Source organism: Nocardiopsis sp. TRM 82005, from assembly GCF_056312425.1.
This window is the reverse complement of record NZ_JBWDTQ010000004.1, coordinates 173014-258833: the sequence shown is the minus strand read 5'-3', so window position 1 is coordinate 258833 and position 85820 is coordinate 173014. Positions and strand designations below refer to the sequence as shown.

Here is an 85820-nt window from a genome sequence, read left to right as displayed (position 1 = left end):
CTCCGGTGTCGGGGCACTGGTTCTCCGAGCAGTTCCAGGAGCTCCTGGCCAACGCCCACCCACCCATCCAGTAACCCACCCCCCAGTTCTCGGTCCTCCTTCCGAGACAGGGCGTCCGTCCACCCCTGAGGTGGGCGGGCGCCCGCCATGCGCGTGGCCTGCGATCATGGCCCCGGGACCCGGCGCGAGGGACCAGAGCACGACCGTGGGGAGAAGCGCGTGGCGGAACAGGTGGAGACCGACACCGTCGTGGTCGGACTGGGCGCGATGGGGGCGCAGGCCCTGTGGCGCCTGACCCGGCGCGGCGTGGACGCGGTCGGAATCGAGCAGTTCGACCCCGGGCACGACCGCGGCTCCAGCCACGGCGAGTCCCGCATCATCCGCACCGCCTACATGGAGGGCGCCGGATACGTGCCACTGGTGCGGTCGGCCTGGCGCGCGTGGTCGGAGCTGGAGGAGGCATCCGGGACACGCCTGGTGGTCCGCACCGGCGCGCTGATGCTCGGCGCCCCGGGCAGCTCCGCCGTCACCGGGTCGGTCGCCGCCGCCGAACACCACGGCCTCGCCTACCGGCTGCTCTCCCGCGACCAGCTCACCGAGCGCTTCCCCCAGCAAGCGGTGGGCCCGGACGAGGTGGGGGTCTTCGAGGAGGAGGCCGGTGTGGTCCTGCCCGAGGCGGCGATCCGGGCGGCCGTGCGCCTCGGACAGGAGGCCGGCGCGCGGGTGCTCACCGGGGTCGGGGCGTCCCGGATCGTGCCGGACTCGGACCGTCCCCGTGTGGTGATGGCCGACGGCACCGAGATCCGGGCCCGCCGCGTGGTCGTCGCCGCCGGCTCCTGGCTGCCGCGGCTGGTGCCCGAGACCGCAGAGCTGGGCGGCGGCCTGCGGGTCGAACGCCGGGTGCTGGGCTGGTTCCGCACCGTGCGGGACCCGTCCCCCCACGCGCGCGGGCCGGTGTTCGCACGGGACGGGGCCGACTGCACGTGGTACGGCTTCCCCAGCATGGACGGCGGCAGGACCGTCAAGATCGGCGTGCACGCCGAGGCCCCCGGGAACAGGAGCGAAGGCGCGCAGTGGGGCGAACCGGTCGACCCCGACGCGGGGCCGCGGGCGCCCGACGCCGCCGACGCCAGGCGGCTCGGCGAGCTGGCCGCCGGGTTGCGCGGGGTCTCCGCGCTCCCCGAGCGCATGGTGTCGTGCATGTACACGATGACCCCGGACGAGCACTTCCTCATCGGGCACCGCCGGGACCTGCCCGGGCTGGTGCTGGCCGGGGGCTTCTCCGGACACGGCTACAAATTCGCCTCGGCCGTCGGCGTCGCCCTGGCGGACCTCGCCGAGTACGGGCGCACGGACCTGCCGATCGACATGTTCGACCCCCACCGGTGGGACTGACCGGGGCAGGCACCGGCGGAAGCTCCGGGGAGGGCGCCCCCGGCCGCGGGCGGCATGCGATCATCGCTCCACGCGCGGCACGAACGCGTCCCTTTCCTGCCCCTCCTCCCGGAAGGACCACCTTGAACAGCCCCACCGCCCAGCGGACCGCACTAGTCACGGGCGCTTCGTCCGGGATCGGCGCGGCCGTGGCCGCCGAACTCGTCCGGCGCGGCTACCGCGTGTACGGGACCAGCCGCAAGCCGGAGTCCGTGGCCGCCCCGGTCCCCGGTGTGGAGTACCTGCCCCTGGACCTGACCGACGGAGCGTCCGTGGAGGCGTGCGCCACCGCCGCCGGTGACGTGGACGTACTGGTCAACAATGCCGGTGAGAGCCAGAGCGGGCCGTTCGAGGAGCTGCCCGCGGACGCGGTGGAGCGGCTGTTCCGGGTCAACGTGTTCAGCGCGGTGCGGCTGACCCAGCTGCTGCTACCGGGGATGCGCGCCCGCCGGTACGGGCGGGTGGTGATGGTGGGGTCGATGCTGGCGAGCTTCCCGCTGGCCTACCGGTCCTCGTACGTGGCGTCCAAGGCGGCGCTCAAGGGGTTCGCGAACGCGCTGCGCCGCGAGGTGTCCCCGTACGGGGTGGGGGTGGCCACGGTGGAGCCCGGATCGATCAACACCGGAATCAGCGAGCGGCGCACCCAGTACCTGCGGGAGGGTTCACCGTTCACGGCCGAGTACCGCACCATGCTCGACGCGCTCAACGCCAACGAGGCCGGAGGGATCTCGGCGGAGACGGTGGCACGGACGGTCGTGCGTGCGGTCGAGGCCGAGCCGCCCCGGCCGTTCTACGCGGTGGGCAGCAACGCCCCGGTGGTGTTCGCGTTGCGGCGGCTGTTCCCGCGCTCTGCCATCCTGAGGCTGGTCGCCCGCAGGCACGGGCTGTAGGCACCGGAAGGCGGCGCGCGACCGGAGTCGGCGGAGGCCGCGACGGAACCCGGATCCACCGTGTACGCACCGGTGGCCCACGGCGGGGTTCCCTGGGGAAGGCATCGGTCTCCGGAAGGATGTGGGACGTTGGGAGCCGACCCTTGGGAGACCACCGTGAAGCAGCAAGTCCACTTCATCACGCTCGCGACGACCGATCTGGACGCGGCCCGAGAGTTCTACCGGGACGGCCTCGGTTGGGAGCCGCTCATGGACGTTCCGGGGGAGATCATCTTCTTCCAGACCGCCCCGGGGCTGGTCCTGGGCCTGTTCGACGCGGTGAAGTTCGACCGCGACCTGGGCAGCGCCGACGGGGCGGCCGGTGCGACCGGGGCGTCGGGGGTGACCCTGTCGCACAACGTCGACGGCCCCGAGGAGGTCGAGTGGACCGTCGACGCGATGGCCAAGGCGGGTGCGAGGGTGCTCAAGGCCCCGCGGCAGGGCGAGTTCGGCGGAATCTTCCACGCCCACGTCCAGGACCCGAACGGGGTGGTGTGGGAGATCGCGCACAATCCCGGATGGCACGTGGATGAAACCGGAAGGGTGGTCCTCGGCTGACTTCCCGTCCCTGGCGCGGCGCGCGGGACGGAAGGCCCGGGGCGGCGGGAGCGTTCGCGCCGGCTGCCCTAGGTTGGGCGGTGGGAACCGAAGACAACGGAAAGGGGTGCCGCACGTGAGCAGCATCGTCAAGTTCAACGTCCTGACCGTCCCCGAGGGCGCCGGGGCCACGCTGGAGGAGCGCTTCGCCAAGCGGGCCGGGCTCGTGGAGGGACAGCCCGGGTTCGAGGAGTTCCAGCTGCTGCGTCCGGTGGAGGGGACCGACAAGTACCTGGTGTACACCCGGTGGCGGTCCGAGGAGGACTTCCAGAACTGGGTGAACGGCCAGGCGTTCCAGCGGGGGCACGCCCAGGCCGCCTCGGACTCCCAGAAGGAGGGCGCGCGGACCGGTCACGGCCACGGACAGGGCGGCCCGGCTGCCACCGGCAGTGAGATCTGGGGCTTCGAGGTCGTCCAGCGGGTCTCCGCCGAGTCCTGACATCCGGTGCTCTCCCGCTCCGGGGAGCGGGAGAGCGGCTCAGCGGGGTTCGCGGGCCTCGATGAGGAAGCGGGTCGTGGTGGCCGTGAACGAGCCCTCGCACTCGATGTGCTCGTGCATGTCCCGGAGCCGGTCACGGTAGGCGTCCACGGTGAACCCGGGCACCATCCAGATCACCTTGCGCAGGAAGTACACCACGGCGCCCACGTCGAAGAACTCGGTACGCAGCCGTTCCAGGCGCAGGTCGACCACCTCCAGACCGGCGGCCCGCGCCCCCTCACGCGCCAGGTCCGGGTGCCGGGAGTCGCGGACCTCCTGCGGCTGCGGGCCCAGGAAGAACTCCACCACCTCGAAGACGCTCGCCGGGCCCACCTGCTGGGACAGATAGGTGCCGCCCGGCGCCAGGCCCCGGGAGACCTCCTCCCACCGCACCGTCACCGGATGACGGGAGACCACGAGGTCGAAGGCCCCGTCCGCGAAGGGCAGCGGCGGCTCGTCCCCGTCGGCCACCACCGCCACGCCCAGCGGGTGGAGCAGCCGGGCGGCCCTGACGACGTTGGGCGCCCACGACTCCGTGGCCACCGTCAGGCGCGGGCGCTCGGGGATCCCCGTCCCCGCCCCGGTCTGGATGTCGAGCGCGGCACCCGCACGGACCATACGCCCTGCCATGGTGCGCTTGTAGCCCCAGGAGGGGCGCTGCTCCGTGGCCCGGTCGTGCAACCAGGAGAAGTCCCACCTCTGTGTGGGGGCGGCGTCGGCCTCGGCCACGAGTTCGTCGAAGGAACATCCCCTGAGGGAATCCTCGCCGGTCACGAAGGCCGGGGTCCAGAGAGTTTCCGCCCCGGGTGACGGGGACGGCACGGCGACGCGCGAGAATGGCACACCATGAGAACGCTTGTCCGTTATGTCGGCCTCGTGGCCCCAGCTCCCTCCGTCGCCGCCGGCCTGATCGCCGTCCTGGTCGGGGTCACCAGTTCGGCGGCGATCGTGTTCACCGCCGCCGAGGCGGCCGGAGCCTCCTCCGGGCAGATCGCCTCGTGGATGCTGGCCCTGGGCGTGGGCATGGCCGTGACCTGTGTGGGCCTGTCCCTGCGCTATCGGGCGCCGGTGGTGACCGCGTGGTCCACACCGGGCGCCGCGCTGCTGGCGGTGGGCCTGGACGGCGTCACGATGGCGCAGGCCGTGGGGGCGTTCCTGTTCTCCGCGGCGCTGATCACGCTGAGCGGAGTCACCGGGTGGTTCGAGAGGGTCATGGACCACGTGCCGGTGCCGCTCGCGGCGGGGCTGCTGGCCGGTGTGCTGCTCCAGTTCGGGGTGGGCCTGTTCACGAGCATGGAGGACGACTTCGCGGTCGTGTTCTCCATGTTCGCGGTGTACCTGCTGTGTCGCCGGTGGCTGCCGCGCTACGCGGTCATCCTGTCTCTGGTCGCGGGCGGCGGCGCCGCGGCGGTGGAGGGGACGCTGGACCTGGGCGGGGTGGCCCCTGAACTGGCCAGGCCGGTGTTCGTGGCGCCCGAGTTCTCCTGGCAGGTACTGGTGAGTGTGGGGGTGCCGCTGTTCGTGGTGACCATGGCCTCGCAGAACCTGCCGGGGGTGGCGGTGCTGCGGGGCGACGGCTACCAGGTGCCGATCTCTCCGGTGATCGGGTGGACCGGAGCTACCAACCTGGTGCTGGCCCCGTTCGGGTGCTACGGAATGAACCTGGCCGCGATCACCGCCGCCATCTGCACCGGGCCGCAGGCGCACCCGGACCGGAAGCGCCGCTACCTGGCGGGGGTGTGGGCGGGTGTCTTCTACCTGTGCGTGGGGATCTTCGGCGCGACCGTGGCGTCCCTTCTGGCCGCGCTGCCGCCACCGCTGATCCTGGGCATCGCCGGGCTGGGACTGCTCGGCACCATCGGGGGGTCGCTGGCCTCGGCGCTGGGGGACGAGCACTCCCGGGAGGCCGCTGTGGTGACCTTCCTGGCCACGGCCTCGGGGTTCACCCTGTTGGGGGTGGGATCGGCCTTCTGGGGCCTGCTCGCGGGAACGCTGACGCTGGCGGTGACGCGCTCCTGGCACCGGTCACGGAACGGCCGAAGCGCTGACGGGAGCGGGGACGACGGAACCGGGGAAGGCTCCCGGCAGGGCGCCCGGGACGGCTCCCGGTCCCGGAAGGCCGAAGCGGAGGAGGACGCCACCGCTCCGGAGCACACCTGAGAGGAGCCGCGGAAAAGGGCTTGCGCCGTCGGCCCGGACACCGCTACAAATGGCTGTGCCCCAGCCACAGCGGTACCGGGGCAGCGACGACGAAAGGAGGCTGAGCCGTGTTCACCGCAATCACCGCGCTCGTGTCCTCCCGGGGAACCCGCGACAGCTGACCCCCGGATCGGGCGGGCGCACACACCGAAGGTGTCGCCTTGACCGTCAACACGTTTGACCCGACCATCCGTCCGATCACCGGATCGGAGGAGCTGGACCTGTTCAACCGGCTCCCCTACCCCCAGAACCCCGAGATCGCCGGCGACCTCGCCGAGGGCCGCCGTCGACCCTCGTGGATGTGGGTCACCATGGACGGCGACCGCCTCCTGGCCCGCCTGTCCTGGTGGTGCCGCAACAGCGATGTCGCTCCCCTCCTGCTGGACGTCCTCGACGTGGACGACACGGCTGACGACTTCGACCACGTGGGGGTCGCCGAGCACCTGCTGCGCACCGCCTCCGCGGCGACCCTTCCCGAGGGAGGGACTCCGCCCGAGTACCTGCGCTTCGTCCCGTCGGACTGGCAGCAGGTCCCCCGGGAGCGGCGCGCCGTGGAGGAGCGCATGGCCGCCGTCGAGCGCAACGGCGGATCACTGCTCGTGGAGCGGCTGCGCTTCGAGTGGACTCCCGACGGCACGGCCCCCCGGCCGGGCGACCGCCTCCGGTTCCGGCCGATCCGGGACGAGGCGGAGATCCTCGGCCTGATGGCCCGGGCGCTGGAGGGGACCCTGGACGCCCACGACCGCGCCGAACTCGAACACAGGACGGCGGAGCAGGTGGCCGCCGAGAACTACGCCGACGAGTTCGAGCAGTACACGACGCCCCGCGAGTGGTGGCGAATCGCGACGCTGCCGAACGGTGAGCCGGTCGGGTTCGTGCTGCCCGCGCGCAACGACTACCACGCGATGATCGGCTACATCGCGGTGCTCCCCGAGTACCGGGGACACGGGTACATCGACGACGTCCTCGCCGAGGGCACCCGTGTCCTGGCCGGGGAGGGGGTCGATCGCGTCCGCGCCGCCACCGACAAGGGCAACGCACCGATGGCGCGGGCCTTCCAGCGCGCGGGCTACGCCACGCTCAGCGGAGTCGTCAGCATGGACTGGAAGAGGTAGCCCACCGGACACGCGGGGGCCGGGGATCGGCGCGGGCCCCGCCCCGGCCCCGGCTCCTCAGGTGCGGACGTCTTCGCCGTCCTGCCGGGTCCCGGCGACCCCGGTGGCCTTCACCAGGTCGGCGGCGAACCGCTCCAGGGGCGGAAGGCCCTCGGCGCCCTCGTGGAACGCTTCCAGGAAACCGCGCTGGAAGCACGCTCCCACCAGCAGTGCCGCCACGGCGTCGGGATCGGCGTCGGCGGGAACACGGCCGCGCTCCTGTTCCGCCGTCAGGTAGGCGGCGAATCCCCGGTTGACGTTGTGGGGTCCCGCGCCGTGGCGCTCCATCCCCTCTCGGTGGCGGCGCAGCAGGTCCGGCTCGCCGAACAGGGAACCGAGCATGGGAACGCCGTGCCGGAAGAACGGGACGGCCCTGACGACCAGCTCGGCCAGGTTGTCGCCCACGCTGCCCTGCCCCGCCCGTTCGGTCATCGCCGCGAGGTCCTCGACGAAGGGCGGGAAGCGGTGCCTGATGACCGTGAGGATCAGCTCGGACTTGTCGGTGAAGTGCTTGTAGAGGGTGGCCTCGGAGTAGCCGGAGGCACGTGCGATCTCCCTCGTGGTGGTACGGGCCATACCGAGCCGCCGCATGACCTCGGAGGCGGTGTCCAGGATGTGCTGCCGGGTCCGCTCCGCGGTGGACCGCGGTCGACGCTTCCCTGGTTCGCCGTTCATCGGGGCCGCTCCTCGCTCCGGTCACTCGTGCTCGCCTGACCGCGCCACAGTACTGGTTGCGCGGGGCCCGCCGGTGCCGGACGGTCAGGCCGGGCCGCCCGCGGACACGCCGCGGCCAGCGAGCAGACGGTGGCAGTGGACCAGCTCGCCGATGAGGAACGGCCCCGCGAAGAACACCGCCGTCACGCTGCCGAAGGCCACCCAGGCCAGAAGCGCCGTTCCGGGATCGGTGACGGCCGACGTCCGGGCGTGTACCCACAGCAGGGACGCGGTGAGCGCCGCGGCGCCCGCGAGGGCGGCCCGGGCCCGGGCACGGCCCAGGGCGGCGACGGTGTAGAGGGCGACCATGGGCGCGAGGAAGAGGCCGAGTTCGTAGTCGCGCAGCAGGAAGACGGCGTAGGCGGTGGTGGCGACGGCCAGGGACCGCACGGGGTGGCTGCGGCGCCAGTAGAGCGCGCCGCAGCCGACGACCACGGCGGCGAAGGCGATCGCGTCCGCGGGGCGTGTGGTGGTCCAGCCGTCGACGGGGGCGAAGGGGTCGCCGTCGACGGTGGCGTAGGTGGCGGCCAGTTCGACGAGGAGCACGAGGGCCGCGACCAGCGTGTCCGCGGCCGGGGGACGTGCGAGGCGATCGGATGTCACCATGGGGGCCTCCGTTAGTAAGTGGGCGCTTACTAACCTAAAGGCCGCGGACAGCTCCCGCAAGGGCCGGTCGGCTCCGCCGACACTGGCTGACGGGCGCGCGGCGGTCACCGCGAAGATCCGGGGGACCGTGCCGACCGATCGGGCGGCACCGCTCCGGAGGGTGTCTCCCGCCTGGGCCCGCTGGACGCGTGCGGCGCCTCAGACGCCGGCGAGGACGCGTCCGGCCTCGGCCACCGCGGCGGTCAGGTCCCGGGGGTCCGCGGTCATACCCGCGATCACGAGGTCGATCTCCTCCAGACCCGCCTGGGACAGGAGGGTCTTGTCGTTGGTGACCCACACGCCGCGCTCGGCCAGGACCGCGTGCGCCGCCTGCGAGGCGGCCTGGGCGATGAGACCCGCGGTCTGGGCGACACGGCCGCGGGGAGCGTGGTTGTGTTCGGCGTAGGACAGGGTCGCCGCGGCCAGGCCCCGCCACACCGGGGGCGCGCTCTCGCGCAGCACCTCCGGGTAGTCGGGACGGGGCAGCTCCCGTTGCTGATTCCGTAGTCGGATATCAGCATTCCGGACGTTTCCACCCGGAAGGTCCGTCACAGTGTCACCACAACGAGAGCTGAGTGTCTTGAGGACGGTGCTTCGCTTCCTTCCGCTTGCGCGGTTTTGCGCCAGCCGCCCCACCGGCACGGCCGAGGCCGTTCCGGGTACGGGTCTTACGCTCGGCTCCACGAGCCTTCAGGTCTTGCGACCCCGGGTCTCCGGCCACTCCGGTACCCGTACTACTGGCCGCCAAAGCGGCGAGGTTGAGCGCGGCGTTGTGATCCCGGTCCAACACGAGATCGCATTCGTCGCAGTCGAACACCCGGACGTGCAGGGGCAACTTGGATTTCGTCGCCCCGCACCCCGAGCAGGTCTTCGAGGAGGCGAACCACCGGTCAGCAACCAGTAGACGGCCTCCCAACCAGGAAGTCTTGTAGGTGAGCTGTCGGCGGATCTCGCCGAAGGAGGCGTCGGCGACACGTCGGGACAGCCGCTGGTTCCTTCCCATGCCGGACACGTTGAGGTCCTCGACGACCACCGTCCCGTACCCGGTGGCGAGTTCGGTGGTGAGCTTGTGGATCGCGTCGGCACGCAGGTTCGCCACCCGGTGGTGGACCTTGGCCACCTTCTTCTTCGCCTTGGCCCACCGGTTGGACGCCTCACGGCGGATCGTCTTGCCCGCCGACGGGTCGTGGACGGTGGGGCCTTGGCGGCGGGCGAGGACCCGGTTGGCGCGGCGCAGCTTCTTCTGCGCCTGGTCGAGGTGGCGGGGGTTGGCGACCTGACGCATCTGCCCGTCGGAGTCCGCCGTCACCGCGAGGGTCTTGATGCCCAGGTCCACCCCGACGGCCGCGTCCAGCCTCTTCGGCTGTCCGGTAGCGCGTTTGACCTCGCACTGCAAGGACACCTGCCACCGTCCCCGCCGACGCGACACGGTCGCCGACAGGATCCGCGCCGTGCCGTCCGCCAACCTGCGCTGGAGTTTGCGGGTGTTCTCGTGCGTGCGGATCGTCCCCACCCGGGGCAGGGTGATGTGGCGCCGGTCGTCCTCCACACGGATCGTGCCGGTCGTGAACCGGCACGACGGCGTATGGGTGCGTTTGGCCTTGAAGCGGGGGAACCCCATCCTCGGCCCCTTGCGGGCACCCTTCTTGGAATCGGAGAAGTTCTTCAACGCGGTCGCGGCTGCGGTCAGACCGGTGTTGTACGCCTCCTTGGAGCACCCGCCCCACCACGGCGCCACCGTGTCCTTGGCCTGGTTCCACTCCTTACGCAGGGAGTACATCGACCAGTTCACCGACGGCGTCAGGTCGGTTTCGGCGATGCCGTAGGAGCGTTCAGCCGACCGCTGGTCCAGGTTCGCCTTCACACAGGCGATGGCCCAGTTGAACGCCTTACGAGCCGCACCACAGTGTTGGGACACCGCCCGTTCGGTGGTGGAGTTCGGGTCGAGCGCGAACACGTAGGCCTGCACCACACGGCCCGGCTCAGGCTCGAATTTCGGACGCTTCCCCTTCTTCTCAGCCTTCTTGGTATCGATCACGCGGTGCCGCCCGACTCGGCAGCGGCCATCGCGGCAGCCGCTCGGCGCTTGGCGGACCGGCGCCCGTACAACCGCGCGCACATCGAGGTGAGGACCTCGGTCATGTCCCGCACCAGATCGTCGGTGGTCTCCTCGGTGTTGAGGACCACCAGGCGCCGCCCCGACGCGGCCAGCGCAGATTCCAGGTGTTCGACACCGAACCGCGCGAGCCGGTCACGGTGCTCGACCACGATGACCTTCGCGGTCGGGTCGGCCAACAGCCGATGGAGCTTCCTGCGCCGCCCGTTCAACCCGGACCCGATCTCAGTGACGGCCTCGGCCACCGGCAGACCCTGGGCGGTGGCCCCTTGCACGACCCGGGACACCTGCCGGTCCAGATCGGCCTTCTGGTCAGCCGAGGACACGCGGCAGTACACCACAGCGCGGCCCTCGGCGGGTGCGGGATCGTTCACGATCCACGTCCCCGAGGGCGCCTGGTGGACGGGCACGGGCATGCGCCCGCTCTTCACCCACCGCCATGCGGTCTGATAGCTCACGCCCTGTTGGCGCGCCCACTCCGAAAGCTTCACAGGATCATTGTACGACCATAGAAGACTATGTTTGACTATGAAACCTGAAACAGATGCAACCCCACGAGGAGCCGTCCGAGGGCGAGTTCGGCGATGACGAGGTAGGTGGGGACGCCGGCCAGGTGGAACATGAGCGGCTCCAGCCGGAAGCGCCCCCGTTCGGCCTCGGCGAGCTCGTGCTCGACCACGTCGAGGTCCCGGTAGTGCACGTCCACTGACCGGCCGTCGATGCGGAGCCAGGCACCGCCGTTGAAAACGCCCCCTCCCCAGCCGCCGACCTCCGACACCTCTCCCTCCCACCCGGTGTCCCGCAGGTGCTGCGGGTCGAAGCCGCCCCTGTAGTAGACCGCCAGGTCCCAGTCGCTGTCGGGTCGGTGGGCCCCCTGGGCCCGGGAACCGCCGAGCATGACGGCTTCCACCGCCGGGAGGGCGGCGAGGCGGTCGGCGGTGGACACCAGGAAGTGCGCTTCGTCGGAGGTGGACATGGGGTCCATCTCATGACGGAACCCCCTCCCCGGCACGCCACGGGACCGGAGGGACCGCCGGAGCCGTCGGCCGCCTAGGGACCGGGCGGCCCTCCGGTCAGCCCTCCCGGGACGAGCCGTTGCCGTTGCCCCCGTTGCGTCCTCCGGCACGGCTTCCGACGTCACCGCCTCCCTGCTTGTTGCGCCGCTTGAGCCTGCGCGCCCTGGAGGTGAGCGGCGCGTTGCGCTCGCGTTGGAGACCCGAACCCTCCGCGAACTCGGCCTTGAGGGAGCGCACGAGTCCCGCCATCATGAAGAAGCCGATCACGAAGAACGGTAGGCCGAACACGATGATCGTCTGTTGCAGGGCGTCCAGGCCGCCCACACCTGATGCGGTGAGCACCGTCGCGGCCACGACACCCTCGGTGATCCCCCAGAACACCCGCTGCCGGGTCGGAGTGCCCACGGTGCCGGAGCAGAGCATGTCCACCACGAGGGAGGCCGAGTCCGAGGAGGTGGTGAAGAAGATGATGACGATGAGGATGCTCACCGCCGACAGGAGCCCCGCCAGCGGGTAGTGCTCCAGGAACGCGAAGAGTGCGCCGGGGATGTCCTCGTCGACGACCACCTCCTCGACCAGCCTGCCGCCCTGGTTCATCTCGATGTCGAAGGACGACAGCCCGAACACGCCGAACCACACGACGCTGAAGGCGGTGGGCAGGGCCAGCACGCCGAGCACGAACTCGCGAATGGTGCGGCCCTTGGAGATACGCGCGATGAAGATGCCGACGAACGGCGACCAGGTGATGGTCCACGCCCAGTAGAAGACCGTCCAGGTCCCCTGCCAGCCGGTGTCGCCGAAGGTGTCGTTCCAGAACGAGAGCGGGATCAACCACTCCAGGTACACGCCCGTGGTCTCGATGACGCCTTTGGCCAGGTAGAGCGAGGAGCCCGCCAGGAAGACGAAGATCAGCAGGCCCACGGCCATGACGATGTTGATCGTGGACAGCCACTTAATGCCGACGTCCAGGCCGGTGGCCACGGAGATCACGGCGATGGTCGTGACGGTCGCGATGAGGATCAGCTGGGTGAGCCGGCTCTCCTCCAGACCGAACAGCGTGTTGAGGCCGCTGTTGATCTGCATGGTGCCGAGGCCGATGGTGACGGCGACTCCGAAGAGCGTGCCCAGAACCGCGAAGATGTCGATGACCCGCCCCAGCGGGCCGTTGATCCGCTCTCCGAGGAAAGGATGGAAGATCGAGCTGACCCGGAAGGGCAGGCCCTTGCGGTACACGAAGTAGGCGAAGGCCAGCGCGGGCAGGCAGAAGATCGTCCATGTGTGCAGGCCGAAGTGGTAGAGCGTGAAACCCATCGCCTCCTGGGCGGCGGCGACCGACTCCGGTTCGACGTTTTGCTGCGGCGGGTTGGCGAAGTGGCTGATCGGCTCCGCCACCCCCCAGAACATCAGGATGCTCCCGATCCCCGCGGCGAACAGCATGGAGAACCAGATGGCGTTGGGGTACTCGGGCCTGCTGTCCTGTTGGCCCAGGCGCACGTTCCCGTACCGGCTCAACGCGATCCAGATCAGGAAGATGAGGAAGGTGGTCACACCGAGGATGTAGAGCCATCCCAGATGGGTGAGGATCCAGTCCGACGTGGCGCCGAAGACTGCGTCCACCGTTCCGGTGAAGGCGATCGCGGACACCACGAAAAGGATGGTCAACGCGGCGGACCCGAAGAAGATTGCCGGGTTTGTGTCGATACCCAGCTTTTGTGCCAGCTTTTCGAACATGCCGACTGCTTTCTGGTGTTTCGGAGACGTCAGACGGGGGATAAAGGCCCATCGGCCCGCACCGGCCTCGGATAAGGATACGCCTCGGGGACGATGTTTCCCGTTTGCCCTTCCTTTTGAGGGGAGTCGGAACCGTCCTTACCCAGCACCATTAACGGCACACTGCAAGTTATTCAAAAAGCTATGCCAAAATCCACATAAGGGATGTTTTTCCGGGCTGCGCATACCGTGCGCCGTCCCGTGCCGTTCCCGGCACCGGGTTCCAGTCCGATTCGGAGCCGACAGAACACCGCCGCCGCCTCTTCCTCAGGCGGTGGCGGTCGGGCGTGTCGACGGCGGTCGTCCGCCTCCGGTACTCAGGCGCCGGTGCTCAGGAATCGAGCCCGCGCAGCAGTTCGCACACCTTCTCGGGCTGTTCGTACAGCGACAGGTGGCCCGCGCCCTCGATCGTGTGGACATCGGTGTCCAGGAACCGGCGGGCCGGTCCGTGCAGGCGCGCGGGAGAGAAGAACTGGTCGTGTGACCCGGTCGCGACGGCGACCGGGGTGTCAGCCCAGGCGCGGAAGTGCTCCGCCGGCAAAGGGCTGGGTGTGGAACCCGTACGGCAGTACCGGGCCACCAGGGTCAGCCACTCGGCCTCGGCACGGTGCTCGTCGCACGCGGTGGAGGGGCCGCTGAGAAACTCCACCAGCCGTCCGCTGGTGTGCTCGTTGGGGTGGACCATCCACGGCAGCATGGCGCGCATCGACTCCGAGCTGACACCGGCCGCGGTCAACCCGGCGGGGTTGAGCAGCAACATCCCGGCGACCAGCGGGGACGGGGTCGACGCGAGCGCGATGGCGGCGCCGCGGGAGTGGCCCAGTACGAGCACGGGGCGGTCGGTGATCTGCGGCATGAGTTCGTCGATCCAGGATCCGTAGGTCTCGGTCCTGGCGCCCCCGACCCGCTGACCACAGCTGAGTCCGGGCTGTCCGGGAGGGTCGACCAGCAGTACCGGTCGGTCCGCGGACAGCGCACGGGCGGCGGGCACCGTGGTGGCCGCGTTGAAGTTGGTACCCGACAGCACCAGTACAGGGGTGCCGGGGCCGCCCGCGGCACGGAAGACCTGTGTGTTCCCCAGGCGAGTCTCCACGGGAGGAAGGGGCCCGAGCTCGGGCCACTGGCTCAGGGCTTTGTGGCACCACGCGTGCACGGAGCGCTCGGCGTTCTCCGAGCGGTACACACGGGCTGCGCGAAGGGGCACGACGGTCATGGATCTGATTTCGCCTAGAGGAGAGCGGTGTCGCCGTCCTTGCTAGCCGACGCACCAAAGAGGAACTGTACGCCTCCGGTCGACGGCACGCCACCTGGAATGGCGGGTGTTTCCGACCTGAGACCCAGCGGATCCATACCCGTTGCGATGTGTCCCCTGTTGCGGACGTTCGCCCTGGTACAGGGGGGTTTTACTTGTCCGCTTCCGGCCATGTGAGGCCGTCGACGTTTATCCGCGCGGAAGTGCGTTCACCGACCCCGAGGGGGTCCCGGGCCGGGGAACGGCCCGGGAACACCACCGGATCAGCCGAGCGTGTCGGGGTCCGGACCGATGCGGCCGCCGCGGTCGAGCGACCCGATCCTGTCCATGTCCTCGGTGGACAGCTCGAAGTCGAACACGTCGAAGTTCTCCTGGATCCGGGACGGGGTCACGGACTTGGGAATCACGACGTTGCCGAGCTGTAGGTGCCAGCGCAGCACGACCTGCGCCGAGGACTTGCCGTGCTTCTCGCCGAGGGCGACCAGCTCCGGGTCCTCCAGAAGCCCCTTGCCCTGGCCGAGCGGGCTCCAGGCCTCGGTGAGCAGACCGTGGCGGGCGTTGGCCGCGCGCATGGCCTCCTGCGAGAAGTAGGGGTGCAGTTCGATCTGGTTGAGGACCGGGGCGACGTCGGTCTCGGCGGTCAGGCGGTCCAGGGTCTGGGCCGTGAAGTTGGAGACGCCGATGGACTTGGCGCGGCCCTCGGAGTGGACGCGCTCCAACGCCTTCCAGGTGTCGACGTAGGCGTCCTGCGCCGGGGCGGGCCAGTGGATCAGGTACAGGTCGACGTAGTCCAGGCCGAGCCGCTCCAGGCTGGCGTCGAAGGCCTTGAGCGCCTTGTCGTACCCCTGGTCGTCGTTCCACAGCTTGGTGGTGACGAACAGCTCCTCACGCGCGACGCCGGACTCGGCGAGGGCGCGGCCGGTGCCCTTCTCGTTGTCGTAGATACGCGCGGTGTCGATACTGCGGTAACCGGTCTCCAGGGCGGTCGTGACGGAGGCCTGGGCCTCGTCGTCGGGAACCTGCCAGACGCCGAACCCGAGTTGCGGCATGGTGAGGCCGTTGTTCAGCGTGACGTGCTGCATGGGTGCCTTTCCGTGGTCACGGAGTAGGTGGTTGGCCTTGGGGGGTTCGCCCCCCATGATGACGACCTGGAGTGCACTCCAGGCAAGCGGTCAGGATGTGAGCTGGACCAGCATCTTGCCGGTGTTGGCGCCCCGCATCATGTCGAGGAAGGCCCGCACCGCGTTGTCGATGCCCTCGACGACGGTCTCCTCGGTGCGCAGCTTGCCGTCCGCGATCCACCCGGAGGCCCGCTCGGCGTACTCCCCCGCGAGGTGGCTGTGGTCGCCGACGATGAACCCGCGCAGGTTCAGGCGCTTGCCGACGGCGAGGAAGAGGTTGTCGGGGCCGGGGGCCGGATCGGTGGCGTTGTACTGGGAGATCGCTCCGCACAGGGCGATCCGGCCGTGGTTGCGCATCGCGGCGATGGCCGCGCGCAGGTGGTCGCCGCCGACGTTGTCGAAGTAGACGTCGATGCCCTCGGGCGCGGCCTCGGCCAGCTGAGCCTCCAGGCCGCCCTCGCGGTAGTCGATGGCGGCGTCGAAGCCGAACTCCTCCAGCAGGCGGCGCTTCTTCTCCGGGCCGCCGGCCGAGCCGACCACGCGGGAGGCTCCCAACTGGCGGGCGACCTGACCGGCGACGGAGCCGACCGCACCCGCGGCACCGGAGACGAACACCACGTCGCCCTCCCGGACCGGGGCGACCTCGGTCAGACCCGCGTAGGCGGTGAGGCCGACCATGCCCAGCACACCGAGGTAGGCCTGGGGCGAGGCCAGGGAGGTGTCCACCGCCCGCACGGCCTTCGCGGGCAGCAGCGCGTACTCACGCCACCCGGCCATGTGCAGGACGGTGGTGCCGACCGGGACGTCGTCGCTGCCGGAGGCGGTGACCACGCCCACCGCGCCGCCTTCCATCGGCTCGCCGAGCTGGAAGGGCGGCACGTAGGACTTGGTGTCGTTCATGCGCCCGCGCATGTACGGGTCCACGGACATCCAGTCGTTGCGCACCAGGATCTCTCCGGGACCCGGGTCCCCGAGGGTGGTCTCCACGAGGGAGAAGTCGTCAGGCCGGGGCTCGCCGACGGGACGGGCGACCAGGTGGACTTCCCTGCTGGTGACGGACATGGCGAAACCTCCGGAATTTCGGTGGATGATGGCGCCGGTGGGCAGGCAGTGAAGCCTGCGACCTTCGACCCAGGCAGACACTAGTGCGGCAACGTATTCGCCCACCAATAAAATCGTCGAAGTGAGCTATCGGAATATCGATGAGTCGAACGCCATGACCGGCACACGGGCCGGCGGGCCGCTCGACCTGCAACAGTTGAGGACCTTCCTGGCCGTGCACCGGTCGGGGTCCTTCACCGCCGCCGCGCAGCTGTTGCGCTTGTCACAGCCGACGGTCACCACCCAGATCCGTTCCCTGGAACAGCGCCTGGGACACACGCTCTTCGAGCGGCTGCCCCGCGGTGTGGCGCCGACCACGGAGGCCAACGACCTGGTCGCCCGGGTGGCGGAACCGCTGGACGCCCTGGAGACGGTGGCCGGACGGGGCGGCGGTGACGCGTCCGTGCCGCCCTCGCCACTGCGGTTGGCCGGCCCCGCCGAGGCACTGCACGCGCTGGTGCTGCCGTCGCTGGCCCCGCTGGTGGAGGAGGGGGTGCGCCTGCGGGTGCACACCGGTCCGGTCGACGACCTGCTGGAGGGGCTGCGCAGGGGCAGGCACGACCTGGTCCTGTCCCCGGTGCGTCCGCGCGGGCGCACGCTGGTGGCGGCACCCGTGGCGGACGAGGAGTTCGTGCTGGTGGCGGCGCCCCGGTGGGCGGAGCGGATCCGCCGCGGTCGGCTCACCCGGCAGGGAGCGTCCGCGCTGTGCGAGGTCCCGCTGGTCGCCTACGGTGACGACCTGCCGATCCTGCGCCGCTACTGGCGGCACGTGTTCGGGGTGCGGCTGACGTGTGGACCGGCGGTCACCGTGCCCGACCTGCGCGGGGTGATGGCCGCCGCCGAGAACGGCGCGGGCGTGACGGTGCTGCCGCGCTACCTGTGCCAGGAGGCGCTGGACGAGGGGAGGCTGGTGGCGCTGGTGGACCCGGAGGAGCCGCCGATCAACACCATGTACATGGTGCGGCGCCCGGGCGCGGCGGACAACGCCCACCTGGACAGGGTGCACCGACACCTGGTGGCGGCCGCACGCAGCTGGTGAGCGGCGCCGCCCTCGACGGCTTTCCGCCTTCCCCCCGGCGCGTGGTCCTACCGTCACGGTGGGCGGGGGTCGTCCGAGTCGGACGGAGGGAACGGCTGTGGAGCACGTGAAGGGACCGAAGAACGGACCGGAACTGGTGGTCCGACGGACCGCCGCGCCCCGGCACCGGTCTCCGGCGGTGACCGCTCTGGTCGCACTGGCTGCCCTGGGGCTGACGGTGTTCGCCGTGCTGCGGGTGTTCGGCCTGGAACAGGGGTGGCCCCTGGTGCCCGCTCTGGCGTTCACCCCCCACCTGCTGGGCCTCGCCCCGCTGGCCGCGGCGGGGGCGGGCCTGCTGCGGCGGTGGGTGTCCATGGGAGCGCTGATCGCGGTAGCGGCGGTGCTGGCGGTCGTGGTCGTACCGCGCGCGGTGCCGTTCGGAGTCACCTCGGCCGGCGGTCCGGCCGTTCGGATCATGACCCTGAACATGCTCGGCGGCGGGGTCGACGCCGCTGAGGTGGTGGAACTGGTGGGCGACCGAGGGGTGGACGTGCTCACCCTCCAGGAGGTCACCCCGGACCTGGTGCGTGACCTGTCCGCCGCCGGACTGGACGACCTTCTGCCCCACGTGGACGACCACTCCGATCCCCGAGGCGCGCACGGGAGCACCATCCACTCAGCCTTCCCCCTCACCGGCCTCGGTGACACGGCGAGGGGCGGGGACGCCTTCGCCATGCCGACCTCCGATGTGCGGCTGCCAGGGGGCGGAAGCGAGGGCGGGGGCGTCGTCGAGGTGACGTCCGTGCACGTCCCGCCGCCGGTGACGCCCTCGTACACCGCCTCCTGGAACAGGGAACTGGACGCCCTCGCCGAGGCACGGGACCCGGGCACGGCGCGTGTGCTGGCGGGGGACTTCAACGCCACGCTCGACCACGCGAAGCTGCGCACGGTCCTGGACTCGGGTTACCTCAGCGCCGCCGCGGTCCTGGGTGAGGGGTTGGTCCCGACATGGCCGTCGGGCCGTCCCGTACCGGGCCTCACCATCGACCACGTCCTCGTCGGGCCGGGGATGGGCGTCGACCGCCTGGAGACCCTGCACGTGCCCGGTACCGACCACCGGGCGGTGTTCGTCGAGGTGACCCTGCCCCGGCCCCGGTGACGGCGCGGGCCCGACGAGCGCCGGAGGATCCGCGCGCCGGCGGGGCTCCGGGCCGCGGCGCACCGGCTCCGGGATTTGACCCTCACACCGGTGGCACGGTCTAGCGTCGGTCCATGAGCGAGTTGACCGAACCGATGACGGGCACCCGACTACAGGTGGTCCTGCCCGACGAATCGCCGGAGATGTCCCCGAGGGCCCTCATCGAACTGGGGATACGCGCCGACGAGCTGGGCGCGGACACGGTGTGGCTGCCGGACCACCTGCTTCCGCCCGCGCCGTACGGGGTGACCTTCGGCGGCGTGTACGAGCCGCTGGTGACCCTGTCCCACCTGGCGGCCCGTACCGAACGAATCCGTCTGGGGACGTCGGTGCTGGTGGCGCCGCTGCGCGATCCCTTCCTCCTCGCGAAGCAGGTGGCGACCCTGGACGCCCTCTCGGAGGGGCGGTTCGTCCTGGGCGTGGGAACCGGCTGGTCGCGGGAGGAGTTCTCCGCGCTGGGGGCGGACTTCACCACGCGCGGCGCCCGGACGGACGAGGCACTACGGCTGCTGCGCCACCTGTTCGAGGGCGAGGGGGCGTTCGAGGGACGCTTCCACTCCTACGAGCGCGGGGTGTTCGCACCGCGTCCGGCCGGGCGTGTACCCGTGATGGTGGGCGGCACGTCGGACCGGGCGCTGCGGCGGGCCGCCGCGTGGGCCGACGCCTGGCAAGGCGTGGGACTGGACGCGGAGGGGTTCGCGGCGGCCCGCAACCGGCTGCGGGAGCTGACCCACCGGCCGGTGCGGGCCAGTACCCGGATCTCCTGGTCCGGGGGCGAGGAGGAGTTCGACCGCGCCGTCGGGCTGTTCCGTGAGCTGGCCGCGACCGGAGCGGACTCGGTGGCGGTGTGGTTCGGCGGCTCGGAGGGGTTCGGCGAGCGCATGGAACGGTTCTCGGCGGCCCTGCTCTGAGCGGCGGACCCGGCCGGGCGAGCCCTGGTTGCGGGCCCGGCGGCCGTGGGTGACACTCTGGGGTACCGGAAGAGGACCGAGGCAGGGAGCGACGTGGGCGGGTACGACGGGGCGACCGTACTGTTCGACCTGGACGGGGTGTTGGTGGACTCCACCGAGAGCGTCCGGTCGGGGCTGACCGCGTGGGCCGTGGAGCGCGGTCTGGACGTCGACGCGGTGCTCGAACACCATCACGGGAGAACCGACGCCGACCTGGTGCGCCTCTTCGCCCCCCACCTGGACCCGGCCACCGAGTCGCCGCGGATCGAGGCCCACGAGGCCGCGGCCGGGGACGGCGTGCGAGCCATGCCCGGCGCACGCGAGCTTCTGGCCGGACTCGACGACCGCGGACGCCCCTGGGCGATCGTCACCTCCGGGGGCGGGCGGATCGCGAACTCCAGGATCGAGTCGGCCGGGCTGCCCCTCCCCCGGGTGCTGGTGACCGCCGACGACGTGGCCGAGGGCAAGCCCCACCCGTCCCCCTACCTGTTGGGCGCCGAGCGCATGGGGGCCGCACCGGAGAAGTGCGTGGTGGTGGAGGACGCCGCCAGTGGCGTCCGCGCCGGGCTGGCCGCGGGAATGCCCGTGATAGCCGTGGCGTCCACAGTCGGCCCCGGGGAACTCGCGCACGCGACCACCGTGGTGGGCGGCCTCGAAGCCGTGTCCGAACTGCTGCTCTGACAGGAGTCGCCCGCGGCGCCTCCCAGCACATCATGGAGAGCACTTGACCAACGACGTCACCATCGACCGTGCCGGAGCCGAGGACGTGGCGGCGATCGTCGCCATGCTCGCCGACGACGCGCTGGGTGCCCGGCGCGAGACCCCTGACGACCCTGAGCCCTACCTGGCGGCCTTCGAGGTGATCGACGCCGACCCACACCAGCAGCTGGTGGTGGCCCGCCGCGACGGCCGGGTGGTGGGGACCCTCCAGCTCACGTTCATCCCGGGCCTGTCCCACCGGGGGTCCGCCCGCGCTCAGGTGGAGGCGGTGCGGGTGCACTCGGACGAGCGCGGCGACGGCCTGGGTACCGACCTGCTGGTCTGGGCCGAGGAGGAGTCGCGGCGCCGCGGCGCCGCCATGGTCCAGCTGACCTCGGACGCCTCCCGCGAGGACGCGCACCGCTTCTACGAGCGGCTGGGTTACACCGCCTCCCATGTCGGCTTCAAGAAGAAACTCGGCTGAACACCGGGCCGGGCACAGCGCCTTCGGCGGCGTCGGCGGGACCGTGGACGCGGCGGCCCGGGCGGCCGGCTTCCGGGACGCCCGAACGCCACGCCGCCCGCGCCGCCGCCCCGGGGACGCCGGTTAGCATGGCCCGCAGACGAGCAAGGGACGGTGAGGTGTGGCCGCGAGGACGGGCCAACCGCTGAGCAGGGAGCGCATCGTCGGGGCCGCGATCGACCTCGCCGACGCCGAGGGCCTGGACGCGGTCTCCATGCGCAGGGTCGCCGCACGGCTGGAAGCCGGCGCGATGTCGCTCTACCGCCACGTCTCGGACAAGGAGCAGCTCGTCCTGGAGATGGTCGAGGAGCTGCTCGCCCGCCACGCCTACCCCGACGATCCCGGCGACCTGGACTGGCGCGCCCGGATGCACCTGCTGGCCCGGCACGACTGGGACATGTACATGGCCCACCCCTGGGTCCTGGCGGTCACCGCGAAACTGGACCCGCCGGTCGGACCGCACGGATTCGCCGCCATGGAGTGGGCGCTGCGCGCCGTCGAGCCCCTGGGCCTGAGCCTTCCCGAGAACGGGCGGGCGATCATGACCGTCACCCACTACCTCCAGGGCAGCGCCCGGTTGGCACTGAGCGCACCCGGCCCCTCGCGGGAGGACAGCGACCCGGGCGCCGCCTGGCAGCGGCGGCTCGGCGGCGCGGACCTGGACCGCTACCCCCGGCTGCGGGCGCTCATCGAGTCCGACTACGTGGTCGACCGCGGCGGCCGTGACTGGGTCACCTCGGGGCTGGACGTGGTCCTGGACGGGATCGCCGCCCAAGCCTCCCGGGCCGCGGACCCGCGGGAGGGCCGGGGCCGGTCCCGGGACGGGCGGAAGCGGCCTTGACGTCCTCCCCGGGGTGAACCCCGGGGATTGCCACAGCCTCGCGGCCATGGGCGCGGTGCGCCTCGCGGCGCCCGCTGGTTCCTGTGTAGCCGTCGCTGATCCGGCCGAGCACCTGGGTCCTGTCGCTCAAGGGGTCCCCGCTCCCGTCGGGCCGCCGGGAACGAACCTGCCGCGCCCGGCGCGGTACGCGGACGGACTCGTCCCGGTGTGGTTCTTGAACGCGGAGCTGAAGGCGAACGCGCTCCCGTCGCGGCCCGGGCGCTGAAGGAGGACGGGCACTCCGGGGAGCCGTACGAGCTGACCGGCCCCGAGGCGGTCACGTTCACCGAAGCCGCCCGTGTGCTGGGCCGGGTTTCCGGACACGCGGTCGTGTATCAGGAGGTGTCGGCGGAGGAGTTCGTCGCCGGGGCGGCACGGGTTCTGGGCCGTCCGGCCACCGGCTTCGCCGAGTACGCCCGCCGGGCCGGGGCCGCCGGAGCCTGGGACCGGTGACCCCGGGCGGCGCCCTTCACGGCTACCGCCGTGGCCGGAAGGGCTCCCCGGCCCGGTCTCCACCCGGCACGCCCCGGGCGGTCGCGGCCGGCACGCTAGCGTGGAGGGCGCCGTACCACCAGCCAGGAAGCCGCCCATGTCCACGTCGGAGAAGTTCCAGAGTGTGTTCGTGGCTCTGGCCGCCCTCGTCGGGCTGGGTGTCGGTCTGCTGTGGCCGGTCGAGGAGGTCGCGGGCCGCCTCGTGCTCCCCGCCCTGGTACTGATGCTGACCGCGGTGTTCACCCAGGTCGACTCCGGTCAGGTGCGCCGGGCCCGCTCCGCGCGCACGGTGGTCGTCACCAGCCTCGTACTCAACTTCGTGTTCACCCCGTCGCTGGCCTGGGTCCTGGGTGCCGGACTCCTGGGGAGCTCCCCCGACCTGCGGATCGGCCTGCTGTTGCTGCTGGTCACGCCGTGCACGGACTGGTACCTGGTGTTCACCGGGCTGGCCAGGGGGCACATGGGTGTGGCGGCGGCGGTGCTGCCGGTGAACCTGGTGCTCCAGCTGCTGTTGCTGCCGGTGTACGTGCTGCTGCTCGGCGGTGAGGCGGCGATGGTGGGCGTCGGGACCCTGGTAGAGGCGGTGCTCCTGGTTCTGGTGGTGCCACTGGCGCTGGCGGTCTCCGTCCGGGAGGCGGCCCGCCGGTGGAGGGGCGCCTCCTGGCGCGACACGGTCCTGGTCCCGCGGGCCTCCGGCGTGGTGCTGCCGCTGCTGTACGCGGCGGTGCTGGCCATGTTCGCCTGGCAGGCGCGCACGGTACTCGCCCACCTGGGCGACCTGGTGGCGCTGCTGCCGCCGCTGGCGGTGTTCTTCACGGTCGCACCGCTGATGGCGCTGCTCGCCGCGCGGCTGCTGCGGCTGCCCGCCGACCAGCGGGTCACGCTGACCATGACGACGGTGGCCCGCAACTCACCGATCGCACTGGCGATCGCCGTGGCCGCCTTTCCCGGCCGACCGCTCATCGCGGTGGCGCTGGTGGCCGGTCCGCTGTTGGAGCTTCCGGTGCTGGCGCTGCTCAGCCAGCTGGTGAGGGCGCGTCCGGAGCGCTCCTCCTCCCGTTCCTGATCCGCCTCCCTCGCGCACGGTGCCGTGTGCCTCGGCTGCTGACCGTGGCCGCGTCCCGGTCAGCGGTCCGCGAGCTGCTCGCACAGGGCGCCCCGGTTGCGCTGGAGCTCGTCGATACGGGAGTCGAGTGCGGCGAGCTCCCGGCGGATGGTGCCGACCAGGCTCGGGCACAGATCCAGGTCGAGGGGCTTGTCCTCCTCGTCGCGGGCACAGGGCAGCACCGAAGCGATCACCCCGGTGGTCAGGCCCATGTCCAGCAGCGCCCGGATGCGGCGGACCGTGCGCACCGCCTCTGGCGTGTAGACCCGGTACCCGTTGGGCGAGCGCGTCGAGCCCAGCAGCCCCCGCTCCTCGTAGTAGCGCAGCAGGCGACGACTCACCCCGGTACGCTCCGACAGCTCCCCGATCAGCATGGGACGCCCCACCTCACAATCGACCTTCACACTGGTGTCACTGCCTACTGTCGCCGCATGGTTGAACACTTCTCCCACAGAGGGTTCCGGTCCCGGCCTCCTCCTCGCGCACGGCGGGGACGGTGGCGCCGAGGCCAGCTTCGGGCCGCTCATGGACGACCTGACCGCCACCCACACCGTGGTCGCCCCGGACCTGCCCGGCTCGGGCGCGACCCCGCGCAGCACCGTACCGCTGGACCTGGACGCGGTGGCCGGCACCCTGGTGGCCACGGCCGTCGCTGCCGGAGTCGAGCGCTTCACGATCCTGGGCTACTCGGTGGGCAGACGGTCCTGGCGTACGGCGTTGACCCCCGCCTGGAAACGGCTCCTCGCGCCCAGTCTCACCATGATCTCCGACGCGAACCTGCGTGCCGTGCGGGGTGAGACACCCAGCCGGCGGGCGATCACCTCGTCCGTGTGCCCCTCGGCGAGCAGCCGCAGCGCCTCGGCCTGTTGGGGGGTCATATCGTCCTCGGTGTCCTTGCTCTGCGTGGGCGCCAGCTCCCGGGCCTCGCGCCACACCGCCTCGAAGAGCGTGCACAGCGCCGTCACCAGTCCGGGCGCCCTGATCAGGACCGCGCCCTTGCCCGTGTCCTCGTTGTCCGCGGCGACGACGGCGACACTGCGGTCGCAGACGATCATCCGCGTGGGCAGCGTCGGCGCGGTGCGCACCTGCGCCCCGAGTTTCACGAGGTGCTTGGCGTGGGCGACGCTGTCCGGGTCGTTGGTCAGGCTGTCCAGGTACACGGTCCGCATACGCACGCCCCGTTCCAGGAGCCTGCGGTTCAGGGGCTGGCCCGCCTTCATGTTCTCGGCGGTCTGCGATCCGCCCGGGGCGAAGGTCAGGAATTCCTCCTGCACCTGCTCGTTGATCATGCGCAGGTTGTCCCGGATCTGCTCCAGTCCCCAGATCACCGTCAGCCCCGAGTCCTCGGGAGCGGCTTCTCCGGTCTCGGAGAACTCGGCGATCAGCTCGACCGCCACCGCCTTGCTCTCCTCCAGGCGCTGCTGCCGCCGGGTCAGGTCGGCCTGCTGGTGCGAGAGCAGGATCTCCATTCCCAGCTGTGGGTTGACGGCGTGCAACCGCCCTCCGGCACGGTTCGAGGGGCGGACCAGCGCCAATTCGTTCAGCAGGTCCAGTGCCTCACGGACCCGGCTCTCGGGAACGTCGATCCCGGTTGCGAGCTCCGCGACCCCGTCATCGGGGTGGGACAGCATGCGTCGGTATACCGACTCGGCCACGGGGTCGATGCCAAGACCGTTCAACTCCGTTTACCACCCTCGTGAACACCGCCACGGCCCTGCCGGCGGTCGTTTCCAGAACCAATGTTCTTATACCACGAGAAAGACGGCGTTGTACATTTAGCACGCAAATGTACCAATTCATGCACTTTGTTGCTTGTTAACGCTTATTGAGTGGTTCGCGAGGGGGAAAGAGGACCCGGAAACACATTACCCGCGAGGGGATTACCTGGTCGTTCCCCTTCTCCGCAGATAGCGCGCCCAGTTCACCGCGACGACGCCGACGACGGCCAGGCACGCCGCGAGGATGAACGACGACAGGAGCCACTCCCGGGAGCCGTCCGGCCCGTAGACGCGGTTGGACGCCCCGGCGTCCACGGCCGGGATCCGCGCGCCCTCCTCGCAGGTGTCACGCCCGGCGGCGTGCAGGTACACCCCTCGCGGCTCCCCTCCCTCCGCGCTGGCGAAGGACCCGTTGCAGGTGCACGACTCGTGCCCCGGGTGCTGGACGCATGTGATGCTGCTCACGGAGAACACCCCCGGGGTGCCCTCGCCGCGTGCCGCGCGCAGCCCCTGCTCCAGTCCGGCGAAGCCCACGTAGGCCACCAGTGCGGCGAGGACCAGAAGAACGACGGAGAACTGTGGTGACGGCCGTCGGCGGCGGCCCCGCGTGCCGTGCCCGTCGGCGTGGCCGGCGTCGGCGCCTCCGGCGGTGTCCGTGTCGGTGCTGTCGGTGCCGACCGTCCTCGTGGCGCTCATGCCCTGGCCTCCTCGTCCTCACGGGTCTCCTCCACGGGCGTCTCCCCGTGCTCTCCGGCGGGCTCCTCCCCGGTGTTCCCGCTGCCGCGGGCGATCTGGAGGGCGAACACCGCGGCCACACCGCACAGGGCGGCCGCGAACAGCCACACCGGCCCGTAGCCGCCGGTCACGTCACGGGTGAAGCCGCCGAAGACCGCCATGGTTCCCGCGCCGACCTGGTGGATGGCGTTGACCCAGCCGAAGACGATCGCGCCGTCCGCGCCGAAGACCCGGTGGCACAGCATGATGGTCGGCGGCACGGTGGCGACGTCGAGCAGGCCGAACACCACGACGAAGGCCACCATCGCCGCTCCCGCGTCGGGGCCGAACAGCGCGGGCAGCGCGGCCAGGAGGAGCCCCCTGCTCGCGTAGTAGGCGACCAGGAGCACACGCGGGTCCATCCGGTCGGTGAGCCATCCCGAGAGGATCGTTCCCACGAGGGAGAACACACCGATCGTCGACACCAGCGCGGCGGCGACGGTGACCGCCATCCCGTGGTCCTGCGCGGCGGGCACGAAGTGGGTCCACATGATGCCGTTGGTGGTCGCCCCGCACACCGCGAACGTCCCGCCCAGAAGCCAGAACTGGCGGCTGTTCACCGAGGAGTACAGGACCCTCATGGTCCGGCGCGCCGCGCCCTGGTCCGCCTTCGGCTTCTCCACGAAGGCCGTCGCACCGTAGGGGCGCTGGCCCAGCTCGGCCGGGTGGTCCCGCAGCACGAAGGCGATGAGGACGATCATCACACCCGCGGTCAGCGCCAGGGTCACGATGGCCGGGCGCCATCCCTGGTGGTCGATGATCCACGCCAGCGCGGGCAGGAACACCAGCTGGCCGAAGGCGCTGGACCCGGTCAGGGCACCGATGACCAGTCCGCGGCGCTCGACGAACCAGTTGTTGGTGACGGTGGCGGCGAACGTCATCGCCAGCGATCCGGTGCCCGCGCCGATGAGCAGCCCCCAGTACAGGGTCAGCTGCCAGGCGGCGGTCATGACGGTGGTCAGCCCGGCGCCCACGACGATGGTCGCCAGTGCCACCAGGGCGATGCGGCGGATACCGAACCGGTCCATCAGGGCGGCGGCGAACGGGGCGATCAGGCCGTAGACGACCATGTTGACCGAGGCCGCCAGACCGATCGTCCCGCGGGACCACGCGTACTCGGTGTGCAGTGGGTCGGTCAGCAGCCCGGGCATCGCGGCGAAGGCCGCCGCGGCCACGATGGTCAGGCACGCGACCAGGGCGATCAGCCACGCGCGGTGGAACGGGGTGTGTGCGGGCTTCCGTGCGGAAGCGATGTCCTTAACCATGCCTCCAGCGTCCTTCGGGGACCCCCACCCCCGACAGTGTCCTGAAAGCCAACATGCGCAAGAATCGGGCCATGAACGTTTTCACCAAGTCCGAACGCCACAGCGTGGCCGTACTCGTCCGGCACGGCGTGCTGCCCATCGAGGCGGGCATCGTCCACCGCCTCTTCGGCCAGGCCCGCGACAGTGAGGGGAAACTGCTCTACGAGGTCGTCACCTGTGCCCTGGAACCAGGTGAGATCAGGACCGACACCGACTTCACCGTCAACGTCGCCCACGGACCGGAGGCGCTGCCAGAGGCCCGGACGGTGATCCTGCCCGCCGCCGACGAGGACTACGTCGAACGCCCCCACGACCCCCTCGCTCCGGCCCTGGCCGCGGCCGTCGCCCGCATCCGGCCGGACGCGCGCGTGGCCTCCATCTGCACCGGGGCGTTCGTGCTCGCCTCCGCGGGACTGCTGACCGGGTGCCGTGTGACCACACACTGGAAGTCGGCGGGCTTCTTCCGCGCCATGTACCCCGACATCGACCTGGACCCGAACGTGCTGTACACCGACAACGGGCGCATGCTGACCGCTGCCGGAGTCGCCTCCGGCATCGACCTGAGCCTGCACATGATCCGTGTCGACCACGGTGCCGCCGTGGCCAACGAGGTGGCGCGCAGCACCGTCGTGCCTCCCCACCGGGAAGGCGGCCAGGCCCAGTACATCCGCCGTCCCGTGCCCGCACCGGAACAGGCCGCGACCGGCCGCGCCCGCTCCTGGGCCCTGGACCACCTCCACCTCCAGCCGAACCTGCGGGAGATGGCCCACCAGGAGTCCATGAGCGTGCGTACCTTCACCCGCCGGTTCCGCGACGAGGTGGGGCTCTCGCCCGGTCAGTGGATCGCCCAGCAGCGCCTGGACCGGGCCCGGCAGCTGCTGGAGGAGTCGGACCTGCCGGTGGACCGGATCTCCCACGAGGCGGGGTTCGGTACGGCGGCGTCACTTCGCCAGCACATGCACGCCGAGCTCGGGGTGTCGCCCAGCGCCTACCGGCGTACCTTCCGGGGCACGTCGCACGCGGCCTGACTCCGCTGGCGCCCGGGCGCGGACCCCGCGCGCACGAGCACCGGGACGGTGGTTCCTCCCACCGTCCCGGTGCGCTGTTCACCGGTTACGCGGCCACCGCGTCAGGGCGCGACCGGACCGATCCGGTACAGGGTCTCCTCGTGGTGTCCGCCGCCGAAGTCCGCGCTGGAGAAGAGCACGCTCTTGTCGGTGCCGGCGCCCCAGCGCTTGGCGAACCGCTTGAGCACCATCACGATCGGCGTGTTGGCCTCGGAGACGGTCGCCTCCACGTACCTGGCTCCGGCCAGGAGCTCCTGTTCCACGGCGTGGTCGAAGAGCTTCACCCCGAGGAAGGGAATACCGTGCCGGGGTTTGACCGCCTCCTGCCAGACGAAGTAGGTGTCGGGCCGGTCGGGACGGCGGTAGCCGCTGAGGAAGCCGATGACCTCGCCGTCGAGGGTGGCCACCATCGAGGTCCGCGCGAAGTCGCGGAACCAGATCATGTAGTAGTACTCGCTGTTGTTGTCGAGCTCCTCGGAGGCGTCCACCATCTCCCGGACGGCGCGGGCGTCGGAGGGCTCGGGCCTGCGGAAGACGACCCGGTCGCGTGCGGGGACGGCGGTCCGGTCTTCCATCATGACGGTCATCGTGGCTCCTTGGTCCTGGTCGTGTCGGGGTCGTGGGGCGGGGCGGAGCGGCGGGGTCAGGCGTCCGCCGTGTCGGTCAGGAGGGGGTAGGCGCCGTTCTCGTCGTGGTCCTCGCGGCCGGTGACCGGGGGGTTGAACACACAGACGAAACGGGAGTCCTTGGTCGGGCGCAGGGTGTGCCGCTCGTGTCCGTCGAGCAGGTACATGACCCCGGGGGTGATCCAGTGCTTCTCACCGGTCTCGTCGTTGGTCAGTTCCATCTCGCCCTCGACACACAGGACGGCCTCGTAGTGGTTGGCGTACCACAGGGACGTCTCGGTGCCCGCGTAGACGGTGGTCTCGTGCAGGGAGAAACCGACGTTCTCCCTGGCGAGCACGATCCGCTTGCTCTCCCAGGTGCCCTTGGCACCCTTGATGTGGCGTTCGGTGTCCTCGATCTCAGCGAAGGAACGAATCAGCATGGCGGCCTCTCTGGGGTGGAGGTTCGATGGGGGGCGCGTCGTACTCAGACCGTGGCGGGCTGGGCGGAGGACAGGACGAAGTCGGTGAGGGTGTCCACGGACTCGAACACCTCGATCTCCAGGTCCTCCGGAGCGACCTCCAGCCCGATGGACTCCTCCAGGCCCATGAGGACCTCCAGCATCGAGGTGGAGTCCAGGTGGAGGTCGTCGAAGAGGCGGACACCGCCGTCCAGGTTGGCGACCTCGCGCTCCAGGGCCTCCGAGAGGGCCGTTTCGAGAGCCGTGATCACGTCGTTGCGCTGCATGTTCTTCTCCTTGCCGTGGTGGTGTTCTCAGGTGTCGTCTTCTGCTTGTACGTGTGGTACGTGGTCGCTCCTCAGCCGCGGCCTCCTCCGGCCGAGATCAGCTGGGCGAGCCGCTTGCGGTCGACCTTGCCGTTGCCGTTGGTGGGTAGGTCGTCGAACCGGGTGCAGACCCGGGGGATCTTGTACTCCTCGATCTCCGCGCGCATCCCCCGCAGGACCTCCTCCCTGGGGATGGCGGCGATGACCGCGAGCTGGGCGGGGCGACGGCCCTCCGGCGGGAGGACGATCGCGGAGGTCACGCCGTCGACCCGGTGGGCGGCCGCCTCGACCTCGGTCGCGCTGACCCGGAAGCCGCGCTCCTTGTAGATGTCGTCCCTACGGCCGTCGAAGTACAGGTAGCCGTCCTTGTCCTGCCATCCGTAGTCGCCCGTCCGCAGTTCCGGGAAGAGCCCGTCCCGGCGGTGGAAGCGCTCGGCGGTCAGCTCCTCACGCCTCCAGTAACCGGCCATGACGTTGGGGCCGCGTACCACGATCTGGCCGGTCTCGCCGGGCTGGAGCCGCTCACCGTCGGGGCCGATGACGAAGACCTCGGTTCCGTCCAGCGGCAGTCCGCACGAACCCGGGTGGTCCAGGTCGCCGTCCGGCGGCATGATGGTGGCCCTCTTGCACTCGGTCAGCCCGTACATCACCTGCACCCGCAGCCCGGGGAGGGAGTCCCTCAGCGAGGCGACGGTCTTCTCCGAGAGCGCGGCGCCGGTGTTGGTGAGCAGGCGCAGGGAGGTGGGCCTGTGCTCGGTACGGGCCGCCAGCCACGCCAGCCGGTCGGAGACGGCGGGCACGCCGGCCAGGACGGTCGCCCCGCTCTCGACCAGGCTGCGCAACAGCGGCGGGCCGGATTCGGCGGCCGTGCCGAAGCGCAGCCGCGCACCGGCCAGCATCGCCAGGTAGACCTGGTAGAGCCCGTAGTCGAAGGAGACCGGCAGCGGACAGTACACCGTGTCGTCGGACCGGTAGGCCAGGCGCCGCTGAATGGCCCGGGCGGAGAACAGGACCTGCTGGTGCGTGCTCACCACGGCTTTGGGCCGGGAGGTGGTGCCGGAGGTGTAGATCATGCACACCGGGTCCACCTCCAGCACCCGCTCGGGACCTGCGGCCGCGTGGGCCGGGTCGGGCCCCTCGGCCATACCGAGCAGGTCGTCCGTGGTCAGGAAGTCGGCGCCTCCCGCCGTGGCCTCGTCCGCGGCCTCGTCGGTGTCGCAGACCACGACCGCGGGCTCGCAGTCGTGGAGGACGTGGTTCAGGGCTCCGCCGCGAACGCTCTCGTGCAGGAGGCTGAACACCCCGCCGACGCGGGAGACGGCGAAGAGCGCCGTGACGGCCGCCAACGGGTCTCCGGTACGCACGACCACCCGGTCCGCGCGTCCCACGCCGCGTGCACGCAGGTGGTGGGCGATGCGGGTGCTGGCGGCGGCGAGCTCGCCGAAACCAGTGGCCCGGTCGTGGAAGGACAGGAAGGGGGCGTGCGGATCGCGCTCGGCGGTTCGGTCGAGCAGGTCGTGCAGTAGTCGCGGCTCGGTGCTCACGAGGACTCCTTCTTTCGCACTGCTTCGTGGGGGACCACGGTCGTGGCCGTCGCGGCGCACACGAGCCGGGGCTCGGGGAGGAGGCGCGCCGCGCTGGGCCGCACCCCGGGGTCTGCGGCGATCACCTTGTGGGCGGTCAGCTCCACGACCCTGCGCAGCCGGGTCCGGCGCACGAGGCGGCCGCGGACCTCCAGGTAGTCGCCGGGTGAGACGGGGGCCGTGAACCGCACGTCCGAGTAGCTGGCCAGCAGGCCCTCGTCCCCGTCGTCCCGGACGGTGATCTCGGTGACCAGGTCGCCGAACAGGCGCAGGACGCGGGCGCCCTCCACCACGTTCCCGCCGTAGTAGGCGTCGGCCTCGTTCAGGCGCACCCGCAGGAAAGCCGTGGTCTCGCCGGCTCCCCGGCCCCCGTCCGCCGAGACGGGGGGTGCTTCCCGCCGCTCGGGCAGTTCAGTGGTGGGCATGTGCTCCTACCTCCTTCTCGTCGTCCCCGCCGGCCGGCGGGGGGCTCGGTGCGTCGGCCCCGTGCAGGCACAGGGCCACGGCGACGACGACGTTCTCCTTGTGTGAGATCGACAGGGACACGGGGGGCAGCCCCATCCGCGCGGCCTTCCCGAGGAAGACGACCCTCGGTGCGCCCTCCTCCTCCCGGACCACCCAGATGTCGCGCGGCGCGACCCCCTGGAGCAGTCCGCGTCCCAGTGCTTTGAGGACCGCCTCCTTGGCGGCGAAGCGCCCCGACAGGAACTCCGTCCGGCGCCGCTCGCCCATACCGGCGGCCTCCTCCACCTCGCCCGGCGCGTATCCGAAGCGCAGGAACCACGGCCGGCGTGTGAGCCGGTCCAGTTCGCGCCGGTCCAGGACGTCGACACCGACGCGCAGGGCGGTGGAACCGGTACCCGCGCTCACCGGAGGTCGACGAGGCGCTGTCTGCCCAGCAGGTCCCCGGTGGTGTCGGGGAGCCGCACCAGGTGTGCGCGGCCCCGGTGGACCATGACCTCGGCGGGATAGCCGTGGCTGAGGAACAGCCCGGGTGAGGCGGTGGGCCCGTAGGCACCCGAGCGTCCGATTCCGAGCAGATCGCCCGCACGGAGCTCGGGCAGGGCGATCTTCTTGGCGATGAGGTCGTTGGGTGTGCACAGTGGCCCGGTGACGGAGTACTCGTGCGTGGTGGTCGCCTCCGCCGGGCCGAGGTGGCGCACGGGGAAGTTCCGCTTGGCGAAGCTGCCGACGCCCACGGCGGCCATGTGGTGGTTGGTTCCCCCGTCGGCCACGGCGAACAGCTCGCCCATGGATTCCTTGACCTCGCGTACACGCACCACGTAGGTGCCCGACGCGGCGGTCAGGTAGCGGCCGGACTCCATCATCAGGCGGCAGCGGGGGTTGCGGTCCCGGAAGTCGGCGACCGCCTCGTGCATTCCCCGGCCAAGGGCCGCCATGTCCGGATCGCTCTCGTTGGCGAAGTAGGCGACGCCGAGGCCGCCGCCGAAGTCCGCCACCTCCAGGTCGACCCCCAGGTCGGCGGCGAGGGACTCGGCCAGGCCGAGGATGCGCTCGGTGTTGCGGACGACACTGGTGTGGTCGAGGAACCTCGTGCCCATGTAGGCGTGGACCCCCGCGATCCGGACACCGGTGAGGTCGCCCAGGCGGCGCTTGGCGTCGCGCACCACCGCCTCGTCGATACCGAACTGGCGGGGTTTGCCGCCCATGGCCAGGCCCTGGCCCTTGGCGACGAAGGACGGGTTCACCCTGAGCATCACCGGGAAGGGCGCCGAGCCGCGTTGCCCGACCATCGCGTCGATGCGTTCCACCTCGTCCAGGGACTCGCAGACCAGCGCCGCGATCCCCGCGTCCAGACACGCCTCCAACTCCTGGCGTGACTTCCCCGGCCCGAGGAAGATGACGTCCTCGGGTGCGATCCCCGCCCGTAAAGCGGTGACGAGCTCGGCGTGGGAGCTGACCTCGGCGCCGGCTCCGAGCGAGCCGAGCAGCGCGCAGACGCTGATGTTCGGGTTGGCCTTGAGGGAGTACATGATGTCGACGCCCTCGGGGAGTGCCCGCCTGAGGTCGGTGTAGGAGTGTTCGATGGTCTGGGCGTCGTAGACGAAGAGCGGGGTCCCGAACTCCTCCGCCAGCTGTACGTGGTCGGTCCCGGGGGACTCGGTGGTTGACATCCTGCGCCTTCCGTTGGTCGTTCGTGTGATGCGGCGAACCGCTCCGCCCCTACTGCCAGCCCGAGTCGTCCGACTGGAGGCCGGCACCGCCCGACTGCCATCCGGAGTCGTCGGAAACGACCACGGAGGCGGACTGAGACGTTTCCGCGCCACCGCTCACCGCCAAAGCGGGAGAGAAACCGGAAAGAACAGAGAATCCGATGGCGAATGCGGAGGAAACTACGGCGGAAGGAGCGTTCACACGAATGGACACTGGGTTTTCCCTTCTTCTTTGCTGCTGCCCCTGCGACACCTTCATTATGAGCACAGCTCTGAATTGAAGTGAAGGTTCCAGCCGTGTCCTAAACGGTCCATGGCCCCTTTTGTCCACCTCTCGGGCGCCCCAGGGGCCGCACGGCTACGCCCCTTCCCCAGGCCAGTCACCACCGTCGTCGATGAGGGGAGCCTCCGCCCTGAAAAGCTGATGATCAGCGAGTTCCGGGTGGCTGGCGGCGGCCCGGTCCCACAGGAGGGCCGCCGCGCGCTCGGCCCCGGCGAGGTCCGGGGAAAGCAGGAAGAGACCGATCACGGGGTCGGACCCGGGCCTTTCGCTGACACTCACGTGTTCGAGCCCGTCCTCTGGCCGGGCGCTGGAGTAGAGCATTTCCCGGACATCGCCGGGGAACTCCTGGCCACCCACAGAGGGAAGAAAGGAGAGTTGGACCAGGTACATGACGTGACCTCGATTTGAACATCACCCCATTGATCGGGGTGGAACCCTGGGCAGCGCAGCGAAGGGGAAAGATCTTTTTAGCAGGTAATAGCGCTTTTTTCAAAGAGACCCCGGGGCCACGCTTTTGTTCCGGTGCCGACGGGGTAACGGGCAGACGTGGGTCACGAGGACCCGCGTTCCCGTCCCCCACCCCCGGAGCCACCATGAAGCCGTACGCCGAGAACCCCGTGCGGGTGTTCCTCCAGGTCTCCGCCGATCTGCTCGCCCTGGTCTGGGCGTACCTGTGGGTCAGGGCGGCGCTGTCGCTGCGCGAGGTCATCATGTCCCTGGACCGCCCCGGCGAGCTGATGGTGAGCACCGGCGAGGGCTTCACCGAACACATGGACAGCGCGGCCGAGCAGGCGCTGAAGGTGCCCCTGGCCGGTGAGGCCCTGTCCGCCCCGTTCACCGACATGAGTGGGACCGGCGAGTCCCTCTCCGCGGCGGGTGACTCCTTCCAGGAGTCGGTGGCCTCACTCGCACTGGCCCTGCCGCTGCTCACCGCCGTACTCCCGCTGCTGCTGCTCGCCGCGACGTGGCTTCCCGCCCGTACACGGTGGGTGCGCCAGGCCGGCTCCGTCCGACGGATGCGCGGGATCGCCCCCGAGGCGCGGTCCCGGCTGCTGGCCCTGCGCGCCCTGACGACGGTGTCCCCGTCCAGGCTGGCCGGTGTGCACGAGGACCCGGCGGGCGCCTGGCACTCCGACGACCCGGAGACCGTGCGGGCGCTGGCCTCCCTGGAGCTGCGCCGCCTGGGCCTGCGCGGGCCGTGAGACCGCCCCGGGCCCGGGGCGGTCCCTCAGTCCACCCGGATGAGGCCGCGCTGGATCGCGGTGGTGATCGCCGCCGTCCGGTTGTCCACACCCAGCTTGTCGAACACGTGCACCAGGTGGGTCTTCACCGTTGCCTCGCTGATGAACAGCTCCCGCGAGATCGCCCGGTTGGACATACCGCGCGCGAGCAGCCGCAGGATCTCCAGCTCCCGGCCGCTGAGTGCCGGTTGGGGCGAGCGCAGCCGACGCATCAGGCGGTTGGCGACGTCCGGGGCCAGAGCGGTCTGTCCCCGTGCGGCGGCGTGCACGGCCGCGCACAGCTGGTCGGGCGGGGAGTCCTTGAGCACGTATCCGGTGGCTCCGGCCTCCACCGCGGCCAGGATGTCGGCGTCGGTGTCGTAGGTGGTCAGCACCAGCACGGGCGGAGGGGAGTCGAGTTCGGCGATCCGCCGTATGGCGGTGACCCCGTCCATACCGGCGCCCATCCTCAGGTCCATCAGGACCACGTCCACACCGGTACGGGGCCCGTCTGTCCCCTCGGGCGTGCCCGGCCCCGCCGCGCCCTCCCGCCGTGCTCGGGGGGTGAGCACGTCCAGGGCGGCCAGGCCGTCCGCGGCCTCGGCTACCACGACCATGTCGGGGCGCTCGGAGAACATCGCCTTGAGCCCGTGGCGCACGACCGGATGGTCGTCCACGAGCAGGATGCGCAACGGGACCGGAGGATCGTCCGGGGGCGCGGACCCTCGGAGCCGCGGGGGCCGGCGGGGGTGCCGGTCACGGGTTCTCCTCCCGGGTCAGGGGCAGTCGGACGGCCGAGCGTGCTGCTGGTGGACGAGCCGACGGCCGCCCTGGACCACGAGCGCGGCGCACGTGTCATGGAGCTACTGGGCGAGTCCGCCAGCGTGTTCAACGTGGCGACGCTGATGGCCACACACGACACCGAGCACATCGGCGCCGGGCACGCCGGTGCGCCCGGCCGGGTGCTGGAGATGCGCGACGGGCGGCTGGCCGCTCCGCGACCGGCCGGGTGAGCAACGTCGGTACCGCCTCCTATGCTGGAGCCGACACCGCCCCCGGGAGTCCCCACGACCCACGGAGACCGCATGCACCTGTCCGCGCTGTTGGACTTCGACGCCGTGCCCCTGGACACCGACGACGCCGTGTCCGTCCTGCTCGACATCACCGCGCCCGAACGCGAGGAGGACGCCGGACGCCCGCCCGCGACCCTCCAGGTCGTACTGGACCGCAGCGGCTCCATGGGCGGCGGCCGCCTGGACGGAGCCGTTCGGGCACTGCTCACTCTGGTGGACCGGTTGGCGCCCTCCGACAACTTCGGGCTCGTGTCCTTCAACCAGCAGGCCCGTGTCGAGGTGCCGTGCGGTCCTCTGACCGACAAGGCGGGGGTGCGCCGCCGGATCTCGGCCCTGCGCGCGTCCGGGGACACCGACCTGTCCAGCGGACTGCTGCGCGGCGTGCAGGAGGCCCGCCGCGCCAGCTCCGACGGGGGCGCCACCATGCTGCTGGTCTCGGACGGGCACGCCAACCAGGGCGTCACCGACCACGGCCTGCTCGAACAGGTGTCTGGTGACGCCTACGCGCACGGGGTCACCACCACGACCCTGGGGTACGGCCTGGGCTATGACGAGGAGCTGCTCGGGGCGGTGGCCGACGGCGGCGCGGGCAGCGCGCTGTTCGCGGAGGATCCCGACACCGCGGGCGGCCTCATCGCGCAGGAGGCCGAGTACCTGTTGGCCAAGACCGCCCAGGCCGTGTCGCTGCGGGTTCCGGTCGGCCCGCACCTGCACGCGGTCAACGTGGTGGGCGAGATGCCGTCCCACCAGCTGGCGGACGGGTCGGTGGTGGTGGAGCTGGGCGACTTCCACTCGGGGGAGAGGCGCCGCCTCCTGTTGCGCCTGGAGGTGCCCGGACTGTCCTCCCTGGGCACGGCCACCGTCACCACCCTCGAAGCCACCTATGCGGACCCCGCCGCGTTGACCACCTATACGGCGGCTCTGCCCGTCGCGGTCAACGTGGTCCCGGGCGACGAGGCCGCCGGAAGGGTGCCTCGGCCGAAGGTGCGCACGGAGGAGGCCCTGCAACGGGCACAGACCGCCAAACGTGAGGCCAGCGAGGCCCTGCGCAGGGGCGAGCGCGACGCCGCCGCCGACCGGCTGGAGCAGGCGCGGATGGACCTGCTGGGCTCTCCGGAACCCGGGAACCCCGCAGCGGAGCGCGAGGCCGTGTCGTCGGCGTCACCGGATGTGGCCGCGCAGGCCGCCGAGTTGCGGCGGATGGCGAGGATGGCCCGGGCCGACGACGCGGCCCGTACCTCCAAGACCCTGTACGCCAGCCAGTCGGGCTATTCGCGCAAGAGCGGCCGCCGGCAGGCCCCCGGAACACCGAGGACCGGCGGGCCGCAGGCCGGAAACGGCGGTCCCGGTTCCCCCGGCACCGGCCCGGGAGGTGGGCGCGCCATCCGGGGCGAACAGACCGACGGGGGCCGTCCCACCCCCGACCAGGGGGACACACCGCCACGGACGTACTGAACCGGCCCGTGCGCCTTGGGGCCCGGCCCTCCCTGGAGGGCCACGGCATACGAAACGCCCCGGAAGGCACTGCTTCCCGGGGCGTTCGGACACCGAGCGGCGGATCCCCCTCCCGCCGTGCTCCTACTTCTGGGCCGAGGCGAGCGCTCCGCGTACCGCGTCCGGGAGCTTCTCCTCCAGGAAGCGGGCCATGTCCTCCTCCTGGTGCAGGATGGAGGTCAGCTTGAGTGCGATCTGCTCCTCGCCCAACGCGCGGGCGGACTCGATCAGCGCGCGGTACGAGGCGATCTCGAAGTGCTCGGCCGCGTAGTCGGCGATGGCGTTCTTGACCATCGTGTCACCCGCGGGCTTGTTCGCCATGCCCTGCGCGGCGCCCATCATCCCGGACAGTGCGCTCTTGACCTTCGAGACCTTGCCGCCCAGGGACTCGATACACCCCTGGACCGTCTCTGCCTGGGTGCGCGTCTCCTCGATGTGACGCGTGATCCGTGCGTGGACCTCGGGCTCGCCCTCCGCGTCCGTGGCGTGGCGCTCCAGGGTCTCCTCCAGGGACTTCTCCATCGAGTAGGCGTCGTTGAGCCAGGAGATCAACTGCTCACGGGTATCCACTGTGCGTCCCCCTCTGGTCGCGGTCCGTTGTGGCCTCGGCCCCGCGACTACCCCGGCGGTCCGGCGACAAACACGTCAGGGCACCTGGTAGGAGGCGTCGCGCACGTCGGTGACGGCCATGTGCCCGGGGGCGTGGCCGATGGCGAACTCGGGAGCCGAGGCGGCCACGGCGGCCTGCGGGGTGACCCCGCACGCCCAGAAGACCGGGATCTCCCCGGGGCGCACCTCCACCGGGTCGCCGTAGTCGGGCCGGTCCAGGTCCTCGATGCCCAGCGCGGCGGGGTCGCCCACGTGCACCGGGGCTCCGTGGACCGCCGGGTAGCGCGAGGTGACGCGTACCGCGTCGGCCACCCGGTCGGCGGGGACCGGCCGCATGGACACCACCAGGGGACCGCGGAACCGGCCCGCCGGGCAGCACCGCAGGTTGGTGGTGTACATGGCGACGTTCCCACCCGTCTCGATGTGGCGGACCGGTACACCGGCCTCCAGCAGGGGCGCCTCGAACGTGAAACTGCACCCGATGAGGAAGGCCACCAGGTCGTCCCGCCACAGGTCGGTGACGTCGGTGCGCTCCTCCGCCAGCGCACCGTCGCGGTAGACCCGGTAGGCGGGCAGGTCCGTGCGCAGGTCGCCGTCGAAGACCGAGGCGCTGGTCTCGCCCGGTTCGGTGACGTCCAGGACCGGGCAGGGCTTGGGGTTGCGCTGCGCGAACAGCAGGAAGTCGAACGCCGTCTCGCGGGGCAGGGCGATGAGGTTGGCCTGCGCGTAGCCCGCGCTGTATCCGGAGGTGGGAACCCGCAGCCCGTCGCGGAACAGGGCACGGGCGCGGGCTGGGGAGAGGTCGGCGGTCCGGGTCATCGGCTTCTGCCTTTCGCCCCTGGCGGGGCCTTGTGTCGGAGCGGCCCCGCCGTCCTCTGCGGGGCCGCCTGGGCCGTCAGAGAACGAATCGGACACGGGTGCCGGGACGCGCCTGGGCCGCCTTGGGCAGGTCCGCCGAGCACACGACGGCCACCACCGGGTAGCCGCCGGTCACGGGGTGGTCGGCCAGGAACAGCACCGGTTCACCGCCGGGCGGCACCTGGAGCGACCCCGCGACCATGCCCTCGCTGGGCAGTTCGCCGGAGCGGGCGCGTTCCAGGGCCGGGCCGGACAGGCGGGCACCGACCCTGTCACTGCGCGGGGTCACCTCGTACCCGCCCGCCAGCAGTGTGTCGAGTGCCCCCTCGGTGAACCAGTCGTCACGCGGGCCCAGGACGACCCTCAGGGCCACCTCGGATCCGCCGACGGGTGTGGTGGGGGCGTGGTCCACGTTCGGGAACGCGGCGGGCGCGGGTCCGACCGGGAGCAGCGCTCCGGGCACGGGGAGGTCGGGCCCCAGCCCGGCGAGCACGTCGGTGCTGCGCGATCCCAGGACCGGTGGAACGTCCACCCCGCCGCGTACACCCAGGTAGGAGCGCAGCCCCTGGCCGGGCACGCCCATGGCCAGCTCCGCCCCGTCGGACAGGTGCAGGACCGTGTTGACGGCCGCACCGCGCCCGTCCACCCTCAACGGCGTCTCGGCTCCGGTGACGGCGACGGTCACCGACCCGCGGGCGCGCACGTGCAGCCCGCCCAGGGTGGCCTCCAGTGCGGCGGCGTCCCGGGGGTTGGCGAGCAACCGGTTGGCCAGGGCGTAGGAGTCGGCGTCGGCGGCGCCGGAGCGGCCCACGCCCAGGTCGGCGTGGCCGAACCGGCCCGTGTCCTGAACCGTGGTCATGGGGCCCGCGGCCACGATCTCCAGGGCGCCGCGCCGGGCATCGCCGCTCATGAGGCGCCCGCGTCCGTGAAGCGCACGCGAGCACCGGGCCTGAGCAGGCCGGGCGGCTCGCGGTCCAGGTCCCAGATCCTGGCGTCGGTACGGCCGAGCAGCTGCCAGCCTCCGGGCGAACTGCGCGGGTACACCCCCGTGAACTCCCCGGCCAGGGCGACCGACCCGGCGGGCACGCGGGTGCGCGCCTCGCCGCGCCGGGGTACTCGCAGGCGCGGGTCATCGCCGACCATGTAGCCGAACCCCGGAGCGAACCCGCAGAACGCGACGGTCCAGGTGGCGCCGGTGTGCGCCTCGACCAGCTCGCTCCTGGACAGGCCGGTCAGCTCGGCGATGTCGCCCAGGTCCTCGCCGTCGTAGAACACCGGGACGGTGACGGTCTCCCCCGGGGCCCGCACGGTCCCGGGCTCCAGCGGCAGTCCGTTGACGGCTTCGGCGACCGCGTCCGGGTCCGTGCCGGGATCGACCCGCAGCAGCAGCGTGCGGGCCGCCGGGACGATGTCGGTGACTCCGGGAACGGGGTCCGCCTCCAGCGCCGCGCGCAGCGCGACCACCTCGGCCAGGTCGGCGACCTCCACGAGCACGCCGGTGTCAGCGCACCTCAGGACACGCACGGGGGCTCCTCAGCGTGGTCGCGGTACGGAAGCTTCCCTTCCGTGGGAGGGGTCACGCGTTCCTCCCGGTGAACGGCGCGACGGTGACGCCCTCGGCGCGCAGCCTTCCGGCCACGGCCCGGGCGACGTCCACCGCTCCGGGGCTGTCCCCGTGCACGCACAGGGAGTCGGCCTCGATGAGGATCCGGGTGCCGTCGACGGCCTCGACCGGCTCGCCGTGGGCGATGCGCAGGCAGCGGTCGGCGATCTCCTCCGGGTCGTGGAGCACGGCGTCGGGCTCGCGGCGGGAGACCAGTGTGCCCTCCGGGGTGTAGGCGCGGTCGGCGAACGCCTCCCGGTGGGTGGGCAGTCCGGCCTCCTCCGCCAGGCGCAGGAACTGCGAACCCGGCAACCCGAGCACGGGAAGAGCGGGATCGAAGGCCCGCACGGCCGAGACGACCGCGGCAGCCTGCTCCTCGTGGCGCACGATGGTGTTGTAGAGCGCGCCGTGCGGCTTGACGTAGCGGACACGGTCCCCGGCCAGGCGGGTGAACGCGGACAGAGCGCCGATCTGGTAGACGACCTCGTCGGTCAGCTCATCGGGTGGTACGTCGACGAAGCGTCGGCCGAACCCGGCGAGGTCGCGGTAGCTCACGTGCGCGCCGACGGCCACTCCTTTGGCCGCGGCGTCGAGCGTGGTGCGGCGCAGCACGGACGGGTCGCCCGCATGGAACCCGCAGGCGACGTTGGCGCTGGTGACGATGGACAGCAGAGCCTGGTCGTCCCCGAGCTCCCAGCGGCCGAAGCTCTCGCCGAGGTCGGAGTTGAGGTCGATGCGCAACGTCGGTGCTCCTCGTTCTTCTTCGTGGTCCCTCACGGGGTTCCTACCCCGCCCGGGCGGCGGACCGGGCGGGGCGGGGAGGCGTTCTGGGTGGTGGGGCGGCGCTCTGGCGGTGGGGCACGGCCGAGCCTTCGGGCCGTCGCGGACCGCGCCCCGCTCCTACTGCCAGAGGGCGGCGATACCGCTCAGGGAGCTGACCGCGATGTAGGCGGTGAGCGCCCAGGCGGCGGCACCGATGGCGATGAGCCAGCGCGGGTAGCGGTAGCCGCCCAGCAGGTCGCCGGAGCGGCGGGCCGCGACCCACAGCATGATGCCGAGGCCGACCGGCAGGATCACGCCGTTCAGCGCGCCGGCCAGGATCAGCAGCGTGTTCGGGGCCTGCCCGGACAGCAGCAGGATCGCCAGCGAGACGCCGATGAACGCGGTGACCAGGACGCCGCGGCGCTTCTCCAGCCACGGGTGGAAGCTCGTGACGAAGGAGATCGAGGTGTAGGAGGCGCCGATGACGGAGCTGACCGCGGCGGCCCACATGATCATGCCGAACAGCCGCATGCCGACCTCGCCGGCGGCCTGGTGGAAGGCCTCGGCGGAGGGGTTGGGCGCCGCCAGGATGTCGGCTCCGCCGGTGACGACGCCGAGGATGGCCAGGAACAGGACCACGCGCATGACCCCGGTGACGATGATGCCGGTCACGGAGGTCTGCGTGATGGCCCGGACGTTGTCCCTGCCGCCCTGGCCCGACTCGACGAGGCGGTGCACGCCCGCGTAGGTGATGTACCCGCCGACCGTGCCGCCGATGATGGTGACGGTGGCGAGGAAGACGTCCGCGTCGAACCGCTCGGGCAGGACGGCCTGGCGCATGGCCTCGCCGACCGGGGGCTGGGAGACGAGGGCGACGTACACGGTCAGGCAGATCATGGCCAGACCGAGCACGATCAGGATGCGGTCGAGGGCCACGCCCAGCTTCTTCACGCCGAGGACGATGACGGCGATGGCCGCGGAGAGGGCGGCGCCGAGCTTGGGATCGAATCCGAGCATCGCGTTCAGGCCGAGGCCCGTGCCCGCGATGTTGCCGACGTTGAAGACGAGGCCGCCGAAGACGATCAGGAGTGCCAACAGGTAGCCCGCGCCGGGCACGACCTTGTTGGCCAGGTCCTGGGCGCGCATGTTGGCGATACCGATGATGCGCCAGATGTTCAGCTGGACGGCGATGTCGACCAGGACCGAGACCAGGATCGCGAACGCGAAGGTCGCGCCGAGTTGGGCGGTGAAGGTGGTGGTCTGGGTGATGAAGCCGGGGCCGATGGCGCTGGTCGCCATGAGGAACATCGCGCCGAGCAGGCTGCTGCTCAGCGCGACTCGCCCTGGACGGGGGCGCACCTTCGGGGGTGCGGGGGGCGTGTCGCCCATGGGGCTCTCCAAGGGGTGCGGGGAGGGGTGGTGACGCGATGACCGACCGCGCCATCGTTGGATTGTTGAACGATACTCCAATCCAACAAGGTGGGTAAAGAGTCGGTAAGCAAAAAACCCAGGTCACCCGAGCCGCGGAAGTCCGCGTCTGTTTCACCTGCCCCAGGTGTTACTCCGGGGCCTCTGGGACGCCCTGTCGCGACGGCCCACTCGTCCGACGAACCGATCTTCCCGGTGCCCCGCTCCCCCGGGAGCGCGCCGCGTCGGCGACAATGGAACGACCGACGCCAGCCCCCGAAGGAGAACCTGTGACGGCCACGGACGCACGCGCCGACCGGTCCACCAGCCGTACGCGCCTCCTCCCGCCGCTGCCGACCCAGGCAGAGCGGGTCGCGGAGCTGCTGCGCGAGTCCCTCATCGACGGCGTCTACCCGCCCGGGCAGCGGTTGTCGGAGGAGCGGCTGTGCGAGGAGCTCGGGGTTTCCCGCAACACGCTGCGCGAGGCGTTCCGGCTGCTGGTGCGCGAGCGGCTGCTGGTGCACCAGATGCACCGGGGTGTGTTCGTCGGCCTTCCGACCAGCGATGACGTCCGCGACCTGTTCAAGGCCCGCAGGACCCTGGAGCTTCCCGCGCTGCGCGGGGCGGTGGACCCCGCCGAGGAGGCGGTGCACCTGGTGGGCGCGGCCGTGGACGAGGGCGAGGCCGCGCGGGCCCGGGAGGACTGGTGGCGGATGGGTACCGCCAACATGCGCTTCCACCAGGCCGTCGCCGGGCTCGCGGGGAGTGCGCGGGTGAACGAGTTCATGAGCCAGGTACTGGCCGAGACGCGGCTGGTGTTCCACGTGATGGACGCGCCCCGGGAGTTCCACGCGCCCTACCTGGACTGGAACCGCAGGATCCACACCCTGCTGGCCTCGGACGACGCCCGGGGAGCGGCGGATGAGCTGACGGCCTACCTGAAGGCCTCCGAGGAGCAGCTGGTCACCGCCTTCACCGCCATGGAGGAGCGGGCCTGACCACGGCAAGCGCCGTCAGGCCCGCCCGCGCCGCCGCTCCGGGGCGGACGACGCGCGCCGAGAGGTGTCAGGACAGCGTGTCGCGCACGTCCTCGGACACCTCGGAGTCGGTGAGGAACGAGATGTGTCCGACGCAGCCGACCAGGTGGTCGTCGGCCCCGGGAAGGGTGACGCTGGTGGAGGGCCGGACGACGAAGTCGCACAGCGACCGGAAGGTCGTGTACGTGACGTCCCCGGGGGTCGGGTCGCCGGAGTTGAGGTGCTCCAGGAACTCCGACCCCACGACCACCTCCTGACACGAGGGGGAGGTCTCCACGCACGGCAGCCGCACGAGGGAGCCCTCGTTGGGTCCGGCTAGCGAGACCCAGTTGTCGACGTCCCCGTGTCCGTCGAGGAACTTCAGGTACCAGCGGGAGGACAGCCCGCCCATGGAGTGGGTGACCAGGTCCACCGCGTCGTGACCGGTCTCGTCGAGGATCCTGTCGACCTCCTGTCCGATCAACCGTGCGGTCACCTCGTTGGAGGCGTCGTAGTCGTAGCTGATGGCGTACAGCCGGTCGCCGTCCCACCCGTCACCGGTGAAGTCGGCGATCATCGGGTCCCAGTTGTCTCCACTTCCGCTGTAGCCGTGCACGAAGAGGACGGGGTTGCGCTCCTGGGCGTGGGCGGTCGCCGGGACCATGGCCACGGAGGCCAGGGCCAGTGCGGCGAGGACGGGTGCGAGGGGGGATCGCATCGTCGACTCCTTTCCGTCAGGGAGCCTTGATTGTCCGTGGCCCACGCTCCGGAGCGCATCAGGCGAACCACGGGTGGTCGCACACGCCGCCGTGCCAGGGCGCGGGGCGCAGGGCGGCCAGAGGTCCTCCCCGGAGCCGCGAAGCCCCGTCGCCGCGTTCGGAAGAGCCGGTTCCGTACCGGGGTCCTCCAGCGGCTACGGTGCTGTGGGCACGGCAGAGGCACCACATCGCCCGCCTGTGTCCCTCCTTGTCATATCTTCGCTCTGCCCCGCTTCGGGGCGACCAGTTAGGAACCGTGTGAACAGCGACGACCTCCCTCTGCGGAACATCCGACTGATCGTGACCGGAGGGGGAACGGGCGGGCACACCTATCCCGCCCTCACCTCCGTCCGTGCGCTACGGGACCGGCTGGAGGCGGCCGGCCACACCCTGGACGTACTGTGGGTGGGCACGGCGGACAGTCTGGAGTCCAGGGTCGCGAAGGCTGAGGGGATCGCCTTCGCGCCGGTCGCGACCGGCAAGATCCGCCGCTCGAAGAACCCGCTCAAGCTCATCTCACCGGCCAATATCAGGGACATGGCCAACGTGCCCCTCGGGATCGCGCAGGCCCGGAAACTGATCTCGGACTTCGCACCCGACGCGGTGCTGGCCACCGGCGGCTACGTGGCGGTTCCCGTGGGCCTGGCCGCGAGGCTGTGCCGCCGTCCGCTCGTGGTGCACGAACAGACGGTCCTTCTGGGGCTGGCCAACAAGGTTCTCGCCCGTGTGGCGGCCCGTGTGGCCGTGTCCTCCCCCTCCACGCTGGAGCTGCTCCCGAAGTCCGCGCACGCCCACGCTGCCGTGACCGGCAACCCGGTGCGTCCGGAGGTGCTGTCCGGGCAGGCCGACCGCGCGACCAAGGAGCTCGGGTTCGAGGGGCACGATCCCGCGCTTCCCACCGTCTACGTCACGGGTGGAGCACAGGGGTCGGCACAGATCAACGAGACGGTCAGCGCCCTCCTGCCGTGGCTGCTCGCGCGCGCCAACGTCGTCCACCAGTGCGGGGCGGCGAACCTGGAGGGGCTGCGCCAGAGCGCGGCCGACCTTCCGCCCGACCTCGCCGGAAGGTACCACCTGACGGACTTCGTGGGTCCGGAGCTGCCCGATGTGCTGGCGTTGGCCGACATGGTGGTCTCCCGGAGCGGAGCCGGGACGATCGCGGAGCTGACCGCCCTGGGCAAGGCCGCCGTGCTGATCCCGCTCGCCACCTCCGCGGGCGACGAACAACGGCACAACGCCCGCCACCTCCAGGAGACGGGTGCCGCGGTGGCGCTGCTGGACGAGGTCACGGCGCAGCGGCTCCGGACGGCGGTGGAGCCGCTGCTGGACGACCCGCGGCGGCGTGAGCAGATCGCGGAGCAGGCCCGTGAGCACGGGCGGCCCGACGCCGCCGACCGCGTGGTCGACGTGGTGCTGTCAGCCGCCCGTGGCTAAGGACGTGGCACTGTCAGCCGCCCGGGGCTAAAGGCGTGTTTGACGGGTCTCAGTACCGCGTCCGGGGCCTCGACGCACGCGCCCGACAGCGATGATTTTGCCCGTAGTGGCACTGTCGGCGGTCGAGAGTGCCACTACGGGCAAGGTCATCCGGTGAACGTGCACGGTCACCGCCTTGAGAAGGCACCCGGACGTTACGGGTGTGACGGGGGAACCCGTCACACCCGTTGCTCTCGTACTCGTGGACGCCCTCGGCGGTCATCATCCGCGCAAAAGCCGAGTGGGAGTCGTTGGCCGCAGGGGCTTACCCCAGCGAAACGCCCGTGGGGCCGTGGATCCGGAGGCCCGGTCCACGTCGGCGCCCCGAGGCCAGGGGAAGCGCCGACACCCGACGGTGAAGGCGGGGCCCCGCTGCGTCACGAAGACGTCCCGCGCCCTAGCTGTGCCTCCGATGGCCGGTATCGAGACACTTCAGGGGCCGGTGCCGTGACGGACCGTTGGGTGAAGTCCTCGTACAGCTGGGCGTCATCGAACTGCGTGGAGGCCCGACTGCCCCGCCCGGACGGCGCGGACGTGCGTGACACCCAGAACCGCGACGCGGCCGCCCTCCCCTTCCCCGCCTCCGGGCGAGCGGCACCGCTGTCCGCCGGAACAGCCGGGAACTGATCCCCAGGTGGGCCGGGCGATCCCCGCCGCTTTCCGGCCGGGAAGTCCCGCGCCACCGGAAACCGAGCGGGGAAAGCCCGGTGACCGAGGTCCCGAAGTGCCATCATGAGGGCACGATGGAACTGAACGGACACCCCGTCAGCACCGGGGAACTCGCCGGCCTCGCCCTGTACGGCTACGGCCACTTCACCACCATGCTCGTCACCGGCCTGCGCGTACGCGGGCTCGACCTGCACATGGAGCGCCTGAGCCGGGACTGCCGGACCCTCTTCGGCACCGGCCTCGACATCCCCCGGGTCCGCGAACTCGCCCGCCGCTCCGCCCGCGCCCACCCCTCCCCCTCAGTGGTCCGCGTGACCGTGTTCGACCCGCACATGGACCTGGGCCGCCCCTCCGCCCGCCAGCTCCCGCATGTCCTGGTCACCGCACGCCCCGCCCCCGGCACCTCCTCCCCGCCACCCGTGCGCCTGGGCACCAGGCTGTTCACACGCGACGCCCCGCAGGTCAAGAGCACCGGACTGTTCGGTGCGGTCCACCAGCGGCGGGCCGCCCAGCTGGACGGCTACGACGACGCCCTGTTCACGGGTGTGGACGGCCGGGTCTCGGAGGGCCCCACCTGGAACATCGGCTTCCTGGACGGCGGCGGCCTGGTCTGGCCGCAGGCCCCCTGCCTCCCGGGCGTGACGACGCGGCTGATCGACCGGGTGGCCGAGGAGCTCGACGTCCCGGTGAGCACCCGTCCGGTCTCCGCCGCCGCGAGCACCCGCATGGCGGGCGCCTTCGTCACCAACGCCACCACGGGGATCCGCCCGGTGGCCTCCGTCGACGGCGTCCACCTACCGCAGGCGGCCCTGGTGCGCAGGTTCGCCGCCGCCTACTCCGCGCTGCCCGCCGAGCCGCTGTAGGCCGGGGCCGCGCACCGGCACGGAGGTCAGACCCCGGGCCCCGCCTCCCCCGCCCCGGCTGTCTCAGCCGCCGCGGCGATGTTGCTCGCCATCGAGCCGAACACGACCCCGTGGAACGGGGTCACGGCCTTCCAGTACAGGTGCCCCAGCAGCCCGCGCGGACGGAACAGCGCGCGCTGGTGGTAGACCGTGTGCCCCCGCACGCGGCTCACACCCATCTCCAACCAGGCCGGTCCCGGCAGCCGCATCTCCGCGCGCAACCTCAGCAGCTCGCCCGGGACGGCCTCTGATCACCGCCGCGCGCAACACGGCGGTGGGCACTCCCGACTCCAGCAGGATCCGGCCGACCTCCTCGCGCGAGGCCATGTGCGGCGACAGGCCGGCCCCCTCCGGGGCGAGTCCGCCCAGGTAGACCAAGCGGGCCGCCCCCGCCCCCCTCGGCCCCGCGCGCGAAGTTGCGCGCGGCCTCGGCGTCGGTGTCCTCGAACCCGCTCCCGCCGGACATCGAGTGCACGAGGTAGTACGCGGTGTCCACGCCCCGGAACGCGTCGTCGAGGCCTTCACCGCTGACGACGTCGCCCCGGACCACCTCCACGCGGTCGCGCCAGGGATGGTCGCGCAGCTTGTCCGGCGTGCGGACCAGGCAGCGAACCCGGTGCCCGGCGTCGAGCAGCCTCGGGACCAGGCGCCCGCCGATATAGCCGGTGGCCCCGGTGACCAGGGTCAGCCCCTCCCTCATCCCGGCGCTCCGTCGGTGCGGATGCGGTGGGCCGCGGTGAGGCGGTGGCCGGCGGAACGCCTGGTATGCGGATCCATGGTGCTGCTCCCTTCGGGGCCTCACGGCCAGAGTCGGTCACCAGAGCACCCACCACAAGCCGAACCGCCTGGTCAACGGGGGAATCTCCGGGTGCGCAGCGAGTACCACAGGTGGTCCAGGGAACTCAGCGACATGGCCGCCACCGGGGTCGTGAACCCCATGGCCAGCTCCCGGTGCGGGCGCGAGCCCCCGTCGAGGAAGGCCAGCACGTCCCCGAAGCGGTTGGCCGCGAACAGCCCGGCGAAGAACTCCGCGCCCCGGACCCGGCCGGTGTCCAGGGCCCGCAGCATGACCGCGTCCATGGCCAGGTGGCGGCGCCGGTGGGGCACCGGCGGCACCGGGACGCGCCCCTCGGCCAGCGCCCGCGCCACGGCGGCCGTCTGACGCCGCACCCCGCTGAACGTGTACCCGGTCGAGGGCCGGGTGGCGCCGCCCGCCGTGCCCAGCCGGAACACGCGTCGCCCCGCCCGAGGCCGAAAGCGCGCGTCGGTCATCGGGATGATCCCCTGCTCGGCCGCCGTCACCTCCACGTCCGCCAGTCCCAGCAGTCCGCAGTAGGCCCTGAGCGCGCGCTCGTACTCGGGGGTGGCGAGAGCCTCGCGGCCGAACTCGGTGTACTCCACCAGCGCCTCGCGCGGCGACAGCGGCAGCACGTAGCCGAAGGCCGTCCCGTTCGGGGGCTGAGGAGGGCGCAGGTCCATCAGCACCGCCGAGGCGGGGTCGAAGACGTCGGAGGAGGTGCGCACGAACCAGCCGCGGAAGTGCTGGAGCAGGTGGGTCCGCCCGCGCGGGGCGGGCCGGGGAGGCCGCGAGTCGAACACCCACTCCGCTGTCAGGGCCGCCTCCCCGCCGTCGGGGCCCTCGCCCCGGACCACGGCGTGGTCGGCGCCGTCCCGCACCCCGGTGACCAGCAGCGGCAGCTGGTCCACATGCTCCCCCGCCGAGGCGCGCACGTGCGCGTCCACGTCGGCCGACCTCAGCATCTTGTACACGTAGGGCGCGGCCGGGGAGGAGTGCACGGTTCCGTCGGCCGCCACCACCGACAGGTGCTCCCAGCGGGCGGTCAGCAGGTCGTCCCACGGTCCGCCGTCGGGCTCCCAGAAGCACCACGTGCGCGGCGGAGGCGTGTGCGGGCCCGGCGGCGGTTCCACCAGGGCGGTGCGCAGCGGTCGGCCACGTCGGTCGTTGACCCCGCTGAGCTGGTGGGCAAGGGTGAGCCCAGCGGCTCCCCCGCCGATGATCGCCACGTCGTAGTCGGCCATGCACCCAGCATGCACGGGGAGACCCGTGTCCGCATCGAACACCCGCCCCGGGGGAGCCCGTGAACACCACCACGCATGCGATGAAGGACGGCGCGGTCACCGACGAGTTCGACCACGCCGCGGGAGCCTACGACCGGCTCGTGGCCGCCAACCCCGGCTACCACGCCCACCTGCGGACCTCCGCGAGGCGGCTGGGGCTGCCCGCCCTGGGCTCGGGGCTGCGGCTGCTCGACCTCGGATGCGGTACCGGGGCGTCCACCGCCGCCCTGCTACACGCCCTCCCGGAGGCCCGAATCGCCGGGGTGGACGCCTCGGACGGCATGTTGGACGCCGCACGCGCCAAAAGGTGGCCCGCTTCGGTCTCCTTCCACCGGGCCCGCGCGGAGGAGCTCACCCCCGAGTGGGCGGCCGAGCATCTGGACGGACCCGCGGACGCGGTGTTCGGCGCCTACCTGATCCGCAACTGCCCCGACCCCGGAGCCCTCCTGTCGGCCGTCCGCGCCCTGCTGCGGCCCGGCGGGCGGATCGCCCTGCACGAGTACTCCGTGGCCGACTCGGCGTCGGCCCGCGCGGTGTGGTCGGCGGTGTGCTGGGGCGTGGTGATCCCGGCGGGGAGGGTACTGACCGGCCGCGCCGACCTGTTCCGGTACCTGTGGCGCAGCGTCCTGGAGTTCGACGGCCGGACCGCGCTGCTGGAGCGCATGCGCCGCGCGGGTCTGGATTCGGTGGCCAGTGCGCCGCTGCCGGGCTGGCAGTACGGGGTCACGCACACCTTCGTCGGCCGGCGTCCGCTCGACGCTCCCGGGAGCTCCGCCGATGGCCGCTGACGGAGCCGCCCGTCCCGAGGGTGTGGGCGATCCCCTTGCGGAGGCCGTACCGCCCGCACCGCCGACCGGGCCGCGCACGGCGGCCGTGCCCCGCGTGGCCGTGGTCGGGGGCGGCATCGCCGGCCTGTCGGCGGCCTGCGCGCTGGCCGAGCGGGACGTGGACGTGACGGTGTTCGAACGCGAGTCCTCACTCGGGGGCCGCCTGCGCGGCTGGGCCACGACGCTCTCCGACGGCTCGCCCGCGACCATGACCCGGGGCTTCCACGCGTTCTTCCGCCAGTACTACAACCTGCGCGCCCTGCTGCGCCGCGCGGATCCGGGGCTCGGCTGCCTGGTCCCGCTCACCGACTATCCGCTGGTGCACCGGGACGGTCCGCGCGACCGCTTCTCGGGGCTGCCCGCGACCCCGCCGTGGAACGCCGCCGTCCTGGCGGCGACCAGTCCGAGCTTCCCTCCGCGCGACCTGACGCGGGTCAACGTGCCCGCGGCCCTGCAACTGCTCGACGTGGACGTGCCCGGCGTGTACGAGCGCCTGGACCACCTGAGCGCCCGGGACCTGCTGGAGGCGGTGCGCTTCCCGCCCACGGCCCGGCACCTGGCGTTCGAGGTGTTCACGCGCAGCTTCTTCGCCGACCCGGGGCGGCTGTCGGCGGCCGAGCTCGCGGTGATGTTCCACGTCTACTTCCTCGGCTCGTCCGAGGGCCTGGTGTTCGACGTGCCGAGCTCACCGTTTCCGCAGGCGCTGTGGGATCCCCTGGAACGCCACCTCGCCAAGCTCGGGGTGTGCTTCCGGACCGCGTCCCCGGTCGAGGAGGTCCACCGGGGGCGGGAACACCGGTTCTCGGTGCGCGGCCGCACCCCGGAGGGCGGGACCTTCGACGCCGGGGCCGACGCCGTGGTGCTCGCCGCCACCCCGGCCGGGACCCGTGACCTGGTGGCGGCCTCGCCGGAGCTGGGCGGACAGGAGTGGCGCGGCCGGATGGCCCGTGTGGAGACGGCTCCCCCGTTCCTGGTGTCGCGCTACTGGCTGGACCGGCCCGTGCGCCCGCACCGGCCCGCCTTCCTGGGCACGGCCGGCTATCCGACGCTGGACAACGTCAGCGTGCTGGAACGCTACGAGGACGAGGCCCGCGAGTGGGCGCGGCGCACCGGCGGCTCCGTGGTGGAGCTGCACGCGTACTCGCTGGAGGAGGGGCGCGACCCCGGGTTCGAGCGGCGCGGGCTGTGGGAGCAGGCGCGGACCGTCTACCCGGAGCTCGCGCGGGCCCGGGCGGTGGACTCCCGGCACGAGACGCGCGCGGACTGCCCGCTGTTCGCCCCCGGAAGCCACCGCGACCGCTGCGGGGTGGCCACCCCCGACCCGTTCGCCGTGGTGGCGGGCGACCACGTGCGCACGGACCTGCCCGTGGCGCTCATGGAGCGCGCGGCCACCAGCGGCCTGCTCGCCGCCAACGCGTTGCTGTCGCGCTGGGGCAGGCCGGGGCACACGGTGTGGACCGTACCCCGGCAGGGCAGGTCCGCCCCGCTGCGGGCACTCGCCCGCCGTGCCCGCCGCTCGCGTTAGGGCACCGCCCCGGCGCCGCGAACGGAAGCCGCTCACCCGGGCCAGCGGCCGGAGCTGCGCAGCAGGTACCGGCGCTCGGCGTAGGCCAGATCGTCCTTCCACAGGCGCCGGGCGGCCATGCGCATGGCGGGGCGCACCACCGCGCCCGCCAGCCTGCGGGCGACCGCGAACCCCGCCCGCTCGGAGGCCGCCACGGTGGCCTCGATGACCGCCGTGCGCGGGACCCCGCGACCGTCCACGCCCAGCGGGGTGGCGTGGGTCTCCACCACGCTGCCCAGCCCCTCGCCCTCGATGATGCGCATGACCACGGTGCGTGGTTCGGGGCAGTGGAACTCCGCGCGCACCGGCACGCCCCACCGGCCCGCCACCCGAAACCCCACGTCGACCACCATCCGGTCCGGCTCCGGGTCGACTCCCTCGGGCACCTCGGTCACCTTCAGCCCCACGAACGAATAGGGATGGAACCACGAGCCGTGCCAGGGGTCGAGCCGGTTGGCCACCACGTCCTCGGGCTCACACCGCCCGGCCACGCTCTCCACCGCGGCCAGGCTCCCGGCGGGGTCGGGACGCTCTGGCACCACCGGTGCGGCCAGGGGCCTCTCGCCCCCTTCACGGTCCAGGCGCACCCACACCAGCACGCCGTCGTCGTGGACCGGGTAGGGGTCCCATCCGGGGAACCCGTCACCGCCCAGCGACAGCCCGTGCCACCGGCACACCAGGCGTCCGGAGTCCACCGAACCCCGGCACAGCGGGGCGCCCAGGTGGGGACAGGCGCCCGGCCCCGCGTGCGCGGTCCCGTCCGGGGTGCGCCATGCCACCAGCTCGTTCCCCGCGACGACGCGTCCGAACGGCCGGTCCGCGCGCACCTCGGCGCTCGCGGCCAGCACGAACCAGTTCCCGGAGGGCCGGGCGAGCGCGCGTTTGAGGGCCGCCCCGATGACGGCGGGCGTACCCTCCCTCCAGGTCGGCTCCTGGGCCTCCCACTCGGTGGCGGGCATACGACGCAGGGGAAGCCGCCGCGGACGGGGGTCGGGCAGTGTCACGGGAATCCTCCGGATACGTCGGGCTGGGGAACCGCGGGTCGGGAAGCGACGGCCGGCGTCCTCATCCGGCCCGGGGACGCGGTACCCGGCCCCGCAGCGACCGGGCGATCATGGAGCGGGCCAGGGCGGGCACGGCCGCGGCCGCCTTGCGGGCGTCCGAGACCCGGTGCCGGACACTCCACACGTCATAGTCGGCCGCGCGCACCTCGTCCAGGATCGCGCGGTAGAGCCGGAAGGCGGTGGAGACACACGGGCGCGCCACCGGCGAGAGCATGGCGATGCCCGGTTCGGCCCGCCGGTAGAAGCCCTGGTTGACCTCCGTCAGCTCGGCCAGGGCATCGCGCACGCGCGGATGGGACTCCCTGGCCCGCTCGCACTGTTCCAGCAGCTCCCGGTCCACGCCGTGCGCCGCCAGCACGTCCCAGGGCAGGTAGACGCGTCCGCGCCGCAGGTCCTCGGCCACGTCCCGCAGGAAGTTGGTGAGCTGGAAGGCCTCGCCCAGCGCGGCGGCGTGCGGGGCCGCCTCCTCGTGCGGGACCACCGTCCCCAGGACCGGCAGGACCTGTAGGCCGATCACCGCCGCCGATCCGTACGTGTACTCGCTCAGGTGGTCCAGGTCGCGGTAGCCGGTGACGGTCAGGTCCATGCGCATGGAGGCCATGAAGGCGGTGAAGTAGGCGTGCGGAAGCCCGTACCGGTCCACCGTGTGCGCCAGGGCGCCGAGCACGGGTGCGTTCGCCTCCTCCCGCGCCCGCCCTCCGTTCAGCACCCGGACCAGGTCGGCGTCGATGGTGTCCAGGCGCGCGGACTGCTCCCCCGGGCCGGTGCCGGGCGGCGGCTCGTCCACGATGTCGTCCACCCACCGCGCGAATCCGTACAGCGCGTGCACCCCGGGCCGGTGCTCCGGCGGCAGCACCCGCGTGGCCGTGTAGTACGTGCGCCCGTGGCGGGCGTGCAGGGACCGGCACCTGAGATAGGCGTCCCGCAGCGGCTGGCCGGTGATCCCGGCGGCGTCCAGTTCCGCGGTACCCGCGCCCATCATCGCCCTCCTGTCCGTTGGACCACCTTGGCGGCGGCGAGCTTGCCCGAGACCAGCACGGTCGGCAGTCCGACCCCCGGAGTGGTCCCGCACCCCGCCAGGACGGCGTTGGAGGTGCCCGGGACGGTGTTGCGGGGGCGGAACGGCCCGGTCTGCGCGAAGGTGTGCGCCAGCGAGAACGGCGTGCCGTGTGCCAGCCCCTGCCGCGCCCAGTCCGCCGGTGTGACCAGGCGCTCGGTGCGTACGGAGGCGTCCAGCCCGTCCAGGCCGCGCCGCTCCAGCACGTCGACCAGGTGGTCCCGGTAGCGCGGCCCCTCACGGTCCCAGTCGATACCGCCCGAGGCCAGGTTGGGCGCCGGGGCGAGCACGTACAGCAGGTGGCGGCCCTCGGGAGCGAGCGACGGATCGGTGCGGCTGGGCTGGGTGACCAGCAGGGAGGGATCGCTCATGGTGCGGCCCTGGCGGATGACCTCGGCGAAGGTGCGTTTCCAGGCGGCCCCGAAGGAGATGGTGTGGTGGCCCAGCCGCTCCCAGGTGCGGTCGGTGCCCAGGTGCAGTACGACCGCCGAGGGCGAGTAGCGAGCGGCCGCCGGGCGCCGTGGCGTGTGGCCGAGCAGCCGGTGGGCGGCGGGCAGGTCGGTGGTGAGCACCACCTGGTCGCAGGCCAGGCGCTCCCCCTCCTCGGTGACGACTGCGGTGACCCGTGTACCGGCGCGTTCGAGCCGGGCGGCCGCGTCCCCGTAGCGCACGGTTCCCCCGGCCTTGACGACCGCGCCCGCCAGGGCCTCGCCCAGCGTCCGCATCCCGCCCCTGGGGAAGTACACCCCGGCGACGGTGTCCATGTAGGCGATGACGGCGTAGGCGGCCAGAGCGCTCTCCGGGGCCACCCCCGCGTACAGCGACTGGAAGGAGAAGACGCGGCGCAGCCGCTCGTCGCGCACGCGGCGGCCCACCGCCGGGGCGAGCCTGCCGAACCCTCCCATCGCGGCGAGCCGGAACAGGTCGGGGCGGACCAGGTCCAGCGGCGAGTCGAACTGGACGTCGATGAACGAGCGCATCTCCACCCGGTACAGCCGGGTGAGCCAGTCACGTAGCCGCAGGTAGCCGTCGGCCTCTCGCTGTCCGGCCACCCGGGCGACCTCGGCGGCCATCGCCTCGCGCTCGGTGTGCACGTCGATCACGGAACCGTCCGCGAAGGAGGCGCGGTAGGCGGGGCTCAACGGCACCAGGTCGAGGCGGTCGGCCACGGTCTCACCGACCGCGCCCAGGGCCTCGTCAAGGAGCTCGGGCATGGTGAGCACGGTGGGGCCGGTGTCGATCTGGAAGCCGTCCAGGTCGAGCCGCCCCGCACGCCCTCCCGGGTACGGCTCGCGCTCGACCACGGTGACCTCGCGCCCGGCGCCCAGCAGGTGCAGTGCACAGGCCAGTCCGGAGAGTCCGGCGCCCACGACCACCACGGGATCGCGTCCGCGCGGTCCTGACCGCGCCCGGGACGGGGCCGTCCGCGGTTCGGGGTTGTCGGGGTCGGGCACGGTGGTGTTCCTCTCCGTTCTGGCGGACGTCTTTCCCGTACGGTGCGTCACGAACGGGTCGGCACCGACGACCCGCGGTCCGGGGGCCGGAGCGGACCGCCCGGCCCCTCACACGCACGGACCGTCACGAGAGGTCCCGCGCGGTCAGGGCGGCCAGAGCGCGCAGCCCCTCCAACGCGGGTCCGGGCATGTCGAGCCCCTCCAGCCGGGCCTCGCCCCGGGCGGCGAGCTCCCGGCACCTGTGCCGGACCAGGTCGCGGGCACCGAGGCGGTCCAGGGCGTCGGCCACCTCGGCGGGGTCCGCGCCCGCGCCCGGGACGCCGACCAGGTCGAGCAGACGCAGCGCTTCGGCGTCTCCGCGCTCCCGCGCCAGGCGGGTGCCGGCCACGAGCAGCAGGGTGCACTTGCCCTCGCTGATGTCCTCGCCCACCGGCTTACCGGTCCGGGCACTGTCCCCGTAGACGCCGAGGAGGTCGTCGCGAAGCTGGAAGGCGACACCGACGTCCCTGCCGTAGCCACGCAGCGCGTCCACCGTCGCGTGATCGGCCCCGGCCATCGCCGCGCCCAGGTGCAGGGGGCGCTCGACGCTGTACGAAGCCGTCTTGAGCAGGTCGACTCGCAGGGCCACCTCCTCCGAGCGCTCCCGGCGGGCCTGGGTGCGCACGTCGAGGAACTGCCCGGCCATGATCTCGGTGCGCAGCCTCCGCCACACGTCCCTGGCCCGCGCGGGTTCGGGGACGCCCGCCAGTGCCTCACCCAGCATGTCGTCGGCCCACACCAGGGCGAGGTCCCCCACGAGCACGGCCAGAGCCTCGCCGTAGCGGCGAGGCTCCCCGGCGAGCCCGTCCCGCAGGTGCTCCTCGATGTGGTCGGCGTGCACCGAGGGGCGTCCCCGACGGGTCGGGGAACCGTCCATCACGTCGTCGTGGACGAGCGCGCAGGTCTGGATGAGCTCCAGGGCGGCGCAGGCCTGGAGAGCTGAGCGCGCCGCGTCCCCGCTGGACGCGCCCCCGCCCGCGGTCCACCCCCACCACGCCAGCCGGGACCGCATCCGCTTGCCCCCGTCCAGTGTGAAGCGGACGGCCGCTCCGGCCAGGTCCCGGCCGAACTCGCCGTCGACGCGCTCGGCTTCACGAAGCCTGCGGTCGAGGTAGTGCCGTAGCGCGTCGTTCAGGGCCGAGCGATCGTCCTCGACCGGGGCGTACCCGTGGTGGGGGTACCTGTGGGTGTTCAGGATGGGATTGACGGCGTCCTCCCCGGGATGGCCTTCGGGTGTCGCGCCCGAAAGGCTCGTGTTCCATGCGTCTTGTCAACCGAACCGGCTTCCCCCTCGGTGGGTCTCGAACCCTCCCCGGCTCTGGAACGTGTCTCGCCGCGGGCGGGGACCAGCGCGTCGCGGACGCTTAGACTTCCAGAGACGGCCGGAGGGCACCGGTCGCGCGAGCGCGAGAGAGGAACCATGGACACCGCGTCGACCGCATCCTCTCCGCCCGGCTCCGGAGCGCCCCGGGCGGTGGAGCCGGAGTCCAGGTCGCGCGCCGAACTCTACGACGCCCTCCAGACCGACGGGCAGCGACTCGCCGTACAGCTCATCCGTCTACTGCACCGGATGGCTGAGCGCTCGGAGATGAACCCGACCGACTTCCAGTGCTACACGCTGCTGCGGGCGGGCGGTTCACTGACGCCCGGGGAGATCGCCGACAGCCTGTGCCTGTCCACCGGTTCGGTGACCGGGGTGGTCGACCGCCTGGAGTCACACGGCCTGGTCGAGCGCACCCGCCATCCCGAGGACCGGCGCAAGGTGGCCGTCCGGCTCACGGGGGACGCCGAGCACATGGGCGCCGCCACCGCCCCCGGAACGCGCGAAGCGATGGCCGCCGCGCACACCGGCTACTCGGTGGAGGAACTGGCCACCATCGCGGACTGGCTGGGCAGGATCGGCGGCACCCTCGATCGGCTGGCCGACAAACCGCGGTAGGACGTGTTTCCGGGGCTTCACTTCGCCCTTTTCAGTGATGCCGGATAACCCTATGTAGTCAAACAGTGCCCATAGTCCCCAAGAGCACGCTTCGGCTCACGTAAACCAACACTCCACAATTGTGCATCTGCTGCACGACATGCTCTTCAGGCCCTACCATCCCACGGGACATGTCCATGGGTCCGGACCCGAAGTGACCCGATCATCATCCCCCGCCAAGGGGTATTCGACCCTCAGGGGCTGGGAAGGAGCCACCATCTCATCCCTACGCGAGTATATCCGAGAACACACCAACCCCACGGTCTTCGGAATTTCCGGGATCGTCATCATCGCTTTCGTCATCCTCGGTATCGTCGCCACTGATCCGATGCTGGACGCCGCCACGACCACACGCGACTGGATCGGCGCGCAACTGGGCTGGGTCTACGTCCTGTCCACGACCTTCTTCCTCGGGCTGGCAGTCTTCCTCATGCTCAGCCGGTTCGGGAAGGTCCGCCTGGGCCCCGACGACTCACGCCCCGAGTTCGGGACCCTCGCCTGGTTCGCCATGCTCTTCACCACCGGCATGGGGATCGGCCTGGTGTTCTGGGGCGTCTCAGAACCCATCCACCACCTGCACGCTCCCCGGTCCGCGGAGCTGACCCCGCCCGAGGGGGGACCGCCCCTGGCGGAGGCGGCCAACGACGCCCTCTCCCTGAGCTACTTCCACTGGGGCTTCCAGCCCTGGGCGATCTACATCGCGCTCGGGCTGTCCCTGGGCTACTTCGCCTTCCGCAAGGGCCTCCCCCTCCGCCCCGCCTCAGCGCTCTACCCGCTGCTGGGCGACCGCGCCTTCGGCTGGCCCGGCAACATCGTGGACATCCTGGCCGTGTTCGGCACCATCTTCGGCCTGGCCACGTCACTGGGCCTGGGAACGCTCCAGATCAACGGCGGCCTCACCCACGTCTTCGGCATCCCGTCCAACTCCACCGTGCAGTCGTTGATCATCCTCGTGATCACAGGGATCGCGCTGATCAGCGTGCTCTCGGGCATCGACAAGGGCATCCGTAGGCTGTCCGTCATCAACCTGTGGCTGGCGTTCCTGCTGCTGGTGGTCGTCTTCGCCCTGGGCCCCAAGCTGTGGATCATCAGCATGATGACCACTGGCGCGGGCGAGTACCTGAACAACCTCATCCCGTGGAGCCTGTCCTTCCCCAGTCCGCGCGTGGACCAGCAGGCCTTCGACTGGGTCACCGCGTGGAGCATCTTCTACTGGGGATGGTGGATCTCCTGGGCGCCGTTCGTCGGTATCTTCCTGGCCCGGATCTCCTACGGCCGCACCATCCGCGAGTTCGTGATCGGGGCCCTGTTCGCCCCGGTCGTCGTGTCCATCCTGTGGTTCGGGGTGTTCGGCGGTTCCGGCCTCTACTACGAGCTGTTCGGCAACGGCGGCCTGAACGCGCTGGACGAGGAGGACCGGGCCTTCCGCATGCTGGAACTGCTGCCGGTGGCCCCGGTCGTCGGTGGGATCATCGCCGTCCTGCTGATTATCGTGGTGACCGTATTCTTCGTCACCTCCTCCGACTCCGGTTCCCTGGTGGTGGACACGCTCACCAGTGGCGGCGGCCTCAAGCCGGTCCGGGCCCAGCGTGCCTTCTGGGCCGTCAGCGAGGGCGCGGTCACCCTGATCCTGTTGGTGCTGGGCGGCGAGAACGCCTTGGAAGCCCTACAGGCCGCGTCCGTCGTCACCGGCCTACCCTTCGCGTTCATCCTGTTGTTCATGGTGTGGGGCCTGCTCAAGGCGCTGTCGAACGAACCCAAACCGGGAGGACCGAGGGAGCAGCGTGCGGAGGACCGCCGGCCGACCGGGCTGTCCCCGACGAAACAACCGCGCGAGTAGTCCCCGACAGCACGAGGAGAGAAGGCTGCCGTGACGCCGAAGAGATTCAACAACCCCTTCCACGGTGTTGTGGACATGATCACCGAGATGAACCGCATCTCCGACAGCATGACCTCAGTGGAGACCGGGCACGTCGGTGAGCGCGAGCGCGGCCACGCGGACGCGTGGAGCCCGCCCACCGACATCCTCGCCCGGGGCACCGAACTGGTCGTGCGCTGCGAGCTGCCCGGCGTGCAAGAGCAGGACGTGTCCGTCAGTCTCAGCCACGGGCTCCTCACCATCAGCGGTGAGCGCCGACGGGACGAGGACGACAACGTCGTCTACTACTCCTCCGAGCGGTTCATGGGCAAGTTCCGCCGGGAGATCAGCCTCCCCGAGGAGGTGGACGAGGAGGACATCGAGGCCAGCTACGACGAGGGGCTGCTCGAGGTGAAGGTGCACGGCGCCGCCAACGCCCGGGGCCCCAAGCGCATCACCGTGCGCAGGCGGTCCCAGGACAAGTCCTAGGACGCCGTCGACGCGGGTCCCGCAGGAGCGTTCCTGCGGGACCCGCGTCATGTGCGGTGCGGATGGCGGAAGACGCCGGGAACCGGACGGCGTCCCGGAGCAGCGGATCTTCCGCCGCGCCTACAACTATGACGAGCGAGGTTCCGGCGGTGACGGTGCGGGACTGCTGTTCGCCTCCTACCAGGCCGATCCGCTGCGTCAGTTCGTGCCCGTCCAGAAGCGCCTGGACGAGCTGGACCTGCTCAACCAGTGGGTGACCGCCGTGGGATCGGCCGTGTTCGCCGTCCCGCCGGGTTGCGGGGAGGAGGGATACGTGGGCCAGCCCCTGCTCGAAGGATGACGACCCGGGGAGGGCCCCGTCCGCCGCGGGCACCGGAGGCGAGACGGAGCCGGCGGATGCGACGATGGGCCCATGACGGAGCGGCCACCCCTGCGCGCGGCCCGCGCCGGGGTGTTCGCCTCGGTGTGCGCCGCCGTGTCCGTGGGCGGCCACACCCTGACCTCGGAGCACGGCGTCCCGTTCGGCGGCCTGCTCGTGGGCACCGCCCTGGTCTACGCGTTCGCCTGGGCCGCGACCGGCCGCGAACGCGGGTTCGGCGCGATCGCCGGGTGGATGGCGTGGGGTCAGCTGGCCCTGCACCTGGTGTTCTCCGTGGCTCAGTCGGCGGGTGCCCACGACGCCGCCCACACGGTCGGCCCCGCCGCCGTGGAGACCTCTTCGGGCGGCGCTGACATGCTCGCCGCCCACATGGTGGCGGGCGCGGTGTGCGCCTGGTGGCTCCGTCAGGGCGAGGCCGTACTCTTCTCCTACCTGCGCCTGACCGCCGCCGCGCTGCTGCCCGTCCTGGTGCTCGCGGTCGCGCGCCCGGTGCCCGAGCGGGTGCCGTCGGCCCCGTTCCCGGCGCGGGACACACCCGCGCCCGTCACGCCCTACCTACGGCACAGCCTGGTCCTGAGTGGTCCACCGGCGTTCTAAGGCATGTTCGGCGGACACCCGCCCTGCTGCGCGACGCCCCAGCACCCGCCGGACACGCACCGGGGCGTGTCCCCCGCGTGCCCGTGGCCGTGCCGTACCGCGGCACGCCGTACCGCACGCGGTTCCGGGCACGCCTGGTTCCCGCGTGCCCGCACCGGCTTCCCTTCCGGGAGCCGGCCCCCGCATGCCTTCCGCCACCGCGCGCACCCCCTCCCGGAGCCGCCCGCCGCCGGGCCGGCCGTGCGTGCCCGGAAACTGGAGCACCGATGTCCACCGACACCACGTCCCACGAGCAGCGCCCGGTACGGGCGCGGCACCCCTCCAGACATCCCGCTCACCGTTCGCGGACCCACCGCCCCGCGGGAACGCCCCGGACCACCGCGTCAGTACCGGAGGGCGACCCCGCCTCCCCCGACGAGCGTGACCGCGAACTCGACCGGTTGGCCCTCGCCGCCCGCCGGGGATCGGACACCGCGCTGGATGCCTTCGTCCGGCGCACCCGTCCCGACGTCACCCGCTACATCGCTCGCAGGGTCCACTCCGACCGGGTCGAGGAGCTCGCCCAGGAGACCTACCTGCGGGCGCTGCACGGACTGCCGCGCTTCGCCGGACGCGCCCCGGCCCGGGTCTGGCTGCTGACCATCGCCCGCAACACCGTGGCCGACCGCTACCGCCGCGACGCCGCCCGGCCCGACTGCGTGTATCCGACCGACTGGGACATGCTGCCCGAGCGGTCGGCCTGTTTCGACGAGCACGTGGCCCTGCTCGACCTGTTGGACGGGCTCCACGCCGAGCGGCGGCAGGCGTTCGTCCTCACCCAGGTGGAGGGACTGACCTATGCCGAGGCCGCCCGGCTGGCGGACGTCCCCGTGGGCACGATCCGCTCACGGGTCGCCCCTGCCCGTAGCGACCTGCTGCGCGGGTTCACCACCTGAGGGACGCCCCGGGCCCGCTCCCCGTGTGTGGAGCGGGCCCGGGGCCGGGGAGAAAGGAGAGTGCGCCGCGGAAGCTCAGAAGACCCGGTCGGCCTCGTAGGGGCCGATCACGGCCAGCGCGCGCGGCTTCGCCAGCAGGTCGGCGGCCACCGCGGCCACGTCCTCACCCTTCACCGCGTCGACCAGAGCCAGCTCCTCGTCGATCGAGGAGTGGCGGAAGTGCTCCAGCTCGTGCGAGAGCAGGCGCCCCATCCGCGCGTTGGTGCCCTCGGTGCCCAGCACCAGCGATCCCTGGATCTGGCCCTTGGCGCGGCTCAGCTCCTCGCCGGTGATCCCCGAGGCGGCCACCTTCGCCAGCTCCTCACGGCAGACGCCGATGACCTCGTCGGCCTTCTCCGGCAGGCAGCCCGCGTAGATCTGGAAGAGGCCGGTGTCGGCGTAGCTGATGTGGTAGGCGTGCACGGCGTAGGCCAGGCCGCGCTTCTCACGCACCTCCTGGAACAGCCGGGACGACATCCCGCCGCCCAGTGCGGCGCAGAGCAGCCGCAGCGCGTGCCAACGCGGGTCGGTGCGGACCAGGCCCTCCGAGCCGAGGATGATGTGCGCCTGCTCGGTCTCACGCGGCTCCACCACCGTGCCCCCGCGGGTGGCCGCCGGGGAGCCGCCCGCACGCGGGCGCACCGGACGTGCGTCACCGGCCGCGGCCAGCTGGTCGGCGAACATCTCCCGGACCTGCTCCACCACCCGGTCGTGGTCCAGGCTGCCGGCGGCGGTCACGATCAGCTCGCCGGGCACGTACGCGTCGCGGTACTGCTCGGCGATCCGGTCCCGGGACAGCGCCTTGATGGTGTCGTTGGTGCCCAGGATCGGGCGCCCCAGGGGCGAGTCACCGAAGAAGTGCGCCGCGAAGACGTCGTCCACCAGGTCGGCGGGCTCGTCCTCGTACATGGCGATCTCCTCCAGGATCACGCCCCGCTCGGTCTCCACCTCGCCCTCGTCGAGCACCGAGTTGGCCACCATGTCACCGACCACGTCGACGGCCAGCGGCAGGTCACGGTCGAGCACCTTGGCGTAGTAGCAGGTGTGCTCCTTGGTGGTGTAGGCGTTGTGGTCGGCGCCCACACCGTCCAGCCGCGCGGAGATCTCCAGCGCCGAGCGGTTCCTGGTCCCCTTGAACAGCAGGTGTTCCAGGAAGTGCGCCGACCCCGCGTGCGCGGAGTCCTCGTCGCGGGAACCCGTGGCCGCCGAGATCCCGAACGCGGCGGACCGGCCTCCCGGGACGGCTTCGGTGACCACGCGCAGTCCGCCGGGCAGTACCGTGCGGCGCACCAGGCCGGAACCGCCGTCCGGCTCCAGCAGCGTCACGGTCGTGCCCGGCTCCTGTTCAGCGGCGATGGGGACAGAACTCATGGATCCTTCTTCTTCGTCGGACGTCGGTGGCTGGCCCGCCCGGCGGGTCCAGCCGAGGATACGCGTCGGGGGCGGCCGCACCCCATGGTGCGACCGCCCCCTTCACGCGTCAGTCAGGCTCAGGTGTTCTCCGAGCGGGCCGAGCTGCGGCGGCGACGGCGACGCGGGGCGTCCCCGTTCCGCTCGGCCTTGTCACCGCCGTTGTCGTCCTCGGCCGGGGACCCGCTGTCCTCGGCCGGGGCGGCCGGAGCGGCCTCGGCCTCCACGACCTCGACCGGGACCAGCGACAGCTTGCCGCGGTCGTCGATCTCGCGGATCTCGACCTGGATCTTCTCGCCGATGCCGATCACGTCGTCGAGGTTCTCGATCCGCTTGCCACCGTGCAGCTTGCGGATCTGCGAGATGTGCAGCAGGCCGTCCTTGCCGGGCAGCAGCGACACGAACGCGCCGAACGTGGTCGTCTTGACGACGGTGCCCAGGTAGCGGTCGCCGACCTCGGGCATCGTCGGGTTCGCGATCTGGTTGATCGTGTCCCGAGCGGCCTCGGCGGACGGACCGTCGGTGGCACCGATGTAGATGGTGCCGTCGTCCTCGATCGTGATGTCGGCGCCGGTGTCGTCCTGGATCGAGTTGATCATCTTGCCCTTGGGGCCGATGACCTCACCGATCTTCTCGGTCGGGACCCTGACGGTCAGGATGCGCGGAGCGTTCGGGCTCATCTCGGCCGGACGCTCGATGGCCTCCCGCATGACGTCGAGGATGGCCAGGCGGGCGCCGCGGGCCTGCTGGAGCGCGAGCCCCAACTGCTCGGCGGGGATGCCGTCGAGCTTGGTGTCCAGCTGCAACGCGGTGATGAGCTCGCGGGTACCGGCGACCTTGAAGTCCATGTCGCCGAACGCGTCCTCGGCACCCAGGATGTCGGTCAGCGTGACGAACTGGTCGCCCTCGCTGATCAGGCCCATGGCGATGCCCGACACCATCTCCTTCAGGGGCACACCGGCCGCCATCAGGGACATGGTGGACGCGCAGACCGAGCCCATCGAGGTGGAGCCGTTGGATCCCAGCGCCTCGGAGACCTGCCGGATCGCGTAGGGGAAGTCCTCGCGGGACGGCAGGACCGGCAGCAGGGCGCGCTCCGCGAGGGCCCCGTGCCCGATCTCGCGCCTCTTGGGCGAGCCCACCCGACCGGTCTCACCCGTGGAGTAGGGCGGGAAGTTGTAGTTGTGCATGTAGCGCTTGGTCTTGTCAGGGTTGAGCGTGTCAACCGTCTGCTCCATGCGCAGCATGTTGAGTGTGGTGACACCCAGGATCTGGGTCTCACCGCGCTCGAAGAGGGCTGATCCGTGCACCCGCGGCAGGACGCCGACCTCGGCGCTGAGCTGGCGGATGTCCTTGGGGCCTCGGCCGTCGATACGGACCTGCTCACGCAGCACGCGCTCACGCATGAGCTGCTTGCTCAGGGAGCGGAAGGCGGCGCCGACCTCCTTCTCGCGGCCCTCGAAGTCCTCGGCGAGCTTCTCGCCCGCCGCGACCTTGACGCGGTCCAGCTCGGCCTCGCGGTCCTGCTTGTCGGCGATGGTGAGCGCCTTGGACAGCTCCTCGCGGACGGCGCCCTCCACGGCGGCGTACACGTCGTCCTCGTAGTCGAGGAAGATCGGGAACTCGCCCTGCTCACGACTGGCCTGGTCGGCGACGGCCTGCTGGGCCTTGCACAGGACCTTGATGAAGGGCTTGGCTGCCTCCAGGCCCTCGGCGACGGTCTGCTCGTTGGGGCCGACCGCGCCGTCGGAGACCAGCTTGAGGGTGTGGGGCGTGGACTCCGCCTCCACCATCATGATGGCGACGTCGCCGTCCTCCAGGACGCGACCGGCGACCACCATGTCGAAGGTGGCGTTCCCCAGTTCGGCGTGGGTCGGGAAGCCCACCCACTGGCCGTCGACGAGGGCGACGCGCACGCCGCCGATCGGGCCGGAGAAGGGGATGCCGGAGATCTGCGTGGACATCGAGGCCGCGTTGATGGCGACGACGTCGTACAGGTGCTCGGGGTGCAGGGCCAGGATCGTCTCGACGACCTGGATCTCGTTGCGCAGGCCCTTCTTGAACGACGGGCGCAGCGGCCGGTCGATCAGACGGCAGGTGAGGACGGCGTCCTCGGAGGGACGGCCCTCACGGCGGAAGAAGGAGCCGGGGATACGGCCCGCGGCGTACATGCGCTCCTCGACGTCCACCGTCAGGGGGAAGAAGTCGAGGTTCTCCTTGGGGCGCTTCGAGGCGGTGGTGGCGGACAGCACGACGGTGTCGTCGTCCAGGTACACCGTGGCCGAGCCAGCGGCCTGGCGAGCCAGGCGACCGGTCTCGAAGCGGATGGTTCGGGTGCCGAAGGAGCCGTTGTCGATGACGGCTTCGGCCGAGTACACGCCCTCCATGGGCGACCTCCTACTACACGTGTTCGCGTTCGTCACGCCGGGCACGGGATGCCCGAGCGCTTTCGTGTTCGTTTTCCCGCGTTCGTGCCCCGGAGTTGATGACGGCCGGTCATCGATCGAAGCCCACGGCATACCCTTGCGGGGATGTCCGGAGGCCACTACCGAGGACCGGCCTCGACTCTGCGGCCGAGGGAGAGGCGCGGGTGTTTCTCTGTGGAATTGGTGCGGACGGCGGTGTGTGACCGACGTCGCTTCACACCTTACTAACAAAACGGGAGCGGCCGAAGCCACTCGCGCCGGTTCGGGGCGCACCGGATCCTACGGAACGAGCCAAGCCGTCAGCGAGGACGAGGAACCCGGTATTGCCGCGCCCCGAACAGCGCGAAGCGGAGCAAACGCCGCTAGCGGCGCAGACCCAGACGCTCGATCAGCGAGCGGTAGCGGGTGATGTCCTGCTTGGCGACGTACTTGAGCAGACGACGGCGGCGGCCGACCATCAGCAGCAGGCCACGGCGGCTGTGGTGGTCGTGCTTGTGGCTCTTGAGGTGCTCAGTCAGCTCGGTGATGCGGTGCGTGAGCAGCGCGACCTGGACCTCGGGGGAGCCGGTGTCGCCCTCCGTGGTGCCGTACTCGGCGATGATCTTCTCTTTGGTGGCGGTGTCGATCGACACGACGCTCCTTCTCTAGCAAGTCGGTACGCAGGACGGCCCCGATGCGCGGACCGGGGTCAGACGCGGTGACCACGCGTACGAACAGTCACCGTCGCGTGTGGTGCGCGCGGCCCGACGCCGACGGCGTGGGCGCACCGCGCTCCCCGACCGGCGTGTCGCGGCGAGGCGACCGGCCGTGGGGCACACGTGAACATCTTCTACCCTACCGTAAACCGCGAGGTGGCAGGCCCGTGCCACAGGTGGGACGGGTCTCTCCCAGCCTGTCCGCCTATCCGGCGCGCAGGACCTCTCGGCAGCGGTCCACGTCGCGGTGCATGGCGACGATCAGCTCGTCGATGCTCTCGAAGCGCTCCTGGCCGCGGATACGCGCGGTGAAGTCCACCGACATGCGCAGTCCGTACAGGTCCAGGTCGTCACGGTCCAGGGCGTAGGCCTCCACGGTGCGCTCGGCACCGTCGAACGTGGGATTGGTGCCCACGGAGATGGCGGCGGGCCAGTGCACCTCGCCCCCGGCCTCCGGGACCGCACGGTTCAGCCAGCCCGCGTAGACGCCGTCGCCGGGGACGGCGGTGTCGGGAAACAGATCCATGTTGGCGGTGGGAAAGCCCAGCAGCTCGCGCCCGCGCGCGGCTCCGTGCACGATCTCGCCCTCGACCCTGTGCGGGCGGCCGAGCAGTTCGGCCGCCTGGACCACGGAGCCCTCGGAGAGCAGTCCGCGCACGCGGGTGGAGGTGATGGTGTCGCCGTCCGCCACCAGTGCGACCCCATGGGCGGTGAAGTCGTACTCGGCGCCGAACTCGGCCAGCACCGCGACGTCTCCGGCGGCACGGTGTCCGAAGCGGAAGTCCTCACCCACGACCACGGCCGAGGCATGCAGGCGGTCGACCAGGACGCGCTGGGCGAACTCCCCGGGCGTCAGGGAGGACAGGTCCTTGGTGAAGGACAGGACGCACACGGCCTCGGCTCCGTGTTCGCCGAGCAGCGCCAGGCGCCGTTCCAGCGGGGTGAGCACCGGCGGGGTGGTGCCGCGCAGCACTGCCTCGGGGTGGGGGTCGAAGGTCACCACGACCACCGGGAGCCCGAGTTCGCGGCCGCGTCCGACGGCGGTCTCCAGGATGGCCTGGTGCCCACGGTGCACCCCGTCGAACACACCGACCGCCACCACGGAGCGTCCCCACCCGGAGGGAACACCCTCCAGCCCGTCCCATCGCCGCACGTCCGGCTCCCCTGCTCGTCGCTCGTCGTGATCCGCGCAAAACCCTGTGTGCCATCCTGGCAGGGTTTTCCGGAACCAAGGGTGCCACGTCCACCGCTCCTCCCGGACACGTGAGGCGTGTGGCCCGGCACACGCCCTCCTGACCGGGCCGACGCGGCGGCAGCTCAGGCGGGCTCGAAGACCACCACGGGCTTCATGTGGTCCCGGCGGTTCTCCCCCAGGGCGATCACGCGGCCGTCCGGAGCGAACAGGCCGACAGGGCCGCTCCCCGACCCGTCGGGGTCGATCCGGTTGCCGTGCTGGATGCGGCTCGTCTCCTGCTCGGTGAGCGCACGCGCCGGGAAGGTCGCGGCGACGGCGTCGGCCAGCGGAACCTGGGTGAACTCCTCCGCCAGCTCGTCCAGCGTCCGGGCCCGGGAGAGGTCGTAGGGGCCCACCCTGGTGCGCCGCAGCGTGGCCAGGTGCCCGCCCACGCCCAGGTCGGCGCCCATGTCGCGGGCCAGTGAGCGGATGTAGGTACCGCTGGAGCAGGTGACGGAGGCGTCCACGTCCACGAACTCCCCGTCGGCTCCGGACACGCGGCGCACATCCGTGACGGCGAACTCCGAAACGGTGACAGTACGGGCCTTGAGAGCGACCTCCTTGCCCTCGCGCGCCGATTTGTAGGCACGCTTGCCGTTCACCTTGATCGCGCTGACCTGCGGCGGGACCTGCTGAATCTGACCGGTGAACTTCTCGGCGGCCGCACGGACCGCCTCGGCGGAGACGCCGGAGGCGTCCACCCGAACGCCGGGCTCGCCCTCGGCGTCGTCGGTGTTGGTGGTCAGGCCCAACCGGATGGTGGTCTCGTAGACCTTCTCGGTCAGGGTCAGGTGGCCGAGCAGCTTGGTGCCCTTCTCGATGCCCAACACCAGGACACCGGTGGCCATGGGGTCCAGAGTGCCCGCGTGGCCCACCCTGCGGGTGCGCGCCAGTCCGCGCGTCTTGGCGACCACGTCGTGCGAGGTCCAGTCGGCGGGCTTGTCGACGACCACGACTCCGCTCTCGGCCATGGGACTCCTCGAAAAGGGGTGGGGGTGGCGGCGCGGTCGGCGCGCCGCCGCCGGGATGTTACTCGTCCTCGTCCTCGTACTCACGCGGGGACCGGTACGGGTCGGCCTCACCCGCGGGCTTGGCACCGCTGGCCCGCTCGGCCAGCTCCGCGTCGGACTGGCGCGCCTTGGACAGCAGCTCCTCGATGTGCTGGGCGTTCTCCTGCACCTCGTCGAGGACGAAGGTCAGGCTCGGCGTGTGGCGGATACCGGTCTGGCGTCCCACCTCGGTGCGGATCACACCCTTGGCGCTCTCCAGGGCGGCTGCGGAGGCGGCCTTCTCGTCCTCGCTGCCGAACACCGTGTAGTACACCTTGGCGTCCCGCAGGTCGGCGGTGATGCGCGCGTCGGTCACAGTGACGAACCCCAGACGCGGGTCCTTGATCCGCCGGTCCAGCATCTCGGCGACGATGCGCTGGATGCGGTCGGCGATCTTGCGCGCGCGTGCGGCGTCAACCATGGTCAGTCTTCCTCTTCGTTGAAAAGCCGCTGCCTGGCGGAGAGCAGCTCCAGTTCGGGACGGTCCGCGACGAAGCGCTCGCAGGTGTCCATCAGGTCCCTGGCGTGCGCCGCCGTCGGCGCGACCACCGCGACGCCGATCTTGGCACGGCGGTACAGGTCCTGGTCCCCGACCTCGGAGACGGAGACCGAGAATTTGCGGCGCAGCTCGGCGATGACCGGCCGCACCAGCGAACGCTTCTGTTTGAGCGAGTGGACGTCACCGAGAAGGACGTCCAGGGTCAGCGCCCCAACGTACAAGTGATCACCTGTGGTGTGTGGAGTTGTGTGAGAACCGTGTACGGCTTCAAACGCGGGGCCCCGGCCGCACGGCCGGGGCCCCGTTGGATCAGGCTCCGCGAAGATCAGTCGCGGGGCTTCTCCCGCATCTCGTAGGTCTCGATGACGTCCTCGAGCCGCAGATCGTTGTAGCCGACACCGATACCGCACTCAAAGCCCTCACGGACCTCGGTCGCGTCGTCCTTGAACCTGCGCAGCGACTCGACGTTGAGCTTGCTGGAGATCACGACCCCGCCGCGGATGAGCCGCGCCTTGGAGTTACGGCGGATGGTACCGCTACGGACGATCGAACCGGCGATGTTACCGATCTTCGGCACCTTGAAGACCTCGCGGACCTCGGCGCTGCCGAGCTGGACCTCCTCGTAGATCGGCTTGAGGAGACCCTTGACGGCGGCCTCGATCTCATCGATGGCCTGGTAGATCACCGAGTAGTACCGGATGTCGACGCCCATGCGGTCCGCCAGCTGGCTGTTCTTGCCCTCGGGCCGAACGTTGAAGCCGACGATGATCGCGTCCGCGGACGCCGCCAGGTTGATGTCGTTCTGCGTGATCGCACCGACACCGCGCCCGATGACCCGGATGCTCACCTCGTCGCCACCGGCGTCGATCTTGAGCAGGGACTCCTCCAGCGCCTCGACGGAACCGGACATGTCGCCCTTGATGATGAGGAGGAGCTCGGAGCGCTCGCCCTCCTTCAGAGCGTTCTGCCAGTTGTCGAGGGTGACCCTGCGGGTCGAACGCGCCTGCTGGGCGAAGCGCTCACGCGCCTCACGCTGCTGGGCGATCTGCCGCGCCACCCGGTCGTCCTTGACGACCAGGAAGTTGTCACCGGCGCTGGGAACGTTGGTCAGACCCAGCACCTGCACCGGACGGGACGGCTCGGCGCTCTGCACGTTCTTGCCGTGCTCGTCGAGCATGGCGCGAACGCGGCCGAAGGCGTCGCCGCAGACGATCGAGTCGCCGACGTTGAGCGTCCCGCGCTGGACCAGCACCGTGGCCATGGAACCGCGGCCGCGGTCCAGGTAGGCCTCGATGGCCAGGCCCTGCGCGTCCATCTTCGGGTTGGCCTCGAGGTTGAGCGCCGCGTCGGAGGTCAGCACGATCGACTCGAGCAGGGAGTCGAGGTTGTCGCCCTTGAGCGCGGAGATGTCCACGAACTGGACGTCGCCGCCGTACTCCTCGGCCACCAGGCCGTACTCGGTGAGCTGCGAGCGGACCCGCTGCGGGTCGGCGCCCTCGACGTCGATCTTGTTGACCGCGACCACGATCGGGACCTCAGCCGCCTTGGCGTGGTCGATGGCCTCCGCCGTCTGCGGCTTGACGCCGTCGTCGGCCGCCACGACCAGTACCGCGATGTCGGTGACCTTCGCACCGCGGGCACGCATGGCGGTGAACGCCTCGTGGCCCGGGGTGTCGATGAAGGTGAGCTTGCGCTCCTCACCGTCCACCTCGGTGGCGACCTGGTAGGCACCGATGTGCTGGGTGATACCGCCGGCCTCGCCGCTGACGACGTTGGTCTTGCGGACGGTGTCCAGCAGCCGGGTCTTACCGTGGTCGACGTGACCCATGACGGTGACCACCGGCGGACGCGGAAGCAGGTCCTCCGCGGTGCCCTCGTTCTCACCGAACTCGATGGAGAACGACTCCAGCAGCTCGCGGTCCTCGTCCTCCGGGCTGACTACCTCGACCCGGTACTTCAGCTCGTCGCCGAGCAGCTGAAGGGTCTCGTCCGGAAGGGACTGGGTCGCGGTGACCATCTCGCCCAGGTGCATCATGACCTGGACCAGCGACGCCGGGTTGACGTCGATCTTGTCGCCGAAGTCCGACAGCGAGGCGCCGCGGGACAGGCGGATGGTCTGGTTGTTGCCGCTCGGGATCTTGACGCCGCCGAAGGACGGAGCCTGGAGGTCGTGGAACTCCTGACGCCGCTGCTTCTTGGACTTGCGGGCACGCCCGGGACGACCGCCGGGACGACCGAACGCACCGGCCGTACCGCCGCCGCGACCGCGGCCACCACCGGGACGGCCACCGAAGCCGCCCGGACGGCCACCGCCGCCACCGGGACGCGGACCGGCACCCGCGGGGGCTCCCCCGCGACCGCGGCCACCGCCGCCGGGACGGCCGCCACCGCCGCCGCGACCGGCGCCGGCGGGCGGGGTCGGACGGGACGAGGGCATGTTCATCGGGCTGGGGCGCGGACCACCAGGACGGGGGCCCGGACGCGGGGCACCCGCGGCGCCGCCCGGACGGGGCGCGCCAGCGCCGCCACCGGGACGCGGGGCGCGCTGGTCGCCACCGCCCTGCTGCGGGCCGGGACGCGGACCCGGACGCGGAGCGCCGCCACCGGGACGCGGGGCGCGCTGGTCGCCGCCACCCTGCTGCGGGCCGGGACGCGGACCCGGACGCGGAGCGGGCTTGGAACCCATGCCCGAGGCGTTGGACGCGAACGGGTTGTTGCCCGGACGCGGGCCGGTCGGGCGCGGGCCCGGACGGGGTCCGCCGCGCTCGGCGCGGTCACCGCCACGCTGGGAGCGCTCGCCGCGCTGCGGGCGGTCGGAACGACCGCCTTCGGAGCGGCCACCCTCAGGACGGCCGCCCTCGGGACGGCCAGCCGGAGCGCCGGGCTTGGGCGCACCGCCGGGACGGGGACCCGCCTCTCCCCGGGGAGCCTTGGGGCCGGGCTTGGGCGCCGGACCCGGCTTCGGGGCGGCGTCGCCCTGCGCGGCGGCCTTGGGCGCGGGACCCGGCTTGGGGCCGGGCTTGGGCGCCGGACCCGGCTTCGGGGCGGCGCTGCTCTCCGCGGCGGGACGAGGGCTGGGCTTGGGAGCCGAATCCTTGTTTCCGCCGTCGGAACCGTTGTTGAAAGCTTCTTGTAGGCGTCGCACGACGGGGGCCTCTATCGTCGAGGACGCCGAACGGACGAATTCGCCCATCTCGTTGAGCTTGGCCAGGACGGCCTTGCTCTCTACACCGAACTCCTTGGCGAGTTCGTACACCCGGACCTTCGCCACTACTCTCCTTCAGCTTCGGTCCGGGACATGGGCTTGTGCCGGACCGTCGTTAGCTTGAGTTACTCATCGCTGCGTACTCATCAGGCGCTCATCGCAATCTCGACCTGCTTCCTCATCGCTACACAACAATGGGCCGGTTCTTAGGTGCCGACACAGCACTGGTACGCCGACCTCGGTCAATACAACCAAGAGGTCAGTCCAGACATTCCAACCCTATCGGGAGCGCTGACTCGATCCGCCACAAGGGGCGGTGTCGAACAGGGCCGCCACGGACGAGGTATCCCATCCGGCGGCACCCGCTCCCCTCCGATACGCGCGGGACCACGCCCTGCGTCGTTCGGCGAGCTCGAAGCACCGCCGGTCGTGGTGCAGGTAGGCTCCGCGCCCCGGACGTCGACCTCGGGTGTCGGGCATGATGGCCGAGCCCACGGCCACCAGCCGCACGAGGTCGGACTGGACTGCCCGCGACCGGCACCCCACGCACGTACGCACGGGACGGTCAGGACCGTCTTGGTCCACTCTATCGCGTCGAGGCATCCGCGCGATCCGATCAGCCCGTCGTGGCGGCGTCATCGCCCTCGACCGCGCTCTCCTCGCGGATGCTCTCACTGGGGTCGGCGTCAGAGCGGATGTCGATGCGCCAACCGGTCAGACGCGCGGCCAGGCGGGCGTTCTGGCCCTCCTTGCCGATCGCCAGGGACTGCTGGTAGTCGGGTACGACCACGCGGGCGACCCGGGCGGCCAGGTCAAGGATTTCCACGGAGTTGACCCGCGCCGGGGACAGGGCGTTGGCCACGAACACGGCCGGGTCCTCGGAGTGGTCGACGATGTCGATCTTCTCCCCGTGGAGCTCGGCCATAACGTTACGGACACGGCTGCCCAGCGGGCCGATGCACGCGCCCTTGGCGTTGACGCCGCCCCGGTGGGAGTGCACGGCCATCTTGGTACGGTGGCCGGCCTCACGTGCGATCGCCGAGATCTCGACGGTGCCGTCGGCGATCTCGGGCACCTCCAGCTCGAAGAGCTTGCGCACCAGGTTGGGGTGCGTGCGCGAGAGGGTGACCGAAGGGCCTCGGTGACCCTTGCGGACCTGCACCACGTAGGCGCGCAGGCGCTCGCCGTGGGTGTAGGTCTCGGTGGGCACCTGCTCCTGCGGAGGCAGGACGGCCTCGATCTTGCCCAGGTCCACCAGCACGTTGCGGGGGTCCCTGCCCTGCTGGATGATGCCGGAGACGATGTCGTGCTCGCGCCCGGCGAACTCACCGAGGGTCAGCTCGTCCTCGGCGTCGCGCAGGCGCTGAAGGATGACCTGCTTGGCGGTGGAGGTGGCGATACGGCCGAACCCGCTGGGGGTACCGTCGAACTCGCCGACGACCTCGCCGTCCTCACCCGCCTCGGTCACCCACACGGTCACATGGCCGCTGGAGCGGTTGAGCTCGACACGTGCCCGCCTGTTGTGCCCCTCCTCGCGGTGGTAGGCGATCAGCAGCGCATCCTCGATGGCCTTGGCCACCAACTCGACCGAGATGTCCTTCTCGCGTTCCAGGCTGCGCAGGACGCTCATATCAATATCCACGGGGCTCCCCCTCTAGTCCGCCGCGTCGGCGTCGGCTTCGCGACGGAATTCCACCTGGACCTTGCCCTTGCCCAGTTCGGCATGGGTGAAGGTGCGGGGCTGACCCTCGACGTCCAGGGTGACACCCTCGTCGTCGGCACCGGTGACGCGGCCGGTGACCTGACCGCCCTCGGCGAGGGAGACGGTCACCAGGCGGCCGCGTGAGCGGCGCCAGTGCCTCGGCAGCGTCAGCGGACGGTCCACCCCGGGCGAGGTGACCTCCAGGACGTAGGGCTGCTTGCCCATGACGTCGGAGGAGTCCAGGGCGGTGTCGACCTCCTGGCTGACCTCGCCGACCCTGTCCAGGTCGACCCCGTTGTCGGAGTCCACGATCACGCGCAGCACGCGCCGCTTGCCCGCCGGTGTCAGTTCGACGGACTCCAGGTCCAGTCCGGCCTCGGCCAGTACCGGCTCCAGCAGCTCGGCGATGCGCTCCTCGCGCGCCTGCGCTCCCATGTGGTGCTGCTCCTCCAACGGCGAAATTCCGCCCGCTCGGCCGTCGGGCCGGTGTACGGGGCGGTCCAGCTCTGTACGTAGTCTTCGACTGAAACGGTCCGCCCCTCGATGGGGATACGGACCACCCGCGCGTCGCGTGCGACGGCGGTTGTGCTGCAAGGGTATCCACACCCGGACCCCTTCCAGGTCGCCGCCAGCGGCCGGGGCGCGTCGCCGTGTGGCTCCCAGTACGCGGAAAGGGCCTGTGCGGCGGCGGTCCGTGCTCTGCGCGGGGCGTGGAAGGATGGGAACGTCGACCGCCACGGGCGGTCCGCTGGCACGGAGGGAGAGCACGTGGGGATCGGCTGCGTCAGCCGTCGCACGATGCTGGGCGCGACGGCCGCGATGGGTGCCGGAGCCCTGGCCGGGTGCGGCGGATCCGAGTGGTACCCCTCGGACGTGACCCCGGAGGAGTACGTGCTGCACGCTGTGATCCGCGAGAAGGAGCGGATGGTCTCGCGTTACGAGGCCGCGATCGCCGGGGGCTCGGGAGCCCCGGAACTGCTTGAGCGGTTCCTGGAGCACCACCTGTCCCACCTGGACGCACTGGTGGAGGCCCTGCCCGAGGACACCGCTCCCACGTCCTCGGCCGAGGGGGCGGACGCCTCCCCCTCGGCCCCGGAGGAGGACCCGGCGCTGGACACGGTCCAAGGCACCGCCGGCCTGGGCGTGCTGGAGGCGGCGGCGACGAGCGCACGGCTGGACCAGGCGGGCGCCGTCACCGATCCGGGCCTGGCCCAGCTGATCAGCGCGATCGGCGCCTGCGAGGCCGGGCACGCGCACCTGCTGGCCGAGGCGTAACCGAAGGTCGCGGCGAACGGTCGACGACGGTCCGGCGGAGCCGCGCGGTGGGGTCGGCGCCCCGCGACACCGAGCATCCAGAGACGGAAGGCAGGTAGCAGGTGAGCGAGAGCCCCGCGTCCCCCGGGGAGGCCCCGGACGCCGCTCCGGAGGCGCTGGCCGAGGCGCTGCGCGCCGAGCACGCGGCCGTGTACGGGTACGAGTACGTCGGCGGAACGGCCGAGGACGAGGGCCGCCGCGAACGCGCGAAGGACAACGCCTACCAGCACAAGGCGTTGCGCGACGCGCTGCACGCGGCCGCGGTGGGGCTGGGCTTCGAATCGCCGCCCGCGCTGGCGTCGTACCCGGTCGCGGAAGGGCACGGCGACGAGGACGTCGACGCCTACGCCACGGGTCTGGAGGAGACGACGGTACGCGCCTACCTGTGGCTGACGGCGACGAATGACACCGACCTGCGGGTGACCGGGGCGCGTGCCCTACAGGAGGCGACCGTGCGCGCGTTGGAGTGGGGCGGGACACTGGACGCTCTGCCCGGTTTCGACGAGGCCGGATAGGGCCGGGGAGGTCCCCGGCCCCACGACCCCGTGCGGGCCGCTATCCGCGGCAGGCGGCTACGGTGCGTTCCACGATCTCGGTCAGGGCGACCTCCTCGCGATCCCCGGCGGCGCGGTCGCGCAGCTCCACCACACCGTCCTTGAGGCCGCGGCCGACGATGACGCCGGTCGGGACACCCAGCAGCTCGGCGTCGGTGAACTTCACCCCGGGCGAGACCCCCTTGCGGTCGTCCACCAGTACGCGCAGGCCCCTGGCCTCCAGCTCCCGGGCGATGCGCAGTGCCTCCTCGATCTGGTCGCCCTTGCCGGTACCGACCACGTGCACGTCGGCGGGCGCGATCTCGCGCGGCCAGACGATGCCCTTGTCGTCGTGGCACTGTTCGACGACCGAGGCGACGGCGCGCGAGACGCCGATCCCGTAGGAGCCCATGGTGACCCGCTTCGGCTTGCCGTCCGAGCCCAGTGCGTCCACCTGGAAGGTGTCGGTGTACTTGCGTCCCAGCTGGAAGATGTGGCCGATCTCGATGCCGCGCGCGGTGTACAGCGTGCCCCGGCCGTCGGGCGAGAGGTCGCCGTCGCGCACCTCGGCGACGTCGATGGTGCCGTCCGGGGTGAAGTCGCGGCCCGCGACCAGGTCGATGACGTGGTGGTCGATCTTGTCGGCGCCGGTCACCCATGCGGTACCGGTGACCACCCTCGGGTCGACCAGGTAGCGGACCTTGTTGTCCAGCAGCGCGCGGGGGCCGATGTAGCCCTTGGCCAGGAACGGGTTGGCGGCGAAGTCGGACTCCTCCAGGAGCGCGACCTCGGAGGGCTCCAGCGCGGCCTCCAGGCGCTTGAAGTCCACCTCGCGGTCGCCGGGCAGGCCGATGGCCAGCAGCTCCCACTCCTTAGCGCCGGGGGCGCGGGTCTTGACCAGGACGTTCTTGAGGGTGTCGGCCTCGCTGAAGCCACGGCCCAGGCCGGCCTCGTTGAGGAAGTCCACCAGAGTCTGGATGGTGGCGGTGTCCGGGGTGTGGTGCACCACGGCCTCGGGCAGCCCTTCGACGGGCAGCGCCTCGGGGACCGGGACGGACACGGCCTCGACGTTGGCGGCGAAGTCGGACTCCGTGCTGCGCACGAAGGTGTCCTCACCGGTCGGGGCGACGGCCAGGAACTCCTCGGAGGCCGAACCGCCCATCGCGCCCGAGGTGGCCGACACGATCACGTACTCCAGCCCCAGCCGGTCGAAGATCCGGATGTAGGCGTCGCGGTGCTTGCCGTAGGAGACCTGTAGGCCCTCGTCGTCGATGTCGAAGGAGTAGGAGTCCTTCATATGGAACTCGCGGCCGCGCAGCACACCGGCCCGGGGGCGCGCCTCGTCGCGGAACTTCTCCTGGATCTGGTACAGGATAACCGGGAAGTCCTTGTAGGAGGAGTACTCGCCCTTGACCAGGAGCGTGAACAGCTCCTCGTGGGTGGGACCGAGCAGGTAGTCGGCGCCCTTGCGGTCCTTGAGGCGGAACAGGGTGTCGCCGTAGTCGTCCCAGCGCCCGGTGGCCTCGTAGTACTCCTTGGGCAGCAGCGCGGGCAGGAGGACCTCCTGCGCGCCGACGGCGTCCATCTCCTCGCGCACGATCCGCGAGACGTTCTCCAGGACGAGCTTGCCCAGCGGCAGCCACGAGTAGACGCCGGGGGCCGCGCGGCGCACGAAACCGCCGCGGACGAGCAGCTTGTGGCTCGGCACCTCGGCGTCCGCCGGGTCCTCACGCAGGGTGCGCAGGAACAGGGTCGACATCCGCAGTAGCACGGCCACTCCTCGTGGAATACGCAAGAAAACTGGAAGACCCGAACGCGTCTGGGAGACCCAGAACAAGTCGGGTTCCCCAGGCTAGCGCTAGTGCGGGCACGCTCGCGCGGACGCTGCGCATAGCCTGGGAACCGGCGAACGGAGGCGGAAGTGGGCAGACGCAACGTGCGGGAACAAGACGAGCCGGACACGGAGCCGGGCATGGAGCTGCTCGCCGACGCCGACCGGTCCGACTCGTGGTTCCTGGTCGTGGAGGGCACGCCCCAGTCCCATGTGGACCTTGCCGACCCGTCCTACCTGGATTTCTCCTACATGCGCCGGATCGCGCACGCCGCCGACCTCGTGGCGCCTCCGGGAAAACCCGTCGAGGCCCTGCACCTGGGCGCGGGCGCGCTCACCCTGGCCCGCTACGTGGCGCACACCCGCCCCGGGTCCAGGCAGCGCGCGGTGGACGTGGACGCGCCCCTGGTCGACATAGTGCGTCGACGCCTGCCCTGGGACCGCAAGGCGCGGCTGCGCGTGGGCATCGGCGATGCCCGGGAGTGGATCACCGCCCGGCACACCGACAGCGCGGATCTGGTGATCAGCGACGTGTTCTCCGGCGCGCGCACTCCGGCCCGGCTGACGTCGGCGGAGTTCTACGCCGAACTGGCGCGTGTTCTGCGGCCCACGGGGATACTGGCGGTCAACATCGGCGACGGCGGAGGGCTGGTCTACGCCCGGAGCCAGGTGGCGACCGCGCGGACGGCGCTGCCGTACACCGCGCTGTCCGCCGAGCCTGGCGTGCTGAGGGGACGCCGGTTCGGCAACCTCGTCCTGACCGCCTCCCACCAGCCCCTCCCCCTGGACGAGCTGGGCCGCCGCGCGCACCGCGATCCGGATATGGCCCGCCTGCTGGAGGCGGAGGACCTGGACCGCTTCGTCTCGGGACGCGCCCCCGTCCACGACGCCGACGCCGTCGACTCCCCCTCGCCGCCGAACAGCGTCTTCTAGGACGTAGCGGGACAGGACGGGAAAGCCCTACTTTGGAGCCCATGCGAGTCTCCCCCAGGGCTTCCACACGTGCCGCGCGCCCGCACCCCTCCGTCCCCGGGGAGGATCAGCCGCCCCGGCTGTGGCCACACATCCTGGGCGCGTGGGCGGTTACGGCCGGCGGGGTGTCCCTGATCGGCGTCGTCGTCCTGTGGTTCCTGGGGTTCCCGGAGATCGACCGCCCGGAGCAGATCCAGGTGTCCGCCCTGGACGCCATCGCCACCCGTGCGTTCGCCGTCGTCGCGGGGCTGAGCGGCATCGCCCTACTGGTGATCGCCTACCACCGGCAGCGCAACAACAACCAGGGGAACCTGCGCGCGCAGAAGGCGGCCGAGCGCGAGGACATCAAGCTCTTCAACGACCGCTTCACCGCCGCCTACACCGAACTCGGAAGCGAGCACGCGGCCGTCCGGCTGGGCGCCGTCCACGCCCTGGCCCACCTGGCCGACGACGCGCCCAACCGCGAGCTCAGGCAGACCTGCATCGACGTCCTATGCGCCTACGTCCGCATGCCCCACGGCCCCGGGCCCGGGCCCGCCCCCGTGGCCGGAGCAGGCCCGGGGTCCCCCGAACCCGCCGACAGGCAGCAGACCGAGGAGTACCACGCCCGGCAACTGGAGTACGCCTCCTTCCGGGAGGTCCGGCACAGCGTCCTCCGCGTCATCGGCGACCGCCTCCGGGAGGACGGCCCCTGGCAGGGCCACAGCTTCGACTTCACCGGGGCCGTCTTCGACGGCGGAAACTTCCGTAGGATGCGCCTCTCCTCGGGTTACATGGACTTCAACAGCGCGCACTTCGACAGCGGAGAGGTGGACTTCCGCTACTCTCTCCTCGACGGCGCCACCGTGTCCTTCCGCCGTGCCCGCTTCAACGGGGGAACCGTCAACTTCCGCCACGTGCGGTTCACGGCCCGGGCCCGCGTACCGGAAGGGCCCGCCGGGATCGACCCCGAGGCCGTACGGACACGGGGCACGCACGTCGACTTCGCCATGGCGCGGTTCGATGGAGCCGAGGTCCTGTTCCACGACTGCTGGTTCAGGGAGGAGTCCAGCGCGAGCTTCCGCAGGGCGGAGTTCGTTTCGGGGAGCGTGGAGTTCTCCAAGGACGGGGAAGAGGAGGCGGCGGGCACACCTCCCCACGACCTCCTGAACGCTGTGGCGAGGGGCGCGCCCAAGACGGTGGTACTTCCGCGCACATGGACCCGCGCGAGGGACGGGAACGGCCCCGCCTCCTACTCCGCGGGGAGTACGGCGTCGCCGGAGAAGCCTCCTCCCGGGTGACGCGCGCCCCCGAGGGGTACCCCGTACTGTCAAGGTTGTGGCAGCACTACTTCCGCGTCCCACACGCGCCGACGCCCGGATCACCCTGGTCCTGCTGTTCCTCTCCCTTGGCAGCGTCCTCGCGATCGAACTGGTCGACCCGGTCCCGACCGACCGCGATCCGTGGCCGTGGGGGTACGCGCTGGTCCTGGTCGCCTGCCTGCCGATCCTGTGGCGAAGCGCCTACACGTGTGTCACCGCGCTGGTCTCGGTCGTCGCCTCGTCCGCGTACTACCCCCTCGGCTTCCCCGACGGCCTGGTCATGCTGTGCACCGCCGTCATGCTCTACACCCTGGTCCGCCGGGGTTACCGGAGGTTCGGATGGGCGCTGGGCATCGGCCAGTTCCTCGTCGTCAACCTCTACGAGGTCACTCTGACCGGCTCCTTCCGGCCCGAGGCTCTCGGCCTCGTCGGCTGGGTCATCGTCCTGCTGTGCGCGGGTGAGGTCGTGCGCTGGCGGCACGAGTACATGCGGGCCGACCACGAGCGCGAGATCGAGAGCACCCGCACACGGGAGGAGGAGCTGCTGCGCCGGGCCTCCGAGGAGCGTGTACGGCTGGCACGGGACGTGCACGACACGGTCGCGCACAACATCTCCCTCATCAACGTGCAGGCCGGGACCGCCCTGTACCTGATGGGGACCGAGCCCGAACGGGCCGCCGAGGCGCTGTCCACCATCAAGCAGACCAGCAAGGACACCCTCACCGAGCTGCGCGGCATACTCGGCGTGCTCCGTGCCGTGGACGAGGCCGCGCCGCGGTCGCCCGTCCCCGGGCTGGACCGCGTGGAGGAGTTGGCCGAGGGCACACGCGGCGCGGGGATCGACGTGACCGTTGAGGTCACCGGTGTCCCGCGGCACCTGCCGGTGGGCACCGAATCCGCCGCCTACCGTACGGTCCAGGAGTCGCTCACCAACGTGGTCCGCCACTCCGGGGCCTCCGCGGCCGCGGTCCGGATCGAACACGGGGTGTCCCTCCTGGTCGTCGAGGTCACCGACGACGGCCATGGAACCGCCGGAGCCCCGGTGCCGGGCAACGGCATCACCGGGATGCGCGAACGCGCCGCGCTCGTGGGCGGCACGGTGGACGCCGGGCCCCGCCAGGATGGAGGCTTCCGGGTGCGCGCCCGGCTCCCCCTCAACGGCGCCGAGCCGGAGTCCGTCCCCCACGAGGAAACGAGGATCCCTTGATCCGGGTACTGCTCGCAGACGACCAGGCCCTGGTGCGCGCGGGGTTTCGCGCGCTGCTGGACAGCGCCCCCGACATAGAGGTGGTCGCTGAGGCCGCCGACGGCGAGGAGGCCGTCCGGCAGGCGCGCGCCGAGCGCCCCGACGTGGTCCTGATGGACATCCGCATGCCCGGCGTGGACGGCCTGGCCGCCGCCGAGCGCGTCCTCGCCGACCCCGGCCTGGAGTCGACGCGGATCGTCGTCCTCACCACCTTCGACCTGGACGAGTACATCTTCGAGGCACTGCGCTCGGGGATCAGCGGATTTCTGGTCAAGGACACCGAGCCCCGGGACCTGTTGCAGGCGGTACGGGTGGTGCACGACGGCGAGGCACTGCTGTCACCGGGGATCACCCGGCGGCTGATCGCCGACTACGCGCGCCGCCCGCCGAGCGCACCCGACCCCTCGGTGCGGCTGAACGGTCTCACCGAGCGCGAGCGAGAGGTGGTCGCCCTGGTCGGCGGCGGCCTGTCCAACGAGGAGATCGCCGCCCGCCTGGTGGTCAGTCCGGCCACGGCCAAGACCCACGTCAGCCGGGCCATGGTGAAGCTGGGTGTGCGCGACCGCGCCCAGCTGGTCGTCATCGCCTACGAGACCGCCCTGGTCACACCGGGGTGGAGCCGGTAGCGCACGCGGTGATCGGGGAAGCACCGGGGTTTCCCCGGGGATCGCCCGTACACCCGCAGCGGTACCTACTCCTCCGCCCCTACCCCCCGGGACGGCCGCGAGGAGTCCCCACCGGGACGATGCGCCCACTCGTACCTCCGCCGGATGCTTGATCGCGTTCCCACCGCCGAACGCGAGGCCCGACGATGTTCGAAGACCCCCTTCTCCTGGCACGGCTGCAATTCGCGCTGACCGCGGCCACGCACTACATGTTCGTGGCGCTGACCCTCGGTCTCGCCCCGTACATCCTCACCACCCAGTTCGCCGCCACCCTGCGCGGCGACCGCTCCCGGATGACCGGCGTGCGGTTCTGGGGCGGCCTGTACCTGGTCAACTACGGCATGGGCATTCTGTCCGGCCTGGTGATGGAACTCCAGCTCGCGCTCAACTGGAGCGGCCTGCACGAGATGTTCGGCTACACCTTCGCCGCGCCCCTGGCCCTGGAGACGATGACGGCGTTCTTCGTCGAGTCCACGTTCCTGGGGCTGTGGATCTTCGGTTGGGACCGCATGGGCAGGTGGGCGCACCTGGCCTGCTTCGCCGTCGTCACCGCGACGGCGTACGCGTCGGCGTGGTGGGTGCTGGTCTCCAACGGCTTCCTGCGCAACCCCGTGGGGTTCGAGATGGTCGACGGCGTGGCGCACCTGACCGAACCCGTCGCTCTGATGACCAATCCGGCGGCCGTGTCGGCGTTCGGGCACATCGCCACCGGAGCCCTGCTGGTCGGCGCCCTGGTCATCGCCGCGACCAGCGCCTACCACCTCATCAGGTGTGACGACGAGCACGGGGTCTTCCGGCGCGGCATCCGCTACGCGACGCTGATCATGTGTATCGTGCCGATCCCCGTGGCGGGCTTCGGCGCCGTGCAGTTCGAGTTGTTCGGCCAGGACCCGCCGACCAGCGGCCTGTCCCACACCGCCGCCGAGATCAGGGCCATCGAGGCCGCAAACCCGGGCGGAGCGCTGCTGCACGCGGCCAATACGACCGGTGACCTGGTCATGATGACCGTGTGGTCGCTGATGTTCCTCCTCGGACCGGCCATGCTGCTGGTATGGCCCTTCGGCGGACTCGACCGGTGGAGGTGGTTCCTCGCCCCCCTCCTGGCCACCCCGTTCCTCCCCTACCTGGCGAGTATCGCCGGCTGGGTGTTCCGGGAGACCAACCGCCAGCCCTGGGTGGTCGTGCACCACCTGACCACGGCCGACGCGGTGACCCCCATGTCCCCGGGCTCGGCCCTGGCCTCCTTCGGCTTCTTCACCACCGCCTTCGCCGTACTCGCCGCCGTCACCTGCTGGCTCCTGGTGCGTTACGCGCGGCGCGGCCCCCGGGGCGGACCGCTGGCCGAGCACCCAGAGGGTCCCACCGATCCCGGAGGCGAGCGGGAAACCGACGCCCCCGTCCACACGTTCTGAGTCTGGAAGGCCGTAACCATGGACATCCTCTCCTCCGCACTCCTGGCCCTGCTCGTCGTGGGCTACCTCGTCCTCGCGGGAGCCGACGTGGGCCTCGGCATGCTGATGCCGCACGTGGCACGCGGTGCGGAGCAGCGCCGCCGCGTGGTCGCCGCGATCGCCCCCTACTTCCTCGCCTCGGAGGTGTGGCTGGTCGCCGCCGTCGGCGTCCTGGCGGGCCTGTTCCCCGTACTGGAGCACCACGCGGTCGCCGAACTGTGGCCGGTGCTCGCCGTCCTGTTGGCCGGGTGGCTGTTCCGCGACGCCGGTCTGTGGCTGCGTGCCCGCGTGGACGGCGACCGCTGGCGGCTGGCCTGTGACGGCGCGATCGTCGCGGGTAGCTGGGCCCTGGCCGCCGCGTGGGGGCTGGTGGTGGCGGGCCTGCTCGCGGGCGGCCTCACCGCGAGCCCGTTCACCGCGCTGTGCGCGGTCGCCGTCATGGCGCTGTTCGCGCTGCGCGGCGCGGCCTTCGGCGCCGAGCGGCTGGTCGGTCCGGCTGACTCCGGTGGTGCGAGCGCCGAATGCGCGGACGTCGCCGCACGCGACACCCGCGTACTCGCCCGGACCGCTCTGGGGACGGTGGCGCTGGCGGCTGTGTCGGCCCCGCTGCCCGGCGGCCCGGTGCTGGCCGCTTCGGTGCCGACCGCGCTCCCCGCCGCGGTCGCCCTGACCACGGCGCTGCTGGCCGCGCTGGCGGCCACCAGCGGCCTGGCGGGTCCGATGCTGTCCCGGCACACGTCGGCGGTGGCGATCGCGGTTCCGGGCCTGTTGGTGGCTCTGGCGGCCCACCTGCCCTCCGCGCCGATTCCCTCCACGGTCGCGGTGTTCGTGTGGGCGGCCCTGGTCCCCGCAGTTCCGGTCATGTTCGTCGGCCAGGTTTGGCTCTACCGAATGACTCGCCGCCCGGCGGTCACGCCGACCTTCTTCGCCTGACACGGCGAGAACGTGATCCCAGGTCGCCACCGGCGCACCGGCCTCCGCGCCGACCGCGCGACGGCCGCGCGGGGTGCCCGTACCGGTTGGGAGGCGGGAGAGCGGGCACCCTCTTGTCCGGGAAACACGCCCGTGACGCCCCTCCCTCCAGGGGAGGCTACGGCGTGACCGCGCGGGCGGCGTCGAGCCCCTGAGGAGGGACTGTGACTCACCCCCTGACCACGACCCCCGACCTGAGTGGATGCAGCTGCGGCTCGGGATGCGGCTGCGGCTGCCAGAGCGGTGGCTCTTGCAGCTGCGGCGGAAGCTGTAGCTAGAGGGCCCTGGCCTCTGAGAACCGGAAACCTCCGTCCGACTTCCCCGCGGGCCGCCCTCCTTGGGGTGGCCCGCCCCCGTTACCGTGTTTCCTCGGCCTGATCTCGCTCCCCACCCCCGCGTGTCGCGACATTAGGCGACTATGGGTATACGCTGAGTCACCAAGTGAAGCTGCGTATCCACCCGTTGGGGGAGATCGCGATGCCGTCGTTCACCAGACCAGCGTCGGGGAGAGGCCGCCTCTCCGCACACGCGAGGCTGCTCCAGTTCGTACTGGGCATCCGAGAACGCTCGGCACGCGCGGCCCCCTGGGAACCGAACACGATCGGGCTTCCGGCCGCGAGATCCGCCAACGCCCTGGCCCGCATCAACGACGTCGCCTTCTACGCGAACGCGCGCGAGGAGGTGTCCGCCCTGGCCAACGTGTGTGTGGGCCTGCTACACCTGCACGCCCCCGACCCCTGTGGAGAGCACGGCGAGTACCGCTGTCGGGGATGCCGCCTGGCCTGGCCCTGCTCCACCTTCACCGAGCTCTGCCGCCTGCTCACCCACTGAGCGTTCTCCCGGCCGCCCCGCCCGTATCGGCGCAGCCGGCCCCCAGCGCGGGTCCAGCCGCTCGAAACGGCCGTCGCCCGCCGGAGTCGGGGCGCGATCCGACTCCGGCGGGCGACGGTCCTCGCCTGCCGTCCGCTGACACCCCACGGTCGAGCCGCCGGGTGCCCTCACCGGGCCAGGCATACCCAGAGGCTAGTACTGAAACGTGTTCTACCGCAAGCCTCGAGCGTCACGCACACAAGGCAACCAGCAAGAAAGACATGACCGGCAGAAGCATGAGAACCGGATCTACTCGGGTCCGGCTGAGACGGGGCGTCCAGCAGACCGGAAGACTCCTCCCCGCCGTCGCGGGGCGGTCAGGCCCAGGGGCGGGGGACAGCCCCTGGGACCGACCTCGGGGGCGGTAAGGCGCAGCGCCCGGAACCCGCCGAGAGCGGGGGACCCTCAGCTGCCGGGGCGCGCCCTACCCAACAGACGTTAACGATGCGCCGGTAACACGAACACCCCCCATCAGATAACCGGAGCGTCTCGATTCACCCTGGTCAACGCTTCCCCTCACCCTTGACCTGCGTCGATGCGCTCCTCCTCCGTCTCC

85 protein-coding genes and 4 pseudogenes are annotated in these 85820 nt (G+C 71.5%); 39 read left to right on the top strand and 50 right to left on the bottom strand.

Annotation, left to right across the window (positions count from 1 at the left end):
- Window positions 1-267 precede the first annotated feature (267 nt).
- The 4 genes from solA to AC0T5L_RS02490 all read left to right on the top strand — a co-directional run bounded on the left by solA (window position 268) and on the right by AC0T5L_RS02490 (window position 3399).
- The gene (gene solA, locus AC0T5L_RS02505; RefSeq protein WP_476163691.1) at window positions 268-1395 is read left to right on the top strand and encodes an N-methyl-L-tryptophan oxidase; all 1128 of its coding nucleotides are present in this window, start codon (window positions 268-270) and stop codon (window positions 1393-1395) included.
- A gap of 122 nt (window positions 1396-1517) precedes the next feature.
- Window positions 1518-2324: an SDR family oxidoreductase gene (locus AC0T5L_RS02500; RefSeq protein ID WP_476163676.1), complete on the top strand. Its 807-nt coding sequence runs from the start codon at window positions 1518-1520 to the stop codon at window positions 2322-2324.
- Window positions 2325-2480: 156 nt separating this feature from the next.
- Entirely contained in the window at window positions 2481-2921 is a 441-nt protein-coding gene (locus AC0T5L_RS02495) for a VOC family protein (protein ID WP_476163675.1), read from the top strand.
- A gap of 115 nt (window positions 2922-3036) precedes the next feature.
- Entirely contained in the window at window positions 3037-3399 is a 363-nt protein-coding gene (locus AC0T5L_RS02490) for an antibiotic biosynthesis monooxygenase family protein (protein WP_476163674.1), read from the top strand.
- Between the two features lie 39 nt (window positions 3400-3438).
- On the opposite strand, the gene AC0T5L_RS02485 is transcribed toward AC0T5L_RS02490, so the two are convergent.
- Entirely contained in the window at window positions 3439-4212 is a 774-nt protein-coding gene (locus AC0T5L_RS02485; RefSeq protein ID WP_476163673.1) for a class I SAM-dependent methyltransferase, read from the bottom strand.
- 72 nt (window positions 4213-4284) lie between these two features.
- On the opposite strand from AC0T5L_RS02485, the gene AC0T5L_RS02480 reads away from it, so the two are divergent.
- Window positions 4285-5598, top strand: coding sequence for a benzoate/H(+) symporter BenE family transporter (locus tag AC0T5L_RS02480; RefSeq protein ID WP_476163672.1), 1314 nt, complete (start codon window positions 4285-4287; stop codon window positions 5596-5598).
- A gap of 200 nt (window positions 5599-5798) precedes the next feature.
- On the top strand, window positions 5799-6752 hold the full coding sequence (locus AC0T5L_RS02475) for a GNAT family N-acetyltransferase (protein ID WP_476163671.1): 954 nt from the start codon (window positions 5799-5801) through the stop codon (window positions 6750-6752).
- Window positions 6753-6809: 57 nt separating this feature from the next.
- On the opposite strand, the gene AC0T5L_RS02470 is transcribed toward AC0T5L_RS02475, so the two are convergent.
- The 10 genes and pseudogenes from AC0T5L_RS02470 to AC0T5L_RS02425 all read right to left on the bottom strand — a co-directional run bounded on the left by AC0T5L_RS02470 (window position 6810) and on the right by AC0T5L_RS02425 (window position 16487).
- Window positions 6810-7466 carry a TetR/AcrR family transcriptional regulator gene (locus AC0T5L_RS02470; protein WP_476163670.1) on the bottom strand — a complete coding sequence of 219 codons (657 nt, stop codon included), beginning with the start codon at window positions 7464-7466 and terminating at the stop codon, window positions 6810-6812.
- An 84-nt stretch (window positions 7467-7550) separates the two neighbouring features.
- Window positions 7551-8111, bottom strand: coding sequence for a DUF7134 domain-containing protein (locus AC0T5L_RS02465; protein WP_476163669.1), 561 nt, complete (start codon window positions 8109-8111; stop codon window positions 7551-7553).
- A gap of 198 nt (window positions 8112-8309) precedes the next feature.
- A pseudogene (locus AC0T5L_RS02460) lies at window positions 8310-8639 on the bottom strand (nucleotidyltransferase domain-containing protein); the annotation flags it as partial.
- A 67-nt stretch (window positions 8640-8706) separates the two neighbouring features.
- Complete coding sequence (gene tnpB / locus AC0T5L_RS02455) at window positions 8707-10188, bottom strand: IS607 family element RNA-guided endonuclease TnpB (RefSeq protein WP_476163668.1); 1482 nt, start codon at window positions 10186-10188, stop codon at window positions 8707-8709.
- On the bottom strand, window positions 10185-10757 hold the full coding sequence (locus AC0T5L_RS02450) for an IS607 family transposase (RefSeq protein ID WP_476163667.1): 573 nt from the start codon (window positions 10755-10757) through the stop codon (window positions 10185-10187). Before AC0T5L_RS02450 ends, tnpB begins: the two co-directional genes overlap by 4 nt.
- 59 nt (window positions 10758-10816) lie before the next feature.
- Window positions 10817-11242: pseudogene (locus AC0T5L_RS02445) on the bottom strand (nucleotidyltransferase domain-containing protein); the annotation flags it as partial.
- 97 nt (window positions 11243-11339) lie between these two features.
- Entirely contained in the window at window positions 11340-13013 is a 1674-nt protein-coding gene (locus AC0T5L_RS02440) for a BCCT family transporter (RefSeq protein WP_476163666.1), read from the bottom strand.
- 370 nt (window positions 13014-13383) lie between these two features.
- The gene (locus AC0T5L_RS02435; protein WP_476163665.1) at window positions 13384-14265 is read right to left on the bottom strand and encodes an alpha/beta fold hydrolase; all 882 of its coding nucleotides are present in this window, start codon (window positions 14263-14265) and stop codon (window positions 13384-13386) included.
- Window positions 14266-14567: 302 nt separating this feature from the next.
- Window positions 14568-15386, bottom strand: a complete 819-nt coding sequence (locus AC0T5L_RS02430) for an aldo/keto reductase (protein WP_476163664.1) — start codon at window positions 15384-15386, stop codon at window positions 14568-14570.
- A 90-nt stretch (window positions 15387-15476) separates the two neighbouring features.
- Window positions 15477-16487: an NADP-dependent oxidoreductase gene (locus AC0T5L_RS02425; protein WP_476163663.1), complete on the bottom strand. Its 1011-nt coding sequence runs from the start codon at window positions 16485-16487 to the stop codon at window positions 15477-15479.
- A 154-nt stretch (window positions 16488-16641) separates the two neighbouring features.
- Between AC0T5L_RS02425 and AC0T5L_RS02420 the strand changes: the two genes are divergently transcribed.
- The 8 genes from AC0T5L_RS02420 to AC0T5L_RS02385 all read left to right on the top strand — a co-directional run bounded on the left by AC0T5L_RS02420 (window position 16642) and on the right by AC0T5L_RS02385 (window position 23352).
- Window positions 16642-17565 (top strand): LysR family transcriptional regulator, encoded by a 924-nt coding sequence (locus AC0T5L_RS02420; RefSeq protein ID WP_476163690.1) that lies wholly within the window; start codon window positions 16642-16644, stop codon window positions 17563-17565.
- Window positions 17566-17662: 97 nt separating this feature from the next.
- Window positions 17663-18703 (top strand): endonuclease/exonuclease/phosphatase family protein, encoded by a 1041-nt coding sequence (locus AC0T5L_RS02415; protein ID WP_476163662.1) that lies wholly within the window; start codon window positions 17663-17665, stop codon window positions 18701-18703.
- A 113-nt stretch (window positions 18704-18816) separates the two neighbouring features.
- Entirely contained in the window at window positions 18817-19653 is an 837-nt protein-coding gene (locus AC0T5L_RS02410) for a TIGR03619 family F420-dependent LLM class oxidoreductase (RefSeq protein WP_476163661.1), read from the top strand.
- A gap of 93 nt (window positions 19654-19746) precedes the next feature.
- Complete coding sequence (locus tag AC0T5L_RS02405) at window positions 19747-20373, top strand: HAD-IA family hydrolase (RefSeq protein ID WP_476163660.1); 627 nt, start codon at window positions 19747-19749, stop codon at window positions 20371-20373.
- Between the two features lie 103 nt (window positions 20374-20476).
- On the top strand, window positions 20477-20875 hold the full coding sequence (locus tag AC0T5L_RS02400) for a GNAT family N-acetyltransferase (protein WP_476163689.1): 399 nt from the start codon (window positions 20477-20479) through the stop codon (window positions 20873-20875).
- 160 nt (window positions 20876-21035) lie between these two features.
- Entirely contained in the window at window positions 21036-21755 is a 720-nt protein-coding gene (locus AC0T5L_RS02395) for a TetR/AcrR family transcriptional regulator (protein ID WP_476163659.1), read from the top strand.
- A 207-nt stretch (window positions 21756-21962) separates the two neighbouring features.
- Window positions 21963-22247 carry a hypothetical protein gene (locus AC0T5L_RS02390; RefSeq protein WP_476163658.1) on the top strand — a complete coding sequence of 95 codons (285 nt, stop codon included), beginning with the start codon at window positions 21963-21965 and terminating at the stop codon, window positions 22245-22247.
- Between the two features lie 136 nt (window positions 22248-22383).
- The gene (locus tag AC0T5L_RS02385) at window positions 22384-23352 is read left to right on the top strand and encodes an arsenic resistance protein (protein WP_476163657.1); all 969 of its coding nucleotides are present in this window, start codon (window positions 22384-22386) and stop codon (window positions 23350-23352) included.
- A 59-nt stretch (window positions 23353-23411) separates the two neighbouring features.
- Here AC0T5L_RS02385 and AC0T5L_RS02380 read toward each other — a convergent pair whose 3' ends face one another.
- From AC0T5L_RS02380 to AC0T5L_RS02365, 4 genes are all read right to left on the bottom strand, one after another.
- Window positions 23412-23765: a MerR family transcriptional regulator gene (locus AC0T5L_RS02380; protein ID WP_476163656.1), complete on the bottom strand. Its 354-nt coding sequence runs from the start codon at window positions 23763-23765 to the stop codon at window positions 23412-23414.
- Window positions 23766-24074: 309 nt separating this feature from the next.
- The gene (locus AC0T5L_RS02375) at window positions 24075-25046 is read right to left on the bottom strand and encodes a LuxR C-terminal-related transcriptional regulator (RefSeq protein ID WP_476163655.1); all 972 of its coding nucleotides are present in this window, start codon (window positions 25044-25046) and stop codon (window positions 24075-24077) included.
- A gap of 225 nt (window positions 25047-25271) precedes the next feature.
- The gene (locus AC0T5L_RS02370; protein WP_476163654.1) at window positions 25272-25805 is read right to left on the bottom strand and encodes a hypothetical protein; all 534 of its coding nucleotides are present in this window, start codon (window positions 25803-25805) and stop codon (window positions 25272-25274) included.
- The gene (locus AC0T5L_RS02365; protein ID WP_476163653.1) at window positions 25802-27148 is read right to left on the bottom strand and encodes an MFS transporter; all 1347 of its coding nucleotides are present in this window, start codon (window positions 27146-27148) and stop codon (window positions 25802-25804) included. Before AC0T5L_RS02365 ends, AC0T5L_RS02370 begins: the two co-directional genes overlap by 4 nt.
- A 71-nt stretch (window positions 27149-27219) precedes the next feature.
- Here AC0T5L_RS02365 and AC0T5L_RS02360 point away from each other — a divergent pair, with 71 nt between their 5' ends.
- Entirely contained in the window at window positions 27220-28215 is a 996-nt protein-coding gene (locus AC0T5L_RS02360; RefSeq protein WP_476163652.1) for a GlxA family transcriptional regulator, read from the top strand.
- Window positions 28216-28316: 101 nt separating this feature from the next.
- Here AC0T5L_RS02360 and ectA read toward each other — a convergent pair whose 3' ends face one another.
- The 8 genes from ectA to AC0T5L_RS02320 all read right to left on the bottom strand — a co-directional run bounded on the left by ectA (window position 28317) and on the right by AC0T5L_RS02320 (window position 34076).
- Entirely contained in the window at window positions 28317-28841 is a 525-nt protein-coding gene (gene ectA / locus AC0T5L_RS02355) for a diaminobutyrate acetyltransferase (RefSeq protein ID WP_476163651.1), read from the bottom strand.
- Window positions 28842-28897: 56 nt separating this feature from the next.
- Entirely contained in the window at window positions 28898-29302 is a 405-nt protein-coding gene (locus AC0T5L_RS02350) for an ectoine synthase (RefSeq protein ID WP_476163650.1), read from the bottom strand.
- A 44-nt stretch (window positions 29303-29346) separates the two neighbouring features.
- Window positions 29347-29607, bottom strand: coding sequence for an acyl carrier protein (locus tag AC0T5L_RS02345; RefSeq protein WP_476163649.1), 261 nt, complete (start codon window positions 29605-29607; stop codon window positions 29347-29349).
- Between the two features lie 71 nt (window positions 29608-29678).
- The gene (locus AC0T5L_RS02340) at window positions 29679-31190 is read right to left on the bottom strand and encodes a class I adenylate-forming enzyme family protein (protein WP_476163648.1); all 1512 of its coding nucleotides are present in this window, start codon (window positions 31188-31190) and stop codon (window positions 29679-29681) included.
- A complete protein-coding gene (locus tag AC0T5L_RS02335; protein ID WP_476163647.1) occupies window positions 31187-31654 on the bottom strand; it encodes a 3-aminobutyryl-CoA ammonia lyase in 468 nt (155 codons plus the stop codon). Before AC0T5L_RS02335 ends, AC0T5L_RS02340 begins: the two co-directional genes overlap by 4 nt.
- Window positions 31641-32099, bottom strand: coding sequence for a holo-ACP synthase (locus tag AC0T5L_RS02330; RefSeq protein WP_476163646.1), 459 nt, complete (start codon window positions 32097-32099; stop codon window positions 31641-31643). Before AC0T5L_RS02330 ends, AC0T5L_RS02335 begins: the two co-directional genes overlap by 14 nt.
- On the bottom strand, window positions 32096-33364 hold the full coding sequence (locus AC0T5L_RS02325; RefSeq protein WP_476163645.1) for a type III PLP-dependent enzyme domain-containing protein: 1269 nt from the start codon (window positions 33362-33364) through the stop codon (window positions 32096-32098). Before AC0T5L_RS02325 ends, AC0T5L_RS02330 begins: the two co-directional genes overlap by 4 nt.
- Window positions 33365-33761: 397 nt before the next feature.
- The gene (locus AC0T5L_RS02320; RefSeq protein ID WP_476163644.1) at window positions 33762-34076 is read right to left on the bottom strand and encodes a hypothetical protein; all 315 of its coding nucleotides are present in this window, start codon (window positions 34074-34076) and stop codon (window positions 33762-33764) included.
- 203 nt (window positions 34077-34279) lie between these two features.
- On the opposite strand from AC0T5L_RS02320, the gene AC0T5L_RS02315 reads away from it, so the two are divergent.
- A complete protein-coding gene (locus AC0T5L_RS02315) occupies window positions 34280-34888 on the top strand; it encodes a hypothetical protein (protein ID WP_476163643.1) in 609 nt (202 codons plus the stop codon).
- A 26-nt stretch (window positions 34889-34914) separates the two neighbouring features.
- Here the strand turns inward: AC0T5L_RS02315 and AC0T5L_RS02310 are convergent, their stop codons facing one another.
- Window positions 34915-35544 carry a LuxR C-terminal-related transcriptional regulator gene (locus AC0T5L_RS02310; protein ID WP_476163688.1) on the bottom strand — a complete coding sequence of 210 codons (630 nt, stop codon included), beginning with the start codon at window positions 35542-35544 and terminating at the stop codon, window positions 34915-34917.
- Between the two features lie 147 nt (window positions 35545-35691).
- Here AC0T5L_RS02310 and AC0T5L_RS02305 point away from each other — a divergent pair.
- Window positions 35692-35919, top strand: a pseudogene (locus AC0T5L_RS02305) (ABC transporter ATP-binding protein); the annotation flags it as partial.
- A 72-nt stretch (window positions 35920-35991) separates the two neighbouring features.
- Window positions 35992-37434 carry a vWA domain-containing protein gene (locus tag AC0T5L_RS02300; RefSeq protein ID WP_476163642.1) on the top strand — a complete coding sequence of 481 codons (1443 nt, stop codon included), beginning with the start codon at window positions 35992-35994 and terminating at the stop codon, window positions 37432-37434.
- Between the two features lie 123 nt (window positions 37435-37557).
- Here AC0T5L_RS02300 and AC0T5L_RS02295 read toward each other — a convergent pair whose 3' ends face one another.
- The 6 genes from AC0T5L_RS02295 to AC0T5L_RS02270 form a co-directional block, all read right to left on the bottom strand.
- Complete coding sequence (locus tag AC0T5L_RS02295) at window positions 37558-38043, bottom strand: YciE/YciF ferroxidase family protein (protein WP_476163641.1); 486 nt, start codon at window positions 38041-38043, stop codon at window positions 37558-37560.
- A 75-nt stretch (window positions 38044-38118) separates the two neighbouring features.
- The gene (locus AC0T5L_RS02290; RefSeq protein WP_476163640.1) at window positions 38119-38901 is read right to left on the bottom strand and encodes a putative hydro-lyase; all 783 of its coding nucleotides are present in this window, start codon (window positions 38899-38901) and stop codon (window positions 38119-38121) included.
- A 76-nt stretch (window positions 38902-38977) separates the two neighbouring features.
- Complete coding sequence (locus tag AC0T5L_RS02285; RefSeq protein ID WP_476163639.1) at window positions 38978-39850, bottom strand: 5-oxoprolinase subunit C family protein; 873 nt, start codon at window positions 39848-39850, stop codon at window positions 38978-38980.
- Window positions 39847-40464 carry a 5-oxoprolinase subunit B family protein gene (locus AC0T5L_RS02280; RefSeq protein WP_476163638.1) on the bottom strand — a complete coding sequence of 206 codons (618 nt, stop codon included), beginning with the start codon at window positions 40462-40464 and terminating at the stop codon, window positions 39847-39849. The genes AC0T5L_RS02285 and AC0T5L_RS02280 overlap by 4 nt, the downstream gene beginning before the upstream one ends.
- A gap of 52 nt (window positions 40465-40516) precedes the next feature.
- Entirely contained in the window at window positions 40517-41284 is a 768-nt protein-coding gene (locus tag AC0T5L_RS02275; protein ID WP_476163637.1) for a LamB/YcsF family protein, read from the bottom strand.
- A gap of 159 nt (window positions 41285-41443) precedes the next feature.
- Entirely contained in the window at window positions 41444-42694 is a 1251-nt protein-coding gene (locus tag AC0T5L_RS02270; protein WP_476163636.1) for an NRAMP family divalent metal transporter, read from the bottom strand.
- A 308-nt stretch (window positions 42695-43002) separates the two neighbouring features.
- Between AC0T5L_RS02270 and AC0T5L_RS02265 the strand changes: the two genes are divergently transcribed.
- The gene (locus tag AC0T5L_RS02265; protein WP_476163635.1) at window positions 43003-43710 is read left to right on the top strand and encodes a GntR family transcriptional regulator; all 708 of its coding nucleotides are present in this window, start codon (window positions 43003-43005) and stop codon (window positions 43708-43710) included.
- Between the two features lie 67 nt (window positions 43711-43777).
- Here AC0T5L_RS02265 and AC0T5L_RS02260 read toward each other — a convergent pair whose 3' ends face one another.
- Window positions 43778-44446, bottom strand: coding sequence for an esterase/lipase family protein (locus AC0T5L_RS02260; RefSeq protein WP_476163634.1), 669 nt, complete (start codon window positions 44444-44446; stop codon window positions 43778-43780).
- A 298-nt stretch (window positions 44447-44744) separates the two neighbouring features.
- Here AC0T5L_RS02260 and AC0T5L_RS02255 point away from each other — a divergent pair, with 298 nt between their 5' ends.
- From AC0T5L_RS02255 to AC0T5L_RS02245, 3 genes are all read left to right on the top strand, one after another.
- A complete protein-coding gene (locus AC0T5L_RS02255; RefSeq protein WP_476163633.1) occupies window positions 44745-45920 on the top strand; it encodes a UDP-N-acetylglucosamine--N-acetylmuramyl-(pentapeptide) pyrophosphoryl-undecaprenol N-acetylglucosamine transferase in 1176 nt (391 codons plus the stop codon).
- A gap of 501 nt (window positions 45921-46421) precedes the next feature.
- The gene (locus AC0T5L_RS02250) at window positions 46422-46586 is read left to right on the top strand and encodes a DUF397 domain-containing protein (RefSeq protein ID WP_476163632.1); all 165 of its coding nucleotides are present in this window, start codon (window positions 46422-46424) and stop codon (window positions 46584-46586) included.
- 116 nt (window positions 46587-46702) lie between these two features.
- Window positions 46703-47491, top strand: coding sequence for an aminotransferase class IV family protein (locus AC0T5L_RS02245; protein ID WP_476163687.1), 789 nt, complete (start codon window positions 46703-46705; stop codon window positions 47489-47491).
- A 26-nt stretch (window positions 47492-47517) separates the two neighbouring features.
- Here the strand turns inward: AC0T5L_RS02245 and AC0T5L_RS02240 are convergent, their stop codons facing one another.
- From AC0T5L_RS02240 to AC0T5L_RS02230, 3 genes are all read right to left on the bottom strand, one after another.
- Window positions 47518-47739, bottom strand: a complete 222-nt coding sequence (locus AC0T5L_RS02240) for a DUF2867 domain-containing protein (protein ID WP_476163631.1) — start codon at window positions 47737-47739, stop codon at window positions 47518-47520.
- A 14-nt stretch (window positions 47740-47753) separates the two neighbouring features.
- Complete coding sequence (locus tag AC0T5L_RS02235; RefSeq protein WP_476163630.1) at window positions 47754-48230, bottom strand: NAD(P)H-binding protein; 477 nt, start codon at window positions 48228-48230, stop codon at window positions 47754-47756.
- Window positions 48231-48379: 149 nt separating this feature from the next.
- Window positions 48380-49570, bottom strand: coding sequence for a lycopene cyclase family protein (locus AC0T5L_RS02230; protein WP_476163629.1), 1191 nt, complete (start codon window positions 49568-49570; stop codon window positions 48380-48382).
- A 59-nt stretch (window positions 49571-49629) separates the two neighbouring features.
- Between AC0T5L_RS02230 and AC0T5L_RS02225 the strand changes: the two genes are divergently transcribed.
- Both AC0T5L_RS02225 and AC0T5L_RS02220 read left to right on the top strand, forming a co-directional pair.
- Complete coding sequence (locus tag AC0T5L_RS02225) at window positions 49630-50397, top strand: class I SAM-dependent methyltransferase (protein ID WP_476163628.1); 768 nt, start codon at window positions 49630-49632, stop codon at window positions 50395-50397.
- Window positions 50387-51961: an FAD-dependent oxidoreductase gene (locus AC0T5L_RS02220; RefSeq protein ID WP_476163627.1), complete on the top strand. Its 1575-nt coding sequence runs from the start codon at window positions 50387-50389 to the stop codon at window positions 51959-51961. The genes AC0T5L_RS02225 and AC0T5L_RS02220 overlap by 11 nt, the downstream gene beginning before the upstream one ends.
- Window positions 51962-51993: 32 nt before the next feature.
- On the opposite strand, the gene AC0T5L_RS02215 is transcribed toward AC0T5L_RS02220, so the two are convergent.
- The 4 genes from AC0T5L_RS02215 to AC0T5L_RS02200 all read right to left on the bottom strand — a co-directional run bounded on the left by AC0T5L_RS02215 (window position 51994) and on the right by AC0T5L_RS02200 (window position 56626).
- On the bottom strand, window positions 51994-53004 hold the full coding sequence (locus AC0T5L_RS02215; protein WP_476163626.1) for a DUF5914 domain-containing protein: 1011 nt from the start codon (window positions 53002-53004) through the stop codon (window positions 51994-51996).
- Between the two features lie 61 nt (window positions 53005-53065).
- Window positions 53066-54043, bottom strand: coding sequence for a phytoene/squalene synthase family protein (locus AC0T5L_RS02210; RefSeq protein WP_476163625.1), 978 nt, complete (start codon window positions 54041-54043; stop codon window positions 53066-53068).
- Window positions 54043-55500, bottom strand: a complete 1458-nt coding sequence (gene crtI, locus AC0T5L_RS02205) for a phytoene desaturase family protein (RefSeq protein ID WP_476163686.1) — start codon at window positions 55498-55500, stop codon at window positions 54043-54045. Before crtI ends, AC0T5L_RS02210 begins: the two co-directional genes overlap by 1 nt.
- A 199-nt stretch (window positions 55501-55699) precedes the next feature.
- A complete protein-coding gene (locus AC0T5L_RS02200; RefSeq protein ID WP_476163624.1) occupies window positions 55700-56626 on the bottom strand; it encodes a polyprenyl synthetase family protein in 927 nt (308 codons plus the stop codon).
- 408 nt (window positions 56627-57034) lie between these two features.
- Here AC0T5L_RS02200 and AC0T5L_RS02195 point away from each other — a divergent pair, with 408 nt between their 5' ends.
- The 6 genes and pseudogenes from AC0T5L_RS02195 (at window position 57035) to AC0T5L_RS02170 (ending at window position 61850) form a co-directional block, all read left to right on the top strand.
- Complete coding sequence (locus AC0T5L_RS02195) at window positions 57035-57553, top strand: MarR family winged helix-turn-helix transcriptional regulator (RefSeq protein ID WP_476163623.1); 519 nt, start codon at window positions 57035-57037, stop codon at window positions 57551-57553.
- 277 nt (window positions 57554-57830) lie between these two features.
- Window positions 57831-59432 (top strand): BCCT family transporter, encoded by a 1602-nt coding sequence (locus AC0T5L_RS02190; protein WP_476163685.1) that lies wholly within the window; start codon window positions 57831-57833, stop codon window positions 59430-59432.
- Window positions 59433-59462: 30 nt separating this feature from the next.
- Window positions 59463-59939, top strand: coding sequence for an Hsp20/alpha crystallin family protein (locus tag AC0T5L_RS02185; protein WP_476163622.1), 477 nt, complete (start codon window positions 59463-59465; stop codon window positions 59937-59939).
- 94 nt (window positions 59940-60033) lie between these two features.
- Window positions 60034-60279 (top strand): annotated as a pseudogene (locus AC0T5L_RS02180) (Dyp-type peroxidase); the annotation flags it as partial.
- A 72-nt stretch (window positions 60280-60351) separates the two neighbouring features.
- Window positions 60352-60915, top strand: coding sequence for a hypothetical protein (locus AC0T5L_RS02175; protein WP_476163621.1), 564 nt, complete (start codon window positions 60352-60354; stop codon window positions 60913-60915).
- 266 nt (window positions 60916-61181) lie between these two features.
- Complete coding sequence (locus AC0T5L_RS02170) at window positions 61182-61850, top strand: sigma-70 family RNA polymerase sigma factor (protein ID WP_476163620.1); 669 nt, start codon at window positions 61182-61184, stop codon at window positions 61848-61850.
- Between the two features lie 75 nt (window positions 61851-61925).
- On the opposite strand, the gene AC0T5L_RS02165 is transcribed toward AC0T5L_RS02170, so the two are convergent.
- The 11 genes from AC0T5L_RS02165 to rimP all read right to left on the bottom strand — a co-directional run bounded on the left by AC0T5L_RS02165 (window position 61926) and on the right by rimP (window position 74544).
- Window positions 61926-63260, bottom strand: coding sequence for a M16 family metallopeptidase (locus AC0T5L_RS02165; RefSeq protein WP_476163619.1), 1335 nt, complete (start codon window positions 63258-63260; stop codon window positions 61926-61928).
- 119 nt (window positions 63261-63379) lie between these two features.
- Entirely contained in the window at window positions 63380-65686 is a 2307-nt protein-coding gene (locus AC0T5L_RS02160; RefSeq protein WP_476163618.1) for a polyribonucleotide nucleotidyltransferase, read from the bottom strand.
- Between the two features lie 401 nt (window positions 65687-66087).
- The gene (rpsO, locus tag AC0T5L_RS02155) at window positions 66088-66357 is read right to left on the bottom strand and encodes a 30S ribosomal protein S15 (RefSeq protein ID WP_476163617.1); all 270 of its coding nucleotides are present in this window, start codon (window positions 66355-66357) and stop codon (window positions 66088-66090) included.
- Between the two features lie 268 nt (window positions 66358-66625).
- A complete protein-coding gene (locus AC0T5L_RS02150) occupies window positions 66626-67573 on the bottom strand; it encodes a bifunctional riboflavin kinase/FAD synthetase (protein ID WP_476163616.1) in 948 nt (315 codons plus the stop codon).
- Between the two features lie 164 nt (window positions 67574-67737).
- The gene (gene truB, locus AC0T5L_RS02145) at window positions 67738-68625 is read right to left on the bottom strand and encodes a tRNA pseudouridine(55) synthase TruB (RefSeq protein WP_476163615.1); all 888 of its coding nucleotides are present in this window, start codon (window positions 68623-68625) and stop codon (window positions 67738-67740) included.
- Between the two features lie 58 nt (window positions 68626-68683).
- Complete coding sequence (gene rbfA, locus AC0T5L_RS02140) at window positions 68684-69124, bottom strand: 30S ribosome-binding factor RbfA (RefSeq protein ID WP_476163614.1); 441 nt, start codon at window positions 69122-69124, stop codon at window positions 68684-68686.
- Between the two features lie 2 nt (window positions 69125-69126).
- The gene (locus AC0T5L_RS02135; RefSeq protein WP_476163613.1) at window positions 69127-69423 is read right to left on the bottom strand and encodes a DUF503 domain-containing protein; all 297 of its coding nucleotides are present in this window, start codon (window positions 69421-69423) and stop codon (window positions 69127-69129) included.
- A gap of 104 nt (window positions 69424-69527) precedes the next feature.
- A complete protein-coding gene (gene infB, locus AC0T5L_RS02130; protein WP_476163612.1) occupies window positions 69528-72473 on the bottom strand; it encodes a translation initiation factor IF-2 in 2946 nt (981 codons plus the stop codon).
- A 213-nt stretch (window positions 72474-72686) separates the two neighbouring features.
- On the bottom strand, window positions 72687-73010 hold the full coding sequence (locus AC0T5L_RS02125; RefSeq protein WP_476163611.1) for a YlxR family protein: 324 nt from the start codon (window positions 73008-73010) through the stop codon (window positions 72687-72689).
- A gap of 13 nt (window positions 73011-73023) precedes the next feature.
- Entirely contained in the window at window positions 73024-74037 is a 1014-nt protein-coding gene (gene nusA / locus AC0T5L_RS02120; protein ID WP_476163684.1) for a transcription termination factor NusA, read from the bottom strand.
- A 24-nt stretch (window positions 74038-74061) separates the two neighbouring features.
- Window positions 74062-74544, bottom strand: coding sequence for a ribosome maturation factor RimP (rimP, locus tag AC0T5L_RS02115; RefSeq protein ID WP_476163610.1), 483 nt, complete (start codon window positions 74542-74544; stop codon window positions 74062-74064).
- Between the two features lie 333 nt (window positions 74545-74877).
- On the opposite strand from rimP, the gene AC0T5L_RS02110 reads away from it, so the two are divergent.
- Entirely contained in the window at window positions 74878-75384 is a 507-nt protein-coding gene (locus AC0T5L_RS02110) for a ferritin-like domain-containing protein (RefSeq protein WP_476163609.1), read from the top strand.
- A gap of 101 nt (window positions 75385-75485) precedes the next feature.
- A complete protein-coding gene (locus AC0T5L_RS02105; protein ID WP_476163608.1) occupies window positions 75486-75938 on the top strand; it encodes a ferritin-like domain-containing protein in 453 nt (150 codons plus the stop codon).
- Window positions 75939-75978: 40 nt separating this feature from the next.
- Here AC0T5L_RS02105 and AC0T5L_RS02100 read toward each other — a convergent pair whose 3' ends face one another.
- Complete coding sequence (locus AC0T5L_RS02100) at window positions 75979-77715, bottom strand: proline--tRNA ligase (RefSeq protein ID WP_476163683.1); 1737 nt, start codon at window positions 77713-77715, stop codon at window positions 75979-75981.
- Window positions 77716-77877: 162 nt separating this feature from the next.
- Here AC0T5L_RS02100 and AC0T5L_RS02095 point away from each other — a divergent pair, with 162 nt between their 5' ends.
- From AC0T5L_RS02095 to AC0T5L_RS02065, 7 genes are all read left to right on the top strand, one after another.
- The gene (locus AC0T5L_RS02095; RefSeq protein ID WP_476163607.1) at window positions 77878-78720 is read left to right on the top strand and encodes a spermidine synthase; all 843 of its coding nucleotides are present in this window, start codon (window positions 77878-77880) and stop codon (window positions 78718-78720) included.
- 164 nt (window positions 78721-78884) lie between these two features.
- Window positions 78885-80039 (top strand): pentapeptide repeat-containing protein, encoded by a 1155-nt coding sequence (locus AC0T5L_RS02090; protein WP_476163606.1) that lies wholly within the window; start codon window positions 78885-78887, stop codon window positions 80037-80039.
- A gap of 37 nt (window positions 80040-80076) precedes the next feature.
- The gene (locus tag AC0T5L_RS02085; protein ID WP_476163605.1) at window positions 80077-81267 is read left to right on the top strand and encodes a sensor histidine kinase; all 1191 of its coding nucleotides are present in this window, start codon (window positions 80077-80079) and stop codon (window positions 81265-81267) included.
- Window positions 81264-81932, top strand: coding sequence for a response regulator (locus tag AC0T5L_RS02080; protein WP_476163604.1), 669 nt, complete (start codon window positions 81264-81266; stop codon window positions 81930-81932). The genes AC0T5L_RS02085 and AC0T5L_RS02080 overlap by 4 nt, the downstream gene beginning before the upstream one ends.
- A 185-nt stretch (window positions 81933-82117) precedes the next feature.
- Window positions 82118-83383: a cytochrome ubiquinol oxidase subunit I gene (locus AC0T5L_RS02075; RefSeq protein ID WP_476163603.1), complete on the top strand. Its 1266-nt coding sequence runs from the start codon at window positions 82118-82120 to the stop codon at window positions 83381-83383.
- An 18-nt stretch (window positions 83384-83401) separates the two neighbouring features.
- Complete coding sequence (locus AC0T5L_RS02070) at window positions 83402-84355, top strand: cytochrome d ubiquinol oxidase subunit II (RefSeq protein WP_476163602.1); 954 nt, start codon at window positions 83402-83404, stop codon at window positions 84353-84355.
- 516 nt (window positions 84356-84871) lie between these two features.
- The gene (locus AC0T5L_RS02065; protein ID WP_476163682.1) at window positions 84872-85225 is read left to right on the top strand and encodes a hypothetical protein; all 354 of its coding nucleotides are present in this window, start codon (window positions 84872-84874) and stop codon (window positions 85223-85225) included.
- Window positions 85226-85820 lie beyond the last annotated feature (595 nt).

Bases quoted from the DNA above. Each gene is read 5' to 3' on its own strand.
- solA (WP_476163691.1), top strand. From the start codon at position 268: ATGGGGGCGCAGGCCCTGTGGCGCCTGACCCGGCGCGGCGTGGACGCG.
- AC0T5L_RS02480 (WP_476163672.1), top strand. From the start codon at position 4,285: ATGAGAACGCTTGTCCGTTATGTCGGCCTCGTGGCCCCAGCTCCCTCC.
- AC0T5L_RS02470 (WP_476163670.1), bottom strand. From the start codon at position 7,466: ATGAACGGCGAACCAGGGAAGCGTCGACCGCGGTCCACCGCGGAGCGG.
- AC0T5L_RS02465 (WP_476163669.1), bottom strand. From the start codon at position 8,111: ATGGTGACATCCGATCGCCTCGCACGTCCCCCGGCCGCGGACACGCTG.
- AC0T5L_RS02440 (WP_476163666.1), bottom strand. From the start codon at position 13,013: ATGTTCGAAAAGCTGGCACAAAAGCTGGGTATCGACACAAACCCGGCA.
- AC0T5L_RS02435 (WP_476163665.1), bottom strand. From the start codon at position 14,265: ATGACCGTCGTGCCCCTTCGCGCAGCCCGTGTGTACCGCTCGGAGAAC.
- AC0T5L_RS02430 (WP_476163664.1), bottom strand. From the start codon at position 15,386: ATGCAGCACGTCACGCTGAACAACGGCCTCACCATGCCGCAACTCGGG.
- AC0T5L_RS02425 (WP_476163663.1), bottom strand. From the start codon at position 16,487: ATGTCCGTCACCAGCAGGGAAGTCCACCTGGTCGCCCGTCCCGTCGGC.
- AC0T5L_RS02420 (WP_476163690.1), top strand. From the start codon at position 16,642: ATGACCGGCACACGGGCCGGCGGGCCGCTCGACCTGCAACAGTTGAGG.
- AC0T5L_RS02410 (WP_476163661.1), top strand. From the start codon at position 18,817: ATGAGCGAGTTGACCGAACCGATGACGGGCACCCGACTACAGGTGGTC.
- AC0T5L_RS02400 (WP_476163689.1), top strand. From the start codon at position 20,477: ATGCTCGCCGACGACGCGCTGGGTGCCCGGCGCGAGACCCCTGACGAC.
- AC0T5L_RS02385 (WP_476163657.1), top strand. From the start codon at position 22,384: ATGTCCACGTCGGAGAAGTTCCAGAGTGTGTTCGTGGCTCTGGCCGCC.
- AC0T5L_RS02380 (WP_476163656.1), bottom strand. From the start codon at position 23,765: ATGCTGATCGGGGAGCTGTCGGAGCGTACCGGGGTGAGTCGTCGCCTG.
- AC0T5L_RS02370 (WP_476163654.1), bottom strand. From the start codon at position 25,805: ATGAGCGCCACGAGGACGGTCGGCACCGACAGCACCGACACGGACACC.
- AC0T5L_RS02365 (WP_476163653.1), bottom strand. From the start codon at position 27,148: ATGGTTAAGGACATCGCTTCCGCACGGAAGCCCGCACACACCCCGTTC.
- AC0T5L_RS02360 (WP_476163652.1), top strand. From the start codon at position 27,220: ATGAACGTTTTCACCAAGTCCGAACGCCACAGCGTGGCCGTACTCGTC.
- ectA (WP_476163651.1), bottom strand. From the start codon at position 28,841: ATGACCGTCATGATGGAAGACCGGACCGCCGTCCCCGCACGCGACCGG.
- AC0T5L_RS02350 (WP_476163650.1), bottom strand. From the start codon at position 29,302: ATGCTGATTCGTTCCTTCGCTGAGATCGAGGACACCGAACGCCACATC.
- AC0T5L_RS02345 (WP_476163649.1), bottom strand. From the start codon at position 29,607: ATGCAGCGCAACGACGTGATCACGGCTCTCGAAACGGCCCTCTCGGAG.
- AC0T5L_RS02335 (WP_476163647.1), bottom strand. From the start codon at position 31,654: ATGCCCACCACTGAACTGCCCGAGCGGCGGGAAGCACCCCCCGTCTCG.
- AC0T5L_RS02325 (WP_476163645.1), bottom strand. From the start codon at position 33,364: ATGTCAACCACCGAGTCCCCCGGGACCGACCACGTACAGCTGGCGGAG.
- AC0T5L_RS02320 (WP_476163644.1), bottom strand. From the start codon at position 34,076: ATGTACCTGGTCCAACTCTCCTTTCTTCCCTCTGTGGGTGGCCAGGAG.
- AC0T5L_RS02315 (WP_476163643.1), top strand. From the start codon at position 34,280: ATGAAGCCGTACGCCGAGAACCCCGTGCGGGTGTTCCTCCAGGTCTCC.
- AC0T5L_RS02310 (WP_476163688.1), bottom strand. From the start codon at position 35,544: ATGTTCTCCGAGCGCCCCGACATGGTCGTGGTAGCCGAGGCCGCGGAC.
- AC0T5L_RS02300 (WP_476163642.1), top strand. From the start codon at position 35,992: ATGCACCTGTCCGCGCTGTTGGACTTCGACGCCGTGCCCCTGGACACC.
- AC0T5L_RS02290 (WP_476163640.1), bottom strand. From the start codon at position 38,901: ATGACCCGGACCGCCGACCTCTCCCCAGCCCGCGCCCGTGCCCTGTTC.
- AC0T5L_RS02285 (WP_476163639.1), bottom strand. From the start codon at position 39,850: ATGAGCGGCGATGCCCGGCGCGGCGCCCTGGAGATCGTGGCCGCGGGC.
- AC0T5L_RS02270 (WP_476163636.1), bottom strand. From the start codon at position 42,694: ATGGGCGACACGCCCCCCGCACCCCCGAAGGTGCGCCCCCGTCCAGGG.
- AC0T5L_RS02260 (WP_476163634.1), bottom strand. From the start codon at position 44,446: ATGCGATCCCCCCTCGCACCCGTCCTCGCCGCACTGGCCCTGGCCTCC.
- AC0T5L_RS02245 (WP_476163687.1), top strand. From the start codon at position 46,703: ATGGAACTGAACGGACACCCCGTCAGCACCGGGGAACTCGCCGGCCTC.
- AC0T5L_RS02240 (WP_476163631.1), bottom strand. From the start codon at position 47,739: ATGCGGCTGCCGGGACCGGCCTGGTTGGAGATGGGTGTGAGCCGCGTG.
- AC0T5L_RS02235 (WP_476163630.1), bottom strand. From the start codon at position 48,230: ATGAGGGAGGGGCTGACCCTGGTCACCGGGGCCACCGGCTATATCGGC.
- AC0T5L_RS02230 (WP_476163629.1), bottom strand. From the start codon at position 49,570: ATGGCCGACTACGACGTGGCGATCATCGGCGGGGGAGCCGCTGGGCTC.
- AC0T5L_RS02220 (WP_476163627.1), top strand. From the start codon at position 50,387: ATGGCCGCTGACGGAGCCGCCCGTCCCGAGGGTGTGGGCGATCCCCTT.
- AC0T5L_RS02210 (WP_476163625.1), bottom strand. From the start codon at position 54,043: ATGGGCGCGGGTACCGCGGAACTGGACGCCGCCGGGATCACCGGCCAG.
- AC0T5L_RS02200 (WP_476163624.1), bottom strand. From the start codon at position 56,626: ATGCGGTCCCGGCTGGCGTGGTGGGGGTGGACCGCGGGCGGGGGCGCG.
- AC0T5L_RS02195 (WP_476163623.1), top strand. From the start codon at position 57,035: ATGGACACCGCGTCGACCGCATCCTCTCCGCCCGGCTCCGGAGCGCCC.
- AC0T5L_RS02175 (WP_476163621.1), top strand. From the start codon at position 60,352: ATGACGGAGCGGCCACCCCTGCGCGCGGCCCGCGCCGGGGTGTTCGCC.
- AC0T5L_RS02170 (WP_476163620.1), top strand. From the start codon at position 61,182: ATGTCCACCGACACCACGTCCCACGAGCAGCGCCCGGTACGGGCGCGG.
- AC0T5L_RS02165 (WP_476163619.1), bottom strand. From the start codon at position 63,260: ATGAGTTCTGTCCCCATCGCCGCTGAACAGGAGCCGGGCACGACCGTG.
- AC0T5L_RS02160 (WP_476163618.1), bottom strand. From the start codon at position 65,686: ATGGAGGGCGTGTACTCGGCCGAAGCCGTCATCGACAACGGCTCCTTC.
- truB (WP_476163615.1), bottom strand. From the start codon at position 68,625: ATGGCCGAGAGCGGAGTCGTGGTCGTCGACAAGCCCGCCGACTGGACC.
- rbfA (WP_476163614.1), bottom strand. From the start codon at position 69,124: ATGGTTGACGCCGCACGCGCGCGCAAGATCGCCGACCGCATCCAGCGC.
- AC0T5L_RS02125 (WP_476163611.1), bottom strand. From the start codon at position 73,010: ATGCCTCGACGCGATAGAGTGGACCAAGACGGTCCTGACCGTCCCGTG.
- nusA (WP_476163684.1), bottom strand. From the start codon at position 74,037: ATGAGCGTCCTGCGCAGCCTGGAACGCGAGAAGGACATCTCGGTCGAG.
- rimP (WP_476163610.1), bottom strand. From the start codon at position 74,544: ATGGGAGCGCAGGCGCGCGAGGAGCGCATCGCCGAGCTGCTGGAGCCG.
- AC0T5L_RS02100 (WP_476163683.1), bottom strand. From the start codon at position 77,715: ATGTCGACCCTGTTCCTGCGCACCCTGCGTGAGGACCCGGCGGACGCC.
- AC0T5L_RS02075 (WP_476163603.1), top strand. From the start codon at position 82,118: ATGTTCGAAGACCCCCTTCTCCTGGCACGGCTGCAATTCGCGCTGACC.
- AC0T5L_RS02070 (WP_476163602.1), top strand. From the start codon at position 83,402: ATGGACATCCTCTCCTCCGCACTCCTGGCCCTGCTCGTCGTGGGCTAC.
- AC0T5L_RS02065 (WP_476163682.1), top strand. From the start codon at position 84,872: ATGCCGTCGTTCACCAGACCAGCGTCGGGGAGAGGCCGCCTCTCCGCA.